105 protein-coding genes, 1 tRNA gene and 1 riboswitch (2 of these 107 cut by a window edge) are annotated in these 115,343 nt (G+C 35.9%); of the genes, 39 read left to right on the top strand and 67 right to left on the bottom strand.

Going from position 1 to position 115,343, the window contains the following annotated elements; genetic code table 11:
* From rpsS to rpsL, 9 genes are all read right to left on the bottom strand, one after another.
* Positions 1-157, bottom strand: partial view of a 30S ribosomal protein S19 gene (rpsS, locus tag DWB61_RS07270; RefSeq protein WP_125030238.1) — the 5' portion only. 113 nt of this gene lie to the left of the window's left edge; only the first 157 of its 270 coding nucleotides appear in the window; it begins with the start codon at positions 155-157; its stop codon lies beyond the left edge, outside the window.
* Positions 158-176: 19 nt separating this feature from the next.
* Complete coding sequence (rplB, locus tag DWB61_RS07265; protein WP_125030237.1) at positions 177-1,001, bottom strand: 50S ribosomal protein L2; 825 nt, start codon at positions 999-1,001, stop codon at positions 177-179.
* 7 nt (positions 1,002-1,008) lie between these two features.
* The gene (gene rplW / locus DWB61_RS07260; protein ID WP_125030236.1) at positions 1,009-1,299 is read right to left on the bottom strand and encodes a 50S ribosomal protein L23; all 291 of its coding nucleotides are present in this window, start codon (positions 1,297-1,299) and stop codon (positions 1,009-1,011) included.
* 10 nt (positions 1,300-1,309) lie between these two features.
* Entirely contained in the window at positions 1,310-1,942 is a 633-nt protein-coding gene (rplD, locus tag DWB61_RS07255; RefSeq protein ID WP_125030235.1) for a 50S ribosomal protein L4, read from the bottom strand.
* Positions 1,942-2,559 carry a 50S ribosomal protein L3 gene (gene rplC / locus DWB61_RS07250; protein WP_125030234.1) on the bottom strand — a complete coding sequence of 206 codons (618 nt, stop codon included), beginning with the start codon at positions 2,557-2,559 and terminating at the stop codon, positions 1,942-1,944. Before rplC ends, rplD begins: the two co-directional genes overlap by 1 nt.
* 40 nt (positions 2,560-2,599) lie before the next feature.
* Positions 2,600-2,905 carry a 30S ribosomal protein S10 gene (rpsJ, locus tag DWB61_RS07245; RefSeq protein ID WP_125030233.1) on the bottom strand — a complete coding sequence of 102 codons (306 nt, stop codon included), beginning with the start codon at positions 2,903-2,905 and terminating at the stop codon, positions 2,600-2,602.
* 25 nt (positions 2,906-2,930) lie between these two features.
* Positions 2,931-5,045: an elongation factor G gene (gene fusA, locus DWB61_RS07240; RefSeq protein ID WP_125030232.1), complete on the bottom strand. Its 2,115-nt coding sequence runs from the start codon at positions 5,043-5,045 to the stop codon at positions 2,931-2,933.
* A 20-nt stretch (positions 5,046-5,065) separates the two neighbouring features.
* On the bottom strand, positions 5,066-5,542 hold the full coding sequence (gene rpsG, locus DWB61_RS07235; protein ID WP_125030231.1) for a 30S ribosomal protein S7: 477 nt from the start codon (positions 5,540-5,542) through the stop codon (positions 5,066-5,068).
* Positions 5,543-5,672: 130 nt separating this feature from the next.
* Positions 5,673-6,053, bottom strand: a complete 381-nt coding sequence (rpsL, locus tag DWB61_RS07230) for a 30S ribosomal protein S12 (RefSeq protein ID WP_125030230.1) — start codon at positions 6,051-6,053, stop codon at positions 5,673-5,675.
* A gap of 364 nt (positions 6,054-6,417) precedes the next feature.
* Between rpsL and DWB61_RS07225 the strand changes: the two genes are divergently transcribed.
* From DWB61_RS07225 to DWB61_RS07205, 4 genes are all read left to right on the top strand, one after another.
* The gene (locus DWB61_RS07225; protein WP_125030229.1) at positions 6,418-7,326 is read left to right on the top strand and encodes a CPBP family intramembrane glutamic endopeptidase; all 909 of its coding nucleotides are present in this window, start codon (positions 6,418-6,420) and stop codon (positions 7,324-7,326) included.
* Positions 7,327-7,349: 23 nt separating this feature from the next.
* The gene (locus DWB61_RS07220) at positions 7,350-7,667 is read left to right on the top strand and encodes a hypothetical protein (protein WP_125030228.1); all 318 of its coding nucleotides are present in this window, start codon (positions 7,350-7,352) and stop codon (positions 7,665-7,667) included.
* Positions 7,668-8,035: 368 nt separating this feature from the next.
* Positions 8,036-8,404 (top strand): hypothetical protein, encoded by a 369-nt coding sequence (locus DWB61_RS07210; RefSeq protein ID WP_125030226.1) that lies wholly within the window; start codon positions 8,036-8,038, stop codon positions 8,402-8,404.
* Positions 8,405-8,627: 223 nt separating this feature from the next.
* On the top strand, positions 8,628-10,784 hold the full coding sequence (locus DWB61_RS07205; protein ID WP_125030225.1) for an elongation factor G: 2,157 nt from the start codon (positions 8,628-8,630) through the stop codon (positions 10,782-10,784).
* Positions 10,785-10,861: 77 nt separating this feature from the next.
* Here the strand turns inward: DWB61_RS07205 and DWB61_RS07200 are convergent, their stop codons facing one another.
* The gene (locus tag DWB61_RS07200; RefSeq protein WP_125030224.1) at positions 10,862-12,205 is read right to left on the bottom strand and encodes a gliding motility-associated C-terminal domain-containing protein; all 1,344 of its coding nucleotides are present in this window, start codon (positions 12,203-12,205) and stop codon (positions 10,862-10,864) included.
* A gap of 179 nt (positions 12,206-12,384) precedes the next feature.
* Between DWB61_RS07200 and DWB61_RS07195 the strand changes: the two genes are divergently transcribed.
* The 9 genes from DWB61_RS07195 (at position 12,385) to DWB61_RS07155 (ending at position 23,548) form a co-directional block, all read left to right on the top strand.
* Complete coding sequence (locus DWB61_RS07195) at positions 12,385-14,700, top strand: ATP-dependent helicase (RefSeq protein WP_125030223.1); 2,316 nt, start codon at positions 12,385-12,387, stop codon at positions 14,698-14,700.
* Positions 14,701-15,064: 364 nt separating this feature from the next.
* Positions 15,065-15,676, top strand: coding sequence for a DUF4290 domain-containing protein (locus DWB61_RS07190; protein ID WP_125030222.1), 612 nt, complete (start codon positions 15,065-15,067; stop codon positions 15,674-15,676).
* Between the two features lie 226 nt (positions 15,677-15,902).
* A complete protein-coding gene (gene murA, locus DWB61_RS07185; protein WP_125030221.1) occupies positions 15,903-17,213 on the top strand; it encodes a UDP-N-acetylglucosamine 1-carboxyvinyltransferase in 1,311 nt (436 codons plus the stop codon).
* A 105-nt stretch (positions 17,214-17,318) separates the two neighbouring features.
* Positions 17,319-17,849, top strand: coding sequence for a TlpA family protein disulfide reductase (locus DWB61_RS07180; protein WP_125030220.1), 531 nt, complete (start codon positions 17,319-17,321; stop codon positions 17,847-17,849).
* A 333-nt stretch (positions 17,850-18,182) separates the two neighbouring features.
* On the top strand, positions 18,183-18,773 hold the full coding sequence (locus tag DWB61_RS07175) for a nucleotide exchange factor GrpE (RefSeq protein WP_125030219.1): 591 nt from the start codon (positions 18,183-18,185) through the stop codon (positions 18,771-18,773).
* A gap of 27 nt (positions 18,774-18,800) precedes the next feature.
* Positions 18,801-19,949, top strand: a complete 1,149-nt coding sequence (dnaJ, locus tag DWB61_RS07170; RefSeq protein ID WP_125030218.1) for a molecular chaperone DnaJ — start codon at positions 18,801-18,803, stop codon at positions 19,947-19,949.
* Between the two features lie 201 nt (positions 19,950-20,150).
* On the top strand, positions 20,151-21,086 hold the full coding sequence (locus DWB61_RS07165) for an ABC transporter ATP-binding protein (protein WP_125030217.1): 936 nt from the start codon (positions 20,151-20,153) through the stop codon (positions 21,084-21,086).
* Between the two features lie 67 nt (positions 21,087-21,153).
* The gene (locus tag DWB61_RS07160; protein WP_125030216.1) at positions 21,154-22,494 is read left to right on the top strand and encodes an ABC transporter permease; all 1,341 of its coding nucleotides are present in this window, start codon (positions 21,154-21,156) and stop codon (positions 22,492-22,494) included.
* 175 nt (positions 22,495-22,669) lie between these two features.
* Positions 22,670-23,548, top strand: a complete 879-nt coding sequence (locus tag DWB61_RS07155) for a radical SAM protein (RefSeq protein WP_125030215.1) — start codon at positions 22,670-22,672, stop codon at positions 23,546-23,548.
* Between the two features lie 96 nt (positions 23,549-23,644).
* On the opposite strand, the gene DWB61_RS07150 is transcribed toward DWB61_RS07155, so the two are convergent.
* The 3 genes from DWB61_RS07150 to rsfS all read right to left on the bottom strand — a co-directional run bounded on the left by DWB61_RS07150 (position 23,645) and on the right by rsfS (position 27,028).
* A complete protein-coding gene (locus tag DWB61_RS07150) occupies positions 23,645-24,469 on the bottom strand; it encodes a phosphatidate cytidylyltransferase (protein WP_156190222.1) in 825 nt (274 codons plus the stop codon).
* A 115-nt stretch (positions 24,470-24,584) separates the two neighbouring features.
* A complete protein-coding gene (gene ftsH / locus DWB61_RS07145; RefSeq protein ID WP_125030213.1) occupies positions 24,585-26,624 on the bottom strand; it encodes an ATP-dependent zinc metalloprotease FtsH in 2,040 nt (679 codons plus the stop codon).
* A 29-nt stretch (positions 26,625-26,653) separates the two neighbouring features.
* Positions 26,654-27,028 (bottom strand): ribosome silencing factor, encoded by a 375-nt coding sequence (gene rsfS / locus DWB61_RS07140; protein WP_125030212.1) that lies wholly within the window; start codon positions 27,026-27,028, stop codon positions 26,654-26,656.
* A 156-nt stretch (positions 27,029-27,184) separates the two neighbouring features.
* Between rsfS and DWB61_RS07135 the strand changes: the two genes are divergently transcribed.
* On the top strand, positions 27,185-27,934 hold the full coding sequence (locus DWB61_RS07135) for a biotin--[acetyl-CoA-carboxylase] ligase (RefSeq protein ID WP_125030211.1): 750 nt from the start codon (positions 27,185-27,187) through the stop codon (positions 27,932-27,934).
* Positions 27,935-28,495: 561 nt separating this feature from the next.
* Here DWB61_RS07135 and DWB61_RS07130 read toward each other — a convergent pair.
* Together DWB61_RS07130 and pyrE are read right to left on the bottom strand one after the other, a co-directional pair.
* On the bottom strand, positions 28,496-28,993 hold the full coding sequence (locus tag DWB61_RS07130) for a hypothetical protein (protein ID WP_125030210.1): 498 nt from the start codon (positions 28,991-28,993) through the stop codon (positions 28,496-28,498).
* Positions 28,994-29,078: 85 nt separating this feature from the next.
* On the bottom strand, positions 29,079-29,714 hold the full coding sequence (gene pyrE / locus DWB61_RS07125) for an orotate phosphoribosyltransferase (RefSeq protein ID WP_125030209.1): 636 nt from the start codon (positions 29,712-29,714) through the stop codon (positions 29,079-29,081).
* A gap of 126 nt (positions 29,715-29,840) precedes the next feature.
* Between pyrE and DWB61_RS07120 the strand changes: the two genes are divergently transcribed.
* On the top strand, positions 29,841-30,443 hold the full coding sequence (locus DWB61_RS07120) for an NUDIX hydrolase (protein ID WP_125030208.1): 603 nt from the start codon (positions 29,841-29,843) through the stop codon (positions 30,441-30,443).
* Positions 30,444-30,464: 21 nt separating this feature from the next.
* Here the strand turns inward: DWB61_RS07120 and DWB61_RS07115 are convergent, their stop codons facing one another.
* The 7 genes from DWB61_RS07115 to DWB61_RS07085 form a co-directional block, all read right to left on the bottom strand.
* Positions 30,465-31,874 carry a TlpA family protein disulfide reductase gene (locus tag DWB61_RS07115; protein ID WP_125030207.1) on the bottom strand — a complete coding sequence of 470 codons (1,410 nt, stop codon included), beginning with the start codon at positions 31,872-31,874 and terminating at the stop codon, positions 30,465-30,467.
* An 82-nt stretch (positions 31,875-31,956) separates the two neighbouring features.
* Positions 31,957-32,430, bottom strand: a complete 474-nt coding sequence (gene coaD, locus DWB61_RS07110) for a pantetheine-phosphate adenylyltransferase (protein WP_125030206.1) — start codon at positions 32,428-32,430, stop codon at positions 31,957-31,959.
* Positions 32,431-32,559: 129 nt separating this feature from the next.
* On the bottom strand, positions 32,560-34,782 hold the full coding sequence (locus DWB61_RS07105) for an amino acid permease (protein WP_125030205.1): 2,223 nt from the start codon (positions 34,780-34,782) through the stop codon (positions 32,560-32,562).
* A 45-nt stretch (positions 34,783-34,827) separates the two neighbouring features.
* Entirely contained in the window at positions 34,828-36,027 is a 1,200-nt protein-coding gene (gene hydF, locus DWB61_RS07100) for a [FeFe] hydrogenase H-cluster maturation GTPase HydF (RefSeq protein WP_125030204.1), read from the bottom strand.
* Between the two features lie 30 nt (positions 36,028-36,057).
* On the bottom strand, positions 36,058-37,224 hold the full coding sequence (locus tag DWB61_RS07095; RefSeq protein WP_125030203.1) for a sigma-54-dependent transcriptional regulator: 1,167 nt from the start codon (positions 37,222-37,224) through the stop codon (positions 36,058-36,060).
* Between the two features lie 33 nt (positions 37,225-37,257).
* Positions 37,258-38,217 (bottom strand): Ppx/GppA phosphatase family protein, encoded by a 960-nt coding sequence (locus tag DWB61_RS07090; RefSeq protein ID WP_125030202.1) that lies wholly within the window; start codon positions 38,215-38,217, stop codon positions 37,258-37,260.
* 175 nt (positions 38,218-38,392) lie between these two features.
* Complete coding sequence (locus DWB61_RS07085; RefSeq protein WP_125030201.1) at positions 38,393-39,457, bottom strand: putative type IX sorting system protein PorV2; 1,065 nt, start codon at positions 39,455-39,457, stop codon at positions 38,393-38,395.
* Positions 39,458-39,608: 151 nt separating this feature from the next.
* On the opposite strand from DWB61_RS07085, the gene pssA reads away from it, so the two are divergent.
* The 7 genes from pssA (at position 39,609) to DWB61_RS07050 (ending at position 48,548) form a co-directional block, all read left to right on the top strand.
* Positions 39,609-40,346: a CDP-diacylglycerol--serine O-phosphatidyltransferase gene (gene pssA, locus DWB61_RS07080; RefSeq protein ID WP_156190223.1), complete on the top strand. Its 738-nt coding sequence runs from the start codon at positions 39,609-39,611 to the stop codon at positions 40,344-40,346.
* A gap of 389 nt (positions 40,347-40,735) precedes the next feature.
* Entirely contained in the window at positions 40,736-41,869 is a 1,134-nt protein-coding gene (locus tag DWB61_RS07075; protein ID WP_125030200.1) for a cytochrome c3 family protein, read from the top strand.
* Positions 41,870-41,919: 50 nt separating this feature from the next.
* Entirely contained in the window at positions 41,920-44,868 is a 2,949-nt protein-coding gene (locus DWB61_RS07070) for a Fe-S-cluster-containing hydrogenase (RefSeq protein WP_125030199.1), read from the top strand.
* Between the two features lie 19 nt (positions 44,869-44,887).
* The gene (gene nrfD / locus DWB61_RS07065; protein ID WP_125030198.1) at positions 44,888-46,258 is read left to right on the top strand and encodes an NrfD/PsrC family molybdoenzyme membrane anchor subunit; all 1,371 of its coding nucleotides are present in this window, start codon (positions 44,888-44,890) and stop codon (positions 46,256-46,258) included.
* Positions 46,255-46,773, top strand: coding sequence for a DUF3341 domain-containing protein (locus tag DWB61_RS07060; RefSeq protein WP_125030197.1), 519 nt, complete (start codon positions 46,255-46,257; stop codon positions 46,771-46,773). The genes nrfD (DWB61_RS07065) and DWB61_RS07060 overlap by 4 nt, the downstream gene beginning before the upstream one ends.
* 21 nt (positions 46,774-46,794) lie before the next feature.
* Complete coding sequence (locus DWB61_RS07055) at positions 46,795-47,958, top strand: quinol:cytochrome C oxidoreductase (RefSeq protein ID WP_125030196.1); 1,164 nt, start codon at positions 46,795-46,797, stop codon at positions 47,956-47,958.
* Between the two features lie 23 nt (positions 47,959-47,981).
* The gene (locus DWB61_RS07050; protein WP_125030195.1) at positions 47,982-48,548 is read left to right on the top strand and encodes a c-type cytochrome; all 567 of its coding nucleotides are present in this window, start codon (positions 47,982-47,984) and stop codon (positions 48,546-48,548) included.
* A 101-nt stretch (positions 48,549-48,649) separates the two neighbouring features.
* Here DWB61_RS07050 and coxB read toward each other — a convergent pair whose 3' ends face one another.
* The 5 genes from coxB to DWB61_RS07025 are packed head-to-tail and all read right to left on the bottom strand — an operon-like array spanning position 48,650 to position 52,896.
* Positions 48,650-49,591 (bottom strand): cytochrome c oxidase subunit II, encoded by a 942-nt coding sequence (gene coxB, locus DWB61_RS07045; RefSeq protein ID WP_125030194.1) that lies wholly within the window; start codon positions 49,589-49,591, stop codon positions 48,650-48,652.
* 3 nt (positions 49,592-49,594) lie between these two features.
* Positions 49,595-49,882, bottom strand: a complete 288-nt coding sequence (locus DWB61_RS07040) for a cytochrome C oxidase subunit IV family protein (RefSeq protein WP_125030193.1) — start codon at positions 49,880-49,882, stop codon at positions 49,595-49,597.
* Positions 49,883-49,892: 10 nt separating this feature from the next.
* On the bottom strand, positions 49,893-50,507 hold the full coding sequence (locus tag DWB61_RS07035; RefSeq protein WP_125030192.1) for a cytochrome c oxidase subunit 3 family protein: 615 nt from the start codon (positions 50,505-50,507) through the stop codon (positions 49,893-49,895).
* Entirely contained in the window at positions 50,500-52,110 is a 1,611-nt protein-coding gene (locus tag DWB61_RS07030) for a cytochrome c oxidase subunit I (protein WP_125030191.1), read from the bottom strand. Before DWB61_RS07030 ends, DWB61_RS07035 begins: the two co-directional genes overlap by 8 nt.
* A gap of 3 nt (positions 52,111-52,113) precedes the next feature.
* Entirely contained in the window at positions 52,114-52,896 is a 783-nt protein-coding gene (locus DWB61_RS07025) for an SCO family protein (protein WP_125030190.1), read from the bottom strand.
* 329 nt (positions 52,897-53,225) lie between these two features.
* Here DWB61_RS07025 and DWB61_RS07020 point away from each other — a divergent pair, with 329 nt between their 5' ends.
* Positions 53,226-53,657: a c-type cytochrome gene (locus tag DWB61_RS07020; protein WP_125030189.1), complete on the top strand. Its 432-nt coding sequence runs from the start codon at positions 53,226-53,228 to the stop codon at positions 53,655-53,657.
* Positions 53,658-53,710: 53 nt separating this feature from the next.
* On the opposite strand, the gene DWB61_RS07015 is transcribed toward DWB61_RS07020, so the two are convergent.
* The 9 genes from DWB61_RS07015 to DWB61_RS06975 form a co-directional block, all read right to left on the bottom strand.
* Entirely contained in the window at positions 53,711-53,974 is a 264-nt protein-coding gene (locus tag DWB61_RS07015; RefSeq protein WP_125030188.1) for an SEC-C metal-binding domain-containing protein, read from the bottom strand.
* Positions 53,975-54,099: 125 nt separating this feature from the next.
* Positions 54,100-54,825, bottom strand: a complete 726-nt coding sequence (locus DWB61_RS07010; RefSeq protein WP_125030187.1) for a sulfite exporter TauE/SafE family protein — start codon at positions 54,823-54,825, stop codon at positions 54,100-54,102.
* 27 nt (positions 54,826-54,852) lie between these two features.
* On the bottom strand, positions 54,853-55,299 hold the full coding sequence (locus DWB61_RS07005; RefSeq protein ID WP_125030186.1) for a FixH family protein: 447 nt from the start codon (positions 55,297-55,299) through the stop codon (positions 54,853-54,855).
* A gap of 17 nt (positions 55,300-55,316) precedes the next feature.
* Positions 55,317-56,714 (bottom strand): cytochrome c oxidase accessory protein CcoG, encoded by a 1,398-nt coding sequence (gene ccoG / locus DWB61_RS07000; protein WP_125030185.1) that lies wholly within the window; start codon positions 56,712-56,714, stop codon positions 55,317-55,319.
* A 16-nt stretch (positions 56,715-56,730) separates the two neighbouring features.
* The gene (locus tag DWB61_RS06995) at positions 56,731-57,306 is read right to left on the bottom strand and encodes a cbb3-type cytochrome c oxidase N-terminal domain-containing protein (RefSeq protein WP_125030184.1); all 576 of its coding nucleotides are present in this window, start codon (positions 57,304-57,306) and stop codon (positions 56,731-56,733) included.
* Positions 57,307-57,361: 55 nt separating this feature from the next.
* Complete coding sequence (locus DWB61_RS06990; RefSeq protein WP_125030183.1) at positions 57,362-57,568, bottom strand: cbb3-type cytochrome oxidase subunit 3; 207 nt, start codon at positions 57,566-57,568, stop codon at positions 57,362-57,364.
* 84 nt (positions 57,569-57,652) lie between these two features.
* A complete protein-coding gene (gene ccoN / locus DWB61_RS06985; RefSeq protein WP_125030182.1) occupies positions 57,653-59,797 on the bottom strand; it encodes a cytochrome-c oxidase, cbb3-type subunit I in 2,145 nt (714 codons plus the stop codon).
* 37 nt (positions 59,798-59,834) lie between these two features.
* Positions 59,835-60,083, bottom strand: coding sequence for a cbb3-type cytochrome oxidase assembly protein CcoS (ccoS, locus tag DWB61_RS06980; RefSeq protein ID WP_125030181.1), 249 nt, complete (start codon positions 60,081-60,083; stop codon positions 59,835-59,837).
* A 36-nt stretch (positions 60,084-60,119) separates the two neighbouring features.
* Positions 60,120-62,600, bottom strand: a complete 2,481-nt coding sequence (locus DWB61_RS06975; RefSeq protein ID WP_125030180.1) for a heavy metal translocating P-type ATPase — start codon at positions 62,598-62,600, stop codon at positions 60,120-60,122.
* A gap of 31 nt (positions 62,601-62,631) precedes the next feature.
* Between DWB61_RS06975 and DWB61_RS17885 the strand changes: the two genes are divergently transcribed.
* Positions 62,632-62,766, top strand: a complete 135-nt coding sequence (locus DWB61_RS17885) for a hypothetical protein (protein ID WP_262701725.1) — start codon at positions 62,632-62,634, stop codon at positions 62,764-62,766.
* A gap of 12 nt (positions 62,767-62,778) precedes the next feature.
* Here DWB61_RS17885 and DWB61_RS06970 read toward each other — a convergent pair whose 3' ends face one another.
* The 3 genes from DWB61_RS06970 to DWB61_RS06960 are packed head-to-tail and all read right to left on the bottom strand — an operon-like array spanning position 62,779 to position 66,037.
* Positions 62,779-63,690: a c-type cytochrome gene (locus DWB61_RS06970; RefSeq protein WP_125030179.1), complete on the bottom strand. Its 912-nt coding sequence runs from the start codon at positions 63,688-63,690 to the stop codon at positions 62,779-62,781.
* A 15-nt stretch (positions 63,691-63,705) separates the two neighbouring features.
* The gene (gene nrfD / locus DWB61_RS06965; RefSeq protein WP_125030178.1) at positions 63,706-65,046 is read right to left on the bottom strand and encodes an NrfD/PsrC family molybdoenzyme membrane anchor subunit; all 1,341 of its coding nucleotides are present in this window, start codon (positions 65,044-65,046) and stop codon (positions 63,706-63,708) included.
* Between the two features lie 55 nt (positions 65,047-65,101).
* Positions 65,102-66,037 carry a 4Fe-4S dicluster domain-containing protein gene (locus tag DWB61_RS06960; protein ID WP_125030177.1) on the bottom strand — a complete coding sequence of 312 codons (936 nt, stop codon included), beginning with the start codon at positions 66,035-66,037 and terminating at the stop codon, positions 65,102-65,104.
* A 668-nt stretch (positions 66,038-66,705) separates the two neighbouring features.
* On the opposite strand from DWB61_RS06960, the gene DWB61_RS06955 reads away from it, so the two are divergent.
* Positions 66,706-67,800 (top strand): chorismate mutase, encoded by a 1,095-nt coding sequence (locus tag DWB61_RS06955; protein WP_125030176.1) that lies wholly within the window; start codon positions 66,706-66,708, stop codon positions 67,798-67,800.
* A gap of 77 nt (positions 67,801-67,877) precedes the next feature.
* Here DWB61_RS06955 and DWB61_RS06950 read toward each other — a convergent pair whose 3' ends face one another.
* From DWB61_RS06950 to DWB61_RS06920, 7 genes are all read right to left on the bottom strand, one after another.
* The gene (locus tag DWB61_RS06950; protein WP_197091180.1) at positions 67,878-69,581 is read right to left on the bottom strand and encodes a lytic transglycosylase domain-containing protein; all 1,704 of its coding nucleotides are present in this window, start codon (positions 69,579-69,581) and stop codon (positions 67,878-67,880) included.
* Between the two features lie 121 nt (positions 69,582-69,702).
* Positions 69,703-70,245, bottom strand: a complete 543-nt coding sequence (locus tag DWB61_RS06945) for a hypothetical protein (RefSeq protein ID WP_125030175.1) — start codon at positions 70,243-70,245, stop codon at positions 69,703-69,705.
* Positions 70,246-70,273: 28 nt separating this feature from the next.
* Positions 70,274-70,924 carry a DUF5683 domain-containing protein gene (locus tag DWB61_RS06940; RefSeq protein WP_125030174.1) on the bottom strand — a complete coding sequence of 217 codons (651 nt, stop codon included), beginning with the start codon at positions 70,922-70,924 and terminating at the stop codon, positions 70,274-70,276.
* A gap of 23 nt (positions 70,925-70,947) precedes the next feature.
* The gene (locus tag DWB61_RS06935) at positions 70,948-71,832 is read right to left on the bottom strand and encodes a ParB/RepB/Spo0J family partition protein (RefSeq protein WP_125030173.1); all 885 of its coding nucleotides are present in this window, start codon (positions 71,830-71,832) and stop codon (positions 70,948-70,950) included.
* A 61-nt stretch (positions 71,833-71,893) separates the two neighbouring features.
* On the bottom strand, positions 71,894-72,697 hold the full coding sequence (locus tag DWB61_RS06930) for a ParA family protein (RefSeq protein ID WP_125030172.1): 804 nt from the start codon (positions 72,695-72,697) through the stop codon (positions 71,894-71,896).
* A 239-nt stretch (positions 72,698-72,936) separates the two neighbouring features.
* On the bottom strand, positions 72,937-73,938 hold the full coding sequence (locus tag DWB61_RS06925) for a bifunctional heptose 7-phosphate kinase/heptose 1-phosphate adenyltransferase (protein ID WP_197091181.1): 1,002 nt from the start codon (positions 73,936-73,938) through the stop codon (positions 72,937-72,939).
* Positions 73,939-74,058: 120 nt separating this feature from the next.
* Positions 74,059-76,281: an APC family permease gene (locus DWB61_RS06920; protein WP_125030171.1), complete on the bottom strand. Its 2,223-nt coding sequence runs from the start codon at positions 76,279-76,281 to the stop codon at positions 74,059-74,061.
* A gap of 303 nt (positions 76,282-76,584) precedes the next feature.
* Between DWB61_RS06920 and DWB61_RS06915 the strand changes: the two genes are divergently transcribed.
* The 3 genes from DWB61_RS06915 to DWB61_RS06905 all read left to right on the top strand — a co-directional run bounded on the left by DWB61_RS06915 (position 76,585) and on the right by DWB61_RS06905 (position 79,988).
* Complete coding sequence (locus tag DWB61_RS06915) at positions 76,585-77,739, top strand: TlpA disulfide reductase family protein (RefSeq protein ID WP_125030170.1); 1,155 nt, start codon at positions 76,585-76,587, stop codon at positions 77,737-77,739.
* A gap of 64 nt (positions 77,740-77,803) precedes the next feature.
* Entirely contained in the window at positions 77,804-78,568 is a 765-nt protein-coding gene (locus DWB61_RS06910; protein WP_125030169.1) for a UDP-2,3-diacylglucosamine diphosphatase, read from the top strand.
* Positions 78,569-78,617: 49 nt separating this feature from the next.
* The gene (locus DWB61_RS06905; RefSeq protein ID WP_125030168.1) at positions 78,618-79,988 is read left to right on the top strand and encodes a DNA recombination protein RmuC; all 1,371 of its coding nucleotides are present in this window, start codon (positions 78,618-78,620) and stop codon (positions 79,986-79,988) included.
* 423 nt (positions 79,989-80,411) lie between these two features.
* Here the strand turns inward: DWB61_RS06905 and DWB61_RS06900 are convergent, their stop codons facing one another.
* The 7 genes from DWB61_RS06900 to DWB61_RS06870 all read right to left on the bottom strand — a co-directional run bounded on the left by DWB61_RS06900 (position 80,412) and on the right by DWB61_RS06870 (position 88,800).
* Positions 80,412-81,515, bottom strand: coding sequence for an AI-2E family transporter (locus DWB61_RS06900; protein WP_125030167.1), 1,104 nt, complete (start codon positions 81,513-81,515; stop codon positions 80,412-80,414).
* A gap of 200 nt (positions 81,516-81,715) precedes the next feature.
* The gene (gene lon / locus DWB61_RS06895; RefSeq protein ID WP_125030166.1) at positions 81,716-84,169 is read right to left on the bottom strand and encodes an endopeptidase La; all 2,454 of its coding nucleotides are present in this window, start codon (positions 84,167-84,169) and stop codon (positions 81,716-81,718) included.
* 136 nt (positions 84,170-84,305) lie between these two features.
* Positions 84,306-85,496, bottom strand: a complete 1,191-nt coding sequence (locus tag DWB61_RS06890) for a GlmU family protein (protein ID WP_125030165.1) — start codon at positions 85,494-85,496, stop codon at positions 84,306-84,308.
* A gap of 85 nt (positions 85,497-85,581) precedes the next feature.
* Positions 85,582-85,836: a type B 50S ribosomal protein L31 gene (locus DWB61_RS06885; RefSeq protein ID WP_125030164.1), complete on the bottom strand. Its 255-nt coding sequence runs from the start codon at positions 85,834-85,836 to the stop codon at positions 85,582-85,584.
* A 107-nt stretch (positions 85,837-85,943) separates the two neighbouring features.
* Positions 85,944-87,137 (bottom strand): N-acetyltransferase, encoded by a 1,194-nt coding sequence (locus DWB61_RS06880; protein ID WP_191984770.1) that lies wholly within the window; start codon positions 87,135-87,137, stop codon positions 85,944-85,946.
* 45 nt (positions 87,138-87,182) lie between these two features.
* Positions 87,183-87,947: a Bax inhibitor-1/YccA family protein gene (locus DWB61_RS06875; RefSeq protein ID WP_125030163.1), complete on the bottom strand. Its 765-nt coding sequence runs from the start codon at positions 87,945-87,947 to the stop codon at positions 87,183-87,185.
* A 172-nt stretch (positions 87,948-88,119) separates the two neighbouring features.
* Positions 88,120-88,800 (bottom strand): DNA alkylation repair protein, encoded by a 681-nt coding sequence (locus DWB61_RS06870; protein WP_125030162.1) that lies wholly within the window; start codon positions 88,798-88,800, stop codon positions 88,120-88,122.
* Between the two features lie 215 nt (positions 88,801-89,015).
* On the opposite strand from DWB61_RS06870, the gene DWB61_RS06865 reads away from it, so the two are divergent.
* Positions 89,016-89,091, top strand: a tRNA-His gene (locus tag DWB61_RS06865).
* Between the two features lie 544 nt (positions 89,092-89,635).
* Here the strand turns inward: DWB61_RS06865 and DWB61_RS06860 are convergent.
* From DWB61_RS06860 to DWB61_RS06840, 5 genes are read right to left on the bottom strand one after another with little or no spacing between them, the layout of a single operon-like run.
* Positions 89,636-90,706 carry an alanine racemase gene (locus DWB61_RS06860; protein WP_125030161.1) on the bottom strand — a complete coding sequence of 357 codons (1,071 nt, stop codon included), beginning with the start codon at positions 90,704-90,706 and terminating at the stop codon, positions 89,636-89,638.
* 2 nt (positions 90,707-90,708) lie between these two features.
* Positions 90,709-91,863 (bottom strand): alanine racemase, encoded by a 1,155-nt coding sequence (gene alr / locus DWB61_RS06855; protein ID WP_125030160.1) that lies wholly within the window; start codon positions 91,861-91,863, stop codon positions 90,709-90,711.
* Positions 91,856-92,989 (bottom strand): amidohydrolase, encoded by a 1,134-nt coding sequence (locus DWB61_RS06850; protein WP_125030159.1) that lies wholly within the window; start codon positions 92,987-92,989, stop codon positions 91,856-91,858. The genes alr and DWB61_RS06850 overlap by 8 nt, the downstream gene beginning before the upstream one ends.
* A gap of 52 nt (positions 92,990-93,041) precedes the next feature.
* Positions 93,042-94,463, bottom strand: coding sequence for a sodium:solute symporter family protein (locus DWB61_RS06845; RefSeq protein WP_156190225.1), 1,422 nt, complete (start codon positions 94,461-94,463; stop codon positions 93,042-93,044).
* Between the two features lie 4 nt (positions 94,464-94,467).
* Positions 94,468-94,908 carry a GNAT family N-acetyltransferase gene (locus DWB61_RS06840; RefSeq protein ID WP_125030158.1) on the bottom strand — a complete coding sequence of 147 codons (441 nt, stop codon included), beginning with the start codon at positions 94,906-94,908 and terminating at the stop codon, positions 94,468-94,470.
* 462 nt (positions 94,909-95,370) lie between these two features.
* On the opposite strand from DWB61_RS06840, the gene DWB61_RS06835 reads away from it, so the two are divergent.
* The 6 genes from DWB61_RS06835 (at position 95,371) to priA (ending at position 102,356) form a co-directional block, all read left to right on the top strand.
* Positions 95,371-96,264: a DMT family transporter gene (locus DWB61_RS06835; protein WP_125030157.1), complete on the top strand. Its 894-nt coding sequence runs from the start codon at positions 95,371-95,373 to the stop codon at positions 96,262-96,264.
* Positions 96,265-96,267: 3 nt separating this feature from the next.
* Complete coding sequence (locus tag DWB61_RS06830) at positions 96,268-96,774, top strand: YkgJ family cysteine cluster protein (RefSeq protein ID WP_156190230.1); 507 nt, start codon at positions 96,268-96,270, stop codon at positions 96,772-96,774.
* Between the two features lie 314 nt (positions 96,775-97,088).
* The gene (gene cmk, locus DWB61_RS06825; RefSeq protein WP_125030156.1) at positions 97,089-97,784 is read left to right on the top strand and encodes a (d)CMP kinase; all 696 of its coding nucleotides are present in this window, start codon (positions 97,089-97,091) and stop codon (positions 97,782-97,784) included.
* A gap of 130 nt (positions 97,785-97,914) precedes the next feature.
* Positions 97,915-98,772, top strand: a complete 858-nt coding sequence (locus tag DWB61_RS06820) for a 4-hydroxy-3-methylbut-2-enyl diphosphate reductase (RefSeq protein ID WP_125030155.1) — start codon at positions 97,915-97,917, stop codon at positions 98,770-98,772.
* A gap of 9 nt (positions 98,773-98,781) precedes the next feature.
* On the top strand, positions 98,782-99,762 hold the full coding sequence (gene pfkA, locus DWB61_RS06815; RefSeq protein ID WP_125030154.1) for a 6-phosphofructokinase: 981 nt from the start codon (positions 98,782-98,784) through the stop codon (positions 99,760-99,762).
* Between the two features lie 119 nt (positions 99,763-99,881).
* Positions 99,882-102,356 (top strand): replication restart helicase PriA, encoded by a 2,475-nt coding sequence (priA, locus tag DWB61_RS06810; RefSeq protein ID WP_125030153.1) that lies wholly within the window; start codon positions 99,882-99,884, stop codon positions 102,354-102,356.
* A 365-nt stretch (positions 102,357-102,721) separates the two neighbouring features.
* Here the strand turns inward: priA and DWB61_RS06805 are convergent, their stop codons facing one another.
* The 5 genes from DWB61_RS06805 to DWB61_RS06785 form a co-directional block, all read right to left on the bottom strand.
* Positions 102,722-103,636: an NAD-dependent epimerase/dehydratase family protein gene (locus DWB61_RS06805; protein WP_125030152.1), complete on the bottom strand. Its 915-nt coding sequence runs from the start codon at positions 103,634-103,636 to the stop codon at positions 102,722-102,724.
* A gap of 119 nt (positions 103,637-103,755) precedes the next feature.
* A complete protein-coding gene (locus DWB61_RS06800) occupies positions 103,756-104,412 on the bottom strand; it encodes a phosphoadenylyl-sulfate reductase (RefSeq protein WP_125030151.1) in 657 nt (218 codons plus the stop codon).
* A 147-nt stretch (positions 104,413-104,559) separates the two neighbouring features.
* Positions 104,560-106,074 (bottom strand): GldG family protein, encoded by a 1,515-nt coding sequence (locus DWB61_RS06795; RefSeq protein WP_125030150.1) that lies wholly within the window; start codon positions 106,072-106,074, stop codon positions 104,560-104,562.
* Positions 106,075-106,086: 12 nt separating this feature from the next.
* Entirely contained in the window at positions 106,087-106,812 is a 726-nt protein-coding gene (locus tag DWB61_RS06790; protein WP_125030149.1) for an ABC transporter permease, read from the bottom strand.
* Positions 106,813-106,864: 52 nt separating this feature from the next.
* A complete protein-coding gene (locus DWB61_RS06785) occupies positions 106,865-107,794 on the bottom strand; it encodes an ATP-binding cassette domain-containing protein (protein WP_125030148.1) in 930 nt (309 codons plus the stop codon).
* A gap of 222 nt (positions 107,795-108,016) precedes the next feature.
* On the opposite strand from DWB61_RS06785, the gene hxpB reads away from it, so the two are divergent.
* Positions 108,017-108,667, top strand: a complete 651-nt coding sequence (gene hxpB / locus DWB61_RS06780; RefSeq protein ID WP_125030147.1) for a hexitol phosphatase HxpB — start codon at positions 108,017-108,019, stop codon at positions 108,665-108,667.
* A gap of 85 nt (positions 108,668-108,752) precedes the next feature.
* On the opposite strand, the gene ribH is transcribed toward hxpB, so the two are convergent.
* The 4 genes from ribH to ribD form a co-directional block, all read right to left on the bottom strand.
* Complete coding sequence (gene ribH, locus DWB61_RS06775; RefSeq protein ID WP_125030146.1) at positions 108,753-109,214, bottom strand: 6,7-dimethyl-8-ribityllumazine synthase; 462 nt, start codon at positions 109,212-109,214, stop codon at positions 108,753-108,755.
* A 71-nt stretch (positions 109,215-109,285) separates the two neighbouring features.
* The gene (locus DWB61_RS06770; protein ID WP_125030145.1) at positions 109,286-110,509 is read right to left on the bottom strand and encodes a bifunctional 3,4-dihydroxy-2-butanone-4-phosphate synthase/GTP cyclohydrolase II; all 1,224 of its coding nucleotides are present in this window, start codon (positions 110,507-110,509) and stop codon (positions 109,286-109,288) included.
* Positions 110,510-110,586: 77 nt separating this feature from the next.
* Complete coding sequence (locus DWB61_RS06765) at positions 110,587-111,237, bottom strand: riboflavin synthase (protein WP_125030144.1); 651 nt, start codon at positions 111,235-111,237, stop codon at positions 110,587-110,589.
* Positions 111,238-111,340: 103 nt separating this feature from the next.
* Positions 111,341-112,450 (bottom strand): bifunctional diaminohydroxyphosphoribosylaminopyrimidine deaminase/5-amino-6-(5-phosphoribosylamino)uracil reductase RibD, encoded by a 1,110-nt coding sequence (gene ribD / locus DWB61_RS06760; protein WP_197091182.1) that lies wholly within the window; start codon positions 112,448-112,450, stop codon positions 111,341-111,343.
* Between the two features lie 120 nt (positions 112,451-112,570).
* Positions 112,571-112,685, bottom strand: a riboswitch (FMN riboswitch).
* A gap of 223 nt (positions 112,686-112,908) precedes the next feature.
* Here ribD and DWB61_RS06755 point away from each other — a divergent pair.
* The 3 genes from DWB61_RS06755 to DWB61_RS06745 form a co-directional block, all read left to right on the top strand.
* Positions 112,909-113,640 (top strand): polyprenol monophosphomannose synthase, encoded by a 732-nt coding sequence (locus DWB61_RS06755; RefSeq protein WP_125030143.1) that lies wholly within the window; start codon positions 112,909-112,911, stop codon positions 113,638-113,640.
* A gap of 181 nt (positions 113,641-113,821) precedes the next feature.
* The gene (locus DWB61_RS06750) at positions 113,822-115,162 is read left to right on the top strand and encodes a dihydroorotase (protein ID WP_125030142.1); all 1,341 of its coding nucleotides are present in this window, start codon (positions 113,822-113,824) and stop codon (positions 115,160-115,162) included.
* A gap of 91 nt (positions 115,163-115,253) precedes the next feature.
* Positions 115,254-115,343 carry the 5' end (the start) of a hypothetical protein gene (locus DWB61_RS06745; protein ID WP_125030141.1) on the top strand. 405 nt of this gene lie beyond the right edge of the window, so the window shows 90 of its 495 coding nt (coding positions 1-90); it begins with the start codon at positions 115,254-115,256; the stop codon falls past the right edge of the window.

Here is a 115,343-nt window from a genome sequence, read left to right as displayed (position 1 = left end):
TGTGAACGGCAATCGTGTGGCCTACGAAATCTGGAGAGATCATAGAACGACGTGACCAGGTTTTAATCACTGATTTTTTACCTGACTCGTTTTGCTCTATTACTCTTTTATCCAATTTGAAATCGATAAAAGGGCCTTTTTTTAATGAACGACTCATAACAACTTAATTAATCAAATTATTTTTTCCTTCTTTCAACGATATACTTATTAGAAGCATTCTTTTTAGCTCTAGTTCTGAAACCTTTCGCTAAAACACCTGTTCTAGAGCGTGGATGTCCTCCTGAAGATTTACCTTCACCACCACCCATTGGGTGATCAACTGGATTCATCACTACACCACGAACACGAGGTCTTCTACCTAACCAGCGAGTACGACCAGCTTTACCACTTCTTTCTAGAGCGTGATCGCTATTAGAAACGGTACCGATTGTAGCTTTACAGGTAACAAGAATCATTCTAACTTCTGACGAAGGTAATTTGATCATTGCATATTTGCCATCTCTTGAAACGAGTTGAGCATATGCACCAGCACTACGAGCCATCACAGCACCTTGAGAGGGTCTTAATTCAATATTATGAATTATTGTTCCTAATGGGATATCTGATAATGGCATTGCATTTCCGATCTCTGGAGCAACTTTTTCACCAGAAACAAGTACTTGATCTACCTCTAAGCCATTTGGAGCAATAATGTAACGCTTCTCACCATCTGCATACACAAGCAAAGCAATGCGCGCAGTACGGTTTGGATCGTACTCTATTGAAACAACTTTGGCAGGGATAGTATCCTTGTCTCTTTTGAAATCGATTACTCGATATCTTCTTTTGTGACCACCACCTATATATCTCATTGTCATTTTACCAGTGTTATTTCTACCACCGGTTTTTTTCATTGGTCTCAACAATGATTTCTCAGGTTTGTCTGTAGTTACCTGCTCAAAGGTATTAAGGATCTTATGTCTTTGACCAGGAGTTACAGGTTTTAATTTACGTACAGCCATTTTCTAATTAAATATTGCTATAAAAATCTATGTTATCTCCTTCAACTAAAGTTATAATCGCCTTCTTAAAAGAAACAGTTCTACCATTAATTGCACCAGCTTTAGTGAAACGGCTTTTTGTTTTACCTTGATAGTTCATGGTATTTACCGAAACAACTTTAACGCTGTACATTTTCTCAACTGCTCTCTTAATATCGATCTTGGTCGCTCTGCGATCAACAACAAAACCTACGCGATTTAACTTTTCGCTTAGTTCAGTCATTTTCTCAGTAACGAGGGGCTTTAATAAAATTTCCATTTTTTTAAACTTAGTTTAGTTTAAACATTTCATCGAGCCCTTTAATCGAACTCTCAACGAATAACAAAGTTGAAGCTTTCATAATATCGTAAGTTGCAAGGTCAGAAACACGTACAACTTCAACATTCTTCAAATTACGAGACGACAAATATATGTTTTTATTATCTTCATTTAAAACCAAAAGCACTTTTTTATCAGACACTTTCAGATTATTTTGAAGATCAACAAACATTTTTGTCTTTACTACTTCAAAATTGAAATCTTCAACAACAACTAAAGCATTGTTTTGCGCCTTAACTGCCAAAGCAGATTTACGAGCTAATTGCTTAAGTTTTTTATTCAATTTGAAGGTATAGTTTCTTGGACGAGGACCGAAACAACGACCTCCACCACGAAACAAAGGAGACTTGATACTACCAGCACGAGCTGTACCAGTACCTTTTTGCTTCTTAATCTTAGCAGTACTACCAGAAATATCAGCTCTCTCTTTTGACTTGTGAGTTCCCTGACGTTGGTTTGCTAAAAATTGTTTTACATCTAAGTAAATAGCGTGCTCGTTTGGTTCGATGCCGAAAACTGAATCTTGCAACTCAATTTTTCTTCCTGTATCTTCTCCAGCTGTGTTTAAAATAGTTAATTCCATTACTTTTCAATAATTACGTATGAACCTTTAGACCCTGGAAGAGATCCTTTAACTAATAATAAGTTGTTCTCAGGAATTACCTTAAGAACCTGAAGATTTTGAATCTTCACAGTGTCCCCACCCATACGTCCGGCCATTCTCATGCCTTTAAATACGCGAGCTGGGTAAGATGCAGCACCAATAGAACCAGGTGCACGTAAACGGTTATGTTGACCGTGTGTCGCGCCACCTACTCCGCCAAAACCATGACGTTTTACAACACCTTGGAAACCTTTACCTTTAGTAACCCCTGCAACATCTACATACATAGTGTCAGCAAAAATATCAACTGTAATGGCTTCACCTAAAGCGTACTCTTTGTCAAAATCCGAAAATTCAACAAGTTTCTTCTTAGGAGTTGTGTTTGCCTTTTTAAAGTGCCCATCTAGCGCCTTAGTTGTTCGCTTTTCTTTCTTTTCATCAAAAGCCAACTGAAGTGCTGCGTAACCATCAGACTCTACAGTCTTGATTTGTGTTACGACACATGGACCTGCCTCAATGACAGTGCATGGAATACATTTTCCCTCGGCACTGTAAACGGAAGTCATTCCGATTTTTTTTCCAATTAATCCTGGCATTTCTCTTTTTGTTTTAAAATAAAACTAACAATACTGTCTATCAAACTTTAATTTCAACTTCAACACCACTTGGCAACTCAAGTTTCATCAAAGCATCAATTGTATTTGCAGTTGAACTGTAAATGTCAATTAAACGCTTAAATGAAGAAAGCTGAAATTGTTCTCTTGATTTCTTGTTCACGAAAGTTGAACGAAGAACAGTAAATATTCTCTTGTGAGTAGGAAGTGGAATTGGTCCACTTACTACCGCACCTGTAGCCTTAACTGTTTTTACAATCTTATCAGCTGAATTGTCAACTAAGTTATGATCGTAAGATTTCAGTTTAATTCTAATTTTCTGGCTCATATTAATAAATCTATTACGATATTAATTACAATAATTCTACTTTACCCTTAGCAGCTTCAACTACATCTTTAGCAATTCCCTTAGGCACTTCTTCGAAGTGAGAAAATTCCATAGAAGAGTTAGCACGACCAGAAGAAAGAGTTCTCAATACAGTTACATAACCGAATTGCTCTGACAATGGCACTTTAGCAAGTACTACACGAGCACCATGCTTAGACTCCATTCCTTCAATCTGACCACGACGCTTATTCAAGTCACCGATGATATCACCCATATATTCTTCTGGGGTAACCACTTCAACTTTCATAATAGGCTCAAGAAGTACAGGTCCTGCTTTAGAACATGCTTCACGGTAACCTTGCTTAGCAGCTAATTCGAAAGATAATTGATCCGAGTCAACTGGATGGAAAGAACCATCAAATAACTCAACCTTTAACGTATCTACAGTATAACCTGCCAATACACCATTTTTCATTGCTTCAGTGAAACCTTTCTGAACAGATGGGATAAATTCCTTAGGAATATGTCCACCTTTAACAGTGTCCACAAACTGTAATCCATCGCCTTCAAAATCTGCATCAACAGGACCCAAACGGAATTGAATATCAGCAAATTTACCACGTCCACCAGACTGCTTCTTAAATACCTGACGCATTTCAACATCGCGAGTAATAGCTTCCTTATATGCAACCTGAGGCGCACCTTGGTTACACTCTACTTTAAATTCACGTTTCAAACGGTCAATAATGATATCAAGATGAAGCTCACCCATACCAGAGATAACTGTTTGACCTGAATCTTCGTCAGTCTTAACCTGGAATGTTGGATCCTCTTCAGCTAATTTACCTAGAGCCAGTCCCATTTTCTCCATATCCTTTTGAGTCAAAGGCTCAACAGCGATACCGATTACTGGTTCTGGGAAATCCATAGATTCTAATTCGATCTGAGTTTCTTTTTGACAAAGAGTATCACCAGTACGAATATCTTTAAATCCTACACAAGCACAAATATCACCAGCCTCAACACGGTCGATAGGATTCTGCTTGTTTGAGTGCATTTGATACAAACGAGAAATTCTCTCTTTGTTTCCTGTTCTTACGTTATAAACATACGAACCTGCATCAATAGAACCTGAATAAACACGAGTAAATGCTAAACGACCTACGAATGGGTCAGTAGCAATTTTAAATGCTAAAGCAGCTAATGGCTCATCAACAGAAGGTTGTCTTGAAACTACTTCGTCAGTTCCAGGAACTGTACCTTCAATAGCATCAATATCAAGAGGAGATGGCAAATAAGTAATCATAGCATCCAATAATCTTTGAACACCTTTATTCTTAAATGCAGAACCACATAACATTGGCACGATATCCATGTTAATAGTAGCCTTACGGATTACTACATACATTTCATCCTCTGTAATAGAATCTGGATCTTCGAAGAAACGCTCCATCAAATCTTCATCCTGCTCAGCAACTGCCTCTACAAGATTCGCTCTCCACTCATTAGCTTCCTCTACTAATTCAGCTGGAATTTCTTCCATTCTATAGTTGGTTCCAGACTCATCTTCAAACCAAATACAAGCCTGCATAGTAATCAAATCGACTACACCACAAAACTTTTCTTCTGTTCCAATTGGAATCTGAATAGGCACAGGATTAGCACCAAGCTTTTCCTTAACCTCACGTACAGCTTTGAAAAAGTCAGCACCAGAACGGTCCATCTTGTTCACAAAACCCATACGAGGAACTTTATATTTATTAGCTTGTCTCCAAACTGTCTCAGACTGAGCCTCAACACCACCTACTGCACAAAAACATGCAACAGCACCATCAAGTACACGCAAAGAACGCTCTACCTCAACGGTAAAGTCAACGTGACCTGGGGTGTCAATAATATTAACCTGAAACTTCTCGTTATTGTAATTCCAGAAACAAGTTGTAGCGGCTGAAGTAATGGTAATACCACGCTCCTGCTCTTGCTCCATCCAGTCCATGGTAGCAGCTCCATCATGCACCTCACCAATTTTGTGAGAAACACCAGTATAATACAAGATACGTTCAGTAGTTGTAGTTTTACCAGCATCGATGTGAGCCATGATACCAACATTTCTGGTATATTTTAAATCTCTTTTTGCCATGATCTTAAAGGTTGCAATGATTAAAATCTAAAATGTGCAAATGCACGATTAGCTTCAGCCATTCTATGAGTATCTTCCTTCTTCTTATAAGCTCCACCCTCTTCGTTGAATCCAGCAATAATCTCTGCTGACAACTTCTCTGCCATAGACTTACCTGATCTCTTACGAGCAAAAAGAATCATATTCTTTATAGAGATAGCAACTTTTCTTTCTGGTCGAATTTCCATTGGAACTTGGAAAGTAGCACCACCTACACGGCGAGACTTAACCTCAACTCCTGGAGTAATATTTTCCAAAGACTTTTTCCAAACCTCCAAAGGAGATTTTCCTGTCTTTTCAGTTTTCTCCTTAACGATCTCTAACGCTGCATAAAAAATCTTATAAGATAGATTTTTCTTACCGTCAACCATTAAGTCATTTACAAATCGTGTTACCAAAACATCATTAAATATTGGATCTGGTAACAAGATTCTTTTTTTTGGTCTTGACTTTCTCATTCTTTCTTAGTTTACGAGTTATCCGTTGTAGCTGCCTGGTTCAGTCTTCAAAAATCTCACGATCATTTACTCAACTTAATAGAGAACAACACATAAACATTAACTCACAGTTTTTAAAAACTAGAATTAATTACTTTTTAGCTTTTGGTCGCTTAGTACCATACTTAGAACGACGCTGCATACGACCTTCTACTCCTGACGCATCTAGTGCACCACGAACAAGGTGATATCTTACACCTGGAAGGTCTTTTACACGACCACCGCGGATCAATACGATCGAGTGCTCTTGCAAGTTGTGTCCTTCTCCTGGAATGTAAGCATTCACTTCTTTTCCGTTAGTCAATCTAACACGAGCTACTTTACGCATAGCTGAGTTAGGCTTCTTAGGTGTAGTAGTGTAAACACGTACGCAAACTCCTCTTCTTTGAGGACAAGAATCCAAAGCTGGAGCCTTGCTTTTCTCTACAAGCTTGACACGTCCTTTTCTAACTAACTGTTGAATTGTAGGCATATTAACAATTACTTTGTGATTAAATATATTTTAACAAATTGGTTGCAAAGGTATTAATTATTTCCAAATAACAATAGGCGACCCCAGTTATTTTCACAAAAAACCCTTGAAATCAGCGTACAAAGATAGTTAAATGTTTTCACAGTTTTTTCATCTTCCTCAACTGAAATGTTACTTAGGTCAATTCTTAATAAATCAATTCATTTTTTTGATCTCTTAAATAAGTTTGAAATTAAACGTTAGAATTTAAAACAAAAAGAAAGATTCGGAATCCACTTCCAACTTGACAAACTTGACATATTAAATTATGTCGCAATTAGTCTACTTTTAAGCCAAATATATATAAACTCTTAAAACAAATCATATGTCAGATGAAAATCCAATAGTAAGAGAAGAAGCAAAGTCAAATATCCCTGTTGCTATTAGAATCATATTAGTCATATTAGGAACATTATTTATAGGAGGCTTGTTCTCATTTATAGCCTCATTAATAATAAGTGGTAGTCTCGATAGTTTACATCAAACACAAGAGATGAATCTTCGAGAACTTTTTTTTACTCAAGGGGCAGGGTTGATTGGGGCATTAGCTGTTATCTTTTTCTTTCGCAAGAATATTGACAAACGATCCATCTCATCGATGGGTTTTTCAATTAAAGGAAAAAGCAAAGATTTACTTTGGGGATTACTCTCTGCTACTGGAATTATGCTAGTCGGTACTGGCATATTATATATAAATAATAGCATTTCAATAACAAGTATCCATTTTGATACTTCTGACTTCATCTACGGCTTTCTTTTATTCATTATTGTCGCTTTAAACGAAGAGATATTATGCAGAGGGTATATTCTCAATAATCTAATGGACTCCACAAATCCTTATTGGAGTTTAATTATCTCTTCTACTATTTTCACTCTAGGACATTCCTTTAACGATAATTTGAGCCTATTCGGCATCACCAATCTATTTATTGCAGGCATCCTTTTAGGTAGCACTTATATCTATACAAGAAATCTATGGTTCCCAATTAGCTTACATCTGTTTTGGAATTTCATTCAAGGCTGCGTTTTCGATTATAACGTAAGTGGCCTAAACGTCAGCTCTGTATTCAAATTCAATATATTGATAAAAAACTCATTTAATGGTGGTGATTTTGGTTTTGAGGGCTCATGGCTTTGTACTCTTTTAAGTTCCATCACCATACTTGTTATAATATATTACTACAAGAGACAAAACACACCTGCAATTCGCAGACAAAAAGCCCCATTGATGTAAAGCATTTCTACAATTATACCTCTATGAACTTACAATCATTCTTGCAAAATCCAAAACACATTAAAGAGACTAAAATCGACTGGAGTCAATTTATTCTACTTATTTTTTTGTATTTTCTTGTTGTCACAATTATCTCTATACCTATGTCTGGTATAGCGCATCTACTTGATGCAAAACATATCACTTCTGGTCGATCAGTTAATGAAATGCTTATCAAGGCTGTCATATTAGCTCCTATAATCGAAGAGTGTTTATTTCGCCTCTTATTTAAGACCAAAGCTGAACAACCTGATCGTATTTTTACTTTTAATGTTCCCTTCAGCCATATACTCATTGTTTGAAGGTAATTATATGATCTTTACAATTTTATCAAGCATCGAACTAGTAATCTTAATGACGATTCTCCGAAACACATATTTACTTAAACTACAAAAGTACATCATAAAATATTTTCGATGATTCTTTTATTTCTCGATACTTTCTTTTGGATTTGTACATATATCGAATTTCACTTTTCCTAAAAAAAGATTTCTGGGTAATTATATGTACTCCTCTATTGGTATCACCACAAATCTTTATGGGTAGCATATTAGGTTTTATCCGAATGAAATATGGTTTTTGGTATTCAGTTTTGTTACATACCACAATCAATGGGATTATAACACTTGGCTTTGCCTTAGCATCACAAAACTAAAACAATTCAGAAAATATGATTCAAAACAAAGACTACATCCTTCAGCTTATAGAAGCAGCGGGTAAAGCTGTTGCCAAAATGATGGGTTTTAAAGAACAGGGCTCTTACTCCCAAGCTCTGGAAACATTGAATGACTGCTATTCGGAACATTTGGACAGAATTCATATCGAAAGTGAAAGTAGTTCTATCAAACTCGATTTGTATGGAAGTCTTCTCAAACAAGAAGCCGACATAAATCAGAAATTAGGAAATCATGATAAAGCCAAAACTCTATTCTTTAAAGCTCTAAAATGTCTTAACAGAGCCGAAGATGTAAGTAGATCCTTCGACTTAAAAAGAAACAGCTTAATAAAGAAAATACAATTGTCTCTGACAACAGATTAGAATAAAAACAAATTACAAACACTATTTTTAATAGTATCATTAAAGACTAATGATAGGCTCTTATTGGCCAAAACAACAATCCAAACACAAACTAAACATCTCACCATCAGCTATTGGAATTGAAAAAAAAGTTCGCTAATTTGGTAGACCCATAAGTTCAGAAAGGCAAATTTACCCTAGTTTGCTGATCGAAATATTTCTTAACCCAATAAAAATTTCGAGTATGAAAGTTTATCAATCTAATGAAATTAAGAACATCGCTCTCATTGGCAATGCCGGCTCGGGTAAAACCACCCTTGCCGAGGCAATGTTATTCGAAGGCGGTGTTATTAGCAGACGCGGAAACGTGGATGATAATAACACCGTTTCTGATTATAATCCGGTAGAGCATGAACATGGTAATTCTGTTTTCTCTACTGTTTTGTATACAGAGTGGTTAGGTAAAAAAATCAATTTCATCGACACGCCTGGTGCCGACGATTTTTCTGGTGGTGTTATATCAGCTTTAAATGTGGTCGACACTGGTTTGATGCTAATCAATGCACAACATGGTATTGAAGTAGGAACCGAGATCGTTGGTCGTAGAGCGACCAAGAGGAATAAACCTTTGATTTTTGTTATCAACCATCTTGATCATGAGAAAGCTAATTTTGAACAATGCATCGAATCTGCAAAAGTGAGTTTTGGAAACAAAATCGCTATTGTTCAATATCCAGTAAATGCCGGCCTTGGTTTTGATGCTGTTGTTGATGTGTTGAAAATGAAAATGTACAAGTGGGGTCCAGATGGAGGCAAACCAGAAATACTTGATATTCCTGATTCAGAAACTGAAAAAGCAAACGAACTTCATAACGAACTTGTAGAAGCTGCTGCAGAAAACGACGAAGCTTTAATGGAACTTTATTTTGATAAAGGATCATTGACTGAAGATGAGATGAGAGAAGGAATGAAGAAAGGAATGATTGCATGCGATCTTTATCCTGTTTTCTGCATTTCTGCAAAGAAAGATATGGGTGTTCGTCGACTAATGGAATTTATCGGAAACATCGTTCCTTTCGTTACAGAGATGCCTGCTATTCCAACGGTAAGTGGACGAGAAGCAAAATGTGATACCAATGCTCCAACTTCATTATTCGTATTCAAAACATCTATTGAACCACACATTGGTGAGGTCAACTATTTTAAAGTGATTTCGGGTAAAATTAAGGAAGGTGACGATTTAACAAATATCAATAACGGCACCAAGGAACGCCTTTCACAACTTTATGCTGTTGCAGGTCGTCACCGTGAGAAAGTTTCTGAACTTGTTGCTGGTGATATTGGAGCTACCGTAAAACTTAAGAATACAAAGAACAATCATACCCTAAACTGTAAAAATTGTGATTTTAAATACAAGGATATTGATTTCCCAGAACCAAAATACAGAACTGCTGTTAATGCGCTTGACGAATCAAATGATGAACGTTTGGGTGAATTGCTTCATCGCATGCACGAAGAAGATCCAACCATATTAATTGAATACTCGAAAGAACTTAAACAAATACTTCTTCATGGTCAGGGTGAGTTCCACCTGAACACTCTTAAATGGCGCTTGAAGCACAACGATAAGATGGAAATTGAATTTAAATCTCCAAAAATTCCTTATCGCGAAACCATCACGAAACAAGCTGCAGCCAACTACCGTCATAAAAAACAATCAGGCGGTTCAGGGCAATTTGGTGAAGTATCCTTAATTATTGAGCCGTATTATGAAGGAATTCCAGATCCTACATCATTTAAAGTTGATGGTAAAGAATTCAAAGTCAATCTAAGAGGAACAGAAACGGTCGATCTTCCTTGGGGTGGAAAACTAGTTTTCTGTAACTGCATAGTTGGTGGTGTAATCGACACACGCTTTCTTCCTGCAATTATGAAGGGTGTTATGGAAAAGATGGACGAAGGTCCTTTAACCGGCTCTTATGCACGTGACATCCGTGTTTCGGTATACGATGGTAAAATGCATGCAGTAGACTCAAATGAAATTTCTTTCAGGCTTGCTGGGCGTCATGCTTTTAGTGAAGCCTTTAAAAATGCGGCACCTAAGATTTTGGAACCCATTTATAATATTGAAATTCTAGTTCCTGAAGACCGAATGGGTGACGTGATGAGTGATTTACAAACTCGCCGTGCCATGATTATGGGTATGGAAGCTGAAAAAGGATTCCAAAAGATCTTAGCCAAAGTACCTCTTAAGGAAATGGATCGCTATTCAACTTCACTTAGTTCTTTAACAGGTGGACGAGCTCAATTCTCGATGAAATTTGCTGAGTACGAGAAAGTACCTAACGATGTTCAGCAAGAATTATTAGCTGCCTACGAAGAAGAAATGGCAGAAGCCTAATCAAATATCTTAACAAAGACAAAGCCGACAGATTCATATGAGTCTGTCGGCTTTCTTATATATTATTTTTTGTTTTATTATTTATCGTGTAATAAAGTCAGCGATCCTTTTTCGGTATAATGCTTACCGTCTTCCTCTCGCCCCTCTGCTTCTATCACATAAAAGTAAGTTCCTGGAGCAGCAAGTTTTCCATTTATCTTACCATCCCAGCCCTTACTACTTTTTCTGTCAGCCAAGCCCGTTGACACGTCTGATTCCTGGAATTCATAGACCAAACGTCCCCATCGATTGAAAATTTTCGCCGAGTATGATTTCACAGAATATAATTTCAGGTGGAACTTATCATTCTTGCCATCACCATTGGGAGTAAACACATTGGGTACTTCAAAAATCGAGCCTTCAACAGTAATCTCACTTGATGTAAACACATCTATACAATTCATAGAATCGTCGTTGTTCGTTGCAATCAATTTCACAAGATATTTACCCGGATGCAAATAAGTAAAAGTCTCATTCTCTCCGATCTTAACCTCTGTAAGCAAACTATCCTGAAGAGGAACAACCCCTATCTCAACCTTAGAGTTCTTATAAAAAAACCACCGATAATCTGTCGCATTTGCATCCTTAGTCTCAAAAGACACCTCTAAAGGTGCTTCTCCTGTAGCAGGGTTAAAAGTAAATGTTGCATCAACTGCATATGTTTTTGAAGATATCGGATCTGAATGATATTCAAAATCACATTCATCAATCACTGTCATAGTATAGTCAGCAACATTCAAGAAAGCTTCATCATCTATAAAACTTTTACCAGATCCATTGTAATCTGCAAAAGTAATACGCTGAAGCTCGATCCCATTTCGCTTAAACGAAAAAATTGATGTTGTTGAAAGTTCAAGTAAGTTTGATGATGGAAAATCAAAGTATTGATATTTTGCAGCAACATAGGATGCCGAAAAATGCACACCAACACAATCCATATCTGTTTTTGTAAAACTTGGTTGATTCGTATTTTTTAGATGATTGATCACCCAAGCTTGATAAGTTCTCGTTTCGGTTCCTTTGTTAACAACAACACGATATAAACCATTACTGAGATTGCCTAACACCGATTCATCAGAATTATCTGTTTTAATTGGAGCGCCAAACGTATTAGTTCCACTATCCCATTTTGTCCAGGTAAAATCCCAGCCAGAAATTGCATCATGCGATACAGCTTTCAATTCTCCCATATCAACACCAGCTTCGTCACAGAAAACAAAAATTTCATCCTGAGTCCCTGATGTGTATTGGGTAGTAGAATTATAACTTGAGGTAGGAGCCGAAATTTGAGCGAACAAAGTTGATTGGCATAAAATTAAGGCGAAAAGAACGCCTAAAAATAATCGGAATTTATTTAAAATAGCTAAAACCATTAGTCTCATATGTTTCTATTTTTACAATACTTAATTTACAATATTAAAAAAATTAAGTCGCATTTATGATATATGTTTACAGAATAATAAATTGATTGAGATATTTACTGAAAAATTTGTGCGACTAAAATTGCAATTTGTACTTTTGGGCTAGTATTTTTGGAACCGAAAATTAGAGTAAAGAGCATATGAATTATTTAAATGACCTAAACCCTGTACAACGTGAAGCCGTTGAAAAAACAGAAGGTCCATCACTGGTAATTGCTGGTGCTGGATCAGGAAAAACACGTGTATTAACTTACCGAATTGCTCATCTGTTAAGTAAGGGAGTACGCCCATATACCATATTAGCTCTTACTTTCACCAATAAAGCTGCACGCGAAATGAAAGAGCGTATAGGGCATATTGTTGGATCAGAACAGGCTCAAGCATTATGGATGGGGACTTTTCACTCGACCTTTGCAAAAATATTACGCTACGAAGCGGAACATTTGGGATTCGATTCAAATTTTACCATTTACGATACTCAAGATTCCAAAAATCTACTTCGCAGTATTATTAAAGAGATGAAACTGGATGATAAGGTTTATAAAGCCAATGATGTTCTTAATCGAATTTCATCTGCAAAAAATAACCTGGTTACTGCAATGGCGTACTCTCAAAATTCAGCTGCGCAAGAAATTGATGCCTCAAATCGCAGACCATTAACGGCTGAAATATATAAACGATATAGTCACCGTTGTCGTCAAGCAAATGCTATGGATTTTGACGATCTACTTTTGCAGACAAACATCCTTTTTAAAAACGTACCAGAGGTTTTAGCCAAGTATCAAGATAAGTTTAGATATATATTGGTTGATGAGTATCAGGATACCAACTATTCCCAATATCTAATTGTAAAAAGATTAGCAGAACAACATAAAAATGTGAGTGTTGTGGGTGACGATGCCCAGAGTATTTACTCGTTTCGTGGAGCGAAAATTGAAAACATTCTCAACTTCAGAAACGATTACCCAAACTACCAATTATTTAAACTTGAACAAAATTACCGTTCTACAAAGATTATTGTAAATGCGGCTAACTCCGTCATCAAAAAAAATCAAGGACAGATAAAGAAAGAATCATTCTCTGAAAAAGAAGGTGGCGAAAATATAAAAGTAATTAAGGCAATGACTGACCATGAAGAGGGTTATATTATTGCCAATGATATTTTTGAGACTAAAATGCGAAATCGCCTTAAGTTTGAAGATTTTGCCATTTTATACCGTACCAATGCCCAATCTCGAATTTTTGAGGAGTCATTAAGAAAACTCAACCTGCCTTATAAAATATATGGCGGTCTTTCTTTTTACCAGCGTAAAGAGATTAAAGACTTGCTTTCGTATTTCAGAATGGCTATCAATCCAAATGACGAAGAGGCAATCAAACGTGTTATCAATTATCCTAAAAGAGGGATTGGTGCAACAACTATTGGTAAACTTCAGGAAGCTGCAACTAGCACAGGGCAGAGTATGTGGAACATCATTTGTGGTTTAAATGAGCGCCCGTATGGTTTAAATGCTGGAACAATCAGTAAATTGATGAAGTTCGCCAATTTAGTTAACGGCTTTGCCATGAAAGTTGAACATGAGTCTGCTTTCGAACTGGCAAGTCGAGTTTCTACTGAAACAGGAATTATTAAGGAACTCTATAACGATAGATCACCTGAAGGTGTTTCTCGTCATGAGAATATTCAGGAACTTTTGAATGCCATTCAGGATTTCACCCAAATTGCATTGGAAGAGGATCGTGAAAACAGACTAGCAAACTACTTGGAAGATGTCGCTTTACTAACCGATCATGATAATGAAAAAGATGAAGATAGAAATAAGGTAAGCATGATGACCATCCATTCATCCAAAGGGCTTGAGTTTCCTTATCTCTATGTGGTTGGTATGGAAGAGGATTTGTTTCCATCCAAACTATCTACAACATCCACTCATGAATTAGAAGAAGAGCGCCGATTGTTTTATGTAGCATTAACCAGAGCACAAGATCGAGTTAGCTTATCCTTCGCAAAAGCACGTTACAAATGGGGTGATATGAGTTACCCTCGACCCAGTCGTTTTATAAAAGAAATTGATCCTCAATATATCGATTTTTCTTACGAACAAGAACCTGAGTTTTCTGGCTTTGGATCGAGAATATCCGAAAGTGATAGCAGTCATGAACGGGTGGCAAGTGAGTCTCGTTTCCAACAAAAGAAAAAGCCGGGTGCACGCCCCAAGCTTTCTCAGTCAACACCAAGATTAAGATCTACTGGTCATTCAGAAACTGATAGTCATTTTGCAGCTTCAGATGCAAGTACAATTCAAGCTGGCATGCATATAGAACACCAACGATTTGGGAAAGGAAAGGTTTTACATCTGGAGGGAGAAGCACCCAATATTAAGGCTACTGTATTTTTTCAGAATGTCGGTCAGAAACAATTACTATTAAAATTTGCCAAGTTAAAAATCGTTTAATTTGTGTTTATCATTGTGTAATTATACACCTAATCAGTGTTCCATTTGCATTGAAAGAAGAAATGCAGTACATTTGCATTGAGTTCTAAGTGATTCCGTGAATAAACCCACCATACCGGTTACAATTTCATTATCGACTATTACTTCAACTGTAAGATAATAAAAAGCTCAGATCTCAAATATTAACTGATTTATTTTCGTTTTTTTTAGTAATATTGTGTTCTTCAAAAACACGTCTAAAAATCAATAATATTTTAGGGTGATTATAAAAGTAAAAAACTTGTAGAATATACATCAACAAGCTTTCCCACAAAATAAGTGATAACTGTAGACAACATCACAGTTAAAACACAACAACAAATAAATGGATTATAATTCGAATAGGGTAAAATTATTACTCCCTGAATATGGCAGAAACGTTCAAATGATGGTTGATTTTGCCATGAAAATTGAGGATAGAGACGAAAGAAATAAGGCTGCAAAAACTATTATTTCAATCATGGGTAACATGTATCCTCACCTTAGAGACGTTAGTGATTTCAGACACAAACTTTGGGACCATTTAGCTATCATGACAGATTTCGAATTCGATATCGATTCACCATACGAATTACCTACGAAAGAAAAATTAGCTGAGAAGCCAGACGTTCTTCCATACAATAATCATAGAATCAAATTTCGTCATTACGGGAAAATTATTGAATCTATGATTAAGAAAGCAATTGAGATTGATGATCAAAAAGAACAATCAGCTTTAATCTCTATGATTGCCAATCATATGAAAAAATCGTATACAAATTGGAATAAAGATGGTGTTACCGATGAAAAAATATTCAAAGATATCACAGCCTTATCCGGAGGAAAGTTAACGATTCCTGAAAACTTAAGACTAAGAGAAACTCACGACAAAGATTTTCAGAGTAAGAAAAAAACTTTCCACAAAAATGAACCTCGAAAGTTCACTAAGAAAAAATAATCTTATTGAAATTTAAAGCATATTTAAACCGGATAAATTCCGGTTTTTTTGTGTCTAATTTGAAATTCATCTTTTCTAAATTTACTGATTATTAAAAGTCCTTTTCATTATCTTTAAGCTAGAATTTTAAATATTACGATTCATGTCACTGATTCATTTTAATTCAAAAACAGATAATCTAAATATTTGCCAAATCATTCCATCATAATACCTAATGACCAAATAAATGAGCACATTCGAAATAACTGGTGGCACAACACTAAAGGGAGAACTGCACCCGCAAGGAGCAAAAAATGAGGCTTTACAAATCTTATGCGCTACTCTCCTAACATCCGAGAAAATCAGAATTCACAATATACCAAACATACTTGATGTTAACCGTCTGATTGAGTTACTTGCATCACTTGGTGTTAGTGTGACTCAGGAGACAAAGAACACTTATTGTTTCGAGGCCAAAGAAATTAATCTGGAATATTTAAATTCGGATGAATTTGCTAAAAAAGGCTCGTCTCTTCGTGGTTCTATTATGATTATTGGTCCACTATTGGCTCGTTTCGGGAAAGCATACATTCCAAAGCCAGGTGGTGACAAAATTGGGCGTCGTAGACTCGACACACACTTCATCGGTTTTCAAAAACTAGGTGCTGATTTCAAATATAAGCAAGGTGATAAATTTTACCGTCTGGAAGCTCCACGGCTGAAAGGAACTTATATGTTGCTTGATGAAGCATCAGTTACTGGTACAGCTAATATAATTATGGCTGCTGTGCTTGCTGAAGGGACCACTACAATTTACAATGCTGCCTGTGAGCCTTACATTCAACAATTATGCAAGATGTTGAATTCTATGGGAGCAAAAATCACAGGAATAGGCTCCAACTTACTTTATGTCGAAGGTGTTAAAAGCCTATCGGGTTGTGAGCACAGAATTCTTCCTGATATGATTGAGATTGGTAGTTTCATTGGCTTAGCAGCTATGACGAAATCTGAAATTACCATAAAAAATGTTGCCTATAAAGAACTAGGTGTTATTCCAGATACATTCAAAAAATTGGGGATTAAACTCGAGATTATTGGTGACGATATTTACATCCCAAAGCAGGAGAGTTATACGATAGAGAATTTTATGGATGGTTCCATCCTTACCATTTCTGATGCTCCATGGCCTGGATTAACTCCAGATCTTATAAGTATTATCCTGGTTGTTGCTACTCAAGCAAAAGGAAGCGTACTAATTCATCAAAAAATGTTTGAATCCCGCCTTTTCTTCACGGATAAATTGATAGATATGGGTGCACAAATTATTCTATGCGATCCTCATAGAGCAACTGTTATTGGTCTTAATCAAGAATCACAACTTAGAGCAACCAAAATGGTTTCACCTGATATTCGAGCTGGGGTTTCTCTTTTAATTGCCGCCCTATCGGCTGAAGGAACGAGTACCATTCAAAATATTGATCAAATAGATAGAGGGTACGAAAATATAGATCTTAGACTAAATGCAATTGGAGCCAAAATTAGAAGAATCGACAATTAACTATTTATTAACAGTCTAAATAGAAACAATTAACTAGTTTTAGTCTTATAAATAAACCATGAAGCAATTACAAACGTAATTGCACTTAAAAAAAGTTAATTTGCTATGAAAAAATTAAATCTAAGTATACTAATTACACTCTTAGTTATTTCTTTTTCTGTATTTGCTGGAGAAAAAGATGTTAAAGAAGGTATAAATATTGGGGATAAAATCCCTGAAATTTCGGCGAAATCTCCTGATGGCAAAATGATCAACCTAAGCGATCTAAAAGGCAAGCTTGTTCTTGTTGATTTTTGGGCTTCATGGTGTGGACCATGTCGTGACGAAAACCCTTGGGTTGTTTCTGTTTATAACAAATTCAAAGACCAGGAATTTAAAAATGGGAAGGGATTTACCGTACTCAGTTTTTCTTTAGATAAACAGGTTAGTAGCTGGAAAAATGCCATTAAAAAAGATGAATTAACATGGGACTATCACGTTAGTGAACTCCAGGGATGGTACTCACCTACCGCTGTGAAATTTGGTATTAACTCTATTCCATCGAACTTTCTTATCGACGAGAATGGCACTATTCTAGCAAAGGATTTAAGAGGTCAAAAGTTGGAGTTGATTTTACAACACTACTTAAAAAAATAGATGCTATTTCTAATAAATAGGCTAAGAGTTGTTCTGAAAATGAACAACTCTTTTTTTATGCTTCCAATTCACGAATAGCTGTAAGTAATTTAATTAAACATGTCTTGTCATGAAAAATTGCCATTAAGTTCTACAAAAAACTGCAAACTTAACCGACAAGTTTTATCTTTGTGCCAATTTGTCGGAAATTAGGGCATTGGCAAACATTTTGTAATTGAGATGCCTGTAATTTTAGCAGCAATGCAAACCAGATATTAAAGTTGATAATTACTGACAAACAAATAGTGAAACTAAAGCCCAGAGTAATTTGGCATTTATTAGAAAAATAACGAGATGACAAAAGATAAAAGCAAGTTAGACAAAGAAGATTTGGAAGCAAAAGAAGCTGTTACTCCTGAAAATGATACTGTCGAAGAGGTGAATGCTACGGAAGAGAAGGTCGAAGATTTAAAGACAGAAGAAGAAAAAAAAGCTGACGAAATTGAGGCACTTAGAAATCAGCTTAATGAAACAAACGACAAGTATATGAGATTATCGGCTGAATTCGATAATTACCGTAAACGTACCCTTAAAGAGAAGATGGAGCTGACAAAATCAGCAGGTGAAAAGATATTACTTAATGTTCTTCCCGTGATGGATAACTTCGAACGTGCCTTAAAATCTGTAGATGAGTCTAATGATATTAAGGGCGTAAAAGAAGGCATTCATTTGATATATACAAACTTCAAAGATTTTATGATCCAACAGGGTGTGAAAGAAATTGAGGCTACAAACCAGGCTTTCGATACCGATTTACACGAGGCTATCACTAAGATTCCTGCTCCTAGCAAAAAATTAAAAGGAAAAGTAGTTGATTGCGTAGAAAAAGGATATTTCCTAAACGATAAAGTGATTCGCTTTTCAAAAGTAGTCGTTGGAGAATAATATTAATCAAAACAAAGCTGAATTAAGATGTCGAAAAGAGATTACTATGAAGTACTTGGTGTATCAAAAAATGCTACAGGACCAGAGCTAAAAAAGGCTTATCGTAAGAAAGCTATACAATTTCATCCTGACAAAAACCCTGATAATAAAGAGGCTGAAGAAAAGTTTAAAGAAGCAGCTGAAGCTTATGAGGTTTTAAGCAATGATCAAAAACGTCAGCGTTACGATCAATATGGACATGCTGGTATGAGCGGTTCAGCTGGAGGTGGTTTCGGCGGCGGCGGCATGAACATGGATGATATCTTCTCTCATTTTGGTGATATTTTCGGTGGCGGATCTTTCTTTGGAGGTTTCGGTGGCGGCGGACGCAGTTCACAGCGTGTGAACCGTGGTAGCAACTTAAGAGTAAAAGTTAAGCTGACACTTGAGGAAATTGCAAGCGGCGTTGAAAAGAAAATCAAGGTTAAAAAGCATGTTGAGTGTCACGATTGTAGTGGTTCAGGAGCTGAAGGTGGTTCTTCACACTCTAACTGTTCACAGTGTCATGGAACGGGGCAGGTAACACGCATTCAGAATACAATCTTAGGTCAGATGCAAACCAGTGCAGTCTGTCCATCATGTAATGGTGAAGGAAAAATTATCACCCACAAATGTAAATCCTGTGCTGGCGAAGGTATCGTAAAAGACGACGAAGTTATCACAATCAATATTCCTGCGGGTGTTGCTGAAGGCATGCAACTATCGGTAAGCGGACGAGGCAATGCAGCTCGTCGTGGTGGAGTGAATGGTGATTTATTGATTTTAGTTCACGAGGAAGAACATCCAGAGCTTATTCGTGATGAAAACGATTTATTATACAATTTATTTATTAGCATTCCTGATTCAATATTAGGAACAGCTGTTGAGATTCCAACTATCGAAAATAAGGTAAAAGTTAAAATCGATGGCGGAACACAACCAGGTAAGATTCTTCGCTTGCGCGGAAAAGGATTACCTGATATTAATGGTTACGGACGTGGAGACTTGTTGGTTAAAATAAATGTTTGGGTTCCTAATAAGGTTAGTAAAGATGAACAGAAACTTCTTGAAAAACTTCAGGCTTCTGAATCATTTAAGCCGAATCCAAGCTCACAAGAAAAAAGCTTCTTCAAAAAAGTTAGAAACTTCTTCGACTAAAAAAATAGTCAAGCGTAAATCCCTCAGAAATATCTGAGGGATTTTTTTTGTCCTTATTTTTAAAGGTATAATCGCTAACTTTCACCTTTATATCGATTTTATATTAAACAGATGTAACTTTTAGGTATTTTGTACACTAATTAGTAAACACGATATTGAAACTAACTATTAATCATTAAAACCCCTTTAATTTATTTATACATGATGTTTTTCGAAGCAAAAAATATAGTAAAACAATATGCAGGACACACAGCTCTAAAAGGTGTAAGCATATCGGTTTCTGAAGGAAGCATATTTGGTCTACTTGGGCCTAATGGTGCTGGTAAAACAACTCTAATTCGAATAATTAATCAAATTACTGGCCCTGACTCAGGCGAGGTTTTCTTTAATGGTGAACCTTTAAAAGCAGAACACGTACACCATATTGGTTATTTACCTGAGGAGCGTGGCTTATACAAGAAAATGAAGGTTGGTGAGCAATCTATTTACTTGGCTCAGTTAAAAGGGATGAGCAAGCAAGATGCAACTGCTAAACTACAAGCTTGGTTTAAGAAATTCGATATTTTAGAATGGTGGGATAAAAAAGTTGAAGAGCTTTCTAAAGGAATGGCTCAGAAAATCCAATTCATCACAACCATTCTTCACGAACCTAAACTTCTAATATTCGATGAGCCTTTTAGTGGATTTGACCCTATTAATGCAAACCTTCTTAAAAAAGAAATATTAGAACTACGCGATAAGGGCTGCACCATTATTTTCTCAACTCACAATATGGCATCTGTCGAAGAAATTTGCGATCATATTGCACTTATTCATAAGTCTGAAAAAATACTTGATGGCTCTTTTGAAGATATCAAAAAAGAATACCGAACCAATACTTATAATGTTTCTTTCACTGGTGATCAAGAAAAGCTAAAGGCAAATTTATCAAGTGATATTGAAATATTAGAACATCAATCAGGTAAGGAATTCGAATCTTTAAGGTTGAAATTAAATAATGGAACAAGCTCTAATGATTTGTTAAATCAAATACTCCCTCATGTCGAGATTGTTTCATTCAACGAAATTATTCCAAGCATGAACGATATTTTTATTCGCGTTGTGAACGAAAAAAATCTTAGTCTTGATTTTGAATAATCAACTAAATAAACAAATAATAGAATTCATTTTCATTCCGATCTCATCGGACTTATAGATAAATACAATGAACAAGATATTAATCATTATTCAACGTGAATATTTATCACGAGTTAAAAAGAAATCCTTCTTACTCCTAACATTTCTTACACCTATTCTAATTGCAGGTATATATGCTTTTATGATATGGATGATGATGAAGGACGATACCGAAAAAAGAACCATTGGGGTTATCAATGAATCTGAACTGGTTAGCCCAGTAGAATCAAAAGATTTCACCACCTTCGAATATTTAGAGAACACAAGCTTTGATGAAGCTAAGAAAATGTTGGATACCAAGGGGTATTATGCACTTCTTAAAATTCCGAAAGACATACTAGAATCACAGTCGACCGAGCTATTTTCGTTTAAGCAAGTGACCATAGAAGTTAAATCAGAGGTTGGATCGCAAATTCGTAATCATATAGAAACGATTAAGCGTTCGAAAATAATTGCAGAAGCTAATATGCCTGATTTGGAGCAAAAATTAGCGGCAACTAAAACTCCAATATCGGTAAAGACCATAAAATTTGGTGATGACGGAGAGATTAAACAAAGCTCAACTGAAATTGCAATGGGACTTGGCTTTGCCATGAGTTTCATTATCTACATGTTTATTTTCATGTATGGTGTTCAGGTGATGCGAGGGGTTATCGAAGAAAAAAGCAACCGAATTATCGAAGTGATCATTTCATCTGTTAAGCCTTTCCAGTTAATGATGGGTAAAATCGTCGGTGTCGCGATGGTTGGCTTAACTCAATTCTTAATGTGGGTCATTCTATCAGGAGCAATTATCATGATTGGTAGTGCTATTTTCTTACCAGGGCTTGATGCATCGAGCATACAACAAGCTTCCTCTATCAGTCAATTGCCAAGTACAGGACAAGCAATGAATCAGGCTCAGTTAAATATGATGCAGGATGTTCTTGGAACTTTCGACATGGCCTATATTATGAGTATATTAGGAGGTTTTATCTTCTTTTTTCTAGCTGGTTATTTATTGTATTCAGCCTTATTTGCTGCCGTTGGTTCAGCCGTTGATAACGAAACCGAAACTCAACAGTTTATGTTGCCAATTTCATTGCCTCTTGTTCTTGCTTTATATATTGGAATGGCAGCAGCCAAAAATCCCGAAGGTGCAATCGCTTTCTGGGGATCTATCATTCCATTGACATCTCCAATTGTTATGTTGGTACGTATACCTTTTGGGGTTCCATTATGGGAGTTACTACTATCAATGGGGTTACTGGTTGCATCATTCATATTTGTAACTTGGGTAGCTGCAAAAATTTACCGTACAGGTATTCTAATGTATGGCAAAAAAGTTTCTTACAAAGAGATATGGAAATGGTTACGCTATCACAGATAATGTGGTGATATGAGGATGTGATGATGTGATGATGTGATGATGTGATGATTTAGAGATTAAATAATTATCGCAATTATCATCAATAAAACCTTCTACTCATAGATTTTAATCAATGCCTCGTTTTAAACGGGGCATTTTTTATGAATCACTATTCAAATTTTGATATTTTTGCAAGATGATAACATACGACGAACCCCTTTTCAGACCTCCAAGTGAGGCCTATTCTCTTATATTACAAGTTAGTTTAGGCTGTGCCTGGAATAAATGTGCCTTTTGCGAAATGTACAGTAACAAGCAATTCCGACTTAGACCTGAAGAAGAAATCTTTGCCGAAATTGACAGTTTATCATCTCAAGCTGATCAAATCCGAAAGGTATTTTTGGCTGATGGCAATGCCATGGTTATGTCCTTCGATAAACTAAGTCGTTTATTAGATAAGCTAAATGCAACCTTTCCAAAACTTAACCGAGTTTCAGCCTATGCTTTACCTCGGGATATTGAATCCAAAACCGATGAAGAACTGAGAATATTAACCTCAAAAGGTTTAAAATTACTTTATGTTGGAATCGAATCTGGTGATGATAAATTACTACAGGTCATAAACAAAGGAGAAGATTTTAGTAGTACAAGCAGTGCTTTAAAGAAAGCAAGACAGGCTGGTATCAAATTATCAGTCATGATATTGAATGGTTTGGGTGGACAAAAATATTCTGAGCAGCATGCCATCAATTCAGCAAAAGTTGTGAACGAAATTCAACCCGAGTTTTTATCGACACTGGTATTGAGTTACCCATATGGAGAAGATCATTTCAAACAGAAGTTTAATGATGAATTTATTCCACTAAACACCATTGAACTGATAGCTGAAATGAAAGTGTTTATAGAAACGCTGGAACTCGACAATACCGTCTTTCGTAGCGATCATGCCTCGAATTATCTAATTCTCAAAGGTAATCTCAATAGAGATAAAGAAGAGCTCCTAGATCGTATAAATGGTGTATTTGACGATCCCGCAAATGCAAAACTCAGACCCGAATGGATGAGAGGACTTTGATGTGAGGATGTGAAAAATAAAAAAACAAGAATATAAAAAAAACGATCAACAATTAAGTTGATCGCTTTTCTTTGTTTTATATATCGATATTCAATATTACTTACTGAACTCCTTTACAATTTCCAGGAATACATAGACAATAGGAGCCACAATCAAAATCGCATCAAAGCGATCTAAAATCCCACCATGTCCAGGTAAAATTGAACCTGAATCTTTCACTTTAATGCTGCGCTTAAAAAGAGATTCAACCAAATCACCTAAACCACCAGCAACAGCAACAATAAGTCCTACTGAAAGCCATAAAACCAAACTTAGCTCCTGACTAAAATATGAGCATCCCAAAGCAGCTAGCAGGGTTGCAATACCACCGCCAATACTTCCTTCCCAAGATTTCTTAGGAGAGATACGCTCGAATAATCTATGCTTACCAAAATTAACACCAACTAGATAGGCAAGCGTATCATTTACCCAAATCATAATAAAGATACCCATTACAATATCAGGTCTGAACTGCTCAACTCCATTCTGAAATACAAGATAAATCAGTAAAGCGAAAGGCAAAGCCACATAAATAATTCCTAATAAAGTATAGGCTATATTAGCAAAAGGATTATCCTTCTTACGATAAAGCTCAATAATAAAACTTAAAAATACAAGTAAGAGTAATAAGTGAGAAAAGATTGCTTTCCCATAATAAATATGTGACGTTACAGCAGCAAATAATAACACAACGGCTAATAGTCCTGTACTGATCTGAGGTGACGCATTAGCCTTTTTTATTAGGCCATAAAATTCATAGTTGGCTAAAAGTGCTATTCCCAAGAAGGTCGCAATAAAGCCTACAGGATGAAGGTTGATCCCTGCAATTAAAATAATTCCGAATAATACTGCTGTTAAAGCTCTTTTTATAAATTCCCCCACTATGAATATGAATTAATACAACCCAACAAAATTAAGCCGCCAATTTAAACAAAAAATAGCTAAGTTGTCAACTCTCATAGACAACTTAGCTTTAATAAATATCTGGTACAAGGAATTAAACAGCCTTAGAGTTGTTCTCTTCTTCTGATCTTTCTTCTTTCTCAGGAACATCTACTGGAAGTATTTTGGACTCTTCAGTACCAAAATCTCTCTTTCCAAATATAGCCTCTAAATCTTCACTGAATATCACCTCACGCTCCAATAACAATTGGCTCACTTTTTGGTGACCTTCCATATTATCCTTTAGGATCTGCTTAGCTCTCTTATATGAAGTCTCAATCAATTCTTTAACTTCCTTATCGATAAGCTCGGCAGTTTTCTCACTATAGGGTTTAGAGAATCCATAATCAGACTGTCCTGATGAGTCGTAATAACTTACGTTACCAACTTTTTCACTCATTCCAAAGATAGAAACCATAGCCATTGCCTGCTTAGTTACTTTCTCTAGATCATTTTGTGCACCTGTAGAAATCTTACCAAAGGTTAATTCTTCTGCAGCACGTCCTCCAAGAGCAGAACACATTTCGTCTAGCAACTGTTCTTTTGTTGTAATACTTCTCTCTTCTGGCAGATACCAAGCCGCGCCAAGAGCTTTTCCACGTGGCACAATGGTAACTTTCACCAAAGGATGAGCATATTCTAACAACCAGGAAATAGTTGCATGACCAGCTTCATGATAAGCAATGGTCTTCTTCTCATTTACTGAGATAATCTTATTTTTTTTCTCTAAACCTCCAATAATTCGGTCAACTGCATCAAGGAAATCTTGCTTCTGAATAACATTCTTCTTTTTACGAGCAGCGATCAAAGCCGACTCGTTACAAACATTAGCAATATCAGCTCCCGAGAAACCTGGTGTTTGCTTCGCTAAAAATTCACTCTTAACCGATTCATCAAGCTTGAGTGGACGAAGATGTACATTGAAAATTTCTTCACGCTCATTTAAGTCTGGTAGCTCAACGTGGATTTGACGATCAAAACGACCGGCACGCATCAAAGCTCTATCAAGAATATCAGCACGGTTAGTTGCCGCAAGAATAATAACCCCCGAGTTGGTATCAAAACCATCCATCTCGGTCAATAACTGATTCAATGTATTCTCACGCTCATCGTTAGCTCCCATATTTGGATTCTTACCTCTAGCACGACCAATAGCATCAATCTCATCGATGAAAATGATACAAGGTGATTTCTCTTTAGCCTGCTTAAATAGATCACGAACACGACTAGCACCAACACCGACAAACATCTCAACAAAATCAGAGCCTGACATACTAAAGAAAGGTACGTGAGCTTCACCAGCCACAGCCTTAGCCAAAAGTGTCTTACCTGTTCCCGGAGGGCCTACCAGCAATGCTCCTTTAGGTATTTTACCACCTAATTGAGTATATTTCTCAGGAAACTTTAAGAATTCTACAATTTCTTCTACCTCTTGCTTAGCCTCAGCCAAACCTGCAACATCCTTAAAGTTTGTTTTAATATCAGACTCTTTATCAAAAACTTTAGCTTTTGATTTTCCAACATTAAAAATATTTCCTCCGCCAGCACCTCCGCCAGCACCTTTGCTCATTCTCTTAAATACAAAGAACCAAATAGCCAGAATAATCAGAATAGGAAATAAAAATCCTATAATATCACCAAAGTAATCTTTGTGATCAACATATTTTACGGCAACTCGATCAGCTTCAGGCATAGATTCTTGAGCACTTTCCAAATTTTGCTCAAAGTTCTCGATAGAACCAATTGTGAAGAAGTAATGCGGTCCGGCCTTAGATGGTGAATCAAATGAATTTGAAAATAAATCTGGATACTTTTCTAGATTCGCATCTTTTATATAAACATTAACGTTACCCAGGTTACGTACAATCTCTATTTTCTCAACATCATGGTTACGTAACATTTCAACTTTCACTTTATGCCAACTCGTTTCCTTAGGGTTTTGTTGGTAAGTAAAATATTGAATGGCTAAAAATGAAAGAGCTATAATTCCATAGATCCAATAAGCATTGAATTTAGGAGCTTTCATCATATTATTTGGGCTCTTTCCTTTCTTATCTGAAGGAGGAGGCGTGTTAGGCGATTTCTTTTCTGTCATTATATTTTGTATAATTCTATTTCTACTGATTAATGAACGTCAGGGATACAAGTTATATTAGCATCAGCCCAAAGTTGTTCTAATTGATAATAATCGCGATATTCTTTTTGAAAAACGTGAACGACAACATCGGCATAATCCAAAAGCACCCATTGAGCATTTTGTTTACCTTCCACCCTCCACACTTTTTCATTTAATTTTTCTAATGTTTCGTCTTCTACATTATCTGCAAGTGCTGAAACATGTGTATTTGATGTTCCGTTACAAATAACGAAATACTTACATACAGCGCCACTTACATTTTTTAAATCAACACTTACAATATCAACCGCTTTTAAATTCTTTAAAGCTTCAATAATCGTATCGACTAATTTTTCAGGTAAATGTTCTCTTTTTTTAGTCATATATTAATTTTAATCTTACAAAGATAATTTTTTTTTAAGTCTATTATAATAAAGCAAACTTTAGATTTAGGTCTAGATGATAAAAACAGAGTTTGATGTCTTAGAAATCGAAATCTTCGTCTTAATTTTGCACCAAATCAAATTTGAATCCACCCTATGCCAAATTTATTTCATTCCGAACGTATTATTAGAGTCGAACAACTTGACTCAACCAACTTGCATGCGCTCCAACTGATTAAAGATACCAATCCGTCAGGTGGCACTGTCGTTATGGCATTAAATCAGACAGAAGGCCGCGGACAGCAAACAAATGCTTGGGAAAGTGAAAGTGGCAAAAACCTTACCATTAGTCTGATACTTCGCCCTGACTTTATAAAAGCACAGGATCAATTTCAGGTTTCAATGATTGTTTCACTGGGAGTAAAAGATTACTTAGACACTTATTCTGAGGACGTTTCAGTGAAATGGCCAAACGATATTTATGTAAGTGACAAAAAAATTGCTGGAATCTTAATCGAACAATCTATTATGGGAGCTTATCTGTCACATTCGGTATGTGGTATTGGGCTAAACATTAATCAGAAACGGTTTCTTTCAGATGCACCCAACCCTATTTCACTTCATATGCTAACAAATGAAACTTATGATCTTGAAAAGGAGTTGATAAAACTGTTAGCCTCTATTGAAAATCGATATTTCCAATTACTAAATGGAAAGGGCTACGAATTAAAGGATGATTATCTTAAAGCGATGTTTTGGATGAAGGAAGAACATACATTCAAGGATGAAGAAGGACAGTTTAAAGGACAAATTGTTGGTATATCTGAATTTGGTCAACTACTAATTCAAGATGAAGAGAAGGTGGTCAGAACCTACAATTTTAAAGAAGTTTCCTTTATCAGATAGACTTCACCATATCAGAAAGGAATCTATTGATATTCATTATCAAAACTTTTAAAAAATATACCTGTGAATAAATAATCTCTGTGACTTCCGTCTCGTAAACGCTAAGCTCTTTTTTCAACATTTACGCATTCGACGGAAAGATAGGATGCCATTTCTTCATGATTTTATAACAGCTATAAATATTACGCGACTCTGTCGCTTAATAACAAGTTTAGTTAAAAGTAATAAGTGTCTAGAGTTCGTGTTCTGTTTGACTAAATATCACTTCATTCTTTTAACTTTTCAACTTTCATCAATAAATATTTCCTTAAATTAAAAATGTAGGTATAGGTGCAGAGCATCTTAATATCTGTAGAACACATACCTGATACAGGATTGGGGTGCAGAGCACCGTCATATCAATTTAAAGAAATATCTGATGCGAATTTGACAAATTTGAATATTGACACCTACAAAATGACGAGAACTTTCTAATATTTATATAAAACAAAAATAGCCAAACTCTAAAGTCTGGCTATTTTCATCATCAGATCATCTAATTTGCACATCAACAAATCATATTTACCCGATATTCTGAAGATTTTGATAAGGAATTTGGGTCATTCCTTCAGCCAATTGGTCAATTCCTTTTTCCAATTTTTTCTTCAACATCATTTTCATCATGGCGTTCAACTCGGCATGAACAGTTAATCGAAGCTTTGTCTCATAAGGTCCTTGCTCTATGAGCTGAATCCACATATAAAACTCAAAAGGACTTCGTCCGTATCCTGTCAATTTCAGGCTTTTGTTTTCCTCTTTATCAACAAACTGCAAACCTGCTTCACCAAAACCTTTAATTACAAAAGAACAATTGTCTTCGGTAGCTTCCCAATGCTCAATTTGATCCTTGAAATTCATCTTCTTATTAGTTTGCTCTTCGATTTTCGCTTGCACTTCAGGGTTTTCTGCAGCCAGTTCAAAAACTTTAGCAATTTTTCTAAAATCAGATAAAAAGGAATAAATACTATTCACATGATTTGGAATAATTTTGATATCACTTACAATCTTCGTTGTTGACATATACTTTTCTTTTAGAATACAAAAGAGGGTGCCTCATGATAAGACACTCTCTTTTGATGTATTTTTTATTGGCTATTTCTAGCTTTTATTTCTGCATCCAAGTTGATGGATCTTTACGCCATTCTTTTAACTGATCAACATCTTCGTTCTTAATATATCCAATCTCAAGAGCACGATCGATCATGATGTTGTAATTACTCAACGTTTCTAATTCACATTTGGCTTCTGTGAAGTTATCTTCAGCTGTCTTGAATCCGTATGTGAAAATTGCAAACATTCCCATAACATCACATCCTGCTTCACGAAGAGCCTCTACAGCTTTCAAACTCGACCCACCTGTAGAAATCAAATCTTCAATAACAACAACCTTCTGTCCAGCTTTTAAATCGCCTTCAATCATATTTGTCATTCCATGAGCCTTAGCCGAAGAGCGAATATAAACCATTGGTAAATTTAGTTCATCAGCAACCAATGCACCAAGAGCAATAGCGCCAGTTGCAACACCTGCAATAACTTCAACATCTGGATATTTTGCTAAAACAGCCTTAGCAAATGCTTTTTTAATATCGTTTCTCACTTCTGGATACGATAAAGTTTTACGGTTATCACAATAAATTGGCGACTTCCATCCCGAAGCCCAAGTGAATGGGTTTGTTGGTTCTAGCTTAATTGCTTTTATTTGCAAAAGGTATTCAGCGATTTGTTTTGCAGTACTTTGCATAGGACTATTGGATTAAATGGTTCAAAATATGAGTTGATTAAACAAAACTGAGTGTAACACTCAAGCTTATACCACAGTGATACAAACTTTTACACTACAAGTCTCTTAATCTGAAATCATCCGCAAATGTATAAAGTATTTTTTAAAGATCGTGCAATTTTCTTAGGCGATAAGGCTGAAAGTATGAATTTTCCATACATGGTATATCTGTGGACTGAAGGAGATAATCTTGAAGCTATCGTTTCTGATTTTGACCATGATGAAAATAAAGAGTCTCTTTTTTTTGCAGCTGCAGATGTGGAAGCTCTTTTCTCAGAATTCAAGAATCAATTTAAATATATAGAAGCTGCTGGTGGATTAGTCTTCAATCAGGAAAATGAGATCCTGGCCATTCATAGACTAGGAAAGTGGGATTTACCTAAAGGGAAAGTAGAAAATGGTGAAACGATAGACGAAGCTGCACTGCGTGAGGTTGAGGAAGAATGTGGTATTAGCAATCTACAAGTCGACGAAGAACTGGAGTCGACATACCATACCTATTGGATGAATAATTCATGGATATTGAAACGTAGCTATTGGTTTAAAATGAGCTATTCTGGCAATGAAAAACTAGTTCCTCAAACTGAAGAAGACATTGAAGATGTAAGCTGGATTCCAACCAATAAACTAGACGAATTCAGAGCAAACACCTATGCCTCCATTTTAGAAGTCATCAAAGAAATAGCTTAAATTTGATATGAATCAGGCCTTCTACTTTTTCTGAGAATAGTTTTTGCGAAGCAGATTTCTTTGAATCTTAACAAAGATTTTCTCCACCCCATCGTGTGGGCCTCTTGCAGGGTATTGATATACTTTACCTTCGGGATTAATAATAATATAAGTTGGAAATACATTTATCTTAAAATCCGCTAGAATTGAGTTTTCTGAATCAATCTGGACCATTGGCCAAGTGATGTCTTTTTGTTTCAATCTATTCGTAAAACGAGCAGTATCTAAATCGCTAGCAACACTTAAAAATTCAATATCCTTACCAAAGGCTTCATGCAGTTTCTTAAGCGATTCGAGATCATTCTCCCAAACCGAATTCGTCGTGTTACAAAAATTCAGATACAGATATTTGCCCTTATAATCTTCTAAAACAATATCTCCAAGTTTAAAATTTGGAACATCTGTGTTTTTAAGTAGATGAGATAAGTTTACCAAATAATTCTTTATCAACTGGCTTACTCTTGAGTCTGTCGAATTCTCATTTATCTTTTGAAGGATTTCTATTGCTTTACTTCGAGAAAGAACTGCATTCTCTGTTCCATTAAAAACGGCCTTAGCCAAAAGTAAATCTCTAAAAGTTTTGTCCTGATAGACAGTATAGCTTTGCATTACCTTACTCAAGTTGGAATAAGGATCAGAAGATTCAAGAGCCTTATTAAATTTCGATTTTTCTTTTCGATGAAAAGCTGAGGATAAAGAATTGTCGTAAATTTTATTGAACAAAGTAGTATAAGCTGTATTATTCAACTCTAGTGCTTGCTTCGTAAAGTATTTACTCTCCAAGCTGATATAGGCCTCTGGAGAGGCTAAATAATCCAGAAAACCCAAACGATATTTTAGATAAACTTGAAAATAAGTATTCGTCACCTGAACATAATCGCTCTTCATTTGTTTTGCAAACCCAACACCAACAGAACTGGAACGCTGATTGTAAATATCATCGAAATTTTGATTAATAAAGTTGTCAAACTGATTATCAAACTCTCTAATCAAACTATTCAATCCATCTTTATCAGTATTTCTAAAACCTAATAAGACATCCTGAGGTTCAAAAAAAGGATCGATTCTCTGCGATGGAGATAAGTCTCTCCTTGGGGGTAAACTCAACTGATATTCTTTACCAGTCTCTGCAAAAAAATATCCTCGGAACACACCTAAAGGCAAAAACACCATTTGCGTTTCTGCTATTTCGAATTCAACAGAAAACTGACCTTGCCTATCGAGTTGCAAAATGGCTAACTCCTTCTCCGTTTTCGAAAAGGCATCATCGTAACAAAGCACCTTTATTTGCGCATTGGCATAGGCTGCATGCTGCCCAAACAACTTAACTTTTTTCGCAAACGAACTTTGTACTCCAAGAGTCAATATCAGTAAAAGAAATAGTGATCGCATATTCTGTTCTTATCTGTGAATTTCAAAACAAAGGCTATTCAAATCAGATTGCCTAATATGAATAGCCAGAATATTTAATATCTTACAATTTATAAGCCTCAGGATCTAGTACCTTAGGCACAAATTGTGATGCATCACCACCATGACGCATAATATCACGAACAATGGTTGATGTAATCGGGGTATGTTCAGGAGTCGTCAGTAAGAAAATTGATTCCAAATCGTATTCCATTTTCTTGTTGATTTGTGCAATGGCACGCTCATATTCAAAGTCAGCTGCTGTGCGCAAACCTCTCAAAATAAATTGAGCCCCTTTTGCCTTGCAGTATTCGACTGTAAGGCCACTATATATTTCAACCTCAATTCTAGGATTGTTGTTGAAGGTTTCTTTTATCCACTGAATACGTTTCTCTACTGGAAAAAACTGCCTTTTCTCAGCATTGTAACCTATGGCAATTATGATCTTATCGAACAATGGCAATGCTCGAGTAACAATTGATTCGTGTCCCACTGTAAATGGATCAAACGATCCTGGAAATATGGCTATACGTTCCATCTATATTTCTTATAAATTAGTCTGAGATTATCCTTTTCATACAGGATTCACTCTTATTTTGATAACTCTATCGATGCAAATTTAGAAATAAATAAAAGTTAAATTGATATCCAATCAACATTCAAATTTCTATTTGATCTTAATTTTCTTGTAAGAACTCACAAAAAGAATATTACCCATATCGTCGAATCCGGTAAACATATCCAATTTATCTCGATCTACATCTTCTCTGTTGAAGCCCAAAATTGTTAAATCTGCATCCATCGATTTGTTCATGATCTCCTTCTTCTTATCAGTATGATCAATTCCAATTAATTCAATATTACTAGAAGAAATAGGCAATTGTCCCGAGCGGATTAGACTTAATAATTTGCCTTGTTCCACTTCCAGATCTTTCTCTGGATACATGGCAAAAATCTTAATCATACTCTTCTTCCAGTCAGGATGCCCTTGAATGATATAGGCCAAAAGAATCATAAGATTGGCATTCTCGTAATCCTTAGAACCAATCCAAATATGAATTTCCTTGTGATAACCAAAACCCTTATACGAGGTATTCAAAACACAAACATCAAATTGAGTTGACTCAATCAATTCGTAGTTATCAATCACATAATTCAACTGCTTAGGTTTAGTACGCGAATACTCAAATAAAATTGAATTATAACCATGTCCTGATATACCAGATAGTTGCATCACCTGTGCAATGGCTGAGGTCATAGAAGGACTAATAATCGTATCTAAGAAAACACGATTACGACTTCCCGATGCCAGATGAATCAAGCGTTTCATTACATTTTTAGACTCATCATTCGTTTTCTCATTTAGAAAACCTTCCAAATAATGAATATAGGTTCCGAAACCATACTTATATGAAATCCAGCGCAGTAAATCAAAAGCTGAACGGCGCTTAAAGGTATCTTGAGAAATACAAATTGCAAAGGGTCTCCAACTCACTTCGCGATCTACTTTCTCAGCTCGTTGAGCAAAAATTTGCAGGTATCGACTCAATTGAAAAACCACACCGCGGAAAAGTTTAGCTAAACCTCGATGTTCCTTATTACTTACATTTATACCATAATAAATCACTCCCATAATCAGTAATGAAACAATAGCATAGACCATATTCATTTGAAACATGATCCAAAATGAAAGAATGGCTCCCATTAAAGATAGATACCAGCGAGATCGGAAAGTTGGTCGGTAAGATGGGTCAGCAGCAAAATGCTCCAGAAATGAAATCATACAAATGGCACCATAGGTCACCATAAAGAACATTGAGATAATCTGTGCAACAAAATCAACATCGCCAATCAAGATAAATATAAATGCAATAACGATAGAGATGACTGAAGCATTTAGAGGCTCTGTCGTTTTTCGATTCTCCTTTTTCAGCCATTTATTTAAGCCTTCCTGTGGGAAGATATCATCCATCCCAATGGCTTGCAAAGTACGAGGTGCTACCATAATAGATCCCAATGCAGATGATAATGATGCGGCAGCTAAACCTATAGGAATAATTGGTCCCCAAATAGCAATATTACTCATGATAAGCTGGTTGCTATCTAAGTCCTCAGGGCTAGCAGACACTGTAAATTTATAGGCAGCAAACAAATAAATGATCAAACCACCAACGGTTGCCCAAATCGTTCCACGAGGAATTGATTTTTTTGGATTCTTAAGCTCTCCAGACAAGCCTAAACCAGCTGCAAGTCCTGTAAAAGCAGGGAATATAATTGTAAACACGTAGAAAAAGCTTTTAGGATTTTCGATAGTTGCATCCAAAACAATATCCTGAGGTGCATCGGTAGGTGAGCCAATAAAAAACATGAAAAGTGAAATGGCTAATGTTCCAACAACCACATATAACACTTTCATTCCCACATTTGAACCTCGCCATAGAAATAAACCAGACAGAAGCATCATAGCAGGCACAGAAATCGCACGTTTATCGTAAATAAGCCAACCAAAATCATTGGCAACCCATTGTATAACCGGATCAAACGCTTCGGCAAATGCTATAATATAAAAGGCTACCGATATGGCTTGAGAAAGATAAAGTGTAATCCCAATTGCCGCTCCAATATTCAAGCCGAAAGATCGAGAAATAATATAGTAGGCACCTCCCCCCAGTACTTTTTGGTTTGTTGCAATTTCAGCAACTGCCATAGCTGTTGGGATGGTAACCATATGTCCAAGAATGATAATTCCAATGATACCGATAAGACCAACATTACCTACTGCCCATCCAAAACGAAGGAATAATATGGCTCCTAAAATAGTAGAAATGGCAGTCATAAAGACTGGTAAAGTTCCAAAAGTAGCACTCGATTTAGTAAAATTATTGGCCATATATTAATAATCAATTACAGTTTAAGAATAGTGTGTGTGTTTAGCTTAAAGCTTGAATGGCTCAACAGCCCTTGTATATATACCTTGCACGTAAGCAATCGCCAAGCCGTAATTACTAACTGGAATTCCAGCTTCAATAGCAGGCAAAAGTCGATTATGAATTTGCTTTTTTGTAATCATACACCCTCCACATTGAATCACCATCGCATAATCCTTAATCGGACGTTGAATGGCATCTAAACCTGAAACGATATCAATATCTAATTCACAATCGCAATATTTTTTCAACCATGCAGGTAGCTTAAATCGTCCAATATCTTCACATGACACATGATGTGAACAAGACTCAAGAATTAAAACTCGATCACCACCTTTCAAGTCGTCAATCTTTGGTGTTCCTTTTAAATAGTTTTCAAAATCACCTTTCTGCCTTGCCAAAACAGTACTAAAACTTGTCAGTGGGATATCTTTAGGGACCAATTGTCCTGCCAAATCGAATATCTGACTATCAGTAATCGCTAGTTTCGGCTTTACATTGGTGGTTTTAAAAAATTCAGTCACCTGATCTTGTTGTAGAACAATATTGATGCAATGATTATCCAATACATCTCTAATGAGTTGTACTTGTGGCAAAATCATACGTCCAGATGGAGCTTCAGAATCAATTGGACAAATCAACATTACCACATCGTTAGGTTGAATTAAATCACCAATTATCGTTTTAAAAACTTTTGAAGATTCTGGTGCTGTTCTCTTAATCAATTCAATAACCTCATCGAAATTATCAGGATTAACTGTAGAAAAATCAATAACAGACGTTTGATAATCCTTCTCAAGCTTGGCTTTTAAAGGCTCATCAATTTTCGTCTCATCGGACTTATTGTGAATGATGAAAAATGGGGTTTTATAATAATTGAATTTGCTAATCAAATCTTCTTCGAAATTTCCAAAAACATTATCAGCAATCACGAGAATAGCCAAATCAATGGTCGAAATAGAATGCAAGGTCTTTTCAATTCGCTTAGCACCCAATTCGCCTATGTCATCAATTCCGGCCGTATCAACCAAAATGACAGGTGCATAATCTAATATCTCAAAGGATTTTTTAACAGGATCTGTTGTTGTGCCAGCCGTTTCTGAAACAATAGCAATTTGTTGATCAGCTAAAGTATTAATGATGGAAGATTTGCCGTAGTTTCTACGTCCGTAAATTCCTATATGGGTTTTATGATCTTTCGTTTTCATCCTCAATAATGGCTATTAATAAGTCATCGATTAGTCTCTGTTTGCGCCAGCATACAGCTTAATATCTTGTTGTGTAATTTCTTTATCGCCCAAAATTATTAAACGCTCTATGATATTTCTAAACTCTCGAATATTTCCGGTATAATCCAGTTTTAATAATTCTGCAATAGCATCTTCAGCAATAGATTTAGGAGGTAATCCCATCTCTGAACAAATAATATCGATAAAATGCTGAGCTAATAAAGGAATATCTTCTAATCTTTCGTTTAGGGCAGGCACTTTAATTAAAATCACACTTAATCGATGATATAAGTCTTCTCTAAACTTACCTAAGACAATCTCCTCAGAAAGGTTCTTATTCGTAGCCGCAATCACCCTTACATTAACCTTAATTTCTTTATCTCCACCTACTCGAGTAATCTTACTCTCTTGCAGAGCTCGCAAAACCTTAGCCTGGGCTGACAAACTCATATCGCCAATCTCATCTAGAAATAGAGTGCCACCATCTGACAATTCAAATTTTCCTTTACGTTGCTTATGAGCAGATGTAAAGGAACCTTTCTCATGACCAAACAACTCACTCTCAATCAATTCAGAAGGGATTGCCGCACAATTAACCTCTACAAAAGGTTGTTTTACTCGATTACTTTTTTCATGAATACGATGAGCAACCAATTCTTTACCCGTCCCATTTGGGCCAGTAATTAAAACTCGGGCATCAGTAGGGGCCACTTTCTCTATCATATCATTTAACTCCATGATAGCTTTAGATTCGCCAATCATGTCATATTTCTTATTAACTTTTCTCTTAAGAACCTTTGTCTCAGTCAGAAGAACAGCTTTATCAAGCGCATTTTTAATTGTGATAAGAATTCTATTTAGATCAAGTGGTTTCTCAATAAAGTCGAAAGCCCCTTTTTTTATCGCTTCTACTGCTGTATCGATATTTCCATGCCCTGAAATCATAATAACAGGGACATCAAATGCAATTTCCTGCAACTTTTCCAAAACCTCAAGTCCATCCATTTCTGGCATTTTTATATCGCAAAGAATCACGTCAAATTCATTCGCTCCAACCATTTTAATGGCTTCCATTCCGTTCTCAGCTAGACTCACTTGATAGTTTTCGTAAGAAAGAATATCTTTCAATGTATTACGAATGCTTCTTTCGTCATCGATGATTAAAATTTTTGACATGCTGTTGATATTAAAATAATGACTTAAATATTTTTATTTATCCGAAGATATCGATTTTTCTGATTGACTTAATGTCTTAAGGTAGTCGAAAAGTGCACCTTCTTTCAATGCGTAAGAAGACTGGAATAATATTGACAACTCACTTTCTTTCACAAGAAAATTGATGAAAATACTCGCAAGCACCATAAGATGTACCCTTGCAGAATCCATCCCTCCCATTTGCATTCTCTCTTCTAAAGTCGAATCTAAAAACCGTTTATGCAAGGTATTAAAATCTTCGAGGTTGATATTGTAATGGGTTTCTTCAGGTTGAAATTCGGTTTTCTCTTCAGCTAAAATAACCTGACGCAAAGTAGAGAAAGAGCCTGATGACCCTATCAATTTCTTTACTGAGAATTTTTTCAAAGCTATAATTAAATCGCTCAATTTATCTTTTAAGAATTCTTCAATATCCTGAAGCTCATCCATTTTTATTGGATCGGAAGGTTGAAATTGTTCCAACAAACGAGTCATGCCTATTGGATAAGATTTCTTCCAAAATATCTTTTCCGAATTGGCAATAATGATCTCGTTACTTCCTCCTCCTATATCAAGTATCGCTACAACCTCATTGTCTAGGCCTACCGCCTCACGGGTTCCATAATAAATTAACTCAGCCTCACGATTCCCAGATATAACCTGAATATCAATATCAAAATCCTGACGAATTTGTTTTACAAAATCTATTCCATTATTCGCGGTTCTAATAGCAGATGTCGCAAATCCAAAAGTTTTCACTGTTTGGTAAGAATTGATAATTTCTTTCATTTCGACAAAAGCAAGATGTGCACGATCTTTAGCCTCATCCGTAATATAGTTCTGGTTGATTCCACCTTCACCTAGCTTTACAGGATATTTAGAACGATGAAGTATGTTAATTTGCTTATCAGCTGAGATATCAGCTACAAGTAAATTAAAAGTATTGGTACCTAAATCAATAATTGAGATACGCATAGGTTGATTAAGTTTCAGTTAGAAAAAATAGCTTACACAAAATATCGAAAGTAATGAAATTTCGGGGCATTACAAGTTATAAAGATTTAAGAAAATTTGGTATTCAAAATCTTGAATCAGAATAAAAAGAATCAAAATAAACTTTAAACAACGCTCTCTTTATAGTCTTAATAATTTAGTCGAAAGCATATGAAAGTGAAAACACATTAGAATATTTAGAGATAGATTGATCTCCAATATCAGTTAGAGCATAATCTAGCCTAAAGTTTTTATAGTGGATACCCAAACCTAGGTTAGGTTGAAAAACTAGTGATTCCTTTTGTTTAAAATCAGTCTCTCGTTGGATATTACCAAGGCCCATTCTAAGATAAATCAAATCTTGATATTGAAATTCTAGTCCCATGTGTGGATCGATACTTATGGGATCTCCTTCAATTAAAGTATGACGTTTACCATCAAAGGTTATATCTGCATCCAACTCAGCTAATACCCTAACTTTATCGCTTAATCTAACTTCACGACCCACTCCTAAAATCAACCTAGGCAAGGTAATCTCAGTAGAATTCTCAGGAATTTCATTTCCCGTTGTATTATAGACTTTTTCAAGGTCATCAGTCTTAAAAACCCAAGCGTTAAACGTTGAACTGGCATCGCGGATTACAGCTCCCATTTGCCACTTTCCTCGTTTGTATTTTATGGCTGCATCAATTCCAAACCCATAGGCTGAAGCAAATTCTCCAGTATGACGATAAATTATCTTGACATTTCCTCCAATAGACAAACCTTTAATCTTTGTTTGCTTGGCATAGGAAAATAGAAAGGCATAATCAGCTGCCGAAAACGTTGTGACTAGGTCGTATCTAATATTTCCATCTTTGTCAATTAACTCAAGCGTATTTGGAATATCATCAACCCCATATCGAATCACACTTAAAGCCAAAGCACTTTTCTCATCCAATTTAATACCAAAGCCCACATAATCGTAGGCTGCCATTCCTGCAAAATATTCGGCGTGCATGGCTGAGATTTCATATTTCTTGTTTAAATCAACCAAACTTGCAGGATTCCAATAAGCTGCTTCAACTCCTTTTTGCGAGGCAACTGCAACATTTCCCATAGCAAAGGCTCTTGCCCCCACTCCTACAGATAAGAATTCATTGCTGTATTTTGGTGCCGAGGTTTGAGAGAAAAGGCTCAAGCCAGAAAAAATAAAGAATATCAGAGTTAAGTATTTTTGCATCTTTTAGATTTTGGACGAAGCGTAAAAATACAATGCTTTTTTTATTCAACGACATTCTCTATGAAACTTTTCAGTCCATTCCGATTTTTAGATTAATTTTGCATGACTCACATAGCTGAGCCATATTTATTGATCAAAATAATTCGATACGATGTCAATCACAAAACATATCCCAAATGCCATTACCTGTTTAAATATTCTATCAGGTTGTATTGCCAGTTTATTGGCTATTGAAGGTTATTTATACCCTGCTGCTCTTTTAATCATTCTAGCCGCAGTATTCGATTTTATGGATGGACTCTTCGCCCGATTGTTAGGTGCCTATTCTGAAATGGGTAAAGAACTGGACTCATTAGCAGATATGCTAAGTTTTGGTTTTGCACCAGCAACCATAGCCTTTTCATACTTACGCTTTGCCGTTCTGGGAGATTCTGCTGCGGCTTTCACTCCAGAAAACTTAAGTTATTCGCAAATAGCCATTTTATTATCCGCCTTTATCATCTCCATTTTCTCAGGACTTCGATTGGCTAAATTTAATGTCGATACGCGTCAGACTTCTTCATTTATTGGTGTTCCTACGCCTGCAAATGCCATGTTTTGGGCTTCTTTACCCATCATCTTTCACTTTGGAGACTACCCAATGATTGAAGGCTTACTTTCTAACCAATGGTTTATTCTAGCAGCTATACTCATCACCTCATTCCTGTTAGTATCTGAAATACCCATGTTTGCTTTAAAAGTTAAGAGTCTTAAGTGGCGAGAAAATCAAATTCGATATTTATTTCTAATCACCTTAGTGGTTTTAGCAATCCTTCTAAAATGGTTAGTTATTCCGCTAATTCTATTTGTTTATATCTTCTTCTCATTAATAGATTACCTGAGAAAATAAACAGATATAACTGACAATATTACAAAGCCTTCATTTTAACGAATGAAGGCTTTTTTGTTTCAATTTTTTTCAAAAAATGCTTTATCTAAAAAACACTTCCAATTAATTATGAAATATATCTTTCCTTTTATATTATAAATAAAATTCGCAGATCATTCAATATCCTATGGCAAGCCAAGAGAAATTAATCTATAGAAAAATCAGTATTGATATTCTATATTAAAAAAAACTGAAAGTTAAACTGTGATTAATTAAGTAAAATTTTTAACTTGTAAGACGAGTACAATTAACTAAGAATTAAATCATTCCAGATCTTCTAAATAAAATCTGGTTTCTTATCGAGAATATAGACATCATATTTATATAAAGCATTTGTAAATCATTCTACCATGAGTAAACTTTACCTATTCTTTTCTATAGTCTTTTTTCTACTGACAAGCTCCCCATCTTTTTCCGAGAATCAAAACACACAAAATCACGATAAATCTGATCACAATTTCCTCGAATCATCAAAGAAGGGTGAACGTATTTTTAAGGGCTTAGTACTTACAAAAACTAAATTAAAAGCTTGCATTAGCTGCCATAATATCAGTTTTTCAGATACGCTTAACTGGAATCCTTCAGCATGGGATATTGCTCATCGTTTTTCGAATAAAGAAATATCTGATTTTAACTCTGTTTTAAATGTACCTATTGCAAAGCTTATGTCTGAAGTTCATGCTGGATACGAATACAGTGAAGAAGAACTCAGCCATATCAAGAATTATCTACTCAAATTAAAGAACCAAGGTACAGAACAACCAAAACCAATTGTTAACAACCTTATCCTCTTTCTATTTTTAGGTTTAATCATTACACTTGCTTTAATAGACTTACTCTTCACTAAGAAGATAAAATACAAATTCATCACAATTCTGATCTTATTTTTGGCATTAGGTTATCAAATAAAAATGTTAAGTGAAGATGCAATGGCACTTGGACGTCATGAGAATTACGCTCCCGATCAACCCATAAAATTCTCACACAAAGTACATGCTACTGATAATAAAATAGATTGTAGGTATTGCCATACAGGTGTCGACAATAGTAAATCTGCAGTTATCCCCTCTGCTAATGTTTGTCTCAACTGCCATTCAATAGTTCGAGAAGGTCGAAATTCAGGCAAGTTTGAAATAAATAAAATTCATGCTGCAGTTGAGAACAATAAAGCAATAGAATGGGTCCGTATTCATAAACTTCCTGATCATGTCTTTTTCAGCCATGCACAACATGTGAATGTGGGAAAACGTGAATGTCAGGAATGCCATGGAGAAGTTGAACAAATGCATATCGTGAAACAAGTTGAGGATTTATCAATGGGTTGGTGTTTAGATTGCCATGATAAAACAGCTGTTGATTTCAGTACGAACAACTATTACTCTAATACATTCAAAGAACTCCATATTAAACTTGCAAAAGAACAAATCGATAGTGTTCGAGTTAAAGATATTGGGGGACGAGAATGTGCCCGCTGTCATTACTAGACCAAGCAACACTTATTAACCTAAGTAGCTAACTGAAAAAAACACCCAATATGAAAAAATACTGGAAAAGCCAGCAAGAAAAAAATGAGAGTCCTGAAATTAAACAAGTAAAACACATCCCCAAAGGTAATTTGGAGCAGGTTCTCGATATTTTTGAAGATGGAACGGCTGAAACTAAGAGTAATCGTCGAGATTTCTTAAAGCTTTGTGGTTACAGTTTAGCTATTACAACTGTTTTATCAAGCTGTGAAAATGCGGTTCAAAAAGCAATTCCATATTTGAATAAACCAGAGGAAATTACCCCAGGCATAGCCAACTATTATGCTTCTACTTATATAAATGGCAGTGATTATGCCAGTATACTAATCAAAACCAGAGAAGGTCGCCCCATAAAAATTGAGGGCAACAATTTATCTCCAATCAGTAATGGAGCTTGTTCTGCTCGCACTCAAGCTTCAGTTTTAAGCTTATACGACAATAGTCGTTATCAGTCTCCTCAAATTAACCAAAAGCAAGTTCCATGGGCTGAGTTTGATGAATCAATATTAAAAGCATTAAATTCCCAAAAAGATAATCAAATCGCTTTATTAACACCGACTATTTTCAGTCCGTCTACCCGTAAAGCCATTCAACAGTTTACTGATACTTATCCAAATATCAAATGGGTACAATACGACACCCAATCGGCTAGTGCAATCCTAAGAGCACAAAAACTTTGTTTTGACAAAAATGGATTACCTAATTATCGATTCAACAAAGCTAATTTGATTGTTAGTTTCGATGCCGATTTCTTAGGAACATGGCTCAACCCTGCCGAATACATCAAAACATATTCGGATACCCGCAAACTTTCAGGTTCCCTAAATAAGATGTCTCGACATATTCAGTTTGAATCGAGAATGAGTTTAACGGGAAGTAATGCCGATGAAAGACACGCGATAAAACCATCGGAACTAAACCTTCTGATTGCTCAACTTTACAATGAAATTCTCATATTAAAAGGCCAGCAAAAAAATAATGTTCCAGAGCCAACGAAAGTTATTAAAGAGCTGGCAAAAGATTTACTTGATCAAAAATCACGTTCATTAGTTGTTTCCGGAAGCCGGAATTTGAATGCACAAATTCTGATTAATGCCATTAATTATGAACTAGAGAATTTCAATTCTAGCATTAATATGGACACTCCTCTTCTCAATCATCAAGCCATTGATGAAGATATGGATCAACTTATAGACAATTTAGCATCTGGACAAATAAAAGGTCTAATATGCTATCATACCAATCCAGTGTATTCTCATCCCAAAGGAGAAAAACTTAAGAAAGCGATTGAATCTCTTTCATTCAGTTTATCAATTCATGAGACGCCAAACGAAACCACATCGTTGATGAAATACATAGCTCCTGATAATCATTATCTGGAAAGTTGGAATGATGCAGAGATCAAAAAAGATTCGTACAGTTTAATGCAACCTGCTATCCATCCACTATTCGATACCCGCCAGTTTCAGGCATCTCTTTTAAAATGGTCCGGTGAGGATGTCGATTACCATAAATTTATCATGAAACATTGGGAAGAAACACTTTTCCCAAGTCAAACACTTTACACAAACTTTAAATCCTATTGGGAGCATACCTTACAAGAAGGCATCTTTCAAACGAAGGCTGTAACAGGTAACAAACTAAAGTTTGCTGAGCTTGATATTATTAAAATCCTTGAGGCCATTACTCAAAAAAAGAAAACGAATAGGATTGAACTCCAGGTATACGAAAAGGTAACCATTGGGGATGGCAGTATGGCTAATAATCCATGGTTGCAAGAAATGCCAGATCCTATAAGTAAAATTTGCTGGGATAATTACCTCAATATTTCACCTAAGCAAGCCAAAGAACTTGGTCTTGAAACCGGGAATATGGTTAAACTCAATGGTGATCTTGAATTACCAGTCTATATTCTGCCTGGTCAAGCTTATAACACTGTCTCTATCGCGATAGGGTATGGAAGAACTATTTGTGGTAAAGTTGGTAAAGATGTTGGCTTTAAAGCAAGTCATCTAAACACGAATCAACATTCTTCAGTCAAGCTTGAAAAAGTTGAAGGACATTTCGATTTTGCGATGACTCAAACTCACCATTCTATGGAAGGTCGAGCAATCGTTCGTGAAGCAAATCTGGATGAATATAAGAAAAACCCCAAAGCAGGAAACGATCATAAACACGAGTATAAGAATGCAGGGATTTATAAAGAACCCGAATTTCCGAATCATCATTGGGGATTAGCAATTGATTTAAATGCCTGCATTGGGTGTGGGGCTTGTACAATAGCTTGTCAGGCTGAAAACAATGTCCCGATTGTAGGAAAGAAAGAAGTTATTCGCGCTCACGAAATGTCGTGGATCAGAATTGACCGTTATTTCTCTGGTGATGAAAACAAACCTGGCGTCGTTTTCCAACCTGTTATGTGTCAGCATTGCGATAATGCACCTTGCGAAAATGTTTGCCCTGTAGCCGCTACAAACCACAGTAGTGAGGGATTGAATCAAATGATTTACAACAGGTGTATTGGAACTCGCTATTGCGGTAATAACTGTCCCTATAAGGTCAGACGTTTTAATTGGTTCGATTATACCCAAGCTGATTCAATTCCAAATAACCTTCACGATCCAGCTGGAATGACTTTAGATTTAAGTCGTATGGTACTTAATCCTGATGTAACCATTAGGGCTAAAGGTGTGATTGAAAAGTGTTCGATGTGTGTTCAGAGAATTCAGGAAGGTAAACTTAATGCGAAGCTTGAAGGACGAAAAGTTAAAGACGGTGATATCAATACGGCCTGCCAACAAACCTGCCCTTCTGGAGCCATCCTATTCGGAGATCTAAATGACAAGGCTAGTGACTTATTTAAAGTCGCTTCCAGTGATAGAAACTACCATTTATTGGAAGAAATTCATACACTTCCTTCGGTTAGTTATCTAACCAGAATCAGAAATAAAAAGAGTTAAACCACTATAATATCAAGTTATGTACGTATCTCCAATTCGAGAACCTCTAATAAAGGGAAACAAAACTTATAGCCAAATAACTAAGGATATTGCCGCTCCTATTGAGGGCAAACCTGGAAAAGCTTGGTATATGGGGCTGACCATAAGTTTATCAGCCATGTTTTTTGGTCTTGCCATGATGGGTTATACTGTATGGGAAGGTATAGGAACTTGGGGACTCAATCGAACCATTGGTTGGGGGTGGGGAATCACCAATTTTGTTTGGTGGGTCGGTATTGGTCATGCTGGAACTTTTATATCTGCTATTCTTTTACTCTTCCGTCAAAAATGGAGAACAAGTATCAACCGTTCTGCTGAAGCCATGACCATATTTGCAGTTATGTGTGCTGGTCTCTTTCCATTAATTCATATGGGACGTCCTCTATTGGCATTTTTTGTTTTTCCTTATCCTAATACTCGTGGTCTTTGGGTGAATTTTAATTCGCCTCTCTTATGGGATGTTTTTGCTATTTCGACCTACCTTTTAGTATCCTTACTATTTTGGTATATGGGTCTAATCCCTGATATCGGAACCATGAGAGACAGAGTGACATCTAAAGCAAAGAAATACATTTATGGCTTGCTTAGTTTCGGATGGACAGGATCTGTAAAACACTGGCAACGTCACGAAAAACTCAGTTTAATATTAGCCGGTCTAGCTGCACCACTGGTTCTTTCGGTTCATAGTATTGTAAGTTCTGACTTTGCTACCGCGATAATTCCGGGTTGGCATACGACTATTTTCCCACCCTATTTTGTGGCAGGTGCCATTTTCTCAGGCTTTGCGATGGTACTAACCTTATTGATTGTTACACGTAAGGTTCTCAATTTGGAAAACTACATCACCCTGTCACATATTGAATCGATGAATAAAATCATCATTGCAACAGGGTCAATCGTGGGAATTGCATATATGACCGAACTCTTTATCTCATGGTACTCTGGTGTAGAATATGAGCAATATGCCTTTCTTAACCGTGCAACAGGACCATATTGGTGGGCTTATGCAATCATGATGACTTGTAATGTCATATCACCACAACTCCTGTGGTTCAGAAAACTGAGGCGAAATCTTGTCTTTACCTTTATTCTTTCAATCTTTATCAATATTGGTATGTGGTTCGAGAGATTCGTGATCATCGTTACGTCATTACATCGCGACTACCTGCCATCGAGTTGGTCCATGTACTCACCAACCATTGTTGAAGTTGGAATCTTCATAGGTACACTTGGCTTATTTTTCTCATGTTTTCTATTATTTATTCGGGTATTTCCTGTGATTGCTATTGCTGAGATTAAAACGGTTATTAAAAGCTCAGGTGAAAAAGAAACTAAAAACGAAACGCTATGAGAAGCTATATTTCAGCCTATTTCACAGATGAAGAAGATCTTTTGAGGGCAAGCAAAACATTAATGGAAAAGAAAATATTGATACTCGATGTTTTAACGCCTCTTCCGGTACATGGCTTAGATAAGGTTTTGGGTTTAAAAGAATCCAAACTACCTACTGTTGGTTTTATTGCAGGAGCTATAGGAACACTTTTTGCTTTCGGTTTTCAAACCTGGACATTTGTAGTTGATTATCCCCTATTTATTGGTGGGAAGCCTCATTTTTCTATTCCATCCTTTATACCCATCACCTTTGAAGTTACCGTGCTATTTGCTGCCGTCGCCATGGTATTCGCTTTCCTTTTCAGATCAAAATTGGGATTAGGAGCTAAGAATAAAATTCACGATGAAAGAATAACTGATGATCGTTTCGTCATCATTATTGAAGCAAACGAAAATGATGAACACTTCAATAATGTTAAGGCCATCTTAGAGCAAGAGGCGGCACATGAGATTCAACTCAAAGAGCATAAATAATTAATTCAAAATCATAAGCTGATGAACACGAATTATATCTTATCAAAAAAAACAAAACAGGTATTTTTATCCATTTCTGTTATTGGTAGCCTACTGATTGCGCTTAGTTTTCTTTTAGAAAATCCCGATAACAAACAAGTTTGGATGAATGTTTTGCTTAACAACCTATATTTCCTGTTTCTTTCTCTTTTTGGAGCCTTATTTATCGCGCTCCATAAAATTGCACATTCGGGCTGGCATGTGAGCTTAAAACGAATACCTGAAGCTCTAAGCACTTTCCTGCCCTATTCAGCGGCATTGATGTTCTTGCTAATTTTTGGCATGCACGATTTGTATCACTGGTCACATCATGATCTACATGACCCAATCATTAAGGGAAAATCCGCCTATCTTAATTTGCCTTTTTTCTTTATTAGAATGGCTGTTTATTTTGCAGGTTGGATAGGTCTAAGTTATTTGCTTCGCAAAAATTCAATTTCTCAGGATTTATCTGATAACTACAAATTCCACAAACAAGGAAGGATTCTAGCTGCTTTATTTATGGCCTTCTTTGCTATCAGTAGTTCTACAATGACCTGGGATTGGATCATGTCGGTTGATCCACATTGGTACAGTACACTTTTTGGCTGGTATGTCTTTATTGGTTTGTTTGTTTCAGGAATTGCCGCATTTATTCTGATTATAGCCTTGCTTAAATCTCAGGGATATATCGATTTTGTAAATAAAGAACACCTTCATGACTTAGGTAAATACCTTTTTGGATTCAGTATTTTTTGGATGTACCTCTGGTTTTTCCAATACATGCTAATTTGGTACAGTCATATTCCTGAAGAGACCGTTTACTTCGCACAAAGGTTGAATGGTTTCCCTATCTTATTTTTCGCCATTCTGGTTCTAAATTTTGTATTTCCATTCCTGGCTTTGATGACCAGGAACTCAAAACGTAATATCAAATGGTTAGCCATGGTTGCTGCAGTGGTTCTAATTGGGCAATGGCTAAATATCTATCTTATGCTAAGCCCTGGCATATTGGGAGAGACAGCTCAAATTGGTCTAATTGAAATAGGTTCGGCCTGCTTATACCTTGGAGGCTTCCTATTTGTAGTATTCAATGCTCTTTCGAAAAAACCTTTATTATGCAAAAATGATCCTTTCCTTGAAGAAAGTTTCCATTACGAAACCTAAACGTCTTATAAAAAGTCCATATCATGTTTAAACCTGCTTCATATATAAGTCTATTATTTTTGGCGATAATCTTTCTCTCGGCCTGTGATAGAAATCGAAACCATCCTGGTCATTCCTATTTCCCGGATATGGCTAATTCCAGAGCTTATGAAAGCTATACGGCGAATCCAAACTTTGCTGATAACTTAACAGCCCGCTTGCCAGTAAAAGGAACTATTCCCAGAGGGATGATACCATACACACTTGAAAAATCGGATGAAAATCGTGAGTTAACAGGGAAAAACTGGGATAATCCGTTAATCATTAATGAAGAAACCCTTATAGCTGGCAAAAAAAAATACGAGGTATTTTGTATTTATTGCCATGGAGAAGTAGGTGATGGACAAGGTTATCTTGTAACCAGTGGACGTTACCCTTATCAAGCAGCAAACTTATTATCAAATAAAATGAAAAAAGTCCCGGATGGAGAAATTTTCCATGTGATTTCAGTAGGTTGGGGTATCATGGGAGCACATGCCTCTCAGATCAGTCAAGAAGACAGATGGCGTATTACCGCATACGTTAAAAACAAGCTGCAAAAAATAGAATAATTTTTAACACAAAATTAAAAAGACATAAAACCCAATAGGTTTTATGTCTTTTCGTTTGAGCATTTATCTTAAAAGAGGCTCAGTAATTTCTATTGTAAGACCTATTTCAGAGTCTTCATAAATTCAATAATTTCATTTATATCCTCTTCCTTTAATTCATTTTTATAAGATAGCATTAAGCCTTTTTTAAAACCCTTTACGATATCATCGTTCGGATTATAAATAGAGTTTAAAACATAGGCACTGTCAACAGTTAACTGTCGTTCTACTCCATCTGTCACAACTGTCTCTTGAGTGCCAAACAAGCCTTTCCAGGTTGGACCGACAATTTTAGATCCATCCAATGAATGACAAGCCAAGCAGCCATTCTTTTTTACAATAAGCAATCCTAGTGCTCCGGGTTTATCAGAAATAAGTGGAGCAACAACAGTGGTATCTATATACCACTTATCGAACTTGTCTTCTGCCATAACAACTACTGAGGTCGTCATTGAAGAATGAGACAAGCCACAATATTCTGTACAAAACAGATCATAATCACCCTCACGACCAGCGATAAACCACATAAATTGCTCTTTCCCAGGAACCATATCCTGTTTGAGTCTGAATGCAGGAATATAAAGGCTATGTAAAACATCTAAAGCAACAAGGTCAAGCTTTACTGCACGATCTTTGGGTACATAAAGCGTATCGGTTATCTTACCGTTCTCATATTGAAATTGCCAATTCCACATGCGGCCAACACTTTTAATTGTAAAGGCATCATCAGGCACTTCTTTCATCGGTTTATAGCCCATCCAGCCATAATAAAACATGACCATCACCAGTACAGTCGGTATTAGAGTCCAAATGATCTCAAGCGTATTGTTACCATGAATTTGTACTGCTTGGGGATGTCTTGATTTTCTATATCTAAAAACAAAATAAATCATAGTCGCAGTAATCCCAATAAGGAAAAAAGAGATTATTCCGAATATAACCATAAATGAAGTATCTACTCCCTTTACAAAATTGGATGCATCAGCCATTTCATTTGAAAACATAAGCTATCGGTATAAATAATCTAAAAACGTAACAAAAATAACAGAGGCTAATAAGAGAACAATTCCAGCCATCATGATGGCATAAAATTTCTTATCAAACTTAAGATGCATAAAATACATCAAAACAATAACCGATTTTATTGATGCAAAAACCAAAGCTGCTGTTACTGAATAAACCCCCAATTCTAGTTGAGTAATTGCAACAGAACTAAAAGTGAAAATCAATAAAATAAGTAAAACCCAAGCAAAGGTTTTATATTTTACGATATGAGTATGTTGACTGTTATCCATGATTTCAGTTTTAAGTAATAAGATAAAACAATGGGAATAAGAAAATCCAAATCAAATCGACCAGGTGCCAGTACAAAGCACTATTCTCAAGAATGACATAATCATCATGTTTGACGTCATCTGTTTTTACCAGCCACATAACGTAGCCAATAAAACCAACTCCAACAATAATATGCAGAGCGTGTAAGCCAGTCATGGCATAATACAAACCGAAGAATAAGATCTCGCCTTGACTGCTTTGATGAAGAATCTCGCTACCAGGGAATATACCATGTGAAATTTTCCCAGTCCACTCAAAATATTTGTTCACCATAAAGATGATTGCTAACAAGATGGTCACTCCCATCAAAATGAGAGTGAGTCCTTTCTTTTTCAATTGAATGGATGTAATAGCCATGGCAATTGTCATACTACTCACTAAAAGGATTACCGTATTAACTGTCCCCAGAAAAACATCCAGTTCTTCCGCAGCTAAATGAAAAGCCATAGGGTTTAAATAACGATATACTGAATAGACAATAAAAAGTCCACCAAAAAGCAAGAGTTCTGTGAAAATAAAAATCCACATACCTGTTTTAGCACCTTCATCGTCTCTATGTTCGTCAATGTGGATGTGATTAGTCATATTTATAAGGATGATCAGTTACAACAGGAATTTCTTCAAAATTTTCAAGGCTAGGAGGGCTATCAACCGTCCATTCCAAAGTCTTACCTTTCCAAGGATCTTTCTCAGCTTTAACACCATGACGAGTTGATCTAACCAGATTTGTAATAATAATAATCAACCCAGCTATCATGAGCATAGCCCCCAAAGAAGAAATGATGTTTGGTCCATGAAATTTTTCAACATAGTCATAATAACGACGAGGCATCCCCGTCATTCCAAGAAAAAACATGGGTAGATAAAGCGTATTAAAACCAGTAAAGAAAATAGCCAGGCCAATATTTGCCCACGCCATATCGTACATACGACCAAACATTTTAGGGTACCAATAATGCAGAGCTCCAAAGAAAGCGAAACCTGTACCACCAAAAACAATATAATGGAAGTGAGCCACCACAAAAGCGGTGTCATGCAAATGTACATTTGCTGAGAGTGCTCCCAATACCATACCCGACAGACCTCCAATCATAAAGACAAACAAGAAACATAAAGCCCAAATAAAAGGCGTTTGAAGATTAATAGAGGCCTTATGAAGGGTAGCAACCCAATTGAAAATTTTAATAGCACTAGGAATAGCTACAAGAAAAGTCAATATTGAGAAAGTATATAGTGCAACACCACTCATTCCCGAAGTAAACATATGGTGTCCCCACACAAAGTAGCCAACAAAAGCGATGGCTAATGTTGAAACAACAATAGCCGTGTACCCAAATATGGTCTTGCGAGCGAATGTTGGTATGATCTCAGAAATGATGCCCATCGCAGGTAGAATCATAATATAGACAGCAGGATGGGAATAAATCCAAAATAAGTGTTGGTATAAGATTGGATCACCTCCTAATGCTGGATCAAAAAATCCAATTTGAAGTGTTCTTTCTAATACCACCATTAATAAAGTAACACCAACAATAGGGGTTGCTAGCACTTGAATCCATGAAGTTCCATATAGAGCCCAAGGGAATAGTGGCATTTTCATCCAATTCATTCCTGGAGCACGCATTCGGTGCATGGTTACAATAAAATTGATACCAGTTACAATAGATGAAAAACCTAAAACAAAAGCTCCGGTTACAGCTGGTAACATATTCGTTCCTGTTCTGAAACTATAGGGCGCATAGAATGTCCACCCTGTGTCAGGAGGTCCATCGCCAAAGAATTGAGCAGACAAAGCAATAAAAGCACCTACAATATAAATCCACCATGATAAAAGATTCAATCTGGGGAAAGCAACATCTTTTGCTCCAATCATGATGGGAAGGAAAAAATTACCAAAAACTGCTGGTAAGCCAGGAACAACGATCAGAAAAATCATGGTAATACCATGAAGCGTAAAGAAGCTATTATAGGTTTGAGCACCCATAATGGTTTTTCCAGGAGCCATAAGCTCTAACTTCATCATTAATCCAAGTATGGCTGCCACAGAGAAAAAGACCAACATACTATACAAATACAATAGTCCAATTCTTTTGTGATCGGTAGAAAAGATCCAACCCATTAGGCCTTTAAACCTACCTTTGTAGTCAAGGAAACTGGGGTTCGAATCCTGAATTAGTGTTTCTATCATAGTTTAGTTCTTAGGATCGTTTCTTCTTCGTGGTTTGCGAATGATTAGTAATAGAAATACAATTAATCCGAGGGCCAGTATCAAAGTACCACTCACTCGGGTTACATTCAAAACGTAGCTTTGTCCCACCGGGTCGTAGGAATAACAAAACTGAAGAATCTTGTTTATTGTAGGACCAGAAAGACCTTTAGATGCTTCAAGTAGAGCTAATTTGAATTCAAAGGGTAAAAAATAGGTTCCATTTAGATATCTGGTAATCTTGCCATCGGGGCTTAAAATAATCACTGTAGCCGCATGGGTAAAGTCTTGCCCTGATTTGATATATTTAAAACCTAGTGCATCCGTCACTCTGGCAATATTAGCACTATCAGATGTGAAAAAACGCCAGCCATCCTTTGTGTTCTTATTCGTGATAAGCCCCTCGTAGTTTTTTTTCTTTTTGATGGCTAAATCAATGGTTTCACGGGGATCGAAGCCAACAGTTAACACTTGATAATCCTCAGAAAGATTCATATCAGATTTCTGGATCACATCAGCCAATCCATCCATTAATGGACTACAAATTCCTGGGCATCGGAAATAAACAAAAATCAATGCCGTCGGCTTATCAATTTGATCTTTAAGATTGACAATTTCACCAGCTTCATTCATCACCTGAATATCCGATGGGACAAATTCATCAAGGTGTTCAATTATTCCAACTTCCACATTCTTCTCAACATCCTGACTAAACAAAATCTGCATTTGCAGAAAACATGCTAAAAATAAAAAAAGTGATAATTTCATTTGAACTCCTCCTTGTATTAATACTATGAGATAATCAAGTTAAAACTGAACACCTTTAAATATAATAAATAATACTTGCAGGTGGAAAATAATTCACAACTACTTACCAAACAATACATAAAATAAATCTAAATCCCATGTAAAATAATAAATACAGGACGTAATTTGAACTAAGAATAATATTGAATTTTTATCAGAAATAGAGACAACTAAACTATTTATGAACGTTTTTCACTTTGAACAAGAATTTCAGATTAGGTTAAAAACAAATAAGTCGACTTTGATATAAACAGAATTGGACCTATTTTTAGAATATAAACCAAAAACTAATGAGACAAACCCTTATCATACTGTTCATTTTGTTTCTACTTGTATCTTTATCTTGTACAAGTTCAGACAATAAAACTCTTCTCGTCAAAGGAAAAATTCCCAAAAATGAATTAGAAAAAGGCAGTCAAATTTATAGAGCTAAATGTATGACATGTCACCGAAAAAATGGAGAAGGATTAATTCGAGTTTATCCTCCACTCGCTAATTCTGATTATTTAAAGAATAAGTTGGAAGATGCCATTAGAATGGTAAAGTATGGTAGTGGGAAAATGATAAAAGTAAATGGTGAAAAATACAACGGCTACATGCCTGCTTCGGGTCTTAATGATAAGGATCTTAGCTTGGTATTTAATTACATTTTAAACTCGTGGGGGAATGAATATGGACGTATTGATAATGAAATCGTAAATAAGATTAAAGAAAAAAAATAGGTTAGAATCTATCCAACCTATCTTTTCTATTGTTTTATTTGTCTTGTAGCAAACTACCCTTGTATAACAGTCGCTTTAAATAATTCGTGATCTTTTCTAATTCTTTTAATAGTTAAAACTTTAAAAGTTTCTTCTCCAGTTAATGAATTAATCTTTCGAACAGCACGCTTACTTGACTTTGAATGTTGAGGATAATGACAAATTTTATACTTCTTACCACTGTTGCAATAACACTTCTCGTTACGTTCAAATTTGACGTAGTAAAAATCTTCTGTGTCTGAACGGAAAAAATTTAATATCGGATCTAATAAGTTCATAAGCACGGGTTGTTGGTTAAATGATTTCTTTAAGTTAACAGTAATCTTTTAGAAATCAAATTTAAAAAAAAAGCTTAATTGAGATTCTCCATTTTAACTCATTTTTCATCTGGCTATATACTAGCTTAATGACAACAACTGGGCTTTGCCTCCTCAGTCTTTTCGACTGGAACTGTCATCGCTTTTTCAGGTGGACTTAGGTAAGGAATACCAAGACTTAAACCTCGAAGAATAAATAGAACACCTATGAAAACAATAGCATAAGGAATAACACGTGTTAACTTCTTTCTTAGCTCTAGCGTAATCATATTTCCAATAAGAGAAACGGTTAATAGCATGGGAATTGTTCCTAAACCAAAAACAAACATGAATAAACTACCGCTATAAACAGAACCTGTCGCTATAGCTCCTGCAATAGCAAAATAAACCAAACCACAAGGTAGTAAGCCATTCAATAAACCGATCAGAAAAAGTGCTGAATGACTGCTTTGAGTGAAGAGCTTTCTAAGTGATATTTTTACTTTTCCAACAAAGCCAAAAACAGATTTTTCGGTATCAAACCTGTTTTTATATAAAGAAGGTGCCAGTACAGAAATGATCATGATCGCTCCCATAATAATAGAAACCCACTGCTGAAAACCACTCATTACAAGACCTTGACCTAATAGACCAAATACAGCACCCATTATAGCATAGGTAATAGCACGACCAAGATTATAGATGACTCCACCTAAAATTCTGAGTAACCAGGAATCTGTCTTAAGTGGAATTGCCAAAGCAATTGGACCACACATTCCCACACAGTGAAAGCTACCTAATAGACCTAGAGTTAGAGCGGATAAAAAGATCATTTTTTTATATTTTTATTATTCGAAATGTTACTTTGATAAGTAAATGGCTTCCTCCTGATAGTAGCCTTCACCTTGATGCTTCCAATCAATTTTAATGGCATATCGTCCATTAATAAATTTATCTGACTCAAAAACCTGAAGTCCTGCTGTATCAATATTTATATCTGAACGCAAATCATTATCAGAATTAGATGGACGATAAAAAATAATACTTCCACTAACTCCTGATCGCATTCCTTCCGGGAATTGAACTTGTATAACACCTGCTTTCTGAGAAACAAGAACTTTCTCTTTTAAAGTTTGAACATTCTTAATCTTATCAATTTTAGATTGATATGCAATGCCTTGAGGATAATAATCCTTCGAAATCAGATTAATATCCTGAGTTGTACTAAATCCTACAAAAACCAAAATGCCAATAACATATACAGAGGCAAACATGGCAAGTTTTGTACCCCAACTTAATTTTTTCATATTTAATTTTCTATCTACTAATTAGGTCCAACAAAAGTCAGATTAACTTTTTCAATTAATCTCTCTTTGGCATAAACACCAATTTGTATTTGTGTCTTATCTGTTAAAATATAGGCCTTAGGAAACTTCGCAAAAAATGTTCCTTCATGAATAGAACTTGCTGCCGCATTAAAGGTTTTTCCAATAATCTGAATCTCTCCTTCTTTATCAAGTATTTTAAATTGAACAGGTAAATCTTCCGTTGTCTTGTTCACAATTTTAAAGCTGTACATATTGCTAATAATTCCTTCAGCTGGTTCTTGATACATCAAGCCTGGTGTGCGAAGAATAATAGCTTCCAAATCGGATCGAGATACAAACAAACCCACCACAACACCAAGTAAAATAATAAGAACACTGGTATAAGCTACCTTACGAGCAGGCCATTTTTTCTTAATTCCTTCTGCAATATTCTTGTCAGAATCAAAACGAATCAATCCCTTTGGTTTACCCTGCCAGGCCATTACTGAATTACAAGCATCGATACAAGCCGTACAGTTAATACATTCCAGTTGAGTACCATCTCGAACATCAATACCAGTAGGACATACATCAACGCAATCGTAACAATCAATACAATCCCCTTTGTTATCAGCTTCTCTATCTTCTCCTGCTTCCAAAGGAGCTCTTTCTTCTCCTCGCTTGTAATCGTATGCGACAACAATAGTGTTTGAATCTAATAAAACACCTTGCAAACGACCGTATGGACAAATCATAGCGCATACTTGTTCTCTCAAGCGAGAGAAAACAAAATACATCACTGTTGAAAAAAACAATAATGCAATAAAAAGAATAGAACTACTTGATGGGGTTTCCCATAGGTTTAATACAAAATCAACACCTCTTACATATGAAAGTAGAGCACTAGAAAGAATTAAACAAATGATATAAAACAACACATGTTTCGTCGTTTTCTTCCAAAACTTCTCAAAATTCATCGACTGAGTTTTCAACTTACGTTGCTCCTGAGGCGTTCCTTCTATTAAATATTCTATTCTACGAAAAATAAATTCTAAAAAAACAGTCTGCGGACAAGCCCAGCCACACCAAATACGACCATAACTTACTGTAAAAAGCACAATGAATACAAAAAGGGTAATCATCGAAAACAAGAAGATATGGAAATCTTGAGGCCAAAAATGTACCCCAAAAAGAATAAACTTACGCTCAATAACATTGAGTAAGATTAAAGGATCACCATTTACCTTTATAAATGGAGTTACAAGAAGAATTGTCAACAGAAAATAGCTGACAAAATTTCTGTAATTATATAGTTTCCCTTTAGGTTGTTTTGCATACACCCATTGTCTTTTGCCTTTTTTATTTAAGGTTGCAAGTTGGTCTCGATAAGTATTATCAAAGTTTTGGTTGGGCATTTCGCTGTATTATCTTTTATTTTTCTTGTTTATACAATTCACCTTGTGCTGCTTTAGCATTAGGAGGGTTCGTTCCAATCAGAGTCATCACATAGCTGGAAACCTGCAACATTTGTTCCGGTGACAACTGATTTTGCCAAGCTAACATACCTTTTAGTGGCTTACCTATTTTTATGATTTTATAAACATCCTCAAGACTACCACCGTTTAACCAATAATCATCAGTTAGGTTTGGACCAATAGCATTTCCTTCTCCTAACAATGCATGACATGCCACACAATTTTTATCGTAAATTGCTTTACCAGCCGAAATATCACTAGCATTGGTCATCAATACAAGTGATAATTCGTCGAATGTTGGCTTTGGCTTGTTTGCTGCAGCAAGAGCCATTTCCTTTTCATATTCAGCAATCTGAAGATCATCTCCGAACACGTGGTAACGAAACATATAAACAGCTGCAAACACAATAGTCACATAGAATAAATAACGCCACCAAGTTGGCATCGGATTATCTAACTCACGAATTCCATCGTAATCATGATCACTGATTAGGTGTGCATTTTCTTCAAGGAACTTATCTTTTTTTTCCATTACAGAATCTTTTTAATGTCTTAAACAATTTTATATCTCAGAATATAGGCTACAGCTATTCAGGCATTCTCTGGTTTGAGTTTGACTCTGCTCCTTCATCTTCGAGAGCATAGCTTTCCATATCTTGAAAGTAGCTTCTGTTACTCTTTTTAAATGTCCACCAAATCATCCCCATGAAAAAACTAAAAAAGATGATTAGGGAGATGCTGGGATAAAGACCAACATCTGATATACTTTGTAAATAATGACTTACTAGTTTCATACTTAATATGGTTAAAGTATAAAGGAGTAAAGGCTAAAGTAAAATGTATCAAATTACTTTATCCTTTAACCTTACAACTTGATTTTATTCTTTAACAGATATATCGCGACCCAAACGTTGTAGGTACGCAATAAGAGCAATAATTTCTTTTTCACTTGCGACTTCAACACCATTCTCCTTTAGATCAGTAGCAATTTCATCTGCCTGCTTTTTTAAATCATCAAGAGCAACAACATCATAATTCGCTGGGTAAGGAGCTTTGTCATAAGGAACACCTAATTTAATCATAACGCGAATTTTCGCTGATGTATTCTTAGTACTCAAGTCATCCTTTATCAACCAAGGGTATGCTGGCATAATCGATTGTGCATTCATCTTTTGAGGATCAAGCATATGATTATAATGCCAAACATTCGTTTTATACGTCTTCCCTCCAGGCACACCTTCACGAGCTAAGTCTGGACCAGTACGTTTCGATCCCCATAAGTGTGGATGATTGTAAACCAGTTCACCAGCTTTAGAGTAGTCACCATATCGCTCTGTTTCCGATCTAAAAGGACGAATCATTTGCGTATGACAGGTATTACAGCCTTCGCGAATATAAATATCACGACCTTCTAACTCTAGTGGCGTATAAGGTTTCACACTCTCAATAGTTGGAATATTTGACTTAACAAGGTAAGTTGGAATAACCTCGAAGGCTCCACCAATTAGGATTGCAACAGTTGCTAAAAGCATAAACTGAACAGGACGACGCTCTAACCAACGATGTAAACCTTCACCTTTAGCGCGCTTAGGTGATGTAACCAATGCAAAAGCAGAAGCATTTTCATTATCAGCACAACTACCAGAAGCAGCTGTCTTAAGAAGGTTATAAACCATTAATATTAATCCTACAAAGTAGAAGACTCCACCTAAGATTCTCACATGGTACATAGGAAGTATCTGGGTGATTGTCTCTAAGAAATTAGGATAAGCTAACAAACCATCTGGCGTAAATTCTTTCCACATTAAGGTTTGAACAACTGCTCCCCAATACAATGGAAGAGCATAAAAAATGATTCCTAAAGTTCCAATCCAGAAGTGAGCATTTGCTAGTTTATCAGAGTACAATTTAGTTTTCCACATTTTTGGGAATAGGTAATACAACATACCAAAGGTTAAAAAACCATTCCATCCCATGGCACCAATATGTACGTGAGCAATATTCCAATCCGTATAATGCGTTAATGCATTCACCCATTTCAAGGACATCATGGGTCCTTCAAATGTTGACATACCATAAGCAGTAACGGCTACAACCATAAACTTAAGGGTTGCATTATCACGAACCTTATCCCAAGCACCTCTTAGAGTCAATAAACCATTAAACATACCACCCCACGATGGAGCAATCAGCATAATAGAAAATACAACTCCTAATGATTGTGCCCAATCTGGTAAAGCCGTATATAATAAATGGTGAGGTCCAGCCCAGATATATAGGAAAACCAGGGCCCAAAAGTGGATAATTGATAATCGATAAGAGTATACCGGACGATTTGCTGCCTTAGGTAAGAAATAATACATCAAACCTAAATAGGGTGTTGTCAAGAAAAACGCGACTGCATTATGACCATACCACCACTGAACTAATGCATCTTGCACACCAGCATAAACAGGATAAGATTGCAACCAGCTATATGGAATCTCAATCGAGTTACCAATATGAAGCACAGCAACAGTCACAAAAGTGGCGATATAAAACCAAATTGATACATATAGATGATCTGCTCTTCTTCTTAAAATTGTTCCGAACATATTCCATCCAAAAACAACCCAAATAATTGTAATTGCTATATCGATAGGCCACTCAAGCTCCGCATATTCCTTACTGGTAGTAATCCCCAACACAAAAGTTACGGCAGCCGAAACAATGATGGCTTGCCATCCCCAGAAGTGTACCCAACTCATTTTATCGCTAAACATACGAGCCTTTAGCAGACGCTGAAGCGAATAATAAACTGCTGCAAAAATTCCATTACCAACAAAGGCAAAGATTACGGCATTAGTATGAACGGGTCTGATTCTCCCAAAAGAGGTGTAGGCCAAATTAAAATTAAAAACGGGGAACGCCAATTGTAAAGCAGCCAGAAGACCGACCAACATCCCAACTACACCCCAAAGAATGGTAGCATAGGCAAAATATTTTACGATTTTATTGTCGTAAGAAAAATGTTGTGTTTCCATGTATGTTATAGCTTTATTAAATTACGAATGAATTCTTTTAATTTTCCTGAGAGGATTTTGAATCATCCTCTTTTTTATCTTTATTTTCACTTTCTTCTTGTTTAGACGCACGCCCGTGAGTCTCTTCGTTTTCCTGATCTTTTATTTCTTGGTCATCGAATAAAATCCGGACCGATGGTGAATAATGATCATCATACTGCCCTTTCTTTACAGCCCACAAAAAACCGATCAAGAATCCTCCAGCTACAACCATACTCACCCCTATTAAAACAAATATTACACTCAAGTTTCAATTTTTTAATCTTGTATATAATCAAACAGCCTAATTGAGCTGTACACGTTTCTTACTTACTTTTCCAATACTTGGCAAAACATCGTTCTTTTTTAAAATTTGTTTCCCCTCCTTATTTCTGGCAAAATAACTCGTTGTAAAACTTGCAAAAGCTACAACGGATATTGAACTTATTGGCATTAATAGAGCCGCTAGAATAGGAGATAAAATACCTTGAACAGCAAAATATAAACCGAATATATTGTAGGCAAAAGATAATAGGAAACTTAATTTCACTACCCACATCCCTTTCTTCGATATGCTTAAGAAGCGTTTCAACTCCTGGAATTTCGATGCCTCTAAAATAGCATCACAAGCAGGGGAAAAATTGTAAATATCATCTGCTATTGATATACCGACATCACTCACTTTTAGCGCTCCGGCATCATTCAAGCCATCGCCAATCATTAATATTTTACGTCCTCTACTTTTTAGAGTTTGTATATATTCCAACTTATCCTTTGGGGATTGATTGAATAATAGACTAGAATTCTTTGGAAAGATTTTAGCCAAGTTAGATTTTTCAGCATCATTGTCGCCTGAAAGAACATGTAAATCATAATTTAATGATAGAGACTCAATTAACTCATTTAAGCCTGTGCGATATTGATTACTCATGATGAATCGCCCTTTCACTTGACCATCTATAGAGACATACACTTCGGTAGAACCCGATAAATTTTCAGCTTTAGAAGCTAAAATGAAACTGGCCGAACCTATTTTCACCTCTCTGCCTTCAATATGCCCAGAAAGACCTAAGGACACCATTTCTTTAAAATCATGAACCTTTCTGGAAGTCGACATTTTTAAATGATCGTAAAGTATCGTACTTAAAACATGAGATGAATGTCGGGATAATGACTTGACTGCATCCAAATCTTGTTCGCTTAATGCTTCACCTTTATACTTAACTCTAACGGCATCAGCCTGTGTAATCGTTCCTGTTTTATCAAAAACAATGGTATCAACTCCACTTAAAGCTTCGACGATATCAGCCCCTTTCAAATAGATCCCTAATCGTCCAAACATTCGCATCGTATTACCCAATGCAAACGGAGATGACAAAGCTAAAGCACATGGGCAGGCGACAATCAATACTGATGTAAAAGCAAATACAGCTTTTGATGTGTCGTGCAATAACCAATAAAAACCAGCTAGAGCACCAATAACAATTATTGTAAGTGTGAAATATTTACTTATCTGATCAATCAAAGAATTCAACTTTGAAAAATAAATTTCTTTCTCTTCTGACTGATTCCAAAGTTGCGTCAATCGAGATTGAACAACCTCCTTTTCAATACACATTTCGATGGCTCCTCCCACTTGCTTGCCGCCCGCAAACAAGTGATCGCCTATTGATTTTAAGACAGACCTGGATTCTCCTGTTACAAAACTATAGTCGATTAAAGCTTCACCTTTGGTCAGTATAGCATCAGCAGGTATCAATTCCTGATTTCTAATTAAGATCACATCACCTTTTTTCAGTTTATTGATCTGTGTGCTTTCCTCTTCACCCTCTATAATTTTACTGACAGCAACGGGGAAGTATGAACGGTAATCACGTTCAAAAGACAAGGCCTGATAGCTTTTACTTTGATACCACTTCCCAATAAGTAAAAAGAAAATCAAGCCAGCTAGGGAATCCATATAACCAGAACCTGTGCTAGTAAATATTTGAAATGAAGATTGAACAAAAAGCGTAATAATACCTAAGGAAATGGGCACATCGATATTAATAAATTTGTGTTTTAATCCTTTGAATGCAGAAATAATATAATCGTTCCCACTATAAAACAGAACAGGCAAAACAAGAATAAAATTCATCATTCCAAAGAATGATTTGAAATGACTTTCTAGATATTCTGAACCTGGCACATACTCAGGTAAACTAAGTAGCATAATGTTACCAAAGCTAAAACCAGCGACTCCTATTTTGTATAAAAGTTTCTTATTAGCATCCTGATTCTTTTTTTCTTGTAAATCATCAAGTGTAATTTCAGGAATATAATGGATAGAAGCTAAAAGCTCAACCAGCTGACGAAGACTTAATTCATTTGAATCAAAAGTAACCGTAACTTCTTTTTTAACGAAGTTCACCGTTGACTTAAATACAGCCTTATTTAAAACATTAAGATGCTCAAGCAACCATATGCATGAGCTACAATGTATACCAGGCGTGTACAAACTTACTTTACGTATGGCATCCTCTGAAAATTCGTAAAGTTTTGAACTGATTTCCTCATCATCAAGAAAAGCAAACTTCTCTTTAAACTTCCCCTCTTCAATTTTGATCCCTGGTGTCGATTCAATATTGTAATAGGAACACAGCTCATTTTCGTTCAGGAGTTGAAAAACGGTAGAACAACCTGAGCAACAAAATGGCTTACCATCCCAAATTACAGGATGTTTACCACAATCGTCACCACAATGGATACAGGCTTCGTTTTTTGTATCTTCAGCTATATTCGTCATATTGCAGACTCATTAGTCTTAATCGAAAACAATGTTCTCAGATTCAACTCTTATTTATATAATTGCAGGTGTTACTCTTGCACACTTCCTATTTGGGATAGGCTATTTACTTTATAAGTTAGGCTTTGCTCCCAAAAAGAAAAAAGATGATGAAGAGTCAGAATAAGTTATAACCTGATTAAGATTTAACTCTCATTTTCGACAATTGAAACACCTGGAATAGAACTAGAAAAATAACACTCCAAATACCAATTACTCCCAATACATAACTTGCAATAATCCAAATTGGAGCATTTGCTCGCGTCCCCCACATGGCTCTTTCATCAAGAGGGTTTTTAGGATTTGTTGGAACCGCAATTGATAAAACTCGTTTTTCTTCTACTGGTCCGTAATTATCTTCATCAGTCAGTTTAACCAAAAGATCAACCTGTCCTTCTCTATCGCCAGGAAGATCAGTTGGGAATTGAATTAACAATTCACCATTTGCATTGGTATAAGCTTCTTCACCTGATATATCTAATTGTCCAAAGGTTCTCTTAACGAGAAAGCTCATTTCAATACCTTCCAAACCAACTCGTTTCCCATCCTTTTTCAAGCCAGTCAATTGAGCTCTTAGTTTCTTGTTATCTGCGTCAACATTGAGTTCAATCTTAACATCAATCACTTCAGGATTCACAACCGCTTTTGCAACCACTGCTTTCTTTTTATTCTTATCGAAAGAACGCAAATAAGCAATAACCATCCACTTACTTTCATCATTCAATGTATTCTCGAAAGTCGGCATGGCCCCTTTACCAGTTTTAATCTTGTGATAAATTTCACCATCAGATTGAACTAAGAAATTCTGAGAACCTAAATCGGTTGGAGCAGGAACCAAAGGCAACATATTTGCCTTAGTCGGATCGCCATGGCATGATTTACAATTGGTTTGATATACTTTTTTCCCTGAACTAATATTCTTCTTGCTCAGTTCGTATGGGTTAAGTTTCTTTTTTGCAGTAGCAGATACTTTCCAATCCTCAGCAGATGCCGAATTCATAAAGGCAAATACAAGAACAAGAGTCGCTAATATAGTGGATAAGTTTTTCATTTATTTCTTGATTTATTATTCCTCAATTTTATAATCAATTCCCTTCTGATCAGCAATCTCGCAAATAGGTACAACTGGAAAGATTTTTGCCAAAACGGTGATAATTAAAAGTGCCAAAGCGAAACTCAATACTGTAACCGAGATTTCAATTGACGATGGGAAATAATGTTTAAAATGATCGGGAACATTCTGAACAGGAAGGTGTGGGTGTAACATAGTAGGAATTACAATCACATAACGCTTAAACCAGGCACTAGCAATCACAAATAGAGAAATAATCATAATTGGCATTGGCTTTCTGAAACGCTTATTCACCATCAATATAATAGGTAATATATTCCCAAAAAGCTGTGAAGACCAAAACATAATTGCCCATGATCCGAAAAACAATTCCTTAAGGTGAACGCTATCTCCTGATTTCATTTTATATCCTGGAACCAAAAACTCATTCACATTAAAGTATAAATAAACCAAACAAACCGCAACCATCAACTTACCCATCTTATCAAAGTGTAGATCGGTAATATAATCTTGTAACTTATAGTTAACTCTGAAAAAATACATGGCAACAACAAGGGCTGCAGAACCTGCCACAAAAGCACCTGCTACGAAATAAGGTCCGAAAATAGTTGTATCCCAACCATTACGAAGCGTCGCTGCAAACAACCATGAAGTAACTGTATGAATTGCTAAACCAACCGGAACAATTAAAACCATCAAGGTTCTAATCATCTTATGCAGATGTTTGTGTTGTTCTGGTGTATTGGTATATCCAAATGATAGAATATTATAGACTTTCTTTAAAATAGGAGAGGCATTCTTCATCTCTTTTTTGCAGATCGCTAAATCAGGAATCATAGGCAAGATCAACAACAGAGTACTGATTACTAGGTAGGTGGTAATTACAGTAACATCCCACAATATTGGAGACTGAAAACGCCCATGAATCAGAACATTAACCACTCTATCAGGACGACCCATATCTAAAATAATCACCAAACCTGCCACCGCAACGAATGCAACAGCAATAATTTCGGCGATCCTAGAAATTGGAGTAATCCAATCAACCTTCAGTAATCCAAGTATCGATGAGATTAACATCCCAACCAAACTAACTGCAACAAAGAATACAAAGTTGGCGATATAGAGTCCCCAGGATACATAGTCTCGCATTCCAGTTACGCCAAGACCATCGCGAAGTTGAACGTAATAAGCCCAAGTACAAACAGCAATAACTGTAACCAGGAAAACAATCCATAATTCAAGTCCTTTATGATTTTGCATCGGACGAAGGATATCTTGTTTTAATTTTTCAAAGGAAAGTATTGTTTCTTTCGATTTTGTATTGTCATTCATAAGTAAAATGATTTTTCTATGAATATATAATGTATCGTATCTTTATGATTTCAGATTAATGAAGGTTTTCCTCATTCAATAAATCTCCATTGAATTCAAACGCTCTATTCTTAGGAGGTAAATAATAAACTCTTGGCTTGGTACCAAGTTCTTCCATCAAAGTATAACCTGCATTATCCTCAATCAACTTCGAAAAACGAACGGTTTCGCCACTGGTTCCGTTAGTTACTGCATCTTCATTCCTATCTCCAAAATAATAAACGCCATTAGGACAAGCAGAAACACATGATGGCAACTTATCTTCACGTAGACGATCGGCACTAAATAGACATTTACTTACCGTCCCTTTTTTCTGAGGAACGTTCGCCTCAATATTATAGGTTAAATCTTTATACTTTTCGGCATCCTTTGGTTCTGTCCATTGGAAAATACGAGCCGAGTAAGGACAAGCCGCAATACAAAAGCGACAACCAATACAACGCTCATTGTCAATCAAAACAATTCCATCCTGACGCTTAAAAGTTGCATCAACAGGACACACTTTCGTACAAGGTGGGTTATCACAATGCTGACAAGGCTTAGGCATAAAATAAGGTGCAGTATGATCAGAATCCTGCATCTGAAGGACATTAATGTGATGCTGCTCTGGTCGTAACTGATGATGGTTTTGACAGGCAGCCATACACTTTCGAGCATTTCTACATTTACTTAAATCGATAACCATTACGAATGACTTACCAGCAATGCCCTCACGGCCTCTCCTTTGTAACTCATTAAGAGGCTCATTAACCGTCGGACGAAGTTGGTTTTTATCAACCTGAACTAATTGTCCATCTGCTGTAAGCAAATTAACCATCTCTTCTGGTTCCTGAGCTGCGGCTTTAGCTGCACCTAATAGTGAAAAACTACTCACAACGCCTGCAGCGCCAACTGTTACTCCAAAGCTTTTCAGAAAATTTCGTCTACCCTTATCGGAAGTTTTTTGTGTCATATCTCAAAAATTTGCTCTGTCACGATTATGGAATACCACATATTGATCTACCTTATCGTATTTATAAAATGTGCATGAATACACTTTAAATATTAAAGTTAAAATCCTGAAAACATGGCTCCATTCTTATCCGGAACCGTTTGCAAAACATTCAAAGATAAATAATATTTTCAGTTTTTTTAACAATTACTATCTCGTGATAAAAAATAAAATATGATAATAAAAAACAATCTAACAATCTGGCATTAGGCTATAGCACTGTGCATTACAAACACATCTCACTCTCCATAAACTCGCTAATAAAATAAATACTTAAACATACAACTAAATCATTACAGATCCGCTACTCTTAATTATCAACCATTTACGTGCAATATTCAATCAAAAATTAGTCCAGCAGTTTAAGACAAAAAGCTTTATTGATTTTTCTAAACAACTCATAAAGCATATCTATCACGTAAAAATAATGCAGCATATTCATATCGATAAAACACACAATCACTGAAACTTACGTCGATCCAGACAAGGCCTATTAAATTATCAATCATGTTTTACAAGACATTATGCGAATCAGTTGATTTAGAATTTCCTTAAAACAATTAAAAGCGTAATTTTGTGCGGATCTTTCAGCCGAGAATAAACCTATACATTTGGCTTAACTTAAGACTATGAACGAATTAAACAATTTGAAACCCATTAATGAGTGGTTTAAAAAATTAGACAGCCGTCCTATAATAATTAGTGGACCTTGCAGTGCTGAATCCGAGGAACAAGTCTTAAATACTGCTCGCCAATTAAAAGAAATTGATCAAGTTAAGGTTTTTAGAACTAGAATATGGAAACCTAAAACTCAATCAAATAGTTTTGAAGATAGGGGGGACAATGCTCTTAACTGGTTAAATCAAGTCAAACTAGAAACTGGCTTACTAACTATGGTTGAAGTTGCATCACCTAAACATGTAGAGATGTGTTTGCGTCATAATGTTGATATTCTTTGGATTGGAGCCAGAACTACATCCAATCCATTTTCTATACAAGAACTTGCAAGTGCACTTCAAGGAATGAATGTACCTGTCATGATTAAAAACCCTCTTAATCCAGATATTAATCTTTGGATTGGGGCATTGGAACAAATCAACAAAGCTGGCATTTCAAAACTAGCAGCTATTCATTGTGGCTTCTACCCTTTTGAACAAACTAGTCTTCGTAATATTCCAAAGTGGGAAATTCCAATTGAATTAAAATCCCGATTTCACAACCTCCCTATGATTTGCGATCCAAGTCATATTGCTGGTGATAGAAATTATATTCGGGAGATTTCTCAAAAAGCTCTCGATCTAAACATGGATGGATTGATGATTGAAAGTCATTTTAATCCAGACACAGCCTTAAGTGATGCTGAACAACAATTGATTCCTTCAGAACTTAATACTATTTTAAATAGTCTAATTTGCAGATTAAGTATTAAAGATGGAGAAGATTACAATCCACTTGATCAATATAGAAATCAAATCGATTCTATTGACGCGCAGATTATTGAACTTCTTGCTCAGAGAATGAATACGGTTAGTGAAATTGGTGAATACAAATCTGAAAAGAACTTAAATATTCTTCAATTGAAAAGATGGGAAAAGGTTAGAGAGCAAGGTACTGAATTAGGGAAATCCTTAGGTCTATCAGAAAAATTCTTAACTCAATTACTTAGAATGATTCATAAAGAAGCCATTCTCATTCAGAACGATGTTATGAATGATAAAAAATAAAAACCTTAATAAAGAATAGTAAAAAAGCCAGTAGATATTAATCCACTGGCTTTCTTATTAATATTCTAATTTGAGATTTAGCTTTTCTGTCTAATTTTCAATTTTTGTCCAACTTTTAAACTACCAGCATCCGAAATGTTATTCATTTTCATGATGTCAAAGTTTGATATACCTGGAAATTTTTTTGCTATTGTCCAGAAGTTATCATGCCTACGAACGGTATAATAAACGTAATCACCGCCATCTTCAGACCTAGATGTTTCAACGGTACTTGGCTTTTCAACACTTGCGACATAGTTCTTTCCTAAAGTGGCTTGTTTTTGGGTTCTAGACATCGAATTGAAGGATTTATAGAACGAAACCTTTGATTTAGGAACATAGACAGCTAAATTCTGTCCAACTCTAATCATATTCTTATGAATATTATTCCAGTATCTAAGGTCGGAAGGTCTAACATGAAACCAAGATGCAATTAGACCAACAGCATCACCTGACTTCACCTTATAATAGACCTTTGCTTTCCCATTAGGTGCAACATGGGCAAATTTTTGGTATCTGTCACGAGGATTAACAAGCTTATCCTTCAAGTTGAAATAATACTCTTTTTTATAAGATGTAATTGAGTCTTGATTATCAATAAAGGCCATAGCAGACTCAAATGGCACCTTTAAAGAGTAAGGCTTATTAAAAGCTGGAATAATATCAGCTCGATACTGAGGATTCAATTCACGCAATTTCTGTTTTGAAACTGGAGTGAACTGTGCTATTTGATCAAAGTGTAATTGTTCCTTTATCATTAAAGTATCGCAAACCTCTGGAAATTGATTCGGTCGTGGATACAGTCCATGTTCTTCGTGAAAGTTGAAAGAGTATAGTGCAGCAATAAAAGCCGGCACATACCCTCTTGTTTCTTTAGGTAATCTGTAATAAATATCCCAATAATTCTTCTTTCCTCCACTTCGGCGAATAGCCTTATTTACATTTCCAGGACCACAATTGTAGGCAGCAATTACCAAAGGCCAATTACCATACATCTTATACAAATCCTTTAGGAACTTAGCAGCAGCATAGGATGCCTTTATAGGATCACGTCTTTCATCAACAAAGGAATTCACCTCCAACTTATACATTCTACCCGTAGAGTACATAAATTGCCACAAACCCGATGCGCCAGCTCGAGATAATGCTTGAGGATTAAGTGCAGACTCAATAATTGGCAAATATTTCAATTCCTGAGGTAAACCTTCTTTATCAAGAATTTCTTCAAAGATTGGGAAATAATATTCAGACATTCCCATCATAAGTTCAACTTGCTTTCTTCTTCGCTGGGTGTAAAGCTCAATATAATTTCGTACAATTTTATTATATGATAAATCAAACATAGAAGGGATAGATTGCAATCTCTTGATGTAAACTGAGTCGGCTAACTGTTCCTTTATATATTTTGTCTCAGGGCCTTCATAGGCTTCTGTTTTAATTGCATTTTCGGCATACCAGGCATTAACTAACTTATCTAAGTTGCTCTTGAATTCTGGTTGTATACTATCATTTAAATCCCATCGTACATCAACGGGATTGATTTTCAGAAAAGCTAAAGAATCTTTTTCGACTGCAGGAGTCATATCCTCTTCTTCAATTAGCGGATTTTCAACTTCACTTTCCTGAGCAATAAGCTCAGAAGAATCAACTACAGCAGACGAATTGTCTAAAAGTGTTTTACTCGTAGAGCAAGCCATACTTGCAATAAGAGCAAATGAATAAAGGGAATATTTAAATTTCATATTTGCTTTTTTCTTTTCTATTTTTTCTAAAATAGTGCCTCGTGCACTATCTACTCTTGATTATACGCATTCAAGCAAAATATATTGCTCCACAAATCTTAAAAAAAAGTATAATCACCAACTACTGTAAAATATCGAATAAGGATTCAACCAACCAACTCTTACTATTCACTTTGATATAGTTCTCCTTATCTATTCCTGACAAGCCTAATTGTACTGCATCCTGATTCAAATTGAAATACCTTCTAGCCTCTTTTGCAATTTTTCTTTTCTGAGCATTATTTAAAAGTTCAGGCTGAAATTCAGGCCAGCCAGAAGCCGTATCCAAATCGATATCTAATGAATCTTTCTTCTCAATAAGAGACTTAAAATACCTAACAAGCTTATCAACATGCTTCGAATTCTCTTCAACATCCTCTTCTTTAATATCCACAATCTTTAAATCCGAAGCAGAAGTGATATACATCACGTATTTTCCGTTCTCAAAATGGATAGTTGCAGAAGTGAAATTCTGATCTAAAATATCTGAAAACAATAAAAACTCTTGCTGCTCTCTCTTATCTATTGTATCACCAACAACTGAGTGTAATACAATTAACTTATCCTGTGCGATTACAGATAAGTTTACGATAACAATAAAAGCAAGGCTTAAGATTATTCTCATATATTTCTGGTTTTGAAATTATAAGTTACTAAAAATTAATCCGGCAGGAAAGACCTAAGGTACTACCACTTACTGGGGAATAATTCATTTTAGGCTGAACGGTCATCGACAAATCATCGTTGATATTGAAATTGGTAAAATGAGCATCAACAGTTGCATCGATAATATTAAGGACATAAACACCAACCAAAATAATATAACTTAAATCTCTATCTCGCTTATATTTATCCTTACGATTCTTTAATTGAGTCTTAAACCAAGTATCAGTATTCTTATTTTTAAGAGACAAATCATAATTCAAAAATTTCTCATAACGTTTAGAAGTTGGCTCCGTAAGAGTACCTCCCTCTGGCTGATATCGGTAATCATAAAATTTTGAAAAATCAACATAGCCATTTTTGTAATCATTATACTGTGTGGTATTCCAACCAATGGCATAAAGGGTCACACCAATACCTCCGTACAAAATGGGCAGTTTCCAGTATTTCCGATTATAAATTTGGCCCAGACCTGGTAAAATAGCCGAATAGATTGTGGCTTTATGTGGCGAATGTTCCTTTACTTTTATCGGCGTATAAACAGAATCAGATTCTATTTTTTGTGCTTCAGCATTCTGTCCGGAAACCAGCACAACAAAGCACACTACTACGAATAAAAAGAGTGTTTTAAAATAATTCAAAATCGTATTTTTTTGAGTTTTATTTATGATTTCATCTGGTCGAGAACGCCTAAGATACGTTCCAAATCATCATCCGATTTAAAAGGAATAATAATCTTCCCATTTCCTTTATCACTGCGTTTCATGTCAATTTTAGACCCAAAATGCTTTGATAAATGCGCTTTAAGACTTTCATACTCTTCAGCTAAACGAACTGGACTGGTTTTCTCTTTTACGGGAGTGCCATTATTGGCTTCACGCACCATTTCTTCAATTTTCCTTACTGATAATTCCTGATCTGCAGCCATTTTAAAAATGGACAGCTGATACTCTCTATTATCAACATTTACAAGAGCACGAGCATGTCCCATAAGAATTTGCTTCTCGCGAATCCCTTTCTGAATTTCAGCAGGAAGTTTCAAAAGACGCAAATAGTTTGATATGGTTGATCGCTTTTTTCCAACGCGATCACTCAAACTCTCTTGTGTTAAATCACACTCGTCAATCAGTCTCTGATACGAAATTGCAATCTCAATAGAATCTAGATCTTCACGCTGAATATTTTCAACTAAAGCCATCTCAAGCATTTTATCGTCCTCAGCAAGACGAACATAGGCTGGAATCTTTGTTAATCCAGCAATTTTAGAGGCACGTAAACGACGCTCACCTGCAATAAGTTGAAATGAATTGCTATTGAGTTTGCGAACAGTGATAGGTTGAACAATTCCAAGTTCTTTAATCGATTTGGCTAATTCATTTAAAGCTTCATCATCAAATTTGGTTCGAGGTTGAAAAGGATTCACCTCAATTTTCGATAGCTCAATTTCATTACTTAGTTCATACTCCTGACGTGATGGACGATTTTGAAAATCATCTCTATCATCAATCAAAGCTCCTAAGCCTCTACCTAATGCACTCTTTTTAACCATAACATATCATTATAAAATATGAATTCGACCAGACTTTTAAACCTAATCGAATTGCATTTTCTTATTTCTTATTTTCGTTTTCTTGATGCACTTCTTTAGGCTCAGCATTATTCTCGACAAGCTCTCTTGCTAAATTCAAATAATTAATAGCTCCATTTGATTCTGCATCATATAAAATAGCAGGCTTGCCAAAACTTGGTGCCTCTCCTAGTTTTGTGTTTCGTTGAATAATCGTTTCGAAAACCATATCCTGAAAGTGCTTTTTAACTTCACTGACCACTTGGTTTGAAAGGCGCAAGCGACTATCGTACATCGTTAATAAGAAACCTTCAATTTCCAATTCAGGATTCAATCTACTTTGAATAATCTTAATGGTATTTAAAAGTTTACCTAAACCTTCTAATGCAAAATATTCACACTGAACAGGTATTAAGATTGAATCAGCAGCAGTTAAAGCATTTACAGTGATTAATCCTAATGATGGAGAACAATCGATTAGAATATAATCGTAATCATCACGAATCAAATTCAAAACATTCAGTAGAATTCTTTCACGATTAGCTAGATTCAACATCTCAATTTCAGCTCCAACCAAATCGATATGAGAAGGAAGAATATCCAAGCCTTCCATATCTGTTTTAAGGATTGCATCTTTAGGATTTGTACCATCAACAATACACTCGTATAAGCTATTTTCAATTGCACGAACATCAAAACCATAACCCGATGTTGCATTAGCTTGGGGATCAGCATCAACGATAAGAACGCGATGTTCCAACACGGCAAGACTAGAAGCTAGATTGATAGCTGTGGTTGTTTTTCCAACACCACCTTTTTGATTTGCAAGAGCGATTATTTTAGCCATAAACAATTCCTATTTTAATGAGAGAAAACGAATATGATCCGCCTCTCTATTGTAGATACAACACTTACCTTCAGCACAAGTAGAACATTGATCGAAGCCAGCATAATCTCTTATATCCTAGTCTTATCAGTTCTTAATTTCGCTAGTTTCAAAGATAGTATTTTAAAAGACATTTAAAATTTAGAGCCCCCCAGACTTATTAAAAATAAGCTGAAAGTTATAAACAATTTTAAATGGACTTAAGCCTCTGCATAGAGTTTTAAACTCTCAGCCAACAACTGCGCCTTATCAATAGGAATAACAACCGGAATCTCACAAACAATACCCCCTGCAAGGTTTGATATTGCTGCGATTTCTGCAGCGTTCATACCAGCAGCCAAACATAGCGTAGCTACTGAAATAACGGTATCTCCTGCTCCTGATACGTCTGCAATTTTCCTAACAACGGCTGGAATATGCTCGAATGTATTTTCATTACTGATAAACACACCTAATTCCGAAAGTGTAATCAATAACTTTTCAACGCCCATTTCAGTCTGAAATTGCTTCGCGGCTCCAAATAAACCTTCTATATCGCCTTTTTTTAAACTCAAATTGGAACCTTCAAGAAATTCTTTAAAGTTTGGTTTAAATAAAGTCACATTTTTATAGTCCAAATAATGACGTTTTTTAGGATCAACCGAAACAGGAATTCCAAGTTGTTTAGCCTTACTCGTTACCGTCTCGATTAGCTTCCTAGTGATTAGTCCCTTGTCGTAATCTTCAAAAACGATAGCATGAATGGTTTGATTCGTCATCAAATCAAGAACATGTTCAATAAATGACTTTTCCGTTTCATCAGCCAATTCATGTGTATCCTCTTCATCAATTCGAATCACATGCTGATTGTTGCTAATAAATCTGGTTTTAACAGTTGTTCTGCGATGAGAACTCACAACAATGCCCGATTGCTCTTGCTGAATCTCAGATAAAAGTTTGACAAAATCTTTACCTCTATCATCATCACCAATTACAGAACACAATATGGGATTAGCTCCAAGCGATTTAATATTCAAAGCCACATTAGCAGCACCACCCAGTCTATTTTCGCGACTTGAGCATGAAAAAATGGGCACTGGTGCTTCAGGAGAAATACGATCGACCTCGCCCCATGCGTAGGCATCAACCATAACGTCACCAATAATAAGAATATTGTAATCGGAGAAGGATTCGAAAATACGATTCAATTCAGATTTATTCACAAGCGGTATTTTTTTTTGTTTGCCCAACAAAGATAAACAAATTCGAATCTTTAAAAATAGGTAGATGTAGCTTTAGATTTTTTTAAGACATCGGTCATTTGTCATCAACCCAATTAACATCTATTCAATTTCTTTCTTTGTATTAGCATTCACAAATAGAATATGACCTAAGCTCTCATACCCCTTAAACATTTCAGCTCCTTCGTGCTTGATGATATCACCTCTAAAACCGATCAAGGTTAAACCTGCATGTTCTGAACGTTCATTAATAAGATCTTTAGGAGAAACATCCTCTTGCGCTATTAACACCTCAACATTCGTACTTATAATAGGTAATCGACCCGAAGCGATCATTTCATCAAGACTCTCTCTAACCTCCTGAGCCTGTTCGGCCTTGCAAATATTAAAAATCTTAATATCGGCCTTTTTCCAATCGGGATGTCCAGCAATAATAAAGCTCAATAAAATCATCAAATTTGCATTATCCGCATCACTGGGTTTAATCCAGATATGAATATCCGACTTCAGTTTAAAACGACGGTGCGAAGAAGCCAAGACACAGAAATCAAAATTACCTGCATTAGCTAAAGCATAATTATCTATAATCTCACCTAAATTCTCAGCATTCTCTTTGTCGTATTCGAAAATCACCATATTATTTTCCATACCTGCAACACCAGGTAGCTGTATCGCTTGAGCAATAGCCGAAGTATATGACGGTGAAATAATGGTGTCCACAAAAACATGATTGCCCACATTTTCAGAACGACTCACCAATAAATCAAGTTCCTGTTTTGCTTTCTCATGCGTTGCTCTGGAATAGTATCCCTCAATTCGATGCAGATAAGTTCCAAAACCATATTTGTAGGCAATCCAGTTTAATAATTTAAAAGCCGTATCCCGTTCAAAAGAATCCTTTGATATACAAATGGCGCTTGGTCGCCACTCCTGCACACGTTTTTTCCCTGCTTTTTGCAGAAACACTTGTACATTCCTATGGAGCTGATATAATGAATTCAAAAAAATTGAGGCTAATCCATGCCTATCTTTATGATAGTAATTCATATACAAATAGGTCAAAACCATCAGCATAATTGCCAATAAAGCATATATCGTATTAATCTTGAACATGACCAAAACCGAGACAATAAAACCTAGCAAAGACAAAAACCATTTCGACTTAAAAGAAGGTCGGTAACTAGGTGATGAACCAAAATGATTTAGAAAAGATATTAAACAAAGCGCACCATAGGTTACCATGAAAAACATAGATATAATCTCAGCAACAGCGTTTATATCACCCAGGAATACAAAAAACAGAGCAATCAAGCACGTCACTATTGAAGCATTTATCGGTTCTCCATCATTTTGACGTCCTTTTGCTAACCACTTATTCAGCCCTTTTGATGGCAAAGATCTATCAACCGAGAGAGCTTGCAAAGTTCTTGGTGCCACCATTACTGAACCTAAAGCCGACGAAATGGTTGATGCAGCCAAACCCAAAGGGATTGCAATAGCACCTCCAAGGGCAATTTGCCCCATAATCAGCTGATTATCCAACAGATCCTGAACACTAGCATATTGAGCTAATTTATACACAACTAAAACATAAATGATCATACCAATAAATGTAGCAGCTGTTGTGCCCCAGGGAATCGATTTGGCAGGATTTTTAAGATCTCCTGAAAGTCCTACACCAGCAGTCATCCCGGTGAAAGCTGGGAAAATAATGGCAAATATGACATAAAATTGATCTGCATTTCGAAACTCGGCTTTAAACAAAGAAAAATCGGAACCCGACGCATGAGCTGTATCCCCAAGAAAAAATAAGAGAAGTGATCCAAAAAGAATGGCCGCTACAAAATAAAGAGCCTTAACACCCAAATTAGCCCCTTTTTTTAGAATCAAAGCCGATAAGATTAACATGGCAGGGACAGAAACGACTTGCCTGGGCAAAGACAAATCGTAAGTTGATAAAACCCAATTAAAAACAGGTTCAAAAGCTTCGGTAAAAGCAATGACATAAAAGGCAACCGAAATGGCCTGTGAAAAGAATAGAGCCAGACCAATTGTGGCTCCAATATTTAAACCGAAAGAACGTGAGATAATAAAATATTCCCCCCCGCCTTCAACTCGCTTATTGGTTGCAAGCTCCGAAATAGCAAAAGCTGTTGGTATGGTAACCAAGTGCCCCAGTAGAATAATTAAAATCACACCCCAGAAACCAAGGTTCCCAACAGCATAGCCAAATCTTAAGAATAAAACTGCTCCTAAAATGGTTGATATCGCTGTAAAGAAAACAGGTGCCGTTCCGAATTTCCGTTTTTCTAATCCCTCTTGCATAGCTTCTTAATGTTTATTTTAACTTTCCTTTTGTACTAAAATTAAACTTTTTATTTGGTCATACTAATCTTTCATAACAAAACTTCTAGGTGAAAACTCGAATTTTAAATACTTAGAGACTTAATCTGTTCAACATTTTTAAGTGCTAATACAGGAAATTATTACTATTTTCGGCTTTAATTATCACATCAAGATTTTTAACAATATAGCTTTACTAAATATTAGCGACAGACATAAATAAACCAATATTAATCTGTTAATTAACAAATAAGCTATATTTAAAAGACATAAAAACGAAAAACAATGAAGAAACTATTATTTGCACTTCCTCTATTACTTCTGTTTGCATGTAATCAGGAACCTACTGTTAAAATAAAAGGTAGCATTAAGAAAGGTGAAGGAATTACTCTGTATCTTGACAAGCTTCATACAGCTCGCGTAGAAACAATTGATTCAGTTAAGCTTGACAAGAATGGTGAATTCAGTTTTAAAACAAAATCGTCACAACCTGAATTTTATTTATTGCGTTTATCTAATGGTAAATTACTAACCCTTTTAACAAGTCCTGACGAAGAAGTTGAAGTAAACTCAATTTCTACTCATATGAACCAGGCTTATATTGTTTCAGGTTCTACAGGTTCAGCTTTTGTTAAAGACTTAAATGATAAGCTAAAAGAAACCAAGGATAGTCTAGCTGTTATCAGAAAAGAATTACAGGAGAAAAAAGCAGATCCAAACTATTCAAGTATTTCTCAGAATTTGTTGGCTAAATATATTGAAGTGATTCAAGATCAAAGAGAATTCTCTGCCAACTTCATCATGAAAAATGCGACTTCTCTTTCAAGTTATTTAGCACTTTATCAGAAAATTGATGATAACACCTATACCTTGAATGAAAATGACGATATAAAGTATGCTAAGGTTGTTGCTTCATCGATGAGAGCCTTATACCCAGAACACGAATACACAAAAGCTGTGTTGGCAAATCTGGAGACCATGCAGAAAAGCTTGGATAACTTGAAAATTAAAAACCTGATTAAAGAGAAAGGTGCAAATTATCCGAACCTTAGTCTTAAGAATACCACAGGAAAAGAGATTAATCTAAATTCTTTACATGGTAAATTGATTGTTTTAAGTTTTTGGGCATCACAAGATGTTAACTCAAGAAAGCAGAATATCACGCTAAAGAAAATCCACGCAAAGTATAAAAACAATGGTTTAGAAATCTATCAAGTTTCTGTTGATCAAGATGCAAAACTATGGAAAGAAGCTATTGAAAAAGATGGTTTAAATTGGATAAATGTTTGTGATACTGAAAATGGCAGTGCTTTAGCTGTCCGCAACTTCAATGTTCAACAAATTCCTGCAAACTACATCATCAGTAAACAAGGTGATATCGTAGGTAAGAACCTTTACGGATTAGCTCTTGAAGAGAAAGTTGCTCAATACATCAAATAAGAAAATAAAACATTGAGTCTGGAATTCAACCAGACTCAAAACTATAGCTTAATTAAGCAAACGTATGACAACTGGGAAAAAGATATATTTTGCTTCTGATGTTCACTTAGGTGCTCCAGCCTTAAACAACAACCTTCAACGTGAAAAGTTGTTTGTAAAGTGGCTCAATCAAGTGAAAGAAGATGCTAAAGCCATTTATTTAATGGGCGATATTTTTGACTTCTGGTTTGAGTACAAAAGAGCAGTACCCCGAGGATTCACAAGAGTGCTTGGGAAGCTTGCTGAGATATGTGACTCTGGAATAGAAGTGCATTTTTTCACGGGCAATCATGACATTTGGGTTTTCGATTACCTACCACAAGAACTAGGAATCATTGTTCATCACAAAGAATTCAGGACGGAAATTGAAGGTAAAAAATTCTTTCTGGCCCATGGTGATGGCCTGGGACCATACGACAAAGGTTATAAAATGCTTAAGAAAATATTCACGAATAAATTCTTGCAATGGTGCTTTGCCCGATTACATCCCAACTTTGCAATTGGCTTAGCTTTAAAATGGTCTTCGCACAGTCGACTGAGCGATGGCAAAGTTGAAGCAGATCAATTTAGAGGTACAGCAAAAGAATGGCTGGTACTCTTTGCAAATGATATTCTAAAAAATGAAGATTTCGATTATTTTGTATTCGGACATCGCCATTGGCCTTCAAATATAGAACTAGACAAAGGAGCTCGTTACATCAACACTGGTGATTGGATTTCGCACTTCACTTATGCTGTTTTCGATGGAGCAAATATGGAGCTCATGAACTTTGAAAAACCTGAAGCCTAGCTTTATTCTCATACACAGATTTTACATCAAACTCAATTAAATTCTTATTATGGAATTTTTATATATCGCAATCGGAATATTAAAAGGGATGCTTATTGCCTGGCTGATATTAAGGAAGAAATTAAATTTTGCCGCTGCAACACATCGGGAAGAACTTTTGATAAAAGAGAATGCTTTTATTCTTGAAAAGAGTGAACTGGACCAATCTAGAATGAGATTCGAAGAAAGAGCCAACAATCTCCAGAATGAAAAACAAGTCCTTCAAAACGAGATTTCAACGGAAAGAGAAAAGAACGAGAAATTAAATCGTTCGATTTCCATATCTTCTACTGAGCGCAAAAATCTTGAAGAAAAACTTGAGAATCAGAAAATAGAACTTGAAGAACTTCAAAAGCGATTCACAACCGAGTTTGAGAATATTGCAAATAAAATTCTTAAAGAAAACTCAAAAGAATTCACCAGTTCGAACCAAAAGAACATGGATGAGATTTTGAGTCCAATCAAAGAGAAATTAATCTCATTCGAGAAGAAAGTAGAAGAGACTTACGATAAAGAGCTACGTGATAAAATTAGCTTACGTGAGGAAGTAAAAAAGCTTTACGATTTAAACACTAGAATTTCTGATGAAGCCAATAACCTTACAAAGGCACTTAAAGGTGATGTAAAAAAACAAGGTAATTGGGGTGAGGTTGTTCTTGAGAGAATTCTTGAAAGATCAGGCTTAACCAGAGGTCAGGAATACGATAGAGAAGTTGTCATGAAAAATGGTGATGGACAATCAATTCGCCCTGACGTGATTATTCGCCTTCCTGAAGAGAAACATATTATTGTTGACTCAAAAGTATCATTAGTTGCTTACGAAAGGTTTGTAAATGCAGCTAACGATGAAGAGAGAGAGCATTTTCAGAAAGAACACATTATTTCTTTCAAAACTCACATAAAAGGATTAGCAGATAAGCACTATCAAAGTTCAGACTCTATAAACACACCTGATTTTGTATTGATGTTTGTTCCTATAGAATCTTCATTTGCTGTGGCCGTACAAGCCGATCAGGAACTTTTCGGATATGCTTGGGACAATAAGGTGGTCGTAGTAAGTCCATCTACGCTTCTTGCAACTCTTCGCACCATTTCATCAATTTGGAAACAGGAAAACCAGAACAAAAATGTGATGGAGATAGCCCGACAAGGCGGTGCCCTTTACGATAAATTTGTCAGTTTTGTAGAGGATTTAATTAAGCTTGGCAAGCAAATGGATGGCTCCCAGAAACTGTATCAGGAGTCTATGAAAAAGCTTTACGATGGAACAGGTAATTTAGTCGGTCGTGCTGAGAAGATTCGAACACTGGGTGCAAAAGTCAAAAAGAAATTACCACAAGCTTTACTGGATAGAATAAGTGAAGAAAAGGCTGTAGAATAAGTCCTTATTCGGCTTATTATAAAATTATAATTACTCGCCCAAGCCTTTGGTGGAGTCATTAACAAATAATAATACCCTTCTTTTTGTTTAGGGAAGCCATTAACAAACATTAATTACTCGCCCAAGCCTTTAGTGGAGTCATTAATAAATATTAATGACCTTCTTTTTGCTTAGGGAAGCAATTAACAAACATTAATTGCTCGACTAAACCCTTTTTAGAGGCTTCAACAATGTTAATTGCTCGCCCAAGCCATTAGTGAAGCAATTAACATTTACTATCGACCTACCTTATTTTGAGTCATTTTCATCAAAACACCTATATTTACTAATACAGGAGGTTTTTATGTCGAAATTATTATTAATAAAGAAATGACATATAAAAGGCTGTTTCGATTGAAACAGCCTTTATTATATCTTAATTTTCTACTTAATCTTCTCAGTCAGCTTCCTAACAAAGCGATATTTATTGAAAAACTCCTTGGCAATCACACGGAAAATGGTGTAGGCTGGAATCGCCAACATCATACCTAATATACCTGACATGGAGCCTGCGAAGAGTATTACTAAGAATATCTCCAGAGGGTGAGCATTCACACTATTCGAGTAGATAAGGGGTTGAAAAAGGATATTATCAATCAGCTGAACAATAAAAAAGACCAAAGCTGTATAACCTAGGAGAGGTACGACTTGTGTATAAAAGTCTACATCGAGATTCGTCGCAATACCAATAATTAAACCAAACATAGTCCCAATAATAGGCCCAATATAAGGGATGACATTTATAAGTCCAGCAAACAAACCAATAACAACGGCGTGACTAAAACCCATCCCCACAATCGATAATCCAATAGTCACCATCGTACCAACAAGTATCACTTCAAAAAAGAGTCCAACAAAGTAGCGCATCAACAGATTTTTGATTGAATCAAGTACATGACGGACGCCCTCTTCGTTTTTTTCGGGCACAAACAAAACCAACGAATCAACAAAAAGACTACTGTCCTTCAAAAAGAAAAATGTGATAAATGAAATGGAGAATAAGGCAATAAATAAGCCACCAACAGTACCTGCCAAAGATCCAAATATGGACGAAATATCAGAAAACTTAAGCACAGAAGAAAGATTCTCTGTTATTACGGCTTGAATCTTGAAATCACCGCCTTCGGTAGAATACTTCGAAATAAAAGCTTCAATATTCCTTATGGGTTCATCCAAACTACGAACAGCAGATTGCACATCGATATTCGATAATTGCTTGGCCTCTTCAACAATCATGGGAATAAAAGTTCGAAAGAATACAACCATAACCAACCAAAGCAAGGCCAAGGTCAAACCCGCTGAAACACTAGTCGGAATTGGATGTTTTTTAATGGTCGCTTTATTGAGGAAATCGACAACTGGACGTCCTATAAATGAAAGAACAACTGCAATTCCAATATAGGCCAGTATGGCAGAGAAATACCAAAATATCAAACCTAAAAAAAGCAAGCCGACAGCCGCAATTAAATATTTACCTTTTCCATTCATATCAGAAGGTTCATTTTACAGTAATAGACAACGTGTATAAACTACAAAGAAGCGAATTTCACTTTCTTAATTCGATTAAAATTAACAAAAATATTAAGCAATCGAATATAAGACAAAAATTAAGGGCTATCGAATAATTTCGACAGCCCTTAACAAAACAATATAGGTTCAAGATCTATTTAAACTCGAACCATTGAGTCTTAAATCAAGACTGGTTCTTTAACTTTTTGCTTCATCAAAGCAATTGCCAGAACATCCATCACATCTTCTACATAATGGAATTTTAGTCCCTTTAAGTAGATGGGTTTAATTTCTTCGATATCTCTTTCATTCTCGTGACAAAGAATAATCTCTTTGATTCCGGCACGTTTTGCAGCTAAAATCTTCTCACGAATTCCTCCAACTGGTAACACTTTTCCTCTCAAAGTTATCTCCCCAGTCATAGCCAAATTCTTCTTAATCTTACGTTGTGTAAAAGCAGAAGCGATAGATGTAATCATTGTAACACCTGCGGATGGTCCATCCTTTGGAATAGCCCCCTCTGGAACGTGAATATGAAGATTCCAATTATCAAAAGCTTCTTGTTTGATATCTAGTTTCGCAGCATGAGCTCTTAAGTATTCCTGAGCCAATAGAGCCGATTCTTTCATCACGTCACCAAGATTACCTGTAAGGGTTAATTTGCCTTTACCTGGGCTTAAACTCGATTCTACATAAAGAATCTCACCCCCTACTGATGTCCAGGCTAAACCGGTCACAACACCCGCAAACTCGTTCCCCTGATATTTATCGCGATTGAAACGCTCAGCACCTAAATAGGATTTCAGCTCATCAACTTTTATCACCCTCTCGTAACTATCTTCCATAGCTACTTTCTTAGCAATACCACGCATCAGTTTTGCAATCTTCTGATCTAAGCCTCGCACACCCGACTCACGAGTATACTTCTCAATAATCTGAACAATCACTTCATTTGGCACTTCAACATGCTCTGCTGTCAATCCATGATTCTCCAATTGCTTAGGAATAAGGTGACGCTTAGCAATCTCTGCTTTCTCTTCAGTAATATAACCACTCACATCAATCATTTCCATACGATCGCGAAGTGGTGCTGCAATTGCACCGATATTATTTGCTGTAGCCACAAACATGACCTTAGACAAGTCATAATCTACATCAAGGAAATTATCGTGGAACGCACTATTTTGCTCTGGATCTAAAACCTCCAATAAGGCTGATGAAGGATCTCCTTTATGATCAGAACCTACCTTATCAATCTCATCCAAAATAAAGACAGGATTCGACGATTTAGCTTTTTTCATACCCAGGATAATTCTTCCTGGCATGGCACCAATATATGTTTTTCTATGCCCACGGATTTCAGCTTCATCATGCAAACCACCTAATGACATTCTCACGTACTTTCTATCCAGAGCACTAGCTATAGATTTCCCTAAAGATGTTTTACCAACACCTGGAGGGCCGTAAAGACACAAAATTGGGGATTTCAAATCACCCTTTAATTTCAAAACAGCTAAGTGTTCGATGATACGATCTTTAACTTTCTCCAATCCAAAATGGTCAGCATCCAATACTTTCTGAGCATTTTTCAAATCGAAATTATCCTTAGTAAACTCATTCCAAGGTAGGTCAATCATCTCCTGCAGGTAATTCAACTGAACTGAATATTCAGCTGCAGCAGGATTCAAGCGCTGTAATTTTTTCAATTCTTTTTCGAATACTTCAGCAACCTCATCGCCCCAAAGTTTCTCAAGAGCTTTCTCTTCAAGCTCCATCACATCTTCTTCACCCGGATTTCCACCCAGCTCATCCTGAATGGTTTTCATTTGCTGATGCAACAAATACTCACGCTGTTGCTGATCCATATCGGTCTTCACCTTCGATTGAATATCATCTTTCAATTCCAAGATCTGAACTTCAGCAGATAAAAGCTCCAAAAGTCTCATAGCCCTATCTTGCAACGCACCTAGGTCTAGAAGACCTTGTTTCTTACTCAATTTCATTTCCGAGTTACTCGAAATAAAGTTGATCAAGAAAGAAGATCCTTCAATATTTTTAATGGCGAATGTTGCCTCGTTAGGAATCTGAGGACTCAATTTAATCACCTTAATTGCAATATCTTTAATTGATCCAACAAGAGCCTTAAATTGATTATCCTCATTTTCAGGACGGATATCCTTAAGGGTGTTTATTTTTGCAATATGGTAAGGGTCGTTTGACACCATTTCTTCAATTTCGAAACGTTTTTTACCCTGCAAAATAACCGTCGTGGTTCCGTCAGGCATTTCCAAAATCTTAATGATTTGGGCTACGGTACCAATCTTATTCATATCCTCAACTTCAGGATCTTCAACCTCATAGTCTATTTGAGAAACAGCTCCTAAAAGGCCTTTCTTTGCATAAACTTCTCTGACTAGTTTTAAAGATTTCTCTCTGCCAACTGTGATCGGAATAACTACTCCTGGGAATAGGACAGTATTGCGAAGTGGCAAAATTGGCAAACTGTCAGGCACTACAAATTCATCGATGGCGCTCTCATCCTCATCCGCTATAATTGGAATAAAATCGGAGTCCTCATCCATCAAATTCGTTAGACCTATGCTTCCTATATTGATTTCTATCTTACTACTCATATCTATCTTAGTCTTATTTCTGTCAAAAAATGCAAGAATGCCATACTATCACACAGTTTGTGACATATTGACGCACCCTTACTCTACTTTTATACTACACGGCTAATAGGCAATACCTATGCCAAGAAATAATCAACTAGAACGATTTTCGATACTTAGCTGTTATCTCAAACACATGATCCATAATCTCTTCTTCAACTTTATCGAATTCTAAACCTCGGCGTTGCATGACCAGTTGAGCCACTTCATGAGCAGCCTTTAAACGGTACTCCTGAAATCCATGATTCCCCCCCATTGAGAAAGATGGAATAAAATTACGGGGAAAACCTGCCCCATAAACATTGGCACTCACTCCAATTACAGTTCCTGTATTCAACATGGTATTAATGCCACATTTGGAATGATCCCCCATAATTGTTCCACAAAACTGCAAGCCTGTTTTATCGAATCGGTTCGATTTATAATTCCAAAGCTTCACTTCGGAATAATTATTTTTAAGATTCGAGTTATTGGTATCAGCTCCAATATTACACCACTCACCAATCACTGCATTCCCAAGGAATCCATCATGTGCTTTGTTGGAATAGCCTAGAAAAACCACATTACTCAATTCGCCTCCTGACTTACAGAACGGACCTAGAGTTGTAGCACCATATACTTTTGTTCCCATCTTTAATGCTGAATGTTCACACATGGCCAGTGGTCCACGAACAAGAGAACCTTCCATAATTTCAGCATCTTTACCGATGTAGATTGGGCCTTCATTGGCATTAAGAGTTGCAAACTCAACCTTTGCACCCTCTTCAAGAAAGATATTTTCTCCGCCAAGCACATTAACCGTTTTACTAATAATTTGTGATTGTCGCCCTTTGGTCAAAAGTTCAAAATCATCGCGAAGAGCCTTATCGTTAAGCTGAAAAATATCGTAAGCTTTTTCAATTCGAACCAATTCTCCTTGAAAAATAATCTTCTCTGCATAGTCTGGTAATGAAGTATCAAAATCATCAAGCTTATCTTCACTTACCGATACCGCGATTAAAATACCTTCATGAACTAAAACCTGCCCTTGAGATAATGACTGAATGGCTTCAATTAAGTCTGAATTTGGCAGAATACAAGCATTAATCAAGATATTTTCACCTGCCTTTTTCATCGGATATTTCTTCGAAAGATAATCCTGAGTCATATAACTAATCTCCTGATTAAGGAATCTATTCCATTTTTCAGAAATCCTTAAAATCCCTAATCTGATTTCAGAAATGGGACGAGTAAAAGTTAAAGGCAAGAAATTCTGCCAGCTCTCATTATCAAAAAGAATATAGTTCATCGTGTGTTTTATTTCGTTTGGATTAACAAAAATAAAAAAAGCTCCGATAAATCGGAGCTTTTTTTATATTCTAAACACAATAAGATTATTTCTTAATGTGATTCTTGTATTTGTTCTTAAACTTATCGATACGACCTGCTGTATCGATTAGAGTCATCTTACCAGTATAGAAAGGGTGAGAAGTGTTAGAGATCTCAAGCTTCAATAATGGATACTCTACGTTATCAATCTCGATAGTTTCTTTAGTTCTAGCTGTTGACTTAGTAACAAAAACAGTCTCGTTTGACATGTCTTTAAAAGCAACAAGACGGTAATTTTCCGGATGTATTCCTTGTTTCATTTTATTCTCTTTAAAATTTCTTATAATCTTCTTCCAATGGACTGCAAAGGTATATATTGTAATTTATTTTGCAAAGAAAAGACCAAAGAATCTAACTTTTATTGCATTTATTCCTTGGATGCCTTACTTACTCTGTTTTCCAGAGGGATAATAGGTGTTCTCTTAAAGGGTGCTTTAGGGTCAAATAAGAAACGATAGGTATGATGCTTCTTCATTCTTACCCCTCCTACCGACTCATAAATTGATATCATTTTAGGGTTAAAATCACCCACCCATGATAATTCAACTTCAGTATATTGCTTCTTTGCTTTAATCGCCTTATCCATTTGCCAAAAAATTGCCGACTCAATTCCGAATCGTTGATATCTTGGCAAAACACCCATAACCGTAATACGAGTTCGAGTAATGGTTTTACGTTTCAAGTAATAGAAAAACTTCAACTTATTCCAAAAATCAAGCTTCCCATTCAATTTAATCAGAATCTGATTGATATCAGGCATTGCAACAAAAAAACCGACTGGTTTACCCTCGTGGTAGGCGAACCAAATAAATTCTTCCTCTAAAATCCCCTTACCTTCACAGGCAATCTTTCGGATATCTTCAATATCAATAGGCGTAAAGTTATCGTGAAACTTCCAGGCTTCATTATAAACTTCTATGATATCTTGAATATATTTCTCAGAATTTGAAAATTGAAAATGCTCAAATTCAAAACCCGGTTTCTTAGATATCCATTCTGCAATTTTTGCAAAACGCTCTGGGAAAGGTTTTGTTCTATCAACATGATAGCTGTACTGTTCAAAGAAAACTTGAAAACCATAAGATTCAAAAAATTCCTGATAGTAAGCTTTGTGATAAGGCATACCAAAACCCTGCGGCATAAACCCTTCAACTAACAAGCCCCAATGATTATCGTTCTCACCAAAGTTGATAGGGCCATCCATAGCCTCCATTCCTCTTTCTTTCAACCAATTTTTGGCCGTATCAAAAAGTAGAAAAGCAGCGTCCTTATCTTCAATACATTCAAAAAAACCACAACCGCCAGTAGGCTGATCAAAACTAAAAGCTTTATTGGTATTTATAAATGCTGCTATACGTCCAATCACCTTTCCATCATCATCGCTTAGAATCCAACGAATCGCTTCACCATGCTTAAAGAATGAATTCTCCTTAGGATCAAAAATCCCATTTATTTCACCATCCAAAGGACATGCAAAATTAGGATCGTTTCTGTAGAGGGTACGAGCAAAATCTAAGAATGATTGCTTTTGACTTTTATTTACAACTTCAATTATATTCATTTGATATTTTAAATGTTCAGATTGAAAAACATGGTTTTTTAAAGATTAATTGCGACTTGAAATCTTAGACAACAATCTTAAGATTTCAAGATACAACCAGATTAATGTTACCATGATACCAAAAGCACCATACCATTCCATATATTTTGGAGCACCCTGCTGAGCACCTTTTTCAATAAAATCAAAATCTAACACCAAGTTTAATGAAGCAATAGCAACCACGAATAAACTAATTCCGATACTAACTAAACTATTCCCAAATGCAAAACCCATATTCACGCCAAACATGCCTAGAATCCATGATACCATATAGAATATAAAGATTCCTCCTGTAGCAGCAATAATACCTGTCCTAAACTTTTCATTCACCTTAATAAGTCCTGACTTATAGGCAAAAAGCATCATGAATAAGATGGCAAATGTTAGACCAACGGCTTGCATCACAATCCCGGGATAAATAGCATTAAAACTAGCAGACAATCCTCCCAGTAATAATCCCTCGCACACTGCATAAATTGGTGCTGTAAATGGTGACCAAACGGGTTTAAAAATTGTGACTAATGCTAATACAAAACCGGCAACACCACCACCAATCATCCATGGCATAATGGCAGTAGATAAGCCTCCTGTTTGTGCCGATTCAAAATACATCCCCCAGGTATAGCTTGCAGCTGATACAACCAAAAGCAACATCAGTGCAATTTTATTCACTGTTCCACTCACAGTCATCACATCCTCGTAGGCCTCATATCTTGCTTTTGCAAAGATTTTATCTGTAAATGCTGGGTTTGAACTCTTTGTAAAACTCATAATAATTTATTTTTTTTTCTGACACGAATTTAAACAATATCGTGCAGTTCATTATACAATTTTATTTGTCTCCTATTTTGGTTTGAATACACAAAATAAAAATTCTTTATTTTTTGAAATTCAAATTTAGGGAATATTTCACAATTCGGTTATTAGAATTAAGTATTTAATCTCAATTGATGTCAGGAAATTCTGCCTGTAATTCTTCATAAACTTCAAGCCACTTATCATCAGCCTCTTTTAACTTTTGAACATTTGAAAACACAAGTTGCTTTAACAATTCATTTCGACGAGCAATCTTCCCTAAGGCTCTAGGCAACTGCTTAATCAAGTAGCTATGTTGAAGATGAATTGGCAATCCATTTATATAGTTTTCAAAAATCGCATTCCCTCTTTCCTTGTCAACTAAAGCTAAACGTCCAATAGTCATTGTCGCACAAATCGACTCTTTTTCTTCTTCAGACTTCATCCAAGTTAGCACTTGAGTATTCAGGTTGGGCAAAGCAACCAACAAATTCATACACATCTGCTCAAGCAATTCGTTACTATCTGCCTCATCAATCCACCTTTTCACTTGCTGCTCACTTACTTCTTGAGGCTTCTCCAAAAGGCTTGCCATAATTCGACTTTCGCGAAATCCTTTTCCCCACATTTTTTGAGCGAGCAAATGATTCGATTCATATCGCTTTGCTAGTTCCTTCAAATTAACAACCGAAGCACCCAATGCTTTCTGATAATTCAAACCATATTTTTTCATTTCAGAGTGCACTTCACCATTTCTAAGCTGAAGAACTTCCTTAAACAATTCCTGAAATTGCTTCTCTATATTTTCATCGTCTATAAAAAACTCCATAATTCGTCTGTTTAGTCTAAAATTCCTACAAAAAAAGCCTTGTTTTTCGTTCCACAAAGGAAAACAAATAATTATCTGAAAAAAAAATATATGTCTAACTAATTGCAAGGCAATAACAACAAGTCGTTCATGAAATATTTTCTTATTTTTTTTTCAAATAGGTTTGGAAGTTAACTTTAGTTTTTCATATCTTTGCATCGCAAAAGGGAACAAATGGTGGTTGTAGCTCAGTTGGTTAGAGCGCTGGTTTGTGGTTCCAGAGGTCGCCGGTTCGAAACCGGTCTCCCACCCTACATTGCAAATGTCAATAAAAATGCGCCTTCCGGCGCATTTTTTTTATGCCTAAAATTCTAAACTTATTACACCGCGAACATTTAAGCAAACATTATTTTTCTAATGTGCCGCAATATACACCCCCGGATTTTCCAAAAATTGTCACTTCAAAATCCGTTTCCTCTTTTACTGAATTAGAAAAAAAAAGAGAGTCTAAATAGATTCATTAGGTCCTAATTCTATACCGATCCCTACTTTTCTTAGTCGATCTGTCAGATAGCGTACAAATCCATTTAATAAAAACTCCTAATTCGCTAGATTAATAAGCCTTTTAACGAAGGGTGTCACCCGTTACGAGATAACATAAAACACCCCTTTCAAATAGACTTTAAGGCTTTTAAAGGAGCTATAGAAGTCAATACGTCCAGATTTTAATCGTTATGACTATACATAGAGAAAAATTTCTAAACACCATGTTTTTCATTTAGTACTAAATCCCATTGCTTGCATAATCGTTCATATTCATTCTACAACCCCCATTTCGTATAGATTTCGTCGGCACCTACTTTATTTTTTTCTCAATGTATTTTGAGTTTAATATCCTGAGAGTCCCCATATAATCTAATTTAAATTCAATCAAATCACCAACTTTATATTTCTTTTTATTTTCGTCAAGGTCAATTACAATCATATCTGAACTCGCTCCAGCTATTTTTATCGTTTTGTCAACTAATTCAAGATGATCAACGTCTACATCGAGTAATCCTATGTCAATAATTGCCCTATTTGAAGTTTCACCAATATTAGCTTGATCAAATTCAAAGTCTTCACCCTCAACATTAGTCCCGAGCACTCCTTCAGGAACCATAGGTTTTTCGGTCAATTCAATTATCTCTGAATACAAACTAAATATATCAGAATGCATTTTTTCAAAAGGTACATTATTATAAACATCCGTACCTAAAAAAAGTGTTTCACCCACTCTAAAATGATTGATTCCTTTAGGCAGTAAATTTTGAAAAATCAATGGAATTGTAACAGATGAACCTCCTGAAACAAATTCAATTTGTCTGTCAAATTTAGCCTCAATCAGTTGTTCGTATAAACTCAATTGGATTAATTTATCGTGATTTGGCAAAACACCATATAAGCAAGTTAAATTAGTTCCAATTCCAACAACTTTAATGTTTTTTAATCTGAAAACACTTTTGTAAAAAGCCATAAAATCATCACCCATTACCCCCTCACGAAGCTCACCCAATTCAATCATAATTATGATTTTATGGATTTTGCCCTGCCTTTTTGCTTCCTCTGATAACATTCTGATAGTTTCAAATTCAGTATTCAAGCTGACATCGGCATATTTAACAACGCCTGATATTGAGAGTTTTGCAGGGGGCTTAATATATATCGTCTCGATTAGAGGGTTTATAGATTTAATCATCTTCAGGTTAGATACTCGTGAGTCGCATATCTGATTGATGTCAAATTTTAATAATTCTCTTAAATAAATTTCATTTCCACTTAGTATTTTCGAAACAACAGACCATTCAATCCCCTTCTTTTTAAAAAGTGTATTGAGATAGTCGAAATTTGATTTGAATTTGTTTTTATCTAATGTTACAAATGCCATAATTACTGTTTTATTACTGTTCGTACTATTGATTCTGATAAATGTGCTAATATTTCGTAATTCAGCTCATTACTAATTTCGCTAAATGCACTTACCTTTATTTCTAAATCGTTTTGTTTTCCTATTAAAACAACTTCATCTCCTACTTTTGCATTATCAACATGCGAGATATCTACTATTATCATATTCATATTTACAACACCTATCACACTGCATCTCTGACCGCCAATAAGCACTCGCCCCTTATTACTTAATGAACGACTGTAACCAAATGAATACCCAATGGGTACCAATGCGGTTATAATATCAGTCTGAGCGAGATAAGAAATGCCATAACCTATAAATTCACCACTCTTGACTTTTTTTATCGCCATAATTTGACTGTTCCATCCAAGTATCCTTTTCAAAGGATTAATTTTATTGTTTTTATGATTGATATATTGCACATATACTTCGCTACTCGACCAAAAACCATAAAGCATAATTCCTATCCTTACCAAATCCATTCTCGCTTTTGGATAAACAAATGCTGCTGCAGAATTAGCGACATGTCTATATTTTGGAATCAAACCATTGGCTCCAAGAGTCACTAACATTTTATTATATTTTTTTAACTGACTCTGTATCCTTACATGATTGGAGATACTTTCGGCTCCTGCAAGATGTGTGCAAAATCCAACTATCTCAATACAATCAGCATTCTCTTTTATTTTTGTAATCGCATTTTTTAATTCATCGGCATTTAAGCCTGAACGATTCATACCTGTCTCGGCTTCAATATGAATTTTAGCCTTTGAATTAAGCTCTTTGGCATATTTTATAGCAAAATTGAGTCGTTCAATATTAAAAACAAAAAACTCTATCCCTCTTGCAATTGCACCTCTGACGCTTTCTTCGCACAACCATCCCATAACCATTATTGTTGCCGGTTTAGAGAGACTATCAAAAACCCGAATAGCTTCGCTATAATAAAAAACCGAATAATGATCAATTCCATACTTCTCGAAAAGTGGAACAATTTGCTCAATGCCGTGTCCATAAGCGTTGGCTTTTACAACGGCTGATATTTTTACTTTATCACCAAGCTTCTTTTTAAGAAAGGCAATATTGTTTTCAACCGCATTTTCATTTAACGTTATTAGTGAATTATTAATCATCGCTTAATGCTTTTTCATAAATGGCATAAAATATATTTATTCCGGACTCTATGATATCATCAGGAAAATCGAAGTCTGGATTATGAAGCTGTGGCTGATCTTTACCCGAGCCTAAACCAAAATAACAAGCATTATACTTTTCAGTAAAGTACCCGAAATCCTCGGACCATTTAAACGGCTTTTCAATATTTTGGATATCTAAACCAATATGCTTTGCTGATTGTTCAACGACACCAACACAATAATCATTATTCACTGTCGCAGGAAAATCTTCGCTATATGAAATCTCACAGTCTAATTTTTCTGACCTCGATATTTCTCTTATTGTTTTTTCACATTTATCAGTTAGCACTTCCATATCTTCATTTTCAAAAGCACGTAAAGTGACTCTCAATTCAGCATAACCAGGAGAAGTGCCAAAAGATATTTCTCCCAATTGAATATGAATGATAGTAAGCAAAACGAAATCTTTAAAAAGTGTTTTGTCATCTCTGATCACATGCAATTCTTTTATAATATCCGAAATTGCATCTGCAGGACTAATACCATCTTGCGGTTCGGCGGCATGAACTGTTTTACCAGTAAGTTTAATGGTCATGCCCTTTGATGCGGAAGCAAAACTTCCCTTTTTAAGCACTATAGTGTGCTTTTCAAATCCGGGCACATTGTGAAGCGCAAATAGATAATCAGGCTGAATATTAATAAATTTTGGATTTTCAACGACATCACAAGCACCTTGTTCTACTTCCTCGGCAGGTTGAAAGAGCATGACAACCTTTCCTCTTACTGGACGATTTTTAGAGATCACCTGAATGAGTCCTGTCAAAATTGCCATGTGTCCATCGTGTCCACAAGAGTGTGCAATATGATCATTTACTGACGCGTATTCAACACCTGATTTTTCTTTAATCAGCAAAGCATCCAACTCTGACCTGAATACAACTGTTTTCCCTTTCTCTTTTCCATTAAAAATAAATGCGACTCCTGTTTCTCCCAGTTTAATAATCTCGTCAGGATTGAATTTCTTGACATAGTTTATTATCCGTTCAGAAGTATGATACTCATCATTGGAAACTTCCGGGTGCTTATGTAATTCCTGTCTTAACTTTATTATTTCCTGATTCATCTATTAAGATTTATAATCATCATTATAAAATAAGCCCTGATTTCAAAAAAAATTATCTCTTATGGAATGATTGTATTAAAACAAAAACAACTGCTGAAAATGTTATCCCAAAGAAATTTGCATCTAAACCAAAAGGCAAGGTCATTTTGGTTAAAATAAGAATCAAGGTGGTTCCTCCACCAAATAGCATTGAATAAAGTGCTCCTTTCGCAGAAGGATTTTTTAAAAACATAGTACCTAAAACAGGGACAAATAATCCTGAAACCATAAAAGCATAAGAATACAACATTAAATCAAGTACATTTTGCATCATTGTAGCGAGAATGATAGCCAGCATTCCAATGACCAATGTTGCGAGTTGTGAATATTTAATACTCTTACTATTTTTTTTGGACAGCCTTAAAATATCTGTTGTAAAATTTCCGGATGCCGCCATCAAACAACTATCAGCCGTTGACATTATTGCAGAAAAATATGATGACATAAGCAAGCCCATTAACCCAACGGGAAAAATATGCGTTAGAAGTAAGGGCAAACCAATTTCTTCATCAATTGGACTTCCTGGAGCATATCCAAATTCAGTAAACACACCTTGTTCAAAAGCCACTCTGCCTAATAAGCCCAAAGAAATTCCCATAAAAGCCATAATTGGCCACTCAAACAAGCCAGCTATAAACCATGCTTTTTTTGCTGTTTTTTCATCCCTTGAGGCATAAATTCGTTGATATAGGGTCATACCCACAAACCAAATTGGAACAATCGTAATTAGCCAATTAATAAATTGGACAAGATTAATATTGGTAAGACTTAGAAAACTATTGGGCAAATAAGTTTTTATGGCTTCCCAACCTCCAACTTTTATGTAGCCTAAGGGTATACCGATTAATATCAGACCAACCATTAAAATAATCCATTGAATCGTATCGGTATAAATAACGGCTTTCAGTCCGCCAAGTACTGTATAGGCAATTACCACAATTCCCATTAATAAAACGGCATCGACAATAGTTATTGAAGGAAATGTTGCGGCGGCTAATTTAGCACCAGCTAATACTTGAGAACTGGTAAATCCAATATAGCCTATCAACGAAATAATGCCCGCAATAATTGCAACTTTACCATTATAGTAATGATTAAGAACTTCTGGGAAACTTAAGAAGTTATGTTTTTTAGCTAAAGGATATATTTTGGGAATGAGCAAAATAGCACTCATCCATGCACCGATTATACCTGTAAACAGCATCCAGCTACCCGAGAGACCTATTAAAAAGCCTAACCCACCTAATCCTATTGAAAAACCACCCCCTACATCAGTGGCAACAACCGACAATCCTATATGGAGCGAGGTCATTTTACGACCACCAACGTAATAGTCTTCTTGCGATTTATTGCGTTTTAAAAAATAGACACCAACAATAAGCATCGAAATCATATAAAGGACAAATATCGAAATGTCAATTATCTGAATTTGCATGCCTTTACTTTTTAAGTCTCATTTCAATATATTTGCTACTAAAACCTACTTTTTCATATAAAAATCGTGCTGGATTTTCGGGCTCAACATGTAGTGCAATGCTACCTTCGGTCAAATCAATGGCTTTTTTCATTAACTCTTTCCCGATACCTTTTCCCCTGTGGTTTTTGTGAGTTGCAATATAAACCAAGATATTTTCTGGAATGTAGTCTTTCATTCCAGTTTGGTTTACAATTACTACACCCGATATTTCATTTTCTAAATATGACACTAAAATAAAGCCGCCAAAAGATGTTGTTTCTTTCAATGCGTAATCAACACATTTTTCTATATCCGATTTTGGGTCTCCATATTCTTGCAAATTGTCAAATAAGAAGTCAATTAGGCTTTCTTTTTCTTTTAAACTCGGTTTTATCGCAGGATTAAATACTGTTGTTTGAATCATAAAATGATTTCCCTTTTAATTAATAAATAAATTTAAGACCCCATTATAATATTATTATTGAGATATGCAACTTTTTCACAAATGATAACTAACTCGTTTAAACTAACCATATGGTTATTATTTCTGATATATCTTTTTGAAAAAGATCTTATTACACAAGCATAGTTGATGTATAACAGCACCTAATTATGATTCGTTTCAGGCACCATACATTAAACAGTACTTAAATTCTTACTAAGGTAATAAATATAAGCTAAGATCCATACTGTCAGATCCATATATATGATCACACTAACAAAATGCACTTTAAAGAGGCCACTAGATCATAACCAGTCTCCTACCCCAATACAAAACGCAGATGCTTCTTATTAAGTATCTGCGTTTTTCATACCCTAAATTTCAAATAAATCATTCCATCCTTTTCATTACTTTTGACCTTCAATAAAATTCAAACACGACAGAATGAATCAAAAATCTTTACTTGTATATGGCAGTCTAATTCTAGCCATGCTATTTTGGAGCTTTTCCTTTATATGGACTAAAATAGTCTTCTTGGTTTACAATCCAGTCACGACAGTGTTTCTACGTCTTATTATTTCATCCGTCATTTTATTTGCTTTAGGTAAAGGATTGAAAAAACTAGGTACTATCGATAAAAAAGATAGATTAAGCATTTTAGCTTTAGCCTTTTTCGAACCCTTTCTATATTTCTTAGGCGAAAGCTTTGGTTTAAAATATGTTTCATCTACTATTGGAGCCGTTATCATTTCCACCATCCCCTTATTTTCACCTATAGCTGCTTACTATTTTCATAAAGAAAAATTAGGCAAAATGAATATTTTGGGGATTGTGATTTCAATTATCGGAGTAACCATCATCATTTTCAACAAAAGCCTTTCCCTTGTTGTATCTCCAATAGGCTTAATTTGCTTGTTTATAGCTGTTGGGGCAGCCGTCGGTTATTCTGTTGTACTAAAAAAACTAGCTACAAAATACAACCCAATCACACTGGTAACCTATCAAAACAGCTTAGGCTTACTTTATTTTTTACCCTTATTTTTAATTCTAGATTGGCAGCATTTCATAAAAGCTGTCCCAACACAAGAGGTTTTAACCGCACTGCTTTTATTAGCCGTATTCGGATCGACGCTGGCATTTATTTGTTTCACCTATGGCTTAAATCATTTAGGGATTACTAAGAGTAATATATTTATTAATGTCATACCCGTATTTACAGCCATATTCGCCTATTTTGTAATCGATGAGATTCTAAGCTTTCAAAAAATTGTTGGAATGATGATTGTAATAGGTGGTTTATTTTTATCACAAATAGAATTTAAGAGAAAAACAGTCTAAATGATGACAACATACAAGATTGATATAGAAGCTTTAAAGGAAAAAGCTAAAAACACAGAGGCTGAAACTAAAACATTCTTTGCAAAGCTAAAGAAGAAAAAGCCAAAACAACTTGATGATATCACGCATACACTTCACAACGAGGTTTTTGAAGAGATCGATTGTTTGGAATGTGCCAATTGTTGTAAAAGCATCAGCCCAATTATCATCGATAAGGATATTGAGCGTATGGCAAAACAGTTGAGAATAAAGCCCTCTGCCTTTATCGATCAATACTTGAATTTGGATAATGAGAACGACTATGTTTTCAAAGAGGCTCCTTGTCCTTTCCTTATGCCCGATAATTATTGTATGGTTTATGAACAAAGGCCCAGAGCATGTCGTGAATATCCGCATACAGACAGAAAACGCTTTTATCAGATTTTAAATCTAACTCTAAAAAACACACACTATTGCCCTGCTGTTTACGAAGTTGTTGATCGTTTAAAATTACAGAAGGACAATCTCTAGACCGTAACTTAAATCAAGCTAAATGGTGATCTAAAATCACCATTTAGCCGCGATCCGGTTTCTACTTTTGATAGTCACAATCGCCAGGCTTTCACCTAAGAAATTTACACCTCTCATTTCCGCTTCATCTACTTCAATTCAAGTTATTTATAGACTTCGTCAAAATATCTTGTCAGCAAACTCCTTATTGCAATCGTTTACAGAAAAAATCAGAGGTGTCAAGCATCAATTTTGCCCATAGATTCTAGTCTTTTCAAGGATTTTCTTTATACTTTTGTTCGAGATATCACAAAATATATCGACAACAAAACACAATGAACACAACAAAACGCAAACTTATTATAGCCGTAGATGGGCATTCCTCATGTGGGAAAAGTACTGTGGCAAAAGATTTGGCAAAAAAAATTAACTACACTTATATCGACAGTGGAGCCATGTATCGCGTGATTACGCTTTTTGCCATGCGTCATAACTTGATAGACGGTGATAAGCTTGATGAAAATAAATTAGCTCATCTGATTAACGACATCAATATTACTTTCTCTTATAATGACGAATTAAAACGCCACGAAACCTTCATGAATGGTGAATTAGTCGAAGATGAGATTAGAAGCCTTGATGTATCGAATAATGTGAGTTTGATTGCGACAATTAAGTTTGTACGTGAAAAAATGGTAACACTTCAACGTAAGCTTAGCGAAGCTGGTGCCGTTATTATGGACGGTCGTGATATAGGAACCGTCGTATTTCCTAATGCTGATTTGAAAATATTTATGACGGCTGATGTGGAAGTGAGAGCCATCAGAAGATATAAAGAGTTAAAAGATAAGGGAGATGATATTTCTTTGGATGCTATTCGTGAGAATGTAAAAAAAAGGGATTTCATCGATGAAAACAGAGATGAAAGCCCGTTACGTAAAGCTGATGATGCCATTGTTTTAAACAACAGTCATATGACTAAGGAAGAACAACTGGAATGGATAGTTGCTCGAATGGCAGAAGTTGAATAATTTAGATCTGAGACATGAGATTTAAGACTTAAGATGATTCTTAGAAATTCAAAAACAGAATAATTCTAATATCATTACATGCTGTAAATAAATCTTCTATCTTAATCCTATAATCTAATGGCTCTAAAATATGATTATTGAAATTGACCCAAATTCAGGCTTTTGTTTCGGTGTTGTAAACGCCATTGAAAAAGCAGAAGAAACTCTTGCAAAAGACAAGACTCTTTATTGTATTGGCGATATCGTACACAATAATATCGAGGTTGATCGATTAAAAGGTCAAGGCTTGAAAACAATAAACCATGATGAATTCGAGAAACTTTCAAACGCGAAAGTTTTATTCAGAGCTCATGGTGAACCTCCTGCAAGCTATATAAAAGCGAAGGAGAATAATATTGATATAATCGATGCGTCGTGTCCGGTAGTTTTAAATCTTCAGAAAAGGATTAAGAAAACCTATTGGGAGACTCTAGAGAATGGTGGACAAATTCTTATATACGGAAAAAAGGGGCATGCTGAAGTCAATGGTTTGGTAGGACAAACCGAAGGCCATGCAAAAGTTGTTGAACGTGTTGAAGATTTAAAAGAAATCGATTGGAATAAACCTGTGGTTCTATTTTCACAGACGACCAAGACGATATCTGGTTTTGAAGAAATTACAAAAGTTCTGAAGTTGAAATGTCAGAATGAATTAAAAATAAACGATACTATTTGCCGAAAGGTATCAAACAGAATGCCCAATATTCGTGAATTTGCAAAAAAGCACGATGTGGTTGTTTTTGTAAGTGGCCAGAAAAGTTCAAACGGCAAGCTCTTGTTTGATGTATGCAAACAAGAGAACTCTCAAAGTTATTTTGTGTCTCATCCCGATGAGCTTGAAATGACTTGGTTTACTGAAGCCAAATCAATTGGAATAAGTGGAGCTACCTCTACCCCAAGCTGGCTGATGGAACAAATAGCAGAAAACATCAAATTAGAAATTAAATAAATTATTAGCATGTCGAGAATTAAAAAAATAGGTGTGCTTACATCAGGAGGGGATGCACCAGGTATGAATGCCGCTATCCGCGCCGTCGTGAGAACAGCCATTTTTAACAATTTAGAAGTTGTTGGAGTAAAACAAGGGTATGAAGGCTTAATTAAGGGTGATTTCGAAACTATGAAATCATACGATGTAAGTAATATCATACAAAAAGGGGGAACAATTCTTTGTTCTGCAAGAAGCGAGGAGTTTAGAAGTGTAGAGGGAAGAAAGAAAGCACACGAGCAAATGCTTGCTGCTAAAATTGACGCTCTTGTTGTTATCGGTGGAGATGGTACATTCTCCGGAGCACGTATCTTTACGCAGGAGTATGATATTCCAGTAGTAGGTATCCCTGGAACTATTGACAACGACCTTTTCGGAACAGATTACACCATCGGTTTCGATACGGCTTTAAATACCGTTATAGAGGCTGTGGATAAAATCCGTGATACGGCAAGTGCACACAACCGTTTATTCTTTATCGAGGTAATGGGACGTGATGCTGGATTTTTAGCACTAAGAAGCGGTATTGCAACTGGAGCTGAAGCGATTTTAATCCCTGAACGTCAAACTCATTTAAAGGATCTTGAGAAATATCTGGCTAAAGGCTACAAGGGGCATAAGAATTCGGGTATTGTAATTGTTGCCGAAGGTGATAAATCGGGTGGCGCTTATACTATTGCTAGAGAAATCGAAAAGAAACATCCTGAATACGATATTAGAGTATCGGTATTAGGGCACATGCAACGTGGTGGCTCACCATCGGCATTCGACCGTGTAACGGCGAGTACATTAGGTGTAGCTGCAGTAGATGCTTTGCTTGACGACCAGAAGAGTATTATGGTAGGAATGGTAAACGGAGAAGTTTCACACGTGTCTTTCAACAAAACCATTAAAAATAAGAAAGTCGTAAAAGATTCATTATTGACGCTTAACGATATCTTATCAATCTAATTGATCTTTAATTTCTGCAAAAGGACGCTGCGTCATCAGTATATTTTTTTTGAAAGTTTTCCCCCTCAAGTCTTGAGATATTCATCACAAGACATAACTTTGAGAAAAATGTCAGATTTATGAACGCAGGCTCCCTTTTTGCAGATCTTATTTTACCTCTTCCACTGGCTGGATTATTTACCTACTCAATTCCTTGGGAATTGCAATCTAAAGTTGCTATTGGCAAACGAGTGGTTGTTTCTTTCGGAGGCAAAAAGATCTATTCGGGTATCGTCAAAAACATTCACAATAATCCTCCTGAGGATTACGAAGTGAAGGATATTATTGCCTGCCTCGATGAAACACCTATCATCAATCACCTACAATTTTCATTCTGGGATTGGATTTCGGATTATTACCAAAGTAATTTAGGAGACGTCTACAAAGCTGCTATACCTGCAGGTTTAAAACTCGAAAGTCAGACTAAGATTTCCTATCGCGAAGATTTTACAGCAGAAGCTAGACTCTCAAAAACCGAAGAGTTGATTATTACTGTGCTTAAAAGCTCGAAGGATGTCAATATTCAAACATTAACTCAGGCAAGTGGTCTAAAAAATGTGCTTCCTCAGATAAAAAAACTGTTGGAGAAAGGTGCCATAGAGGTTGAAGAAAGGATTCTTAGTTCCTATAAAGAAAAGCAGATTAAATACGTTAGGCTACACCAAAGTATCAAGGAGGATGAAATTGGGGAGAAGCTAAACAGTCTTAATCGAGCCAAAAAGCAACAGGAGATTCTGTTCTCATTCCTCAATCTTTCTAAGATTGGCATTGCAGAGGTTCCAGAAAAAGTTACGGCAACAGAACTCTTGCTAAATTCAGATTCAACCTCGTCCATATTGAAAGCTTTGGTCGATAAACAAATTCTAGAAATATATTTTGAAAGTACCGATCGTTTAGATTTTTCCGATGCCGAAATCAATCCTCTAAAGGAATTGAATCAACATCAAGCACAAGCCATAAAAGAAATACGTGAGGGTTTTGAATCGAAAAATACCAGTTTGCTGCACGGTGTAACTTCGAGTGGGAAAACTGAGATTTATATTCATCTGATAAAAGAACAGATCGACCAAGGCAAACAGGTTTTATATCTACTGCCAGAAATTGCCTTAACAACTCAAATCATCACTCGATTAAAACACGTTTTTGGCAATAAGGTTGGTGTATACCATTCTAAATTTAACGATGCCGAACGGGTTGAGGTCTATAATAATATTCAACAAAACAATCCCGATAAATCCTATCAGGTGATTCTTGGAGTTCGCTCATCTATTTTTCTCCCTTTTAGTAATTTGGGACTAATTATAATCGATGAAGAACACGAAAATACATACAAGCAATTCGATCCAGCTCCGCGTTATCACGCTCGCGATGCAGCCTTATTTTTAGCGCATTTGCACAAGGCTAAAACGCTTTTAGGCACTGCCACACCAGCCATCGAAACCTATGCCAATTGCAAGCAAGGCAAATATGCCTTGGTGGAATTGATGCACCGCTATCAGGATATTAAAATGCCTGAAATATTGTTGGCCGACTTGAAAGAAGCTAAGCGTAAAAAAAGGATGAAATCGATTTTCACCCCTGAGCTTTACGAGGAAATAAATACCGCTTTAGAGAAAAAAGAACAGGTTATTCTTTTTCAGAATAGACGGGGTTATGCACCCTATTTAGAGTGCAAATCCTGCGGATGGGTTCCTCATTGCGAGAACTGCTCGGTGAGTTTAACCTATCATCAATACAACAATCAGCTAACTTGTCATTATTGCGGACACAGCACGCAACCACCACAAAGCTGCATGCAATGTGAATCGACAAATATGGTTGATAAGGGCTTTGGTACAGAGAAAATTGAAGATGAATTGCGTATTTTTTTCCCACAGGCTAGAATAGCTCGAATGGATCTAGATACTACACGCAGTAAAACGGCTTACGAAAAACTCATCTATAAATTCGAAAACCATGAACTCGATATCCTTGTAGGAACTCAAATGGTTTCGAAAGGATTGGATTTTGATCACGTTTCTCTGGTTGGGATTCTCAATGCCGACTCGATGCTTAACTTCCCCGATTTTAGAGCTCACGAGCGCAGCTATCAGTTAATGGCTCAAGTTTCGGGACGAGCAGGGCGTAAAAACAAGCAAGGCAAAGTTATTATCCAAACTCACGAACCCAAGCATCCCATAATTCAATCGGTCATTCAAAACGATTATGTTGGTATGTACCAAACGCAAATGAGCGAAAGGGAAGAATTCATCTACCCACCTTTTTATCGACTCATTAATATTACGCTCAAGCACAAGAATAATGGTTTGCTTACACAGGCTGCAAATATGTTAGCCCAGTCGCTTCGAAAAACATTCGGTATTCGGGTATTTGGTCCGCAGGCACCCGTCATCAATCGCATACAGAACTATTACATTGTGAATATTCTCTTGAAAATTGAGAAGAAAAGTTCACCTGCAAAAGCCAAATGGATATTAAACCGAGAAGCTAACAACCTAAAAGCCATTGAGCGCTTTAAAATGGTGATGGTGCAATTCGATGTTGATCCTATGTAATTTGATGATGAGCTAATGTGAGGATGTGATGATTGGATGAGTTGGTAATGTGAGAATGATATGAGAAACCTTCCTGCACTCGGCGACAACAAACCGCAGACTTGCGAAACCTTCCTGCCCTCGGCGGGAACAAACCGCAAACTTGAGAAACCTTCCTGCCATCAGCGGGAACAAACCGCAGACTTGCGAAACCTTCCTGCACTGGTGCAGCAAGGTTTCTCAAACTTACAGGACCATACTGATAAAGGGAAACATGAATTTTCGAATACCGCATAGCTTCAGCGCAAGAGAACTGGTCAGTTTAAATGAAAAGAGCCATACATCAATCGTGCATGGCTCTTAAATATTTTACTAGAATCCTATTACTAACTCGAAGCTTGCAAGTGTTCTTTAAAGCCTTTTAACTCTTCTTCAAAGCTTAGCTCTGGGCTCGTATATAATGCTAAAATTGCTTCGTCAGCCTTTGCAATATGGTTTGGCAATTCAAGATGATTATTGGTGAATACCATTTCCATATCAGGATTCAACGCTTTCAGTGCATCAATTAAATCTAATACTGATTTTTGATCATCAACCAAATTGTAAATGCCTCCTTCAAGTTCATGATCGAGCAGGTTAGACAGAATCTCAACCGTTTTATTCAAAGAGATAAAGGATTGCTCTTGCTTACCATTCCCCTGAATAGAAATTCGTCCAACAAAATGAGAGTCGAACATATAAGAATTCAGAATGCCATCCATATTCAGACTGGCACCATAACCAAACACTTCACCCAAACGAAGGATATGCGTTTTTATTTTGTCACCTAATCGTTCAATATGCTGTTCCCCTCTTCGCTTAGAATTACCAAATGAAGTGTTAGGTTCAACCATAGATTCAGAACTCTTTTCGCTTTTAGAATCCCCATAAACCGCTACAGAACTCAGATATATAACTTGCTTAACATGACTTGCCTCAATCGCATATGTCAGTTCAGCTGTTCCCCAATTATTCACCTGCTCATGCAAATGATGTAATTTCTCATCATCTTTATTTTCAGCAGCAAAATGGTAAACCACATCAACATCCTTAACCACCTTATCAAGACTTCTTGAATCAAGTAATTCTGCTTTCATAAACTTAAGTTTGCCTGGCTTTATCTGCGAGTGCAAAAATAAATTATAATTCCCTCTGCTAAGATTATCTAAAACTACAATTTCCTTAACCTTAGGATTTTTATTCAGTTTGATACATAATTCTGTACCAATATATCCTGCACCTCCTGTAATTAATACTTTCATATGATTACAATTTTATGTTTTTGCCATCCCAATAGCTATCGGGAGAAACTTGCCAACTTACATTCTAAATAATGCCAAAAGACAGGTTGCATATATTGAATTTTTAGACTGATAATCTATTATTTCTTTACAACCAAATCGGTATTCAATCCACACTCTGTCTTTTTCATTCCAAACCATCGGCTACCTCTATCATCACCTATAGTCATCTTTCGTGTACAAGGTTCACAACCTATACTGTCGTATCCTTGAGCTTCAAGAGGATGGCGTGGCAAATCCCACTCCTTAAGATATTGGTAAATATCTTTCTTACTCCAATCGAGCATCGGATGAAAACGAATGACATCATGGGGTGCCGCTTGCTCAATTTCCATCGCCTTACGCACAGCCGATTGATCAGCTCTTACACCATTAATCCAAACATCATTATCTGCCAAAACGCTATCTAAAGGCTGAACCTTGTTAATATGGCAACAATGGTCAGGATCAGATGTAAAAAGAAAGTTTCCATTAGCATCCTTCTGTAAAGATTTTGGAACATCTGATTTGGTATTAATAATATTCAATCCAAATTCTTTTGCTAATTGATCTTTATAAGCTATCGTTTCTGGAAACAAAAAACCCGTATTGATAAAATAAATAGGAATATCCTTATCGATACGACTTATAATATGAAGCAAAACAATACTATGTGTTTGAAATGAAGAGCTTGCAAACATACGCTTGCCTTCACGTTTATATTGTTCAAGTTTTTTCTTGATATTTTCAAAATCCATTCTCTGTATTTTTCTTTTCTTAGAAGATAAAGATACTACAAATTAGTTAAAACTGACAGCAGTAAAATTCACAACAAAGCTTAATTAATCTCTATGCAAAAGGTCTCAATCTTATTATTTATTTCATATAAAACAAGAGTTACAGCTCTACTTCACAACGCCTGGTCTCATCAGTCGAGTCCGTTTTAAACTTCTTCGTCTGAATTGAAATAAGCCATGAAGAACAACAAGTAGTAGGGGAAATAAGAAATTGAAATATTTGATAAACAAAACTCTAGAATCAGATAATTCATTTAATGGGCGAGCTTGCACACCTTTGGTTCTTAAACTCATTAATCCGGAATCGTCACTCAACCAATCAATGGCATTTGCAATGAAATTAATATTATCAGGTTGAATAGTAATTCTTTGTTCACCTACTCCATTCACAATAAAGTTTCCATCACCAATGACACACAGCCGTGCTTCCTGATCACTTACAATAGGACCATGAACAGCTGCTGCAACAACTTGCCTAGGAAACAAGAAATCGCTAGGTCGCCAAACCTGACCAATATTAAAACTAACTGGCACTTTCAGCTTACCTGACATATCTGATGTCCAGGCTAACTCATGATAAGATAAAATCGAATCACCAACATAGGTTATCGGACTGGCAAATTGTAAAATCATAGCTTCTATACCATCAGTAATGTTATGGTCAGAGAACTCAGTAATTAAAGGCAAGTATGGAAAGTTAACTTGCTGTGGATATGAAAAATAGCTCTTCTCCTGTACCGTTACAGTACTGCACTTTCTATCAACAATAAAAGCATCTTCAACTAAAATCCCTTTTCCTTCAAGCCAAGTTTCAAGATTCGTGTTTACACCAACCCCAATACCATGATTCAAAATACCATTCACCCGATCGATACCAACAAAAATACTACCTCCAATACCTAAGTAATTATCCAAGCGATTAAACTCCATTTTCGTAATTTCTTCAAAAGGCGATAAAATAATAATAGCCTTAAAGTCACTCAAATCCATTCGCCTGTTCAGGTTAATAACTTGCAAGTCGTACAATACCGAGAGTTCTTTAGTCATCTGATCTAAAGTTGCCAATACAGGTTCACCATGTCCGGTGATATAACCAATCTTAGGTTTATTTTGAATTGTTAATCGTTTAATCAAAGTAGAAAGATTGTACTCCATTGCAATTCCAGGTTGAATCAGAGGAATTGTTTCCGTTTTATCCCCAACTTGAATAACAAGTCCTAGGAATACCTTCTGAACTTTCACCTGATCCTTTTCTCTTACTTCTAAAGGGACGGGATGGATACCAACCTCAATAGCTTTCATCTCTATCTCCTCACTTGAATTGGGGTTAACCTCCTCAATCTCGATGCGCTTCTTACTATGCTCATTATATTCGGTGAGTAAATGCTTAAAATCGCGTATGGTTCTATTAATATCAGGGGGTAAATCTTTTGACACATACAAGGTAATAATGATAGGATCTTTTACCTCTTGCAAAATTCGTTTCGTTACCTTATCGAGTGTATAACGCTTATCTGCAGTAAAGTCAACACGAAAAAAGAAATAAGACGACAACACATTTAAAAAGATTAAACATGATAGGACTACTACTAAGCGGAAAATAACATTCTCTTTAAATCTCATCTATATATACAGTTAAGCTTTCAAATTACGGGATACTAAAATTTCTTTAGAAGCATACAAGCCAAAAATGATCATCGAAAAGAAAAAGATAAAATCCTGAAGATCAAATATTCCTCTAGATATCGATCCAAAATGTGTAAACATACTTAAAGCACTAAAAATACTCCCTGGTATACCCAAACTTGAACTTGCTATCGTTTCAAAAATCTGATGAAAAAAAATACCAATAAACAAGGTACTTAGAAGCGCAATAATAGGGCTATCACTTATGCTAGAACAAAATATCCCCAAAGCAATATAACTCATACTCATAAGCAGCAAACCAATATAGCCTAAAATAATTGCCGGATGATCAACTGAACCAATAGACCACAAGCTGATATAATAAATTATACTTGGAGCCAAAGCCATTGATATCAGGATAACAGTAGATGCGAATTTTCCCAAAATGAGTTGCCAATAACTAATGGGTTTCGTTAGTAATAATTCTAGAGTTCCACCTCTTAGCTCACCCGTTAAAGATCTCATTGTAAGAGATGGGATGAAAAAGAAAAGGGACCAATAAGCTACCTTAAAAAAAATATTTAGGTTTGCTTCGCCTATAAAAAAGATATCATCACCATAAATCCAAGTAAAGAATCCACTAAAACCCAGAAACATGATGATTAAAACATAGCCCATCAGCGAGTCGAAAAAACCTGCTAGCTCACGCTTAGCTATTTGTATAATTTGATTCATATTGAAGATTCGGTTTAGGTTTTATTTTTAAGTTTTATTAAAATTGAGTAGACTAATGGGTTGTTAGTTCTCTAAAAATATCTTCGAGTTTTGTTTCAATTGGTGTCATCTCAGTTATGTAGTAATTATTGGCTACACAGGTGTCAAAAATATCCTTCACCGATGATGTATTAGGGTACGATTGAACTTCCAAAAGTTGACATTCAAAATCAAGAAAATCGACCGTTTCAACCGTATCAATTTCCATAATTTTTTCAAAGATATCGTTGATATCACCCCCTGCTACACCAAGCTTTAGGATTTCATTCCCTTGAGCCTGTTTTCTTAATTCCTCTGCAGTCCCATCAACAACAACTCTTCCATTATTAATGATCAAAATCCGGTCACAAGTAGCTTCAACCTCAGCTAGTATATGAGAACTTAAAATAACGGTTTTCTCTTTTCCAATTCGCTTAATTAATTCACGAATTTCAACAATCTGATTGGGATCTAATCCAGTAGTAGGTTCATCAAGAATTAAGATATCAGGATCATGAATTAAAGCTTGAGCCAAACCAACTCTCTGCTGATAGCCCTTTGAAAGTTCCCTTATCAACTTATGCTTTTCACCTTCAAGCCCACACACCATAACCATATCAAGTAATCGTTCTTGAATCAAGTGTTTAGGTATTTCATGCACTTTGGCAATAAACTCAAGAAAATCGATAATGTTCATATCCTGATACAAAGGGTTGTTTTCAGGTAAGTAACCAATATGCTTTTTGATTATTTCAGGATGCTCTCGAATAGAATAGCCACCTATTTTAACATCACCTTCTTCTGGTAATACAAAGCAAGAAAGAACTTTCATAGTTGTTGTCTTCCCAGCTCCATTAGGCCCTAGAAAACCTAAAACTTCTCCTGCCTTTACCCTGAAAGATATGTTGTCGACCGCTTTTTGTGGTCCATAACGTTTGGTCAGATGTTCAACTACAATATCCATAAGAAGTATAAATGATTTAAACAAAAATAAAAAATTACCCTCCGCATCAACATTTAGCGCCTATGTTTTAACATAGATTAACGGTGTAATTTATTCCCCAGTTAAATAGAAATGATAGAATATGTATGAAAAGTATGCAATATAATCAAATCATAAATACATAAGCTCTTGTCATGAATTTTAGTGCTATTTTTACGAACAATTAGAATCAACACAAATAGAATGATTAAGGCTGTAATTTTTGACATGGATGGGTTATTAATTGACTCAGAACCCTTTTGGCGTATAAGTCAGAAAAATTTATTTTCGAAACGAGGCATCGATTTGAATGAACATGATTTTGAAAGTTTTATGGGAAAACGAATTGACGAAGTTGTAGCCATTATTTATTCCAGATATCCTAATCAAGCTAAAACACAAGCAGAAACTGCAGTAGAAATTGTTGATGGTGTTATTAAGCTCGTGCAGGAAAGAGGACTTGCCTTGCCAGGGGTACTAAAAACTCTAGAAACACTGCAAAAACAGAACTATAAAATTGGCCTTGCATCTTCCTCCAACCTTAGGATTATTAAGTCGGTTTTAAAGAAACTCGAGATTGAATCTTATTTCGAGGTGGTTCATTCCGCTCAGTTTGAAGAATACGGCAAACCTCATCCACAAATTTTTATCTCAACAGCTAAAATGCTAAATATATCACCGTCAGAATGTTTAGTTCTTGAAGATTCTTTCCATGGGGTGATTGCTGCTTTGGCTGCCAACATGAAATGTGTGGCAATTCCTGATGTGAAAGCCAACAATCTAAAACGATTTGTTATTGCAGATAAAGTTTTGGAGAGTATGGAAGATTTTTTAATTTCAGATCTGAATAATTAGAATCCATAATCAACTATAAACAAAAGAGCACCTGATTTCTCAAGTGCTCTCTTCTGTGATTGTGAGTCAGATAAAAATATTTTTATTAAAGCTGCTTCAATAAATTAGCCATTTCGATGGCAGATACAGCCGCTTCGAAACCTTTGTTTCCAGCTTTAGTTCCTGCACGTTCAATAGCTTGCTCAATACTATCAGTTGTTAAAACACCAAAGATTACTGGCACTTCCAGATCTAAAGAAACAGATGCCACACCTTTAGTCACCTCTCCTGAAACGTATTCGAAGTGTGGTGTAGAACCTTTGATAACTGCACCTAGACAGATAACCGCATCATATTTTCCAGACTTAGCTAATTTCTTAGCGATCAATGGAATTTCAAATGCACCTGGTACCCAAGCAACATCAATATCATCTTCAGAAGCACCATGACGTTTAATAGCATCAATAGCTCCTTCTAGAAGTTTACCTCCAATAAATTCGTTGAATCGTCCAGCAACAATACCAAACTTTAAACCTTCAGCAATTAACTTTCCTTCAATTGTATTCATTTTCTTGAGATTTGGGATTAGAGATACTAGATTGGAATGTTCCAATCTAGTATCTAAAATTCTATTGTTTTTTATTTATTTACTTGATTCCATTTTGCATCCTGATGTAAGATGTGTCCCATCTTCTCCATTTTAGTATGCATATAAAATTCATTCTTTTCGTGGCAAGTCATTTCAATTTCTTCACGACCTACAACTTCAAGATTATATCCTTTCAAACCAGCAATCTTAAGAGGATTGTTAGTCATCAATCTTAATTTCTTAACTCCAAGGTCAGACAAGATAGCTGCACCAATACCATAATCACGCAAGTCAGCTTTAAATCCTAGAGCTAAATTTGCTTCTACAGTATCTAAACCTTCATCCTGTAATTGATATGCTTTAAGCTTGTTCATAAGTCCAATACCACGGCCTTCCTGACGCATGTACAATAGAATACCGTGTCCTTCTTCTTCGATACGACGCAAAGCTTCTTGTAACTGATCGCCACAATCGCAACGCATAGAACCAAAAGCATCACCTGTTAAGCATTCTGAATGTACACGAACCAATACCTCATCTGCAGCTTTCACATCACCTTTCACAAGTGCAACATGATGCTCACCTGTAATTTTATTGACGTAACCATGAGCTCTAAACTCACCATGCTTAGTTGGCATCGCTGTTTCAGTCACTTTCTCTATCATCGACTCAGTCTGACGACGATATTCAATTAGATCAGCAATAGTGATCATTTTCAAGTTATGCTTCTTAATGTAGTCCTGCAACTGAGGCACACGTGCCATAGTACCATCCTCATTCATGATTTCGCAAATAACACCTGCAGGATACAAACCAGCCAAACGTGCTAAATCAACAGCAGCTTCAGTGTGACCCGCACGAACCAAAACACCATTTTTTCGCGCAACCAATGGAAAGATATGTCCCGGACGAGTAAAATCCTCAGGTTTTGCATTTCGATCAAAAACCAATTGAATGGTGTGAGCTCTTTCGTGTGCTGAAATACCAGTCGTACAATCGGCAGCATCAATACTTACGGTAAAAGCAGTTTGCTTAGCGTCCGTATTCTTCTGAACCATCATATCAATATTCAACTCATCTAAACGTTCCTGAATAATAGGCATACAAATTAAGCCTCCAGCCTGACGGGCCATAAAGTTAATTGCTTCTGGTGTTACCATTTCGGCAGCCATTAACAAATCACCTTCATTCTCGCGATCCTCATCATCAACCACCACAATCATTTTCCCGGCTTTGATATCTTCAATCGCTTCTTCAATGGTATTAAATTTCATCTTGTATAGAGTTATATTGCAATATTGTAATTTGATTATATCTGAAACTAGCTTAAGGCTAGATCCTTGTTTTTTATTTAAAAAAAGCCATTCTCTTTTAGGAAATCCATACTGATATTACTTTCCTTCTTTTCATCATCCTTATGAAACATGAACTTCTCAATATACTTAGCAGTCATGTCACATTCCAAATTCACTTGGCTCCCAATTTTCTTTGAAATAAGTGTTGTATCATCCTGAGTCAAAGGAATGATTGAAACCTTAAATTGATTCTCATCAACATAGGCTACAGTCAAACTAATACCATCAATGGCAATTGAGCCTTTTTCAATTACATATTTCAGAATATTTTTAGGAGCTGAAATACTGACCCAAATGGCATTATCATCCTTAGTTTGTGAAATAATTTCTCCAACACCATCAATATGTCCACTGACCATATGACCGCCCATTCTATCACCAACTCTAAGAGCTCTCTCAAGGTTTACTCGAGATCCCTCTTTTTGCTTATGAAAGCTTGAACGATTCATTGTCTCTGGCATCACATCAGCAGAAAAACTCTTTGAATCGAAATCAACAACCGTTAAACAAATGCCATTGGTTGCGATACTATCGCCCAGTTTTACGTCGTCCATGATTTTATTCGCAGCAACCATCAAACGAATTGAATTGCTGCCCTTTTTCATGGCTTTTATATATCCTATTTCCTCTACTAGTCCTGTAAACATCTTCTTTAGTGAATTTGTGAAAGAGTAAAACAATTTATGAGTGAATTTTGGGCTCAGACTTGTCCTTTAACCTTTCTCCTTTTTACTTTTAAAATTCCAGTCTTTAATAAACCACATCTCCAATAATTAAAATATCATCGGCTATATTTTCAAAACGAATATTTTGCAAATTCACAGCATCTTTCATCACCTGAATTCCCTCACCTCCTACTGGTGTTTTTGCATCTTTCCCTCCAATTATCTTTGGCGCAATATAAGCATGTACCTCATCAATTATTTGAGCCTCCAAAGCAGCATAATTAAGAGTCGCTCCTCCTTCTAAAAGAATGCCATCTATACCCTTTTCTCCCAAAACCTGCATAAGTTGGTTCAAATCGACTCTTCCATCCTTCTCTTTTATAATCAATACTTCATTTCCTAGAGCATTAATCTCATCTAACTTATTTTGCTTAGCTGCTGATGTTACCGCAACAAATGTTTTTGCGTCATTCGCTGTATTCAGTATTTTAGAATCTAAAGGAATTCGAGCCTGAGTATCGACTACAATTCGAATTGGGTTTCTTCCTTTTTTATTTCCTGCCAATCTAGTCGTTAGAATAGGATCATCAGCAATAACAGTATCAACGCCTACCATAATTCCTATCAACTCGTTTCTAAGCTCATGAACTCTCGCTCTGGATTGCTCATTGGAAACCCAACGAGAATCACCTGTTCGGCTCGCAATTTTCCCATCAAGAGTCATCGCTGTTTTCATCACGACATAAGGCTTCTTGCATTGAATAAACTTTAGAAACACACGATTCATTTGAGATAATTCTGCGCTTAAAAAGTCAGACTCAACGTCAATACCGTGCTCTTGCAATAATTTTACTCCTCGACCAGAAACAAGAGGATTCGGATCCAACATTCCAATCACCACGCGAGCAATCTTATTATCAACAATAGCTTGAGCACATGGCGGTGTTTTTCCATAATGAGAACAAGGTTCCAATGTAACGTATATGGTCGCACCTTCTACCGATTCCTTAGCAGATCGAAAGGCATTTACCTCAGCGTGTGGTCCACCATAAATTTCATGGTAACCTTCACCTATAATTCTATCATTTTTTACAATAACCGCACCTACTAAAGGATTAGGGTTAACACCACCACATCCCTTTTGAGCCAAATTATAGGCTAACTGCATGTATTTATAATCCTGATCTGTTCTCAAAATAAAATCTGCTTTAAGCAAAAAATAAAAAAGCCCCGAATAGCATAACTATTCAGGGCTTAATAATATCATCAACCAATGGGAATACCCCCAATGGAAACATCAACCAAATTGGATGCTTGTTTTCTTCTTCCATCCAGACTCTACTGTCGGTACTGGAATCACACCAGTTCAATCTTTCGATTCGCGGACTATCACCGCCGGTCGGGAATTTCACCCTGCCCTGAAGAAACAATAAATATGTTGAAACAAACTATTACGTCTTGCTTCGATGCAAATATATATCTAATTGATTAGATTTCACAATAGAATAATAAATTTGATTTTAATATTAAGAACGCTTTTTATAAATTAAGATCAATCGTTTTTTTACTTTTTAACAAAGCTTAAGTCTGCATATCATTCAGATGTACTATATTCGTGACTTAAAATATAATTCAACTCTAAATTCTTATTCAGTGACTGATCGCATTGTTATAATTCCAACCTACAACGAGAAAGAAAATATTGAAGCCATTATCAGAAAGGTTTTCACTCTTGATATTGATTTTGACATCTTAATTGTAGAAGATAATTCTCCTGATGGAACGGCTGATATCGTTAAGAATTTACAGAAAGAATTCGCACAACTTCACATTCTTGAGCGCAAAGGAAAACTTGGCTTAGGCACTGCTTATATTGATGGTTTCAGATGGTGTTTAGATCGTCATTACAACTATGTATTTGAGATGGATGCTGATTTCTCTCACAACCCTGAAGATTTGATTCGCTTGCATAATGCTTGTGCCAGCAAGGGTGGCGATATGTCTATTGGCTCCCGATACGTTTCTGGTGTAAACGTCGTAAACTGGCCAATGGGACGAGTTTTGATGTCCTATTTCGCTTCGAAATATGTGAGATATGTCACAGGCATGAAAGTTCACGATGCCACAGCTGGCTTTGTTTGCTACACCCGGAAAGTACTGGAAACCATCGAGCTTGAAAAAATCCGTTTTATCGGTTACGCTTTCCAGATTGAGATGAAATTTACAACATGGAAATACGGTTTTAATATTATTGAAGTACCTATCATTTTTACGGATAGAACCGAAGGGACTTCGAAAATGAGTGGTGGTATTTTTAATGAAGCTGTTTGGGGTGTTATTAAAATGAAACTCCGCAGCTATTTCAGAAAATACAAGAGATCTTAAAAATCTAATTTCAACTATTAACTTTTAAAGCCAAACACTTCTTCTAATAATTTATTGAAGAAGTTATTTTCACATCTGATATTTTGAGATGTCCTAAAACTCTTAAATTCGATAAATAGTGATTTTCATTCCGAAAATTCTTAATTTGCATATTATAATTTTGACACTATAAACAACCAAAATGATAAATCTACTCATAAAAAATGCCTTGATTATAAATGAAGGCAAACAATTTATAGGATCTGTATTAATTAAAGATGACCTAATTGAAGAAATTTACACAGGCTCTCCCGATAACATTCAAGAAGATTGGAAAATAATGGATGCATTTGGGAAGTTATTGATTCCTGGTGTCATCGATGATCAAGTACATTTCCGCGATCCTGGTATGCCTCAGAAGGGTGATTTATTTACCGAATCGAGAGCGGCCGTAGCTGGAGGTACGACTTCGTTTATGGATATGCCCAATGTAAAACCTCAAACTTTAACACAGGAATTGCTTGAAGAACGATACAAGCTTGGAGCGGAGAAATCGTTGGCAAACTATTCCTTTTATATGGGAGCCTCAAATACCAATTTGGAAGAAGTGATTAAAACGAATCCGAAAAATGTTTGCGGTATTAAAATATTTATGGGGTCATCAACGGGTAATATGCTGGTTGACGATATAGATACCCTATCTCAGATTTTCGAAAAAGCACCTCTTCTTATCGCAACACATTGCGAAGATTCGCCAATGATTGATGCTAATCTGGAGACTTATCGTGAGAAATATGGTGATGATATCCCAATGGATTATCATGGTGAAATTAGATCTGCTGAAGCTTGTTATAAATCATCTTCAAAAGCCATAGAGTTAGCTCAAAAGTACAATACCCGACTTCACATTCTTCACCTTTCAAGTGGAATGGAAATGGATTTGTTCGACAACAAGCTACCTGCAAAAGAAAAGCGAATTACTTCTGAAGTTTGTGTTCATCACCTTAGATTCAACGACACCGATTATGCCAGTCGAAAAGCAAGAATCCGTTGGAATCCTGCTATTAAAACTGCTGATGATCAAACTAAAATTTGGGAAGCCTTACTTGACAATCGCTTGGATGTGATTGCCACTGATCACGCACCACATACTATTGAAGAAAAAGATGGCAACTACATGCAAGCAGCTGGTGGTGGACCTCTGGTTCAACATTCCTTGGTATCAATGCTTGAGTTTGCTCACAAAGGTAAGTTGAGTATTGCTAAAGTGATTGAGAAAATGTGTCATGCTCCTGCTGATGTTTTCCAAGTTGAAAAAAGAGGTTATATCCGTAAAGGTTACTTTGCCGATTTAGTTCTTCTTTCTGAAGATGAATGGACAGTAAACAAAGAAAATATTCTTTATAAATGTGCTTGGTCCCCTTTCGAAGGAGATAGTTTCCATTACAAGGTAAATCAAACCTTTGTCAATGGTCAGCTTGTTTATAACGAAGGCCAAATTGATGAAAATATTCGTGGGAAACGACTTACTTTCAACAGATAATATCAACTTAAATATAGGCGATGATAATTCATGAGAATTATCATCGCCAAATCTTCCATCTAATTTTTGTTATACACCAATATCTTTCATTATGAATAAGGCAAACTCATTAATATTAATGGCTCTGTTTGCCTCACTCGTTCTTACATCTTGTGAGTCTTCTGGTAGCCAAAATCCTAAA

The organism is Ancylomarina euxina (genome assembly GCF_003863355.1).
GTDB classification, from domain to species: domain Bacteria; phylum Bacteroidota; class Bacteroidia; order Bacteroidales; family Marinifilaceae; genus Ancylomarina; species Ancylomarina euxinus.
Note: the sequence above shows the minus strand (reverse complement) of the source record. Positions and strands in the feature narration are given on the sequence as shown.

Coding starts and splice junctions, on each gene's coding strand:
- rplB (WP_125030237.1), bottom strand. CDS start 1,001: ATGGCTGTACGTAAATTAAAACCTGTAACTCCTGGTCAAAGACATAAG.
- rplW (WP_125030236.1), bottom strand. CDS start 1,299: ATGGAAATTTTATTAAAGCCCCTCGTTACTGAGAAAATGACTGAACTA.
- rplD (WP_125030235.1), bottom strand. CDS start 1,942: ATGGAATTAACTATTTTAAACACAGCTGGAGAAGATACAGGAAGAAAA.
- rplC (WP_125030234.1), bottom strand. CDS start 2,559: ATGCCAGGATTAATTGGAAAAAAAATCGGAATGACTTCCGTTTACAGT.
- rpsJ (WP_125030233.1), bottom strand. CDS start 2,905: ATGAGCCAGAAAATTAGAATTAAACTGAAATCTTACGATCATAACTTA.
- fusA (WP_125030232.1), bottom strand. CDS start 5,045: ATGGCAAAAAGAGATTTAAAATATACCAGAAATGTTGGTATCATGGCT.
- rpsG (WP_125030231.1), bottom strand. CDS start 5,542: ATGAGAAAGTCAAGACCAAAAAAAAGAATCTTGTTACCAGATCCAATA.
- rpsL (WP_125030230.1), bottom strand. CDS start 6,053: ATGCCTACAATTCAACAGTTAGTTAGAAAAGGACGTGTCAAGCTTGTA.
- DWB61_RS07225 (WP_125030229.1), top strand. CDS start 6,418: ATGTCAGATGAAAATCCAATAGTAAGAGAAGAAGCAAAGTCAAATATC.
- DWB61_RS07220 (WP_125030228.1), top strand. CDS start 7,350: ATGAACTTACAATCATTCTTGCAAAATCCAAAACACATTAAAGAGACT.
- DWB61_RS07210 (WP_125030226.1), top strand. CDS start 8,036: ATGATTCAAAACAAAGACTACATCCTTCAGCTTATAGAAGCAGCGGGT.
- DWB61_RS07205 (WP_125030225.1), top strand. CDS start 8,628: ATGAAAGTTTATCAATCTAATGAAATTAAGAACATCGCTCTCATTGGC.
- DWB61_RS07200 (WP_125030224.1), bottom strand. CDS start 12,205: ATGAGACTAATGGTTTTAGCTATTTTAAATAAATTCCGATTATTTTTA.
- DWB61_RS07195 (WP_125030223.1), top strand. CDS start 12,385: ATGAATTATTTAAATGACCTAAACCCTGTACAACGTGAAGCCGTTGAA.
- DWB61_RS07190 (WP_125030222.1), top strand. CDS start 15,065: ATGGATTATAATTCGAATAGGGTAAAATTATTACTCCCTGAATATGGC.
- murA (WP_125030221.1), top strand. CDS start 15,903: ATGAGCACATTCGAAATAACTGGTGGCACAACACTAAAGGGAGAACTG.
- DWB61_RS07180 (WP_125030220.1), top strand. CDS start 17,319: ATGAAAAAATTAAATCTAAGTATACTAATTACACTCTTAGTTATTTCT.
- DWB61_RS07175 (WP_125030219.1), top strand. CDS start 18,183: ATGACAAAAGATAAAAGCAAGTTAGACAAAGAAGATTTGGAAGCAAAA.
- dnaJ (WP_125030218.1), top strand. CDS start 18,801: ATGTCGAAAAGAGATTACTATGAAGTACTTGGTGTATCAAAAAATGCT.
- DWB61_RS07165 (WP_125030217.1), top strand. CDS start 20,151: ATGATGTTTTTCGAAGCAAAAAATATAGTAAAACAATATGCAGGACAC.
- DWB61_RS07160 (WP_125030216.1), top strand. CDS start 21,154: ATGAACAAGATATTAATCATTATTCAACGTGAATATTTATCACGAGTT.
- DWB61_RS07155 (WP_125030215.1), top strand. CDS start 22,670: ATGATAACATACGACGAACCCCTTTTCAGACCTCCAAGTGAGGCCTAT.
- ftsH (WP_125030213.1), bottom strand. CDS start 26,624: ATGACAGAAAAGAAATCGCCTAACACGCCTCCTCCTTCAGATAAGAAA.
- rsfS (WP_125030212.1), bottom strand. CDS start 27,028: ATGACTAAAAAAAGAGAACATTTACCTGAAAAATTAGTCGATACGATT.
- DWB61_RS07135 (WP_125030211.1), top strand. CDS start 27,185: ATGCCAAATTTATTTCATTCCGAACGTATTATTAGAGTCGAACAACTT.
- DWB61_RS07130 (WP_125030210.1), bottom strand. CDS start 28,993: ATGTCAACAACGAAGATTGTAAGTGATATCAAAATTATTCCAAATCAT.
- pyrE (WP_125030209.1), bottom strand. CDS start 29,714: ATGCAAAGTACTGCAAAACAAATCGCTGAATACCTTTTGCAAATAAAA.
- DWB61_RS07120 (WP_125030208.1), top strand. CDS start 29,841: ATGTATAAAGTATTTTTTAAAGATCGTGCAATTTTCTTAGGCGATAAG.
- DWB61_RS07115 (WP_125030207.1), bottom strand. CDS start 31,874: ATGCGATCACTATTTCTTTTACTGATATTGACTCTTGGAGTACAAAGT.
- coaD (WP_125030206.1), bottom strand. CDS start 32,430: ATGGAACGTATAGCCATATTTCCAGGATCGTTTGATCCATTTACAGTG.
- DWB61_RS07105 (WP_125030205.1), bottom strand. CDS start 34,782: ATGGCCAATAATTTTACTAAATCGAGTGCTACTTTTGGAACTTTACCA.
- hydF (WP_125030204.1), bottom strand. CDS start 36,027: ATGAAAACGAAAGATCATAAAACCCATATAGGAATTTACGGACGTAGA.
- DWB61_RS07095 (WP_125030203.1), bottom strand. CDS start 37,224: ATGTCAAAAATTTTAATCATCGATGACGAAAGAAGCATTCGTAATACA.
- DWB61_RS07090 (WP_125030202.1), bottom strand. CDS start 38,217: ATGCGTATCTCAATTATTGATTTAGGTACCAATACTTTTAATTTACTT.
- DWB61_RS07085 (WP_125030201.1), bottom strand. CDS start 39,457: ATGCAAAAATACTTAACTCTGATATTCTTTATTTTTTCTGGCTTGAGC.
- pssA (WP_156190223.1), top strand. CDS start 39,609: ATGTCAATCACAAAACATATCCCAAATGCCATTACCTGTTTAAATATT.
- DWB61_RS07075 (WP_125030200.1), top strand. CDS start 40,736: ATGAGTAAACTTTACCTATTCTTTTCTATAGTCTTTTTTCTACTGACA.
- DWB61_RS07070 (WP_125030199.1), top strand. CDS start 41,920: ATGAAAAAATACTGGAAAAGCCAGCAAGAAAAAAATGAGAGTCCTGAA.
- nrfD (WP_125030198.1), top strand. CDS start 44,888: ATGTACGTATCTCCAATTCGAGAACCTCTAATAAAGGGAAACAAAACT.
- DWB61_RS07060 (WP_125030197.1), top strand. CDS start 46,255: ATGAGAAGCTATATTTCAGCCTATTTCACAGATGAAGAAGATCTTTTG.
- DWB61_RS07055 (WP_125030196.1), top strand. CDS start 46,795: ATGAACACGAATTATATCTTATCAAAAAAAACAAAACAGGTATTTTTA.
- DWB61_RS07050 (WP_125030195.1), top strand. CDS start 47,982: ATGTTTAAACCTGCTTCATATATAAGTCTATTATTTTTGGCGATAATC.
- coxB (WP_125030194.1), bottom strand. CDS start 49,591: ATGTTTTCAAATGAAATGGCTGATGCATCCAATTTTGTAAAGGGAGTA.
- DWB61_RS07040 (WP_125030193.1), bottom strand. CDS start 49,882: ATGGATAACAGTCAACATACTCATATCGTAAAATATAAAACCTTTGCT.
- DWB61_RS07035 (WP_125030192.1), bottom strand. CDS start 50,507: ATGACTAATCACATCCACATTGACGAACATAGAGACGATGAAGGTGCT.
- DWB61_RS07030 (WP_125030191.1), bottom strand. CDS start 52,110: ATGATAGAAACACTAATTCAGGATTCGAACCCCAGTTTCCTTGACTAC.
- DWB61_RS07025 (WP_125030190.1), bottom strand. CDS start 52,896: ATGAAATTATCACTTTTTTTATTTTTAGCATGTTTTCTGCAAATGCAG.
- DWB61_RS07020 (WP_125030189.1), top strand. CDS start 53,226: ATGAGACAAACCCTTATCATACTGTTCATTTTGTTTCTACTTGTATCT.
- DWB61_RS07015 (WP_125030188.1), bottom strand. CDS start 53,974: ATGAACTTATTAGATCCGATATTAAATTTTTTCCGTTCAGACACAGAA.
- DWB61_RS07010 (WP_125030187.1), bottom strand. CDS start 54,825: ATGATCTTTTTATCCGCTCTAACTCTAGGTCTATTAGGTAGCTTTCAC.
- DWB61_RS07005 (WP_125030186.1), bottom strand. CDS start 55,299: ATGAAAAAATTAAGTTGGGGTACAAAACTTGCCATGTTTGCCTCTGTA.
- ccoG (WP_125030185.1), bottom strand. CDS start 56,714: ATGCCCAACCAAAACTTTGATAATACTTATCGAGACCAACTTGCAACC.
- DWB61_RS06995 (WP_125030184.1), bottom strand. CDS start 57,306: ATGGAAAAAAAAGATAAGTTCCTTGAAGAAAATGCACACCTAATCAGT.
- DWB61_RS06990 (WP_125030183.1), bottom strand. CDS start 57,568: ATGAAACTAGTAAGTCATTATTTACAAAGTATATCAGATGTTGGTCTT.
- ccoN (WP_125030182.1), bottom strand. CDS start 59,797: ATGGAAACACAACATTTTTCTTACGACAATAAAATCGTAAAATATTTT.
- DWB61_RS06975 (WP_125030180.1), bottom strand. CDS start 62,600: ATGACGAATATAGCTGAAGATACAAAAAACGAAGCCTGTATCCATTGT.
- DWB61_RS17885 (WP_262701725.1), top strand. CDS start 62,632: ATGTTCTCAGATTCAACTCTTATTTATATAATTGCAGGTGTTACTCTT.
- DWB61_RS06970 (WP_125030179.1), bottom strand. CDS start 63,690: ATGAAAAACTTATCCACTATATTAGCGACTCTTGTTCTTGTATTTGCC.
- nrfD (WP_125030178.1), bottom strand. CDS start 65,046: ATGAATGACAATACAAAATCGAAAGAAACAATACTTTCCTTTGAAAAA.
- DWB61_RS06960 (WP_125030177.1), bottom strand. CDS start 66,037: ATGACACAAAAAACTTCCGATAAGGGTAGACGAAATTTTCTGAAAAGC.
- DWB61_RS06955 (WP_125030176.1), top strand. CDS start 66,706: ATGAACGAATTAAACAATTTGAAACCCATTAATGAGTGGTTTAAAAAA.
- DWB61_RS06950 (WP_197091180.1), bottom strand. CDS start 69,581: ATGAAATTTAAATATTCCCTTTATTCATTTGCTCTTATTGCAAGTATG.
- DWB61_RS06945 (WP_125030175.1), bottom strand. CDS start 70,245: ATGAGAATAATCTTAAGCCTTGCTTTTATTGTTATCGTAAACTTATCT.
- DWB61_RS06935 (WP_125030173.1), bottom strand. CDS start 71,832: ATGGTTAAAAAGAGTGCATTAGGTAGAGGCTTAGGAGCTTTGATTGAT.
- DWB61_RS06930 (WP_125030172.1), bottom strand. CDS start 72,697: ATGGCTAAAATAATCGCTCTTGCAAATCAAAAAGGTGGTGTTGGAAAA.
- DWB61_RS06920 (WP_125030171.1), bottom strand. CDS start 76,281: ATGCAAGAGGGATTAGAAAAACGGAAATTCGGAACGGCACCTGTTTTC.
- DWB61_RS06915 (WP_125030170.1), top strand. CDS start 76,585: ATGAAGAAACTATTATTTGCACTTCCTCTATTACTTCTGTTTGCATGT.
- DWB61_RS06910 (WP_125030169.1), top strand. CDS start 77,804: ATGACAACTGGGAAAAAGATATATTTTGCTTCTGATGTTCACTTAGGT.
- DWB61_RS06905 (WP_125030168.1), top strand. CDS start 78,618: ATGGAATTTTTATATATCGCAATCGGAATATTAAAAGGGATGCTTATT.
- DWB61_RS06900 (WP_125030167.1), bottom strand. CDS start 81,515: ATGAATGGAAAAGGTAAATATTTAATTGCGGCTGTCGGCTTGCTTTTT.
- lon (WP_125030166.1), bottom strand. CDS start 84,169: ATGAGTAGTAAGATAGAAATCAATATAGGAAGCATAGGTCTAACGAAT.
- DWB61_RS06890 (WP_125030165.1), bottom strand. CDS start 85,496: ATGAACTATATTCTTTTTGATAATGAGAGCTGGCAGAATTTCTTGCCT.
- DWB61_RS06885 (WP_125030164.1), bottom strand. CDS start 85,836: ATGAAACAAGGAATACATCCGGAAAATTACCGTCTTGTTGCTTTTAAA.
- DWB61_RS06880 (WP_191984770.1), bottom strand. CDS start 87,137: ATGAATATAATTGAAGTTGTAAATAAAAGTCAAAAGCAATCATTCTTA.
- DWB61_RS06875 (WP_125030163.1), bottom strand. CDS start 87,947: ATGAGTTTTACAAAGAGTTCAAACCCAGCATTTACAGATAAAATCTTT.
- DWB61_RS06870 (WP_125030162.1), bottom strand. CDS start 88,800: ATGGAGTTTTTTATAGACGATGAAAATATAGAGAAGCAATTTCAGGAA.
- DWB61_RS06860 (WP_125030161.1), bottom strand. CDS start 90,706: ATGGCATTTGTAACATTAGATAAAAACAAATTCAAATCAAATTTCGAC.
- alr (WP_125030160.1), bottom strand. CDS start 91,863: ATGATTAATAATTCACTAATAACGTTAAATGAAAATGCGGTTGAAAAC.
- DWB61_RS06850 (WP_125030159.1), bottom strand. CDS start 92,989: ATGAATCAGGAAATAATAAAGTTAAGACAGGAATTACATAAGCACCCG.
- DWB61_RS06845 (WP_156190225.1), bottom strand. CDS start 94,463: ATGCAAATTCAGATAATTGACATTTCGATATTTGTCCTTTATATGATT.
- DWB61_RS06840 (WP_125030158.1), bottom strand. CDS start 94,908: ATGATTCAAACAACAGTATTTAATCCTGCGATAAAACCGAGTTTAAAA.
- DWB61_RS06835 (WP_125030157.1), top strand. CDS start 95,371: ATGAATCAAAAATCTTTACTTGTATATGGCAGTCTAATTCTAGCCATG.
- DWB61_RS06830 (WP_156190230.1), top strand. CDS start 96,268: ATGACAACATACAAGATTGATATAGAAGCTTTAAAGGAAAAAGCTAAA.
- cmk (WP_125030156.1), top strand. CDS start 97,089: ATGAACACAACAAAACGCAAACTTATTATAGCCGTAGATGGGCATTCC.
- DWB61_RS06820 (WP_125030155.1), top strand. CDS start 97,915: ATGATTATTGAAATTGACCCAAATTCAGGCTTTTGTTTCGGTGTTGTA.
- pfkA (WP_125030154.1), top strand. CDS start 98,782: ATGTCGAGAATTAAAAAAATAGGTGTGCTTACATCAGGAGGGGATGCA.
- priA (WP_125030153.1), top strand. CDS start 99,882: ATGAACGCAGGCTCCCTTTTTGCAGATCTTATTTTACCTCTTCCACTG.
- DWB61_RS06805 (WP_125030152.1), bottom strand. CDS start 103,636: ATGAAAGTATTAATTACAGGAGGTGCAGGATATATTGGTACAGAATTA.
- DWB61_RS06800 (WP_125030151.1), bottom strand. CDS start 104,412: ATGGATTTTGAAAATATCAAGAAAAAACTTGAACAATATAAACGTGAA.
- DWB61_RS06795 (WP_125030150.1), bottom strand. CDS start 106,074: ATGAGATTTAAAGAGAATGTTATTTTCCGCTTAGTAGTAGTCCTATCA.
- DWB61_RS06790 (WP_125030149.1), bottom strand. CDS start 106,812: ATGAATCAAATTATACAAATAGCTAAGCGTGAGCTAGCAGGTTTTTTC.
- DWB61_RS06785 (WP_125030148.1), bottom strand. CDS start 107,794: ATGGATATTGTAGTTGAACATCTGACCAAACGTTATGGACCACAAAAA.
- hxpB (WP_125030147.1), top strand. CDS start 108,017: ATGATTAAGGCTGTAATTTTTGACATGGATGGGTTATTAATTGACTCA.
- ribH (WP_125030146.1), bottom strand. CDS start 109,214: ATGAATACAATTGAAGGAAAGTTAATTGCTGAAGGTTTAAAGTTTGGT.
- DWB61_RS06770 (WP_125030145.1), bottom strand. CDS start 110,509: ATGAAATTTAATACCATTGAAGAAGCGATTGAAGATATCAAAGCCGGG.
- DWB61_RS06765 (WP_125030144.1), bottom strand. CDS start 111,237: ATGTTTACAGGACTAGTAGAGGAAATAGGATATATAAAAGCCATGAAA.
- DWB61_RS06750 (WP_125030142.1), top strand. CDS start 113,822: ATGATAAATCTACTCATAAAAAATGCCTTGATTATAAATGAAGGCAAA.